The sequence below is a fragment of the Paenibacillus sp. FSL R5-0378 genome (assembly GCF_038009285.1).
GTDB classification, from domain to species: Bacteria; Bacillota; Bacilli; order Paenibacillales; family Paenibacillaceae; genus Paenibacillus_AQ; species Paenibacillus_AQ favisporus.
Genome location: NZ_JBBPAY010000001.1, coordinates 1,575,172 through 1,689,508, shown reverse-complemented (window position 1 = coordinate 1,689,508; position 114,337 = coordinate 1,575,172). Strand labels below are relative to the sequence as shown.

The window sequence follows — 114,337 nt, the reverse complement described above, 5'->3', positions numbered from 1 at the left end:
ATTAGCGACACGTAATAGTATGGTCAAACACTAATAAATTCATCCAATATTGGGTAGTAACTATAGTGAGGCATTCTGCCGGAAAGGAAATCAGCTTCCGGGTTTGTTACAATAGAATAAAGAACAACAAGAAGGAGACATGGTAAATGGATACTGCCACACATTTTGTGATTGGACTCAGCCTGGCCGGTCTCGCCTACGTCGATCCGGCGGTTGCCGCGAGTCCCACGCTTGCCGCCGCGGTGCTGCTGGGCACTGTCATCGGTTCGCAGGCTCCGGATTTCGACGGCCTGCTGCGGTTCAAAAGCAATGCCCTCTATGTTAAAAATCACCGGGGAATTACTCATTCCCTGCCGTTTCTCGTCATCTGGACCGCTCTGATCAGCGGAATCCTGTCCCTTCTGTTCAGCGGTGTCCCATCCGGGCATATTGTGCTCTGGACCGGCATCGCCGTCTGTCTGCACGTGTTCAGCGATCTGTTCAACACGTACGGAACCCAGGCCTTCAGGCCCGTGACGGAAAAGTGGATTTCGTGGAACATCATTCATATTTTTGACCCGTTTATTTTCACGCTGCACGCCCTGGCCGTTCTGCTCTGGAGTACAGGAGCGGTACATCCTGCTCCTCTGTTCACTGTCGTATATATCCTGACGGTGTTTTATTATATTTGGCGGACCGGCGCCCATTCGATGCGCACCCGGGAAGTGATGCGGCTGGATGAGAGCCGTAAGTCGGGAGAACGTTACTTCGTCATTCCGACCATTTCCTATAATAAGTGGCATGTCGTCAAGTCCCATCCGGACGGCAGCTATCAGATCGGCGTACTGAACGGGCATACCCTCGAATGGAGAAAGCATGCCGTCACCGAGTCCCATCCGGCGGTCGAGCATTCGCGGAATCATCCCGATGTGGAAGCCTTCCTGTACTTCTCTTCCTTCGCGGTGGCCGAAGTCGAGCCGCTGCCCTGGGGCTATGTGGTCCGCTGGGCAGATGTGCGCTACCGGCACCGGAGACAGTATCCGTTCGTCGCTGTGCTCGTCATGGATAAAAATTATCAGCCGATCAATACTTACGTTGGCTGGCTGAGCTCCAAGAAGATGAACAAGCGGCTCTCCATCAATTCAGGCTGAGTGCCGCGGGGATTGCATAATAAAAAGGGGTCTGCGGAAAATTTCCGCAGACCCCTTTTTTTCCGTAACGCCTTTTATCCTTCCGTCGTAATGTTTTTCAGCCGCCCCGCGTTCGGTAAACAGCCTGCCTCTTGACGGATGCTGCCGGATAAGAGAGAATCACGGTAGTTGCAAGACAAAGACCGAAGCACCTGTCGGCGCTCCGGACCCGAAATACTTTCCTGTATGGAACTATCTGCCTTGGCCGGAAAGTTGTTGCTCAGCCAATTGAACCAGACGTTTCGTAATGTATCCCCCGAGAGAACCGGTTTCACGGGAAGTGTAGTTGCCCATGTATCCGTCTTGCGGCATTTGAACGCCGAGCTCCTGAGCCGCTTCCATTTTCAATTGCTGCAGTGCAGCGTTTGCTTGAGGTACCACCAGATTGTTGGAACGAGATCTAGCCATTATAAGAGTCTCCCTTCAATTCTGCGTCTTATTGAAATGCAAGCTTGCAAGCTTAGTATGGCTCGCAGCGACACAGTTATACAAGAAAGTTTCTATATATGAAATGGAGGTTTTTGCCAATGAGTAAAGGCTTGTCTTTATGGTTTGCTGCCTCGTCCATCCTGCTTCTGATGGCATGCGCCGTCTCCATCAGCTATAACGGCTGGGTAGCCGTGCTGCTCGGCATTCTCGCAATTCTCAATATCGGGTGGGGCTTTGTGGTCAAAGCCCGCAAGAACCGGCTGCAGCATCCCGATCACCGGTAAAGCGGCTAGTCATCGCTGCCGCCGGGGAAGTTATTTCTTGGCCGGGAGAAATCCCATTCTTTCTTTGACTTCGGCCACGGTGCGGGAAGCCTTCTCCATGGCTTTGTCTGCGCCCTGCGCCAAAATATCATGAATTTGACCGGACTTGCGGATTTCGTCATATTTTTGCTGAAGCGGCTCGAGCGTCGCTACGATGACTTCTCCCAGGTCCTTTTTAAATCCGCCGTACATTTGACCTTCGTATTTATCTTGAATTTCCTGCAGCGACATGCCGGAGCATTGCGAGTAAATACTCATCAAATTGCTGATTTCCGGTTTTTCATCCGGTGCATAGCGGATTTCTTTTCCCGAATCGGTGGTGGCCCGGCTTATCTTTTTGCGGATGACATCCGGCGGATCCAAGAGGGCGATATAGCTTCCCGGGTTCGGATTGCTTTTGCTCATTTTTTTCGAAGCGTCGTCCAGCGACATAATCCGCGCGCCCACTTCGGGGATGTACGGTTCCGGAATGGTAAAATAGTCGCCGAAGCGGTGATTAAAGCGTCCCGCCAGGTCGCGGGCAAGTTCCAAGTGCTGCTTCTGGTCTTCGCCTACGGGAACCAGATCTGCATTGTACACCAGAATGTCTGCCGCCATCAGCGCGGGATAGACAAACAATCCGGCGCCTACGGAGTCTTTGCCGGCCGATTTGTCTTTAAACTGGGTCATACGTTCAAGCTCGCCCATCGAGGTGAGCGTCGTCAGCAGCCATCCCAGCTCGGCATGCGGCGGAACATGCGATTGCATATACACGTTCGCCTTATTTGGATCAATACCCGCTGCGATGAACAAGGCGGCTACCGCCTCGGACTGCTCCCGGAGCGCCTCGGGTTCCTGGGGTACCGTAATCGCATGGAGATCGACGACCATAAAATTGCACTGATAGTCGTTCTGCAGTTTTACAAAATTTTTCATGGCTCCGATATAGTTGCCGAGCGTCAGTTTGCCGCTGGGTTGAATGCCGGAAAGTACGGTTTTCATCAACAATCCCTCCAACTTTAAAAATGGTAAAAACAAAAAAGGCCCCACGCCCGCAAGGGACGTGAGACCGTGGTGCCACCCTTATTTGCTGCAAGCCGCCCATGTGGAAACGACAACTGTCAGCCTTTCTGCTTCCGTAACGTGGAATCGCCGGCCGGTCTACGCAGGAAGTCATGGTTGCTTCCGTTCAACGCGGCACTCAAGGGTCCATTCGGCAAAATCGGCTCCACCGGTTCGCATCAACCACCGGCTTTCTGAAGGTTACGCCGTCTTTGCTTACTTGTCCCTGTCATCGTGTTTACATAATCATTGAAAGCCTTTTGCAATGCCTATGATAAAGCTCAGATCGTCGAATTGTCAAACCCCTTTTTTTACGAAACGCCATCAAATCTGTTATGATATGGGTTAGATATTTGAAGGCTAAATGAATTTAGAGGAAAAAGGAGCAACGATATGAAACAAGTGACCAAAGGGCAATGGAACGGATACGATACCTATATCCTGCATAGCCGTGAGCTTGAAGTCACACTGCTGCCATCGCTTGGAAACAATGTCATTTCCATTTTGGACCATACCCTAAATCGGCAGGTCGTTCGGAGACCTGATGACAACGATCTGGAATTCTACCTGCAAAAACCTTACCATTTTGGCATGCCGATGCTGATTCCCCCGGGACGGATCCGCGGCGGCCATTTTGAATACGAAGGCAGATCGTATCAGTTCGACCGGAACACTGCCGGAGACAACCATATTCACGGTCTCCACCGGACACAGTCCTGGAGAGTCAGCGATATCGAAGAAGACGAAGAAGGCTGTGCAGTGACCTCGGAGTTCCTGACCTCAGACGATCCACACTGGATGGAGCAGTTTCCCGCACCGCTGAAGCTCGAAATGACGCTTCGCCTTCAAGGGTCCAAACTGACTCAACACTTAAAGGTTACCCACCTGGGGGACCATCCGATACCTTTCGGCATCGGTTTTCATACATGGTTTTTGCTTGACGGGCAGCCGGGAGAGTGGACGCTTACCCTGCCTGTAAGCGCGGAATATGCGCTGGATAAGGATTTAATTACGACCGGCGAGCTCCTCCCGCTCGGACCGCTCGATCAGCTCAATCAAGGACTCAATCTGGCCGGGACCAACTTCGACACGCCGCTCCGGATCGGGGAAGGACAGCCTGCGGAAGCCCTGCTGATGCGCAGTGACGGGTACGGACTGAAGTATTCGGCGGATCCGAATTACTATAAGCATTGGGTTCTCTATACGAAAGGCGAAGCGGACGAATTTTTGTGCATCGAGCCATATACCTGGCTGCCGGATGCGCCCAATCTTGCCGCGGGACCGGACCTGACGGGACTGATCCGGATCGAGCCGAAGGCATCGGTCGAGATGGATCTGACGCTGGACATGATCTATCCTTCTGAAGACCATTAAGCCGATTCCTTAGAATCAGGCATAGGAAAACGCGGATTTTCAAATTTACAAAATAACAGGGCTGCATGCTGCTTGAAGCATGCGGCCCTTTTTGCGTTATCCTCTATTTACCAATTTATATCTCCCTTCTTGCTGCATGTTTTCAAATCTTTCGCACCATAATAACACCATAAAGTTCAAAGGAGGTGACAAACATGGGTATGGGTCAAGGTCAAAACCAAGGACGCGGAAGCCGCTCGAACAACCTGGTGGTTCCACAAGCTAACGCTGCTCTTCAACAACTGAAACTTGAAGCTGCACAAGAGCTTGGCGTTCAAATGCCACAAGACGGATACATGGGCAACTACACTTCCCGTGAGACTGGTTCTTTGGGAGGTTACATCACAAAACGTCTGGTACAACTGGCAGAGCAGCAATTATCGGGTCGTTCCGGCCAATAATCTGCATTTGTATACGTTGATATCATGATGCCGGGCCCGGCGCGAGCCGTCCCCGCCTACAAAAGGCAGCCTCTGGATTATTCCAAGGGCTGCCTTTTTCCAATTACAGATTTATAAAATTTTCAGCGGTGCTAACCATTCAATAATCGCAATAAAAACTTCCGCTAAGCCTGGTCTGTCTTCTGTGCTAATCAAACTATTCGGATATTCATGGATTAAGTCATACTACAAAAGCAAGAAGGGATGATAAAAATAAGTCCACGCCGAACTACGACAATTCTGTTACTGTTTCAGGATATGTATGTCTCGGATACCGGATCATCAGGTTAGCCATGTTATAGTTGGATTCCAAGATGGCATCCACCGCAATGAGCCCCTGCCGGATCGTAAATTCGTAGCTGATTTCACCGTGAGTCCAGTGGCGCTTGTATTTTAAACTTTCTAAAGCCATGAGACGAAAAGACGAGTACTGTACTGGAGTCAGTCCGGAATCCTGGGAATGAATTTCCCCGTTCCGTCCTTCCAGCGGATGATGCCGGATACCAAATTTACCAATGACATTATTTCGTATTTGCACAAACACCGTGCCGGATGATAGTCCTGACAGCTCTTCTTCCAGTTCCTTAAACACTAAATCCAATTGCCTTGCCAAAGATAACTGCTCGGTTTTGATCATCTTTTTCCCCCTCTCCAAAATTCGCCAAAACTCATAGGGCTTATGACTCATTATAAGACAGCATGTAGTATCATACAACAACATCAAACATAATTGGGTAATAATTCCTATTATTTTCGTTAAAGCAATTTTATTTTCGGCAACAAATCGCTATATTTCTGGTTATTTTGACAAAATGTGATTTCCCCAAGGATATTCCAAGAAGAGCGCGAAAAACCACGAACCAACTCCATTGAACACTACCCCAAATCCATTTCGATAATCCCATCACCCTAAAACCAGTCGGCTTAAAGCGACTATCCCGGGCTAACGCGAAACCTGAAAAGAAAAAAAGCCCGGGGGCATTTGAGATCCCCCAGGCTGGCGCTACTCCCTATCATCGACAGACACCCTTAGTGCTTCGGGTCCGGTCGGTACCCGGCTTCCACCCTTAGGTTCCAGACTGATCACAATTTGGTCCGGGTCCATGGTCCCGTATCCGTAATAATAACCTTTACCCTCGGCCATACCCGTCATCAGCATTCCCATACTGACCGACCGCTGCTCATGCTGCAGCCATACCTGGTAGGCCCTTTCCTTCGGTGGCTGAAGACCTTCAATCACGATCAGCATCTCACCCGAATCCCGGTCGATCCACACGCCGCCCGATCCGTGAAGCGGCGGAAGCGGCGGAATCCGGTACTGATCGTAATTGGCCGACTGCATCACAGCGATTTTGGATGTAAAAGCTTGATCGATAGAATCGGCGGACGGCATCTCCCGATGCTTGAAGGAGAACAGCCCGGCAACGATGCAGCCCGCAACAACCGCTGCCGCTGCGGCAGGTACAAGGTAACGCCGCCGGCGGACAAATCCTTTTTCCAGGGAACGGAGCCGGGCCAGAAGCCGCATTTTACGGCCAAGACGGGCGGACGGGCCAGGAGCTGCGGAAGAGGCAGCGAGCGGGCCAGCTACGTCGTTGGAGGCCTGCCAATCCGCCTCTGATGCGGCTTTCTCTCCGGTACCCACAGCCCGTAACGGCGACTCGGGCAGCGGCGTGCTCAACGCTGCAGCGGTTGGCTGGCCTTCCAAAGCCGAGGCTGGCTCGCTCATTACCGAGCCGGCCAGCTCAACGGATTGCATCACCGTCTCCCACTCGGCAAGGCGCTCCCTGCAGTGGGAACAAGCGGCGGCATGCTCCTCGACGCGGAGACGCTCCAGCTCATCCAGCTGTTTCATCGCGTAATCGACCAGCTTTTCCTCGGGCAGCTCCGCACAGCCTTCAGGATTATTGCTCCCATTTTCCCGAATGGACAACCGCATGCGGTTCACCTCCCTCGCCGGCCTGGGTAACCTGGCCCTGCTCCAATCTGCTGCGCAAATTCCGGATGCCGTAGCGGATCAGCGACTTCACAGTTCCGACCGGCTTCTGCATCTTCTCAGCCAGCTCGCGGTGCGTCAGCTCCATCATATAGCTCCCGTAGAGCGCCATTCGCTGCATGGGCGGGATGCTGCGCAGCGCCGCCCTCACCTGCTCCTGATCCAGATGCCGGAACGCTTCGAGCTCCGCCGATTCCAGCGTCCGCTGCCAGCGCATAACGGCCGACTCTTCCTGCGTCCGCTGCAGGGCGGCCATCCGCTGCTTTTGCCGGAGGCGGTCCATCGCCCTGCTTCGGACACGAACCGCCAGCCACGCTTCTACACTGCCCCTTTCGGGATCGTAGTGCCCCGCTTTTTCCATCACTTCGATAAAAATTTCCTGACAGACATCTTCCGCTTCCACCCGGTCCTTCATCCAGTATTCCGCAAGCCGGTAAACCATCGGAGCAAACGCATCATAGAACCGGTCGAAAGCCGGAGCCGAGCCCTCTGCAATTTCCTTCAACCACGCTTCAGGACGGTCCTGCATGATGGAGTATCCCCCCTTATTCTCTTCATTCCCTTGATCCGGCCTTGCCCCCTGCACCCAAGGTCTCGAAGAGAGCGCTGGCCGCCATTTTTACAGCAACATTCTAGCAAAAGAATTTCGCGTTCGGACTCCCCTCTTCCGTGATTTTATCCCTTTTTAAGCAAATTTTTATCTTCTTTTAATCTTCCGGTAAATCCGGTGGTGGCTCTTCATTCGTATTCCAGATGATCACCAACACACTTGAGGAGGGTTCTGTTTCATGACACGTTTCTTGAGGATCATCACACATGCCTGCCTGGCGCTGATGCTCTGCATCGGCTTCCTGATCGCCAGCACGGGAAGTCCGGTCCATGCAGCCGGAGGTCTGACGCTGTACACTACCTACACTTCCATTTCCGTGCCTCCCGGAGAGTCGCTGAATTACAGCGTGGAGCTGAAAAACAACTCCGGCAGCGTCATTACAGCCCCGATATCCGTTACCGATCTGCCCGAAGGCTGGACGGCTAAAATTTCAGGCGGCGGCTGGGACCTGAACGAAATTTCGGTCATGCCGGATTCATCGCAAACGATCTCCCTGGACGTGACGGTTCCGATGCAAATCGACAAGGGAACCTATCGCTTTACGCTGTCGGCGGGCAGCCTCGCGTCTCTGCCCCTTTCGGTCAACATCACGGAAAAGGGCACGTATCAAACCGAACTGACGACCGATCAGGCCAACCTGGAGGGACACTCCGACGCGACCTTTACCTATTCGGTGAATCTGTCCAACCGCACCGCGGAAAAGCAGACGTATGCGTTAACCGCCCAGGCGGAGAAGGGATGGGACGTAACATTTACGGCCGACAGCAAACAGGTCTCTTCTGTTGAAGTGGACCCTGGGGCTGACAAATCCATTACCGTTGATGTAAAGCCGGCTGAAAACGTGACGCAAGGTACTTTTAAAATACCGATCCGCGCTTCCAACCAGACAACGAATTCCGAGCTGGAGCTCGAAGCCGTCATTACCGGCAAGTACAGCATGGAACTGACGACGCCAAGCGGATTGTTAAGCACCGACATTAAGGCAGGCGGAGATAAAACCGTGGAGCTGCTTGTCAAAAATACCGGTACCGCCGACCTGACCAACATCAACTTCACCTCCACGGCGCCAACCAACTGGGAAGTCAGCTTTAATCCCAAAACGGTCGATAAGCTCGCCGCCGGCAAGTCCACCACGGTGGAAGCCAAATTGACCGCAAGCGACAAAGCCATCGCCGGGGACTATGTAACCGATATTACCGCCCAGGCTGCGGAATCTTCATCCAACGCCTCTTTCCGGGTCGCTGTCAAAGGCTCCGTCCTGTGGGGCTGGATCGGCGTACTGATCATCCTGGTCATTTTGGGCGGCATCTATGTACTCATTCGTAAATACGGGAGGAGATAACGTTGGCGGAGACAGTCATCGACATTCAGCAGTTGACCAAAAGCTACGGCACCCATAAAGCCGTGGACCATCTGTCCCTTCAAATCCGCCGCGGGGAAATCTTCGGCCTGCTCGGCCCAAACGGCGCAGGCAAATCGACCACCATTCTGATGCTTCTCGGCCTGAGCGAACCGGACGGCGGAAGCATCAATGTGCTGGGGCTGGATCCGACGCGGCGGCCGATTGAAGTCAAACGCCGCGTCGGTTACCTGCCGGACGACGTCGGTTTTTACGAAGACTGGACCGGCCTCGAGAACTTAAAGCTGACCGCCCGCCTTAACGGCATTTCCGACAAAGAGGCGGAGGATCGTTCGCTTGATCTGCTGAAGGAGGTAGGGCTGCAGGATGCCGCCCACAAGAAGGCCGGGAATTACTCCCGCGGTATGCGGCAGCGGCTCGGACTCGCGGACGTCCTGATCAAGCGGCCGGAAATCATCATCCTCGACGAGCCGACGCTCGGCATCGACCCTAAAGGGATCGATGAGCTCCTCGGCCTGATCCACGGCCTTAGCCGGGACCAGGGCTTGACGGTGCTCCTCTCCTCGCACCAGCTTCACCAGGTACAGCAAATCTGCGACCGCGTCGGTCTGTTCGTCAGCGGCAGGCTGCTGGCCGAAGGAAACCTGGAGACGCTGTCCCGCGTCCTGCTGACCGACACGCCGCTTTTGATCACCGCCGAGGTGGACCGGGCGGATGATGCGCTGCTGGCTGCCCTTCAGAGCGTGGAAGGGGTCAGCTCCGTCCGGATCGCGAGCGGGGATCAGGACTCGATGAGGCCGGCGGAGGACCGGACGCGCCTGGAGATCGGCGTCAGCGCCGACTGCAGTCCGGAGATCGCCCGGACGGTCGTCGCGTCGGGAGCGGCCCTTTACGGGCTGCAGCGCAAGGAATACGGCCTGGATGAAATCTACCGGCGATATTTTGCGGGAGGTGAGGAACTTGGAAGCAAGCGTTCTAAAAGAGCAGCTAAATAAAGCCTGGGACACGGTCAGCTCCCCATTTAAGGACGGCATCGGCCGGCTGCGGGGCACTGCTCCCTCCGACCGGGAGCGGTTCAGCCGGGCAAATGCGAACCCGGCGGCATTCCGCGTCCTGGTGCGTAAGGAGATTTCCGATCATGTCCGGAGCTGGCGCTTCCTGCTGCTCCTGGCGATCATCTTCCTGACCTGCGTCGCCTCGCTGTATACGGCGCTGAACAGCCTGCAGGACGCTATCAAATCCACGGACGGCTACAGCGATTTCGTCATCCTGAAGCTGTTCACCACCTCCGACGGCACCCTGCCGTCGTTTATCGGATTCATCGGCTTCCTGGGCCCGCTGCTTGGCATCGGCCTCGGCTTCGACGCCGTCAACAGCGAGCGGAACAAAGGCACCCTGAGCCGCATCATGGCGCAGCCGATTCACCGTGACGATTTGCTGAACGCCAAATTTATCGCATCGCTCACCATCATCGGCTTCATGTTTCTCTCCCTCGGGCTGCTCGTGATGGCCCTCGGTTTTCTGATCGTCGGACTGCCGCCGTCATTCGAGGAGCTGCTGAGAATCCTCAGCTTCCTGGTCGTCACGATCGTCTATATCGGATTCTGGCTGAACTTATCCATCCTGTTCTCGGTTAAGTTCCGCCAGCCTGCCACATCGGCGCTGTCGGGTATCGCCGTCTGGCTGTTCTTCAGCTTCTTTTACGATATGATCCTGAATTTGATCTCCTCGGGCCTTGCGCCTAACAGCGACACGGCTTCGGTGGACGACATGGTCCACCATGTCAGTTTTATGCTCGGGCTGAGCCGGATTTCACCGTATACGCTGTTCAATGAGGCGACCTCGACGCTGCTGATGCCGACGGTGCGTACACTGGGTCCGCTCACGACGGAGCAGGCCTACGGCGCGATTGACAGCCCGCTCCCCTTCGGGCAGAGCCTGCTGCTGATCTGGCCGCAGGTCACCGGGCTGATCGCCCTGACGCTGGTCTGCTTTGCGATCTCGTACGTCATGTTCCTGCGTCAGGAAATCCGCGGGCGTTCCTAACCTATGCCCCGCTTGATGTACTTCACTGAGGGCGGACATCTGACAAAGCGATTCCATGTTGCTTTTCCAGCCGCATAAGAGTGCATTTAGCAGTCGTCTTCTTGCAATGCGATATACAAGTCCGCGTCTCCCAATCTCCCAAACTAATGTATCATCAAAAAAGCAGTCCCTTTGGGGCGTAATGAACCCCAGGGGACTGCTTTTTGTGTGGCGTACTCTATTACATTTGTTCGAACCGTCCGGCTGGATTACACCAGATGGTCGGTCATGGCCAAGAACTGCTTGACATCCTCTGCCGTCAGATCCGCCGCGCTCTGCCAGAAATCGCGGCCCGTCAAATCGGCGTTCAGGTGCTTCTTCGCCAGTTCCTCCACCGTCATGACGCCTGTATCGCGCAGCAGGGCGTCGTATTTATCGGCAAAGCCCGCGCCTTCCTGCAGCGCGCGTGCATAGATGCCGGTGCTGAACATGTAGCCGAAAGTATACGGGAAGTTGTAGAACGGCACACCCGTAATATAAAAATGCAGCTTCGACGCCCAGAAATGCGGATGGTAAGACGACAGGGCATCGCAGTACGCTTCCTTCTGCGCTTCTTCCATCAAGGTGTTCAGCTCCTGTACGCTGAGCAGACCGTTCTTCCGTTTCTCATAGAAACGGGTCTCGAACAGGAAGCGGGCATGGATGTTCATGTAGAATGCGACGCTCCGCTGGATTTTGTCTTCAAGCAGAGCCAGCTGCTCCTGCTCATCGGCAGCCGATTTTACCATCGCGTCCGATACGATCATCTCCGCGAAGGTAGATGCCGTCTCGGCAACGTTCATTGCATACCGCTGGTTCAAAATCGGCAGCTCGTTCATCAGGTGTTGGTGATAGCCGTGTCCTAGCTCATGCGCCAGCGTCGAGACGTTCGAAGCGGTTCCGCTGAACGTCATAAAGATCCGCGTCTCCTTGCTGAGTTTCAGCGAGGTGCAGAACCCGCCAGGACGCTTGCCAGGACGGTCTTCCGCCTCGATCCAGGACTTGTCGAAGGCCATCTCGGCAAAATCAGCCATGCGCGGGCTGAACTTGCGGAACTGCTCCACGATCGTTTCCGCCGCTTCCTGGTAAGAAATGGTGCCCGAAGACTTGCTGATCGGCGCTTCCACGTCCACCCAGCTCAGACGGTCCTGGCCGAGCAGCTTGGCCTTGCGCTCCATATACTGCAGCAGCATCTGTTTGTTGTCCTGTATGACATTCCACATAGCGTCCAGCGTCTCACGCGACATGCGGTTGATTTCAAGCGGCTCCTTCAGCACTTCGTCCCAGCCGCGGCGTCCGTACAGCTTCAGGCGGAATCCGCCGAGGTGATTCAGCGTATCCCCGCAGAAGTCAGCTTTGTCCGACCATGCCTGTTCCCACTTTACGAACATCGACTCGCGGGTCTCCTTGTCCGGACTGTCCAGCTTATTGGCCGCCTGCCCGGCCGACAACGACACGGTCTCGCCGTTTTCTTCAAACGGAATTTGGATATGGCTGACGATCGTATCATACATGCTGCTCCAGCCATGATATCCATCAATGGCCAGATCGAGCGCGAGGCTCTCCATGTCCGGACTCATCATTTCGCGGGCTTGGTCGCGGCTTTCGCTAAGGACGAAGGCCAGCTGCCGCACCTGATCCCGGCCGATCCACTGCGCGAACGTCTCGTCATCGGTCGAGCGGAGAATGTGGTCAAAGTCGGTCATGATTCCACTAATGAGCGCCCGAAGGGTCGCCAGGCGGCCGCCCAGCTGAACGGCTTTCTTATCCTGCTGGTTCTGTGCCTGCAGGCAGCTGACGAACGCGCTGGCTTCGGAGAAGCGGGCAATCGTGCCCTGCAGCGCTTCAATAAATCCGTCAAACGACTCGGTCTCTTTTGGGCTCGCCGGCGCCTTGGCTGCCTTGATTTCGCCCTGAAGGCTCTTCAGGTCCTGCTCCAGGGAGTGAAGGAAGGTATCGAACTCGGCGGAAGCGGAGCCGCCCGGAAATACGGATTCAAGATTCCAAGTTAATTTCAGGTCTTTGTTCATGTTCGAATCACCTTTCTCATCATAAATTTTATTTTATTTGATTGGCCTCATGGTAAGGTGTATAACTATAAAGACGAAACCCTTATGTTTCTGCCCGGCAAAACGGGCTTATTCATACAGAGGAGGGATACTCACCATGAGACCATTGCAAATTTCACCGGAGACCGCCGTGAAACTATCCGAGAAGCTGGGGGTTCCCCTGGAACACCTGATGCACATGCCGCAGCATATCCTGCTGCAGAAGCTGGCGGAGCTCGCCAAGGAAGAGGCCGGCAAGCAGGACGGCGATGAAGGAACCAAATCATGATTCCGTTCTCGAGAACCTGGCCTTACGACAAAGTGATGGGCGATATCTATGTACATGAATGTCCGTTCTGTGGAACGAACAATGTGAGGCTGCCCCTTAAGCCGGCTGAGCTTCGCAGCATTCATGAAGGAAAGAAAAAGCTGCTCGTCTTTCCCTGCTGCAACAACAGACTCCATATCATTGACACGGACAACGATTATTTGCTGTTCGACCAGGATATTCGCTGATCGAACCGGCTGATCTGCTCCGGAAAGAAAACACGCAAAGGCATGCCGTGATGAACACGGTCTCCTTGGCGTGTTTTTACGTTCAGGCGGGATTCATCTCGCCCGGCAGCTCCATTCGCTTGTCCAGCATCTCTTGCCGCAGCACGCCCCACTGCTCGCGTGAAGCGTGAATCATGGCTGAATCCACGATATGTTTATCATTGATGACTCTGGAGAACCACTTGACCGCCTGATGGTAATCGCCTGTCCGGCGATACAGTTCCCCAATCAAATAAAGCAAGCGCGCGTTGTTCGCTCCTACGCCTTCCAGCTCATACACCCGGATATAAGAATCCAGGCAGTATTTCAGAAAGCGCTGCTCCTGCTCCTCGTCGCCCTTATACCGGTAGAGCCAGGCAATATGGTGCAGAAGGCTGGCGATAATCCGATCCTTCTCTCCGATCGTCTGTGCGCACAACAAGGCGAGCTTGTAGGTCTCAAGCGCAATATCCCAATCCCGGTGTCCGCTGTAGTCCCGCTCGATCCAGCGCTTGCCGATTTTCTCGGCAAACTGCATCTTCTGCATATCGCTCAGACGTTCCGTTGAATGCTCCGTAGACGCAAAACCGCACTTCGGGCATACCCTGACCACATAATAGTCGGGATTCTCGTTGTTATAATAAGCACAAAAATCCGCATCCGTACGCACGGCCTTCTTAAAGCTCGGACGCACCCGTGACGTGGAAAATTGATGCTCGCAATTACAGCATACTACATTAATGGAGTAAAGAGGTTCCAATGCCACATCCATACATTCCTTTCATGCCCAGTGTCCTCATCGCTGCTTGTCTCTTTCCGGGCCTTCCGCCGCTGCTTACTCGAATAAATCATCAACATGCAAAGTACATATGATTTCCATTATATCAAAAACCAAAAACAAAATAACCCCACAAAGTGGGATCTGAGCTTTAAATTAGGGTCTCAAATCCTCTGCATGAGCCTCGCGGAAGGACAAGTCCCTATGCACAAAAAAAGGCGCTAAACGTAAGTTTAGCACCTTAGGACATGTTCAGTAACTGCTCCAATCCTCTTCGCCGGGATGGACCAGTGATTCGCGAATGACATACACGAAGGCGCAGACAAGGAGACCGGCGACAATACTCATGTTCTCATCACTCCATCCATATATTTTAAACTTGAAATGAAGTTAGTTGTTGTACTGTATATTTTACCATATCTCCACCAAAAATACAGCATTTATTGTAAACGCTTTCCCAACTTTTTTGTACTGTTTGTCCGATGACATTCATAATATCTAGGAACATAGGTGTGATTCTCATGTCCCATATTCAGAAGGGAGGCTGCGAATTTGTCCGTAAAAAGGCTGGGTTTACCGCTCATGATTGCGTCTATGGCCGGATTGTTAGTGCTGATGCTGTGTTACCCCGGCCCTTATTTGGAATCCGCCCTGCGGGGCTTGGCCATTTGGTGGGACGTCCTGTTTCCGTCGTTATTTCCCTTCTTCATCATTTCCGAAATGATGCTGGGCTTCGGCATCGTTCACTTGTTCGGCACGCTGCTCGATCCGCTGATGAAGCCGCTGTTCCGCATTCCCGGAAGCGGAGGATTCGTAGCCGCGATGGGGTATGTGTCAGGCTATCCCATCGGGGCCAAGCTGACGGCCAAGCTGTGGGAACAGAAAATGCTCAACCGGGAGGAAGGCGAGCGGCTGGTGGCCTTTACAACGTCGTCAGACCCGATTTTTCTGATCGGCGCCGTATCGGTCGGTTTTTTTCATTATCCCAAAATCGCGACCATTCTGGCGCTTTCCCATTACGGCGGCGGTTTTCTGATCGGCCTCCTCATGCGTTTCCATGGCAAACGGGGCTCGGTGACCGAAATTCCGGCTTCCGGAGCCCCGGTTCGCGGCAGCCGGCTGCGGCGGGCGTTCAACGCTATGCATGAAGCCAGAATGAACGACGGCCGAAGCGTGGGCGAGCTGCTCCAGCAGGCGGTCGAATCTTCGCTGAAGCTTATTATTGTCGTGGGCGGACTGGTTGTATTCTTCTCGGTATTTTTAGAGATACTTACCGAAGCGGGGGTTATGGCGTTCTTCTATCGTCTGCTGGAAAATGGCCTGACGGCCCTCCAATTCCCTCCATCCCTCTCGGAAGCGCTCGTTGGAGGCTTATTTGAGGTTACCCTGGGCGCCCGTTCGGCGGGTGAAGCCGCCTCCTCCGTTCCGCTGCCCTTTAAGGCAGCTGCAGCAGCCTTTATCCTGTCCTGGGGAGGGCTCTCCGTGCACGCCCAGATCGCGAGCATTCTGCACGCCACCAATCTGCGCTATTTGCCGTTTATGATGGCGCGCTTGATTCATGGTTTTGTAGCTGCTTTCCTCGTTCTGTTTTTATGGGAACCGGTGATGGGACGTTATACCGATGCGCCTGCTTTCGCAAGCCAAAACTTCGGCTTTCTGGCCTCGGCCCAAGGCATCCGGGACTGCCTCGTCCTGTTGTGCATCCTGCTGGCCGGGATGACGGTGCTCTCCCTTCTGATCAGCTGGATTCAATCCTTGTGGCGCGGCGTTCGCCGGACCTCCTGATCACGGAACATGAAATGGACGTTGTGTTATCCTCCGATATTGTTTATGATTCTTATAAACCCATTACAAAGGAGCTTACACCCTTGAGATACTATGTTCTGGATCGCGGGGATCAGTTATCCGTGGATTTAAGCGAGCAGTTCCATAAGCTTGCGGCGCAACGGGGATTTCAGCTGGATGCCGAATCGCCGGAGATTGTCATTTCCATCGGCGGGGACGGCACCATGCTTCATGCCTTTCATACGTTTATTGACCATATTCCCGACATTGCCTTCGTAGGGGTTCACACCGGACATCTGGGATTCTATGCGGACTGGAAAGCGGACGAGCTGCCGCAGCTGATCGAACTGATGAGCTCTGCGGCCAATTCGGGCTCCATTCGTCCGCGAATCGTCAAATATCCGCTGCTTGAACTTGAAATTCATAGAAAATCGGGCAACGCTTCCTATATCGCCTTGAACGAGTTCACTCTGAAAGGCGTCGACGGAACGGTAGTGGCCCAGGTGGACATCAACGACCAAACCTTTGAAATGTTCCGCGGCGACGGGATCTGCGTCTCCACGCCATCCGGAAGCACGGCATATAATAAAAGTCTTGGAGGCGCCATGGTGCACCCGACTATCGAGGCGCTGCAGATCGCAGAGATCGCTTCGATCAACAACCGCGTCTTCCGGACGATGGGCTCGCCCCTTCTGCTGCCCAAGCACCATCACTGCGACATTTTCTCCCGCAAAGAGCAGCGGCTCTTACTCTACATCGATCATGTCAACCTGCAGGTGGACGACCTCATCTCGGTTCGCTGCCAGGTCGCCAAGGAGAAGGTCAGCTTTGCGAGATACCGCCCGTTCCCGTTCTGGAACCGGGTGCGGGAAGCTTTTCTGGGATAGATCAGCGTCAAGAACGGATGTTGGATAAAAAAACTTATACTTTCTGATCTCATAACAAAAAGCGGCTCCTATACGGAACCGCTTTTTGTTTTCTCTTTGGGCTGCGACTCCCGGCTCTTCTGCAGTACAAAGTACGCGCAGCCGAAGTTGCAGTATTCGTTAATGTAATCCATCATGCCGGAAATGGCTGTGTCTTTGGTTGCTTTGGGATGCTTATCCCGGTAAAACCCTTTAAGCCGGAGCTGACTGTAGCCCCAATCGCCGACAATATAGTCGTACCGGTCCAGCACTTCACTGTATCGTTCACGAAAGGCTTCAAGGTTCCAACCGTCTTTATGATCTTTAAGCACCTCATAATTTTTTCCGCCGATCAGAATCAATGAACTACCCCTGCCTTTCTGCCTGAGGTTATCGTATAATGGCGCCTATTTATGCTGTGCAGCGGATTGTACCTGCTCATGGGCATGGTAGGAGCTGCGCACAAGCGGTCCGGATTCCACGTGGCTGAATCCCCGCTTCATGCCTTCTTCCTTCAGAGCGGCAAACTCATCCGGATGATAATATTTAACCACATTTAAATGCTGCGGAGAAGGCTGCAAATATTGTCCGATCGTCATAATGTTGCAATCCACGGCGCGAAGGTCGTCCATCGCCTGCAAAATTTCATCCCATTCTTCGCCGACTCCCAGCATGATGCTGGACTTCGTCGGAATGTTCGGCTGCATTTCCTTCGCTCTGCGCAGCAGCTCAAGGGAGCGGTCATACTTCGCTTTGGCGCGCACACGATTCGACATGCGTTCCACCGTTTCAATGTTATGGTTCAAAATATCCGGCTTCGCGTCCATTACGGTCTTCAGGGCGTCCCAATTGCCCATAAAGTCCGGAATCAGCACCTCCACGCTGCACAGCGGCAGACGCTTGCGGACAGCCTTGATCGACTCTGCGAAAATAGACGCACCTCCGTCGGACAGATCGTCCCGGGCCACACTGGTGATGACGCAGTGGCGCAGACCCATGTTCTCCGCCGCTTCAGCGACACGTTCCGGTTCCTGGAGATCCAGCTCCGTCGGTTTTCCTGTATTGACTGCACAAAAACGGCAGGCCCGCGTACAAATATCGCCGAGAATCATAAACGTGGCGGTACGATTGGCCCAGCATTCATATATGTTAGGGCAACGTGCTTCTTCACATACCGTGTGAAGGGTCTTAGAGCGCATCATGCTCTTGATTTCCTGGTAATTGTCACCGGTTGTCAGTTTGATGCGAATCCAATCCGGCTTTGGCTCCTTGATGGTATTCGTAGGCAATGTTCTGACCTTCTTTCGCTATCATGGTTAGCTGCTGCATGTTCTATATTATATCATGAAATCAGCCAAAATACTTCCATTTCCAAGCACGGATAAATTCGAGGTTCTTGATTCACTCTAAGGCTATGTCGGTCCAGTCCGAATATTGAGCGAGGACTGCATCAAACTGGCAGGAGGTAGAGAACCGATGAAATACATTGTTCCGCACACACGGTGGCTCAAACGTTCGCTGACAGGTGTACTCGCATCGGCGCTGCTGCTGGGTTGCTTTCACCTTACCGGCAAGGTGGACGCGGAGCCGGCGGCTCCGGATCCTAACCAAGCCGCCAAGTCGCTGGACCAGCTGAGCCGGACAGAAATCCTGGAGTCCAGAAAGGCACTTTATGCGAAGATCAGCAAGGCCACCAACATCCCTTGGTACAGAATTGCCGCGATCGACCAGTACGAACGGACCTTGACCAAAGCCCATCCAAAGGATCGCAAGCACCCGGAGCGCCTCACCGGCATCCTCATTACGGAACCGGCCTGGTCGGGAGTGTTCAATCCGGAATTGAACGATCATAACCCGCGGTCCATTTCCATCTTCAACGGGTACGGCCGCGACGGCTCCGGCGACGGGCGGGCAGATCCCGACAACGACCTTGATGTGCTGTACAGCATGGCGAATTATTTGCAGCGGTACGGCAAATCACAGGAAGATTTCAACATCGCGATGTGGGAATATTACCATAACAGCCGCTCGGTTCAACGGATCGAACAATTCTCCAAGCTGTATGAAAAATTCGACACGCTGGATTTATCCGGGCATGCCTTCCCTCTCCCCATCGGCAGCAGCTATTCGTACCGGAGCACCTGGGGAAGCGGGCGGAGCTGGGGAGGTTACAGGATCCATGAAGGCACGGACATCTTTGCGAACTACGGCGTTCCCGTACGAAGCACCTGCTATGGCGTAGTTGAGCTCAAGGGGTGGAACCCGTTCGGCGGTTGGCGCATCGGCATCCGGGATTTGGACAACCATTACCATTACTACGCTCATCTGCAGGGGTTTGAAAAGTCCATCAAGCAGGGGGATATCGTCACACCAGGACAAACGATCGGCTGGGTCGGCAGCTCCGGCTACGGGAAACCCGGCACGCAAGGTAAATTCCCTCCGCATCTGCACTACGGCATCTACCGTGACAGCGGCCTGGTCGAATGGTCGTTCGACCCTTATCCATCCCTCCGCCACTGGGAAATGGAAGAGCGCAAAGCGCTGAAACAGAAAAAGGGATCCTCCTGAACCGCGTGTTCGGGAGGTCCCTTTTTTCATATTGCTATACCAGGCCGTTTAGTGCTTCCCTGCCTCCCCCGTGACCCCGCTCGTCGAATCCGTTGTTCCGAGGTTTTCCCCTCCCGGATGGATGCTGGGCGGGGTAACGGCGGCTGGGCTTCCGCCTTGCTGGCTTTGCACTCCGGCTCCGGGCAGCGCGATGCTTGGCGCCGCGGCCCCGTTCTCCCCGACCGGCGTGCCCTTGCTGTCGTAATAATACATCGGCACGTTGCCGACGACCATCAGGTAAGAGACCGGGATTTCCGTATCGACGATTTCCGGCTCCATGTCGAACGGCACGACGACTCCCACTTCGACCGTTACATGAATGTAAATCTCCACGAGCACCATATTGATCCCCGCATCTTTTTCTCTCGTTTTCAGATCTACCTTGACCGCACCTTGAGGCTCGACCCGAATCGGAATATTGGGGCCGAAGGATGCAATGATCGGGCTGCCGAGCGCCTGGCCCAGCGGAATGCTCTCGGCCAGCTTATGTTTGTCCTCCAGTGTGGACTGAACCACCTTAAAGGTGCTTGAGGTAATTTTCATATGCTCTGCGTAATTCAGCATAAAGCCGGACACTTTGCCGGACGTATCCATTTTCCAATCGATCAGGTCATCCGCGTTCTCGCCCTCCGCCACCTGCGCAGCCACCGCTTCGTTAATGGCGTCGGTCGCAATCTGCTTCATGCGGATTTTGGCCAGGTACATGATGGGCGGCTTCAGATGATTTTCGACATAGGCGAAGCCCTGGAGCATAAGTATGAGAAAAACCAATGCACCGATCAGCCATACCCTCCGCCGGCTCCGGGGCCTGCTCGCCCCTCTGCTGCGCCATCTGGCCCTTCTTTTCATGCCGGAACCCCTCCTTCGAAGCCGTAGGTTACCTTATCAGCATATGCCCGGGCTTGGCAAAAAAGAAGAGCAAGCCCCACTCCTGCCAAGGAGCAGCCACTTACGTATTTTGTTATACTGGTATCAACATTAGAGGAAGATCGTAATCCCCTTTCAACATGTTATTTTTAAAAAAATGAGCATCCCGTATCCTTTTCCCCCTGTTCAAACGTTATTTCTATAGAGGCCTCTACAGGAGTGTGATTAACATGTTAATCCGTCAATTCCATGACACCGGATATCATCGCGAGGATATTTCGGAGCTGTACCCAAGCTTGAAAAAATTCTGCCTGAGCGTCACCCGCAACCGCTGGGATGCCGAAGATCTGGCACATGACACCATCGATAAAACGCTGCGCTTCTGCCTGAAAGACCCGTCTTCTCCGCGGCAGCCCAGCCTGCCGCTTATGATGACCATTGCCCGCAACCATTGGATCGATCTCGTCCGTAAAAGGTCGCGTGAGTCGGCCGAACCGATGGTTGAGCTGCAATCAACCGATCACCCGATCGATACGCTTCTGTCCGGGCTCGACACCTTGATGGAGAAGCTGACGCCAAAGCAGCTGCTGGTGTTCGTGCTGAAGGACGTGTTTGAGAGCCGGGTGTCGGATATCGCCAGCATGCTGGAACTGAATGAAACGACAGTCAAATCACTGCTGCACAGGGCGCGCCGCAACCTCAGCGGAGACACCGGCGAAGCCATTTCACCGGACCCGCACTGGAAGGACGTCGAGCAGGAGGAGTTTCGCCATATCCTGCTGACCGCCATCCGGCAGGAGAAGCCTGAGCTGCTCCAGCGCCTAATGGAAGCTCTGCAGCCGGCAACGGACCGGGCCCCCGTGGTCGGTTTCGGCCGGACACGGATGTCCTCCGGAAGGGGTATGTCCCTGCGCTGTGCGGCGTAGATCCTTGTGCCTTCCCATATAAAGGAGGCCATGAACATGAACACAATTCCTTACGTTGTGGAACAAAGCCGGCTTGGCGAGCGTTCCTATGATATTTATTCACGTCTTTTGAAGGACCGGATTATTTTTCTCGGTTCCGAAGTGAACGACGTGGTGGCCAACAGCATCATCGCACAGCTGCTGTTCCTGGCCGCCGACGATCCGGAGAAGGATATTTCCCTGTATATCAACAGCCCAGGGGGCTCTACCTCGGCAGGCTATGCCATTTTGGACACCATGGACTACATCAAGCCGAAGGTCACCACGATCTGCATGGGCCTTGCCGCATCCATGGGTGCGGTGCTCTTCCTTGCCGGGGAAAAGGGCATGCGTTATGCCCTTCCCAACAGCGAGTTCATGCTGCATCAGCCGCTCGGCGGAGCCCAAGGCCCCGCTGCCGATATCGATATCACGGCGCGCCGGATATTGAAGCTGCGAAGCAAGATCAACGATTTTATCGCGGAGAGAACCGGACAGCCGCTCGAACGCATTGAGAAGGATACCAATCGCGACTTCTTCCTCACCGCCCAGGAAGCGCTGGAATACGGCATCGTGGACCGGATCATTACGCAGCCGGTAAAATAACCGAACGCTGTAAGCCCGGAAATCTGCGGCTAGCCGACCTACCACCATGAACACAGAAGATTCATGCCCGCACGATTCGTATTCAGCGCTATGCCAGATTAAAAAGCCGACGGACTTGTCCGCCGGCTTTTTTCTGTCCTGTACCCGGCTCTCAAACCTGTACCATGACGGGTTTTCAGAGCTTGTAGAACCTGCCGAATCCTATGGGCCTGCATTATATTGGCTTTTCATTCAAATATCCAGGTCGGTCAGTCACAAATTTTCATTTCGTCTGCCATACTTGTATGGTAGTATGGAAGTGTCAGGAGGTATCCATGAAATGGATGAAACTATGCTCCAATCCGGTTCAGCCGGAAATCTCGTGTACCAACAGCTCAAGCAGCAAATTGTCAGTCTGGAGCTTCCCCCGGGTACGGCCCTGTCCGAGAAAGAAACGTCCCTGACCTTCCACGTCAGCCGGACGCCGGTTCGGGAGAGCTTCGTACGCCTGGCCCAGGAAGGCCTGCTGCTGGTGCTGCCTCAAAGGGGAACCCGTGTCTCGCTGATCGATCCGGACATGGTGGAGGAAGCCCGGTTCATGCGCGAGCAGCTGGAGAAGGCCGTCATCCGTCTCGCCTGCGAGTCCTTTCCCGCAGACAAGCTGCAGGAGATGGAGAACAATCTCGTGATGCAGCAGGAGAGCATGAAGCAGCTTGACGGCAAGCGAATGTTTGAGCTCGACGAGGCTTTTCACCGCATCCTGTTTGAGGGCGTCCGGAAAATGGGCACATGGAACGTCATTCAGCAGATGAACGCGCATCTGAACCGCACCCGCGTGTTATGGCTGTCGCTGGATCCGCACTGGGGGAACCTGTTTGAGCAGCACCGGGAAATGATCCAAGCCATCCGCAGCCGGAATGCGGACCTCGCCGAACGGATCATGAAGGAGCATCTAACCCTCAGCATTTCGAACCTCCCGGTCCTGAAACAGCGCTACCCGGAATATTTCAAGTAAGTCATGCTGGCCTGTGTAGCAAGGCCGCCGGAGCATGCCATACCGGTACCGGCAATAGTGCCGATGAAATGGCAGCAGCTTCTTTCTGCAAAACAACATAATGACAAGGCGGTGTATGGGATTGCGTATGGTATTCCGTTGGTTCGGCGAAGGCAATGATACGGTTTCGCTGGATCATATCAAACAAATTCCCGGTGTCGAAGGGATCGTGTGGGCGCTTCATGACGTCCCGGCCGGAGACGAATGGCCGATGGAGAAGATCATCGCTGTTCGGGATCAAGCTGCAGCACAACACCTTCATATTGACGTGGTGGAAAGCGTTAACGTCCATGAGGATATTAAGCTGGGCCTGCCGACACGGGACAAGTATATCGACAATTACATCAAAACGATCGAAAAGCTGGCGCAGGTCGGCGTGAAAGTGATTTGTTACAACTTTATGCCGGTGTTCGACTGGGCCCGGACGGAACTCTACAAGCGGCTGGAGGACGGCTCCACGGCACTCTTTTTTGAAAAATCCAAAATCCACGGCATTGACCCGTTCGACCTTGTGCAGACGATCAACCAGAACAGCTCCCTGACGATGCCCGGCTGGGAACCCGAACGTCTTGCGCATCTGACCTCCCTGTTTGAGGCCTATCGGAATGTGACTTCAGAGGACCTATGGGACCATCTCGCCTATTTCCTGGAGGCGGTCATTCCAACCGCGGATCGCTGCGGCATTACGATGGCCATCCACCCGGACGATCCGCCATGGTCGATTTTCGGGCTGCCGCGTATTATTACCGGCCAGGACAGCCTGCGGCGTCTGCTCTCCCTTGTGGACAGCCCGTCCAATGGCATTACGCTGTGCAGCGGCTCCCTGGGGGCCAATCCGGACAACGACATCATCGCCATGATCCATGAGTTTGCAGACCGGATTCCTTTTGCCCATATCCGCAATGTGCGCGTGTATGAGAACGGCGACTTTATTGAGACTTCGCACCGGACGCAGGACGGCACCGTCGATATCGCGGGCATCGTCAAGGCATATCATGACACCGGCTTTACCGGTTATGCCCGCCCGGACCACGGCAGACATTTATGGGGCGAGCAGTGCCGGCCGGGATACGGCCTGTATGACCGCGCCATGGGTATTATGTATCTGTGGGGGCTGTGGGACGCCTACCAGAAGCTTCAACCTACCGCAGAAAAGAGGGATACGCATGAAAGCATTGCCTAACCACCCTGCCCTGCACGGAAAAACAGCCGTTGTTACCGGCGGGTCCGGGGTTCTCTGCAGCGCGATGGCGCTGGAGCTCGGACGCCAAGGGGTGAAGGTCGCGATTTTGAACCGGACGGGGGAAAAGGGCGAAGCCGTTGCCCGGCAAATCCGCGAGGCGGGCGGTCAGGCGCTTGCCGTGGCCTGCGACGTGATGGAGCTCGGCAGCGTGCAGGCGGCGGAGCGCCAGGTCCGCGAGACCCTCGGCCCGTGCGACATCCTGATAAACGGAGCGGGTGGAAATCATCCCAGTGCTAACACGACGGAAGAGATCTATAAGTCGGAGCACCTTGGACAGCCAGGGATCACGACGTTTTTTGATCTCAGCATCCAGGGATTCCAGAACGTGCTCGGCCTCAATATGATCGGCACCCTCATTCCGACCCAGGTCTTTGCCGGGCAGATGATCGGCCGTCCCGGTGCGGTTGTGCTGAACATATCTTCCATGAGCGCACCGAGTCCTATGACCAAAGTGCCCGCGTACAGCGCAGCCAAAGCCGCGATTAACAACTTCACTCAGTGGCTGGCGGTTCACCTTGCCGAATCGGGCATCCGGGTCAACGCCATTGCCCCCGGCTTTTTCCTGACGGAACAGAACCGGAAACTGCTGACGAACGAGGACGGGTCCCTGACCGAACGTTCCCATAAAATCATCAGCCACACGCCGATGCGCCGGTTCGGCGTTCCGGAAGACCTGCTGGGCACCCTGCTCTGGCTGGTGGACGACACCACCTCGGGCTTTGTCACCGGCACGGTGGTGCCCGTTGACGGCGGATTTATGGCCTATTCGGGCGTGTAATGAAACGCAAAAAAGGCAGCTCCGCATCGCATACCGATCGGAATTGCCTTTTATTTTTATTTTCACGAGCAGGCGGGTTCAAGCAAAATGCCGCTGCCGCATCGCCTCGAACAGCATCAGCGTCGAAGCCATCGCCACGTTGAGCGACTCGGCCTGCCCCCGCATCGGAATGATGAGCGCGTCATCCACCAGCTGCTGCGCCTGCTCCGACACCCCTTTGGCTTCGTTGCCGACGAGCAGCCAGCAGGAGCCCCGCCGGAAATCGTAGCTGTAGCACGTGTCCTGCGCCTGCAGGCTGGTGCTGATCACCCGCGCGCCGCTCCGCTTCGCCTCCGGCAGGATCTCCATCAAATCACCCTCCACCACGGGTAAATGGAACAGCGACCCCATGGTCGAGCGGATCGTCTTCGGATTGTACAGGTCGGCCGACCCGCGCCCCAGAATGACCCCGTCCGCCCCCGCCGCATCGGCACTGCGGATGATTGTCCCGACATTGCCGGGGTCCTGCACGCCGTCCAGGACGATGACCAGGCTGCCCTCCCGGCTCATCAGGGCGTCAAGACCTGCCGCGGATTTGGGCTTCCGGGCAACGGCAAAGACCGGCTGCGGCGTTTTGGTATCCGTACACTTCGCGATTACCGCAGGCGATACGCCGATCCACTCCGCAGATTCCCCGCCGGCCAGGTGGGCAAGCTCGGACGGAATCCCCTGCTCCAGGTCAAACGCGACGCATTCCAGGTCTGCCCCGGCCGTCAGCGCCTCCTGCACGAGATGAATGCCCTCGATGATAAATTTATGCTGCTTGTCCCGGTGCTTCTTCTCGAGCAGCTGTGCCCATTCCTTGACCCGGGGATTTTGCGGTGAAATGATGTCCATCCTTAACCGTCCTTCTCATGATTCATCTGTCAAACTGCTCCTCTGCCCCAGCACGAGGTCCTCCCGCGCTGAGGATCGGATCATTTCGGATAAGCCAGCTCCAGCTTGGTCAAATCGCTTTTCTCGCCGACGATAACGAGTACGTCGTCTTCGCTCAGCGGGGCATCGGCATACGGCGAAATATCCATCTTTGTACCGTGCTTGATCGCCATGACGTTGCAGCCGAAGCGGGCGCGAATGTCGAGCTCCCTCAAGTTTTTGCCGACCATGTCCTGCGAAGCCTTTAATTCCAAAATGCTGTAGTCTTCGGAAATCTCGATGTAATCCAAAATATTCGGCGAAGTGAGATGGTGGGCGACGCGCATGCCCATATCCCGCTCCGGAAAAATCACTTTATCGGCGCCGATCTTTTGTAAAACCTTGCCGTGCAGTTCATTTTGCGCCTTGACGATAATCGTTCCGACCCCAAGATCCTTCAGGATGAGCGTCGTCAAAATACTGGATTGGATGTCTTCGCCGATGGCGACAACCACCACGTCAAAATTGCGGATGCCCAGGGCACGAAGCGCCTCTTCATCCGTTGAATCCGCTGATACGGCATGCGTAACCATATTCGATACCGCCTGGGTGCGCTGTTCATCCGAATCGATGGCAAGCACGTCAAACCCCATCTCGCTCAGTGTGTTTGCAACACTGGAGCCAAAGCGCCCCATACCGATGACGGCGTACTGCTTTTTTGCCATATGTTAACCTCCACGACTATAAGAAGTCTATCCTGATTATTATATCACAGCAGGTGAAAAACTTGAATTTTGCCACCTGCCTCGGGGCACATTACTAAAGAATATCATTACAATTCAGACTGAGCCCTGGGAAGCGGGACGTCGTTCGCACCGATATACGGAGCGGGCGGCTCTGACGTGAAGGGTTCATACTTTTTAGCCTGGAGGGAAAACGATCATGTCAATTCTTCTCGACCTGCGCCAAGCCATTGTCCATAAGGTCCATGATTCCAATGAAGCCGAGCTTCGTGAAATGATTGAAGGATCCGTCGACGGTCCGGAGCAGGCGCTCCCTGGCCTCGGAGCGATCTTTGAGATGATGTGGAAAAATATCGACACGAAGCAGCAGAACGAGCTCGTCCATGTGGCTCATGAGCACCTCAAGACGATTAAGCCGGGTCCATTGACTTAACAAAGACGCCGGTGCTTTTACCGCAACGACAAATACCCCTCCGCTGGGAAACAGCTGAGGGGTATTTCCTATATTACAGAAGCTTCATCAGACTTAAGGAGCCGTCTCCAAAAACTTCGCGGTCGGATTTTTTTCCATCGCGGTCCGCATCGCATATTCGTTTTCGAACAGCACGACATAGTTGCCCTTCTTATCCTTCACCAGCGTCGAGTTGATGCGGAATTTGCTCGGATCGATCTGGTCGTCCACGATCCAGCGGGCGAACTGGTACGGCATCCGCTGCAGCTGCACATCCACGCCGTACTCGCCTTTCATCCGGTATTCGAATACTTCGAACTGCAGCTGGCCGACAACGCCGAGAATCGTATCGTCGAAGCTGACCGTATGGAACACCTGAATGGTCCCTTCCTCCGTCAGCTGGTCGATGCCCTTCTGGTACTGCTTGTGCTTCAGGGCGTTCTTGACCGTTACCTTGGAGAAAATCTCCGGCGAGAACGTCGGCAGCTCGTCAAAGACGATTTCGCTGCCTTGGCTCAGCGAGTCGCCGATCCGGAAAATGCCCGGGTCAAACAGCCCGACGATATCGCCAGGATACGCCTCATCGACGATGTCGCGGTCCTGTGCCAGGAACTGCTGCGGCTGCGACAGCTTGATGTCCTTGCCGACCCGCACATGCTTGACGGTCATGCCGCGCTGGAACTTGCCGGACACGATCCGCATGAAGGCGATGCGGTCCCGGTGCGCCGGGTTCATGTTCGCCTGGATTTTGAAAATGTATCCCGAGAACTTCTCGTTCGTCGGCTCGATCAACCCAGCGGTGCTGCGGCGCGGCTCCGGCGGCGGGGCCAGCTGCAGGAAGTTCTCCAGGAACGTCTGCACCCCGAAGTTGTTGATCGCACTGCCGAAGAACAGCGGCGTCAGTTCGCCCTTTTGTACCTTTTCCAGGTCAAATTGGTCCCCCGCTACGTCCAGCAGCTCCAGGTCCTGGCACAGCTGATCGTGCAGGTAATCCCCCGCCATCTCACGGATAACCGGGTCGTTATAGTCCTCCACCTTCTGTACCTGAATGGTCGAGTGGTCGTTCCCCTGGAACAGCTCGACCTGATTCTTCATGCGGTCGTAGACACCGCACAGCTCGCGTCCGGTACCGATCGGCCAGTTCATCGGCACAGAGCGGATGCCAAGCACCTGCTCCAGCTCCTCCATCAGGTCGAACGGACTCCGGCCTTCCCGGTCGAGCTTGTTAATAAACGTAAAAATCGGAATGCCCCGCTTCGCGCAAACCTGGAATAGCTTGATCGTCTGCGCCTCGACCCCTTTGGCCACGTCGATCAGCATGACGGCGCTGTCGGCAGCGGTCAGCGTACGGTACGTATCTTCACTGAAGTCCTGGTGACCCGGGGTGTCCAGAATGTTGACCCGATGTCCGTTATAGTCGAACTGCATCACCGACGAAGTAACCGAAATCCCCCGCTGCTTCTCGATTTCCATCCAGTCACTGGTCGCGTGCTTGCTCGCTTTGCGCGCTTTGACCGTACCAGCCAGCCGGATCGCGCCGCCGAACAAGAGCAGCTTCTCCGTTAATGTTGTTTTACCTGCGTCCGGGTGGGAGATAATCGCGAACGTCCGGCGCTTCTCCACTTCCTGCTGCAGCGTATCATCTATCGCTTTGCTCATTTCACTATTCCCTTCATCACTAAAGTCATGTCTATTATTGTATCACATTCTCTACGCAAATCACCCCCATGCAGAGGCTGCATGAGGATGATTTCATTTCAGGCTATGTCTTTAGTGAAACATAAGGCAAGCACCGGCACAACGGTTTTATTTGCCAATCTGCCACACGACGTTGTCCTCTTCCTGGCCGTTCACCGGCCACCAGTGGAAGCCGTCCGCTTTCAGCAGTTCGTCCGTTTCCTTCGGTCCCCAGGACCCGGCAGGATAATAAGAGATATCACCCTGATTTTGCGCCCAGGCTTCGGCGATTTTATCGACGAAGGACCAGGCCGACGCCACTTCATCCCAGCGGGTGAAATACGTCGATTCGCCGCGGGCTGCATCATGCAGCAGACGCTCATACGCTTCAGGCGAGTTGATGCCGACCATGCAGCTCTGGCAGAAGTCCATCGCGAGCGGCTCGATTTCATTTTCGGAGCCCGGCTTCTTCGCGTTGATCTTTACGTAGATGCCTTCCATCGGGTTCACCCGGATAACCAGCAGGTTCGGTTCGAGCTTGTATTTTTTACCCAAATACACGTTGTTCGGCATGCTCTTGAATTCCACGACGATTTCCGTCGTTTTGACCGGGAGGCGTTTGCCTGTCCGGATATAGAATGGTACGCCCGCCCAGCGGAAATTATCCACGAACAGCCGTGCCGCAAAATACGTTTCCGTATTGGAATTCGGGTCGACCTTGTCCTCCTCACGATAGGCTGGCAGGTCCTTACCACGGGCAGAGCCCTTGATGTACTGGCCGCGGATGACATTCTTCTTCACTTCTTCCGCTGTCTCGTAAGGCCGGAGCGAACGGAGCACCTTCACCTTCTCGTCACGGATGTCCTCCGGCAGCAGGCGGCTCGGCGGCTCCATCGCGATCATCGTCAGCATCTGCAGCATATGGTTTTGTCCCATATCCCGGAGTGCGCCGGCATGGTCGTAGTACCCTCCGCGCTCTTCAACACCGACGGTTTCGCTCAGCGTAATCTGCACGTTGGCAATATGCTTGTTGTTCCACAGCGGCTCGAAAAACGCGTTGGCGAATCGGATGACTTCGATATTCTGCACCATTTCCTTGCCCAGGTAGTGGTCGATCCGGTAAATCTCTTCTTCCTTAAAGACCTGGCGAATCTGTTCGTTCAGCTCTTCAGCCGATTTCAGATCGTAGCCGAACGGCTTCTCGATGACGAGGCGGTTCCAGCCTTCGGCATCCAGCATGCCGCCCTTTTGCAGGTTAAACGATACGCTGCCGAACAGCTCCGGCGCCAGGGCCAGGTAGAACAGGCGGTTGCCCGGAATGCCGAACTGCTTCTCCAGCTTCACCGTCTGTTCGTTTAATTCACGGAATCCGTCGACGTTGTTGATATCGAGGGACTTATATTCAAAATGCTGCGCAAACGTCTTCCAATTGTCGTTGTCCTCCGCCTTGTAACGGCAAAATTCCTGAATCGACTGGAAGATGTCCTCACGGAACTCCTCCTGGGTACGCGGACGCCGCGCGACGCCGATGACCGCAAAATCCTCGGCTAATTTACCTTCACGGTACAAACTATAAATGGCAGGAAACAGTTTGCGTTTGGCCAAATCCCCGGTTGCCCCGAAAATAAAAAATACAGCACCAGGTGTTTTGAGTGCTTCAAGATTTTGATTTTCAGTCATGGCTCCTCATTCTTTCTATGTCGTATTTTGGTCTCTTCAAAATCCCGATTTTACACCATAATTTGGTGGCATAAAATGATTGATGTCATTTTAGCACATTCATCAGCATGATGCTATCCGTTTAACTTCGTGGTAAATCAAAAATTTCTTTCCGCGTGCCAGGCAGGTCTAATACTCAATCGTAATGACCGGAAGCCCGATCGTCACCCGGCTGCTGCCGGTCGATTGATCCTCATGAACCGCCACCTGCATGTTCAGAACCTTCCCTCCGCTTTGAATGCCGGACCGCAATGAAGGCACCTCGTAAGCGTTGCTGACCGTAGTCGCATCCTCGTAGGATTCCGCTTTTGTCGCCGCCATATTTCTGAAAATGCCATCCTCTACCGCTTTCATGGTCGAACCGGCAGTATGCTCCCCTTTAACCGTTCCCTGCAAAGAAGCATTCCATTCAGCATCGATGCCGTTTTCGTGCAATGCCTGTCCGTATTCCGACTGGAGTTCAGTCAAGGCGCTCAGCTGCTCATCACCAGCCGCCTCCAGTTGAATAATAATATAACTGCGATCCTCTGAAATCTCCTGCCAGTTAAACCGCACGTTAACGCCATTTTTCGTATCCACGACCCGGTACGTCAAATGACCGCCTTCCGTCAGCTGCTGTACTCCCGGCAGATTCAGCGATTGGGACAGCCCCTCAGCCGCCTCGTACGCATCTTGATTTCCGTTGGCTTCCCAGTCTCCCTGCCACTTCACAACCAGACGCTGCGGCACGTCTACCACTTCATTTCCCAGCTTCAAGAGGGTGCGCAATTCTTCCGGATCCTGATGGGACGGCGCCGACGTCTGATTCGCGCTGTACCACAAATACCCCATCCATACCAAAGCCGCTATGCATACCGCCAAACCTAAACCTGCCCATCTCCGGACTGCCATCATCCCTCATACATCCCTTCACCAGGAAATCTATCAATCTACTAAAAGGATGTCCGTTTCCGGGGCGATTATACCTAAAGCCGAACGATAGGCGAAATTGGGTGAATGACCATAGCCGCGTCCATAGGCCATGAATACACTGGTTAATAAAAATGATAAGGGAGGTTCGCACACTTCCATGATCCCTATTTACCCATTAACAGAGGAAAATATTCGGCAGCACTGCGGCAAAATGGTCGCTGCCTGTATGTATGACGGCAGAGTATATACCGGAAAGCTGACCGAGTGCAAAGACGGCCATATTATTCTGAACGGGCCGGAAGGCACCCAGCTGCACGGCGCCAAAGTAAAGGGCGGCCATAAAAAACGCGCAAAGGGGCCTGTAGCCAAAGCTCCGCAAAAAGCCAACGTCCGCGCCTTCTATCCTTATTATCCGTATGGCTATGGATTCGGCTTTGGAGCTGGCCTGGCGCTGAGTCTGGCCACCCTCGGGCTGCTGTTTTTGATTTAGCGGTCTTCAAAACTTACACATTATGATCTAAAAAAGCCCCTGGAAGCTATCCGCTCCTCAGGGGCTTTTCATCTGCTATGGACTGATTTGCTTTGGATTCAACCTAACTATTCCGCCAGACCGTTTTTGTAAGCGTAGATCGCCGCCTGCGTGCGGTCGTCTACGCCCAGTTTCGCCAGGATGTTCGTCACATGGAACTTGACCGTTTTGATTCCAATGATGAGGTCATCGGCGATTTCCTGGTTGGACTTGCCCTGCGCCAATAGGCGGAGCACATCCATTTCGCGGTCGGTCAGCTCCTTGTGCGCCGGGGCCTCCACCTCCGGATGGCGGAACCGGTTCATCATCTTGGAGGCGACCTGCGATTCCAAGACCGATTGGCCGCGCGCCGCGGCGCGGATGGCGTCGGCGATTTCGCTTGCGCGCGACGTCTTCAGCAGGTAGCTGAATGCGCCAGCCTCGATAACCGGGTACATTTTCTCGTCGTCCAAATAGCTTGTCAGCACGATCACCTTGCAGTCCGGGTACAGCTTCAGCAGCTGCCGCGTCGCCTCAATCCCGTCCATGCCCTCCATCACCAGGTCCATCAGGACGACGTCGGGTTTGTATTCCCGGGCAAGGCGGATGCCTTCCTCCCCGCTGCCTGCCTCGCCGACGACTTCGATGCCGTCCTCAGTCCCCAGCACGGCCGCCAGACCGATCCGCACCATCTCGTGGTCATCGACGAGCAGCACTTTAATCATGGGTGTTTCCATTTCCAAGATCCTCACTCCCTGCTTTGTCTTCAGATACAATCGGCACGGTAATTTCGATACGTGTTCCCTTGCCGGGCGCCGTAATAATTTGGATCGATCCGCCGATTTCGTTGACGCGTTCCTGCATATTGGAAAGGCCGTAAGAAGCCTGTTTTGTCTCGTTTAGTTCAAAGCCCTGGCCGTCGTCACGCAGCATGACCCAGACCATGTCTTTCTTTTGGTGAATCCGGATTTCCATCTTATCCGCTTTGGCATGCCGGAGCGTGTTAGACATCGCCTCTTGGATGATGCGGAACAGATGGTTTTCGATTCCTTTTACCAGGTGGATGCCTTTGTCCATCTCAAACACGATTTCCATCGGAACCTTCACTTTGAGCTCTTTGATCAGCTCGCCGAGGCCTTGCTCCAGCGGCTTGCCTTCCAGATAGACCGGCCGGAGATGCAGCAGCAGCGCTCTCATTTCTGATTGGGCCACGGCGGCCATTTCTTCGATGAGCGCCACCTGGCGCTGGGCCTTGTCAAAATCCTTCTCAAGCGTCCTCCCCACGGCCGTCGCCGTCATCGATATCGCAAACAGCTGCTGGGATACCGCATCATGCAGCTCCCGCGCCAGCCGCTGGCGCTCCTCTACGATCGCGGATATCCGCGCCTGCTCGGCCAGCTGGGCATTATTCGTGGATAAGCGCTGAAGGGAGTTGACCTGCTCCTCCCACTTTTTGCTGATGCGTCCAAGCTGCTCGCCAAGGCGCCCGACCTCGTCGCTGCCAAGCTCCGGTACGGAGCGGGCGACGTTCCCTTTTTCCCAGGAGAGCAGCGTTTCCCGCAGCCGTTCCAGCTTCAATTTTACCCGATAGCTCTGATAGAACCCGAAGATAGCTCCCAGACCGATCGGAACCAGGATCAGCGTAGCACCGGCCTGCAGCGTTTTTTGCCAAGAATCAAACGGGGCCAAATAACCATATGTATAAAGTACGTAAAAAATGATCAGGAGCATAACAAAAGAAAGAAGGGCCCCCTCGCCCATGCTCCGGGAGACCATATTAGCCGGTTTTCTGGTTTTCATCAGGGAACCCTCCTCCTATGACAGATCAATATCAACATCTCCTACCAGGTAGGAAATATGGAATTTAACTTTGTATTCGCTGGTCTCATAATTAGGGGATTTCCAGTTCAAACGGTTCATCAAGCCGTTATCCCGGTGCCCTCTGAAATCGATCGCCCCGAACAGGACGAACACTTCAAGCTCCACCCCGTAATACTCCGGAATTTTAATGTCCGTATCCCCCATGATGCCTTGAAACATCATCACCGTACGGTGTTCCTCGGGGATCGCAAGCGACAAATCCAGATCGGCTTCGTTGATGACATGCCAGACGCTTTGGCTTCTCATAGCCCAAGGGACCTGGTCCCAATTGTAATGACCCGAAAAACCCTGCTTCTGCAGGTACCCATCCCGGTTTTGTACCTTCCTTGCCTTTACAAAAAACCATCCCAGGGAGATCAGCGCAATCCCCAGCACGATCAGCAAATGATCAATCAGCAGCAGGATGGCTCCGACCGCAACGAGACGGTAGCCCCTCTTCACTTTTCCGCCGCGAATCGTATAAATTCCCATAAGAATGAATAAGAGGGCGACGATGGTAAAAAAGCCGACCCACCTGCCGAAGAGCATGAGGAGGCCGATCCCGATGAGAATCAGCGCAATGAAGCGATTTCTTTTTTCCATGCCGCACCTCCTTATGATGTCTTGGTTTATCGGAAAAGTAAGACCGGAAAAGCCATAGGGTTGTGACGGGCACACTCCTTATGGCTTCACCGGGATCCAGGAAGATGTGAATGAGGTCTCGCGCCCTTATTCCATTCTTCCTAGCATATCATATTGTCCGCAGAATTGAATACTTATTCTTTATTCGATTTGGAAGGAGCGGCAGCCGGCGGGTTCAGCTTGCTTTTCAGCGCGCTGAGCTGTTCTTCCACCTTCAGCTGCTTCTCCGCATCGACCGGGCTGGTGAAAGCGGATGTTGTTTCCGGACGGTAAGGGGCACGCATCACATCGGCTTCAGCTTCCATTTGCATGATCTTTTCTTCCATGCGGTGGAATCCAAGGGACGCGCTGCCGCTTTCGATCGTATGCAGGCTGCTGATTTGAGACATTTGCTTTTTGGCTTTCGCCATTTGCGCACGGGCTACGAGCTCATTGCGCTTGTTGCGCATTTTGTAGAACTCGTCTTTCATGTCATGGAGTTGCTGTACCAGTTCTTTAGCTTGTGCCTCGGATTGAGCGTGCAGTTCTTGGTACTCGGACAGTTTTTGGTCAAAATAAATCTTTTCCTCGAGCAGCTTGCGCGCTACTTCTTCCTGGCCGTTACGAAGTGCCAGTTCAGCTTGTGCCTCACGTTGGCCGGCCATCTTCACGGCTTCTTCCACGCGCTGCTTCATGCGGCGTTCATTGGCCATTTGCTTCGCTACTGTAACTTCCGCGTCATGGATTTCTGCCTCCATATCGCGCAGATACTGGTTCAGCATAATTACCGGATCTTCAACTTTATCCAATACCTCGTTCACCGATGCTTTCGTCATATCCTTAATTCTTTTAAATACTCCCATGTTTTACACTTCTCCCTTCTCGTACTTAGATAATTTTTTTTTCAATTCCTCAAGCTCTTTCTTCATGGCTTTCTTCTCGATATCTTCCATCATGGCGTCCAGGTCGGATGCGGACGAGCTGTATCCGCCCGGTCTGCCTCCGCCGTAAGGCGAACCGTTGTATTTGGCTCTAGGGTCAAAAGATTGGGCACCATAAGCGTCGTTGCCTTGCTGACCGTTGCCGTAGTAGCTGCCGGACCCCATACTATTGCCGTAGTATCCGCCCCCAGCTGCCCCCGGTCCCGGTCCATATGGATTAAAAGGTGTCGTAGGTTCTTTAGGGATGACCAAAGCCGCGATAAAGTAGATGAACAGCGTGGTCCCGCCGGTAAATGGGATACTGATCAAAAACAGGATCCGCAGCAGCGTGGAATCGATGCCAAAGGTATCGGACAGACCGCCGCACAAACCGGTGACCATTTTATCGCGGGTCGATCGGTATAGCTTGCTCATGACGTTACTCCTTTCCGCTGTTGTTCAGCTTTTCCTTCAGGCGGGCCAGCTCCCTTTCCAGCACGCTGGATACCGTTCCGCTGGCTTGCTCGAACAGTTCCTGACCGCCGCGGCGCAGATCGCGCAGACTGCGTGCTTCAAATTCCCAATCGGAAATGCGGTCTTCCAGACGGTTGAACATCTTGGGAACATCCTGTCCGCCAAAACCTTCCATGCGCTGATTCATCCGCTGCTGAAGTCTGAGGGTTTCCATCCGTGCCGCGTAGTATTGACGTTTGCTGTACACGGTTTGGTACTCCAATTTCAGGTCGTTCAGTTGATTTTCCAGCTCGGTGAGCGACTGGCGGGTTGTATCCAGCAGTCCTCCGTATTGCTCGAGCTTTTCTTCATAGATGATTTTTTCCTGCAGTGCGAGCTTGGCTAGATGATCCTCGCCGGCCTTCAGAGCCAGCAGCGCCTGCTCCTCACGCTTTTCCTTCATGTTGGATGCCTGATCCACTTGCTGCTTCAGCTGTCTCACGTGAGCGGAGTACTGCTGAACGAGCTTCTCGGCTTCCATAATATCGTCACGCGTTGATGCCAAAAACTGATCGATCAACCGTACCGGGTCCTGACTTTGTTCCAAACGTTCATTTAATGTCGCTACGGTGATATCCCGTACCCTGCGAAATACGCTCATCTGTTTTTGCTCCCTCCTTATAAGCTGTGATCGCCTATTCGTTTGATTGTATTTATTGAAGGTAATTCTTTGTTACCGTTACATCCACTTCGACGACTTCTTACCTTTCAGCAGCATAATCCCGAACACTACCAGGGCAATTCCCAGCAGCGGTCCGATGATCCAGGACAGCTTCGCCAGAAGTCCCATGACACCGAATGCGAGGATAATCGTACCGATGACCACCTTACCTCTGCGAATTCCATAATAGCCGAGCACGATCATCAGGATCGGGAAGATCAATCCGATCAGCCTGCCGAATAATGGAGCGAATACTCCCAGGAGCATCAGTGCCCCGATTGCGATCAATACGATCGCCCAACCAGAAGTTTTATTTGTTCTCATGCATTGTCACCGCCTTTCGTTTGTATCAACCTTATGACTCTATTTTAGGTTCAATCCGGGTTTTCCAAAACGGACCCAAGACGGTTTTTAATCCTAGACCTAAGTCGGGGGAAGGCTCGGACCTTAGACGAAGCAAGCTTTTTCTGCATGTAACGCGGCAGCCACATCCTCCACTGGCAGCTCCAATTGCCCGTTTATAGGGCATGATCAACACGCTCTGGAACTTCAATGAGCAGTTTACTTATACAATGCTTGGGATAGGGAGTCGTTGGAGGCTCTGAGCAAGGGATTTAGCACTTAGCTAAAGAAACATAGAGCCTGTTTAACCCGGTTAAAGCTGGCTGGAATGGTTTATCAGCTTTAAACAAGGATGGGGAAAACGTTCAAAGGGAGTAATGGTAGAACGAACGGATTGATCAGAGGATCTTTAAATACCATACAGTCATACAAATAAACGCAATACGAATTATAATGGCCGTCTTTCAGCGGGATGTCATCAGGTGGCTGATTGGAAGGAGAAGTGCAAGTGTACAGCAGGATGAGGGATTAACGAACGACGAACGATGGCTCGGTGTACAATGTTAGTCTATACAAGAAAAAGCCTTGGATATTTTCCAAGGCTTTTCTCTATGATGCCGGTGAAGGGACTCGAACCCCCACGGTTTCCCTCACGATTTTGAGTCGCGCGCGTCTGCCAATTCCGCCACACCGGCATATTCAGTTAAAAAAAATGGCGCGCCCTAAGAGATTCGAACTCCTGACCTTTTGATTCGTAGTCAAACGCTCTATCCAGCTGAGCTAAGGGCGCATATGAAGTTAATGGAGGCGCCACCCAGATTCGAACTGGGGATAAAGCTTTTGCAGAGCTGTGCCTTACCACTTGGCTATGGCGCCGAAATCAAATGGAGCGGACGACGGGAATCGAACCCGCGACCCTCGCCTTGGCAAGGCGATGCTCTACCGCTGAGCCACGTCCGCTTAAACTGGCTGGGGATATAGGATTCGAACCTATGCATGACGGAGTCAAAGTCCGTTGCCTTACCGCTTGGCTAATCCCCAACAAGATTGTCATTATAAGTTATGGGGCGATCGATGGGACTTGAACCCACGAATGCCGGAGCCACAATCCGGTGCGTTAACCCCTTCGCCACGACCGCCATAATAAAAGATATGAAGCTGTATTTCGAATGGCAGGGGCAGCAGGAATTGAACCCACACTAACGGTTTTGGAGACCGCTGTTCTACCTTTAAACTATGCCCCTATAATAAAACTGGTGGAGGCTGATGGATTCGAACCACCGAACTCGTACGAGAACAGATTTACAGTCTGCTGCGTTTGGCCACTTCGCTAAGCCTCCATATGGTGCCGGCGAGAGGACTTGAACCCCCAACCTACTGATTACAAGTCAGTTGCTCTACCAATTGAGCTACACCGGCTTTTATGCTTATTATTAAATTCATGGTGGCTCGGGACGGAATCGAACCGCCGACACGAGGATTTTCAGTCCTCTGCTCTACCGACTGAGCTACCGAGCCTAATTTTGTTTCTATCAAGAGTATTATTGCAACAAACTAAACTCTCAAGAAAATAAATGGCGGAACCGACGGGATTCGAACCCGCGATCTCCTGCGTGACAGGCAGGCATGTTAGGCCTCTACACCACGGTTCCACGGCCAATTATGTATCTCCATAAATAAGGAGATAAATTGCGGGGGCAGGATTTGAACCTGCGACCTTCGGGTTATGAGCCCGACGAGCTACCGGACTGCTCCACCCCGCGTCATTAAAAAATATTTATTTTCTTTAAAGTATACATGGTGGAGGCTGAGGGGATCGAACCCCCGACCCTCTGCTTGTAAGGCAGATGCTCTCCCAGCTGAGCTAAGCCTCCATAAGAAACACTTTTAATATCTTAGCAGATAAACCACTAAAAAGGCAAGCATTTTTTCTTTTGGATTCTCATCCCTGAAGCTAATAATTAAAGTGGTGACCCGTATGGGATTCGAACCCATGTTACCTCCGTGAAAGGGAGGTGTCTTAACCCCTTGACCAACGGGCCAAACTATAATGGCGGAGAGAGAGGGATTCGAACCCTCGAGACGCTTTTGGCGCCTACACGATTTCCAATCGTGCTCCTTCGGCCAACTCGGACACCTCTCCATAATGGCTCCCCGAACAGGACTCGAACCTGTGACAACTCGATTAACAGTCGAGTGCTCTACCAACTGAGCTATCAGGGAACAATATTTAATTCAAGTGTTTGATCACCTGAAAACTAGATACGAAACGAATCTACATTTTATATTTTTTGGATAAGCCCTCGACCGATTAGTATTGGTCAGCTCCATGCATTGCTGCACTTCCACCTCCAACCTATCTACCTCGTCGTCTACAAGGGGTCTTACATACTGGGAAATCTCATCTTGAGGGGGGCTTCACGCTTAGATGCTTTCAGCGCTTATCCCGTCCGTACGTAGCTACCCAGCCATGCTCCTGGCGGAACAACTGGTGCACCAGCGGTACGTCCATCCCGGTCCTCTCGTACTAAGGACAGCTCCTCTCAAATTTCCTACGCCCACGACAGATAGGGACCGAACTGTCTCACGACGTTCTGAACCCAGCTCGCGTACCGCTTTAATGGGCGAACAGCCCAACCCTTGGGACCTACTTCAGCCCCAGGATGCGATGAGCCGACATCGAGGTGCCAAACCTCCCCGTCGATGTGGACTCTTGGGGGAGATAAGCCTGTTATCCCCAGGGTAGCTTTTATCCGTTGAGCGATGGCCCTTCCATGCGGTACCACCGGATCACTAAGCCCGACTTTCGTCCCTGCTCGACTTGTAGGTCTCGCAGTCAAGCTCCCTTCTGCCTTTGCACTCTTCGAATGATTTCCAACCATTCTGAGGGAACCTTGGGGCGCCTCCGTTACTCTTTAGGAGGCGACCGCCCCAGTCAAACTGCCCACCTGACACTGTCCCCATACCGGATCACGGTACCAGGTTAGAACCTAGATACGATCAGGGTGGTATCCCAACGGCGCCTCCACCCAAGCTGGCGCTCAGGTTTCAAAGGCTCCCACCTATCCTGTACAGATCGTACCCAAATCCAATATCAAGCTGCAGTAAAGCTCCATGGGGTCTTTCCGTCTTGTCGCGGGTAACCTGCATCTTCACAGGTATTAAAATTTCACCGGATCTCTCGTTGAGACAGCGCCCAAGTCGTTACGCCATTCGTGCGGGTCAGAATTTACCTGACAAGGAATTTCGCTACCTTAGGACCGTTATAGTTACGGCCGCCGTTTACTGGGGCTTCGGTTCACAGCTTCGGGGTAAACCCCTAACCGCTCCCCTTAACCTTCCAGCACCGGGCAGGCGTCAGCCCGTATACTTCGCCTTGCGGCTTCGCACAGACCTGTGTTTTTGCTAAACAGTCGCTTGGGCCTTTTCACTGCGGCCCCCTCGTGCTATTCACACTACCGGGGCACCCCTTCTCCCGAAGTTACGGGGTCATTTTGCCGAGTTCCTTAACGAGAGTTCTTCCGCGCGCCTTAGAATTCTCTTCTCGCCTACCTGTGTCGGTTTGCGGTACGGGCACCTTCACCTGGTTAGAGGCTTTTCTTGGCAGTGTGAGATCATGACCTTCGGTACTGTAATTTTCCCTCCCCGTCACAGCCCAGCCTTAAAGTGTGCGGATTTGCCTACACACCAGCCTCACTGCTTGGACGAGCATCCATCAGCTCGCGTCACTACCCTCCTGCGTCACCCCATCACTCATAACGGTTTACGGTGGTACAGGAATTTCAACCTGTTGTCCTTCGATTACGCCTGTCGGCCTCACCTTAGGTCCCGACTTACCCTGAGCGGACGAGCCTTCCTCAGGAAACCTTGGGCTTTCGGCGGATCAGATTCTCACTGATCTTTTCGTTACTCATACCGGCATTCTCACTTGTATACGCTCCAGCACTCCTTACGGTATACCTTCAACGCTGTATACAACGCTCCCCTACCCCTGATGCATACGCATCAAGCCATAGCTTCGGTGGTGTGTTTAGCCCCGTTACATTTTCGGCGCAGAGTCACTCGACCAGTGAGCTATTACGCACTCTTTCAATGGTGGCTGCTTCTAAGCCAACATCCTGGTTGTCTGTGCAACTCCACATCCTTTCCCACTTAACACACACTTGGGGACCTTAGCTGATGGTCTGGGCTGTTTCCCTTTTGACAATGGATCTTAGCACTCACTGTCTGACTCCCGGTTACAAGTCAATGGCATTCGGAGTTTGACTGAGCTTGGTAACCCTTGCGGGCCCCGCACCCAATCAGTGCTCTACCTCCACGACTCTATTCACCGAGGCTAGCCCTAAAGCTATTTCGGGGAGAACCAGCTATCTCCGAGTTCGATTGGAATTTCTCCGCTACCCCCACCTCATCCCCGAATTTTTCAACATTCGTGGGTTCGGGCCTCCAGTGCGTGTTACCGCACCTTCACCCTGGACAGGGGTAGATCACACGGTTTCGGGTCTACGTCCACGTACTTAATCGCCCTATTCAGACTCGCTTTCGCTGCGGCTCCGGCTTCTCACCTTAACCTTGCACGGGAACGTAACTCGCCGGTTCATTCTACAAAAGGCACGCCATCACCCATAAACAGGGCTCTGACTTCTTGTAAGCACACGGTTTCAGGTTCTATTTCACTCCCCTTCCGGGGTGCTTTTCACCTTTCCCTCACGGTACTGTTTCACTATCGGTCGCTAGGGAGTATTTAGCCTTAGCAGATGGTCCTGCCAGATTCATACGGGGTTTCACGTGCCCCGCACTACTCGGGATCCGTCTCGGAGGGAACTGACTTTCGGCTACAGGGCTTTTACCTTCTATGCCGGGCCTTTCCAGACCTCTTCGCCTAACCAATTCCTTTGTAACTCCATGTGAGACGTCCCACAACCCCGGCCAGCAAGCTGACCGGTTTAGGCTGTTCCGCGTTCGCTCGCCGCTACTGACGGAATCACTCTTGTTTTCTCTTCCTCAGGGTACTTAGATGTTTCAGTTCCCCTGGTATGCCTCAATCTGTCCTATGTATTCAGACAGAAGTGACTGACTATTACATCAGCCGGGTTTCCCCATTCGGACATCCCCGGATCAAAGCTTGCTTACAGCTCCCCGAGGCAGTATCGTTGTTCGCCACGTCCTTCATCGGCTCCTAGCGCCTAGGCATCCTCCGTGTGCTCTTAGTAGCTTAACCATGCTACTTTTAAGACTTAACTTGTTGTGACACAAGTTCAGCTAAAAGGATATTTCTAAAACGCAGATTCGTTTCGTTATCTAGTTTTCAAGGATCAAATCATCCAGTCTCGCGACCGGACTTATATCATACCAAATCCCGAATCGCTTGGCTACAAGCAAGTTCTGGAAATCGTATGCGAGAGTTTGAACTCTCAAAACTGACCAACGAGTGAGTAACTAGCCGACCGGCTAGATTTAGTATTTGAATGCTTCCATCGCAGGAAGCGATTCTCCATAGAAAGGAGGTGATCCAGCCGCACCTTCCGATACGGCTACCTTGTTACGACTTCACCCCAATCATCTACCCCACCTTCGGCGGCTGGCTCCTTGCGGTTACCTCACCGACTTCGGGTGTTGTAAACTCTCGTGGTGTGACGGGCGGTGTGTACAAGACCCGGGAACGTATTCACCGCGGCATGCTGATCCGCGATTACTAGCAATTCCGACTTCATGCAGGCGAGTTGCAGCCTGCAATCCGAACTGAGACCAGCTTTGATAGGATTGGCTCCACCTCGCGGCTTCGCTTCCCGTTGTACTGGCCATTGTAGTACGTGTGTAGCCCAGGTCATAAGGGGCATGATGATTTGACGTCATCCCCGCCTTCCTCCGGTTTGTCACCGGCAGTCATTCTAGAGTGCCCACCCGAAGTGCTGGCAACTAAAATCAAGGGTTGCGCTCGTTGCGGGACTTAACCCAACATCTCACGACACGAGCTGACGACAACCATGCACCACCTGTCTCCTCTGTCCCGAAGGAAAGGTCTATCTCTAGACCGGTCAGAGGGATGTCAAGACCTGGTAAGGTTCTTCGCGTTGCTTCGAATTAAACCACATACTCCACTGCTTGTGCGGGTCCCCGTCAATTCCTTTGAGTTTCAGTCTTGCGACCGTACTCCCCAGGCGGAATGCTTAATGTGTTAACTTCGGCACCAAGGGTATCGAAACCCCTAACACCTAGCATTCATCGTTTACGGCGTGGACTACCAGGGTATCTAATCCTGTTTGCTCCCCACGCTTTCGCGCCTCAGCGTCAGTTACAGCCCAGAGAGTCGCCTTCGCCACTGGTGTTCCTCCACATATCTACGCATTTCACCGCTACACGTGGAATTCCACTCTCCTCTTCTGCACTCAAGTCACCCAGTTTCCAGTGCGAACCAAGGTTGAGCCTTGGCCTTAAACACCAGACTTAAATGACCGCCTGCGCGCGCTTTACGCCCAATAATTCCGGACAACGCTTGCCCCCTACGTATTACCGCGGCTGCTGGCACGTAGTTAGCCGGGGCTTTCTTCTCAGGTACCGTCACTCCGATAGCAGTTACTCTATCGGACGTTCTTCCCTGGCAACAGAGCTTTACGATCCGAAAACCTTCATCACTCACGCGGCGTTGCTCCGTCAGGCTTTCGCCCATTGCGGAAGATTCCCTACTGCTGCCTCCCGTAGGAGTCTGGGCCGTGTCTCAGTCCCAGTGTGGCCGTTCACCCTCTCAGGTCGGCTACGCATCGTCGCCTTGGTGAGCCGTTACCTCACCAACTAGCTAATGCGCCGCAGGCCCATCCGCAAGTGACAGATTGCTCCGTCTTTCATCATCCCCTCAGGAGAGGAAATGAGATATCCGGTATTAGCTCACGTTTCCGTGGGTTATCCCGGTCTTGCAGGCAGGTTGCCTACGTGTTACTCACCCGTCCGCCGCTAACCATCAGGAGAGCAAGCTCTCCATCAAGTCCGCTCGACTTGCATGTATTAGGCACGCCGCCAGCGTTCGTCCTGAGCCAGGATCAAACTCTCCAAGAAAGTTTGTGACTCATTTTGAATCTGACGAGATTGATTTAATCTCAATCGCTCCGGTCATAAGACCGTCGCGTTTATACTCACTCGTTGTTCAGTTTTCAAAGATCAAACTTCGTTTCGTTGTCATCGCTGTGTTTCAGCGGCGACTTTTATAATATATCATATTGCCCATCTTTTCGTCAAGTATTTTTTTAATTTCTTTTAAAATCTTGTCGAATTATCAGGTTTCAAGGAAACCGTCATTGAATGGGGCGAGATATAATTTAACACATAAACAATAATGGAGTCAACCACTTTTTGAAATCCGCATGTCTCTTCAAATTTCCCCAATCTTCCCCGAACTATACCCTTAGAGAAGTATTAAACGGATATACACGGTGAATCTGCATTTCCCAAACACTACACAGCTACACGCGATTGTTCACAGTACCTCTTTACCTTTGGAAAACAAAAAAAGAGGGACCCTCCCCTCTCTTCCGAACCTACATATATACAATTGCAAATACAGTCATTCGGCGGAATAGCGAATCCCCTGATTCCCGTAAGTCGCCCCTTCGCTCCAGACCGCCGTTTCACGTACCAGCGACCGGTTGACCAGCGTCCGCAGTACCAGCGGCAGCTTGTTGCTGATCATATCGAGCTCGGGATGATGAGCCAGCTCTTCCACACTCCAGGGCTTCGGCCGGCTTCTCAAAATGTTCAGCAGCAGCACCGTGCACTCGGCCATCTTGGACATGACTGAAAACTCACAGGCAAGCATGACCAGCTCGACGCGCTGAGCGAGCGTTTCCGTACTCTGGGTTAGTTCTTCATACAGTTTATGAATGGCCGTGTTAAGTCCCCGCACCTGCTCCCATACGGCTTTCTCCGGGAGAACCTTCTGCTCGATCAGCTCGATCTTGGCCCAATGCTTCAACGAATTCAGCACACTGTGGTAAGCATCCGTGTAAAAGCCTTCCTGCATATAACGTTTGGCTTCCACGTACATCCATAGAAAATGTGAAAATTCATACAGCATCTTCCGGTCCCTCAGCGGCTGCCTGAATTCAATGAAATCTTGGCGAAGCTGGGCCAGCCGGGCATACGGATCGTGAACGATCTCTCCCTCCATGAAACATTTCACCAGGTCCCCCTTCTCGCCGGCCACCAGCCAACGCCGAAGCGAGCCCAAACTGACATGCAGCACTTGGCAGCGCAGTTCCCCTGCCATCGTATGTTCTACGGTTAACGGTTTATCTTCTTGGTCGCGAACGATTAGTATAATAAGATCAAAGTCATGCAGCAGCGATCCATCAAATTTATGACCCTCTTGGCGAAAAATAATAGTTCCCATGGCATCGACATAAACCGACTCTCCATAAAAAAAGGACAAATTGGACAAATTCACGTCTCCCTCCATGCATTCCTTGGCGAAAGTGAGCCAATTCAGTTATAATATACTTCTACATGTCCATGTCAGTTCCTTCTTTTTGTAAATACAACAAATTTGATGATAGGAGCTAAAGATTCATGATTTTCAATCAAGCGAAAATTAACGCTTTTCGTCTTTGGGGCCTGCTGCTGACGATGCTGGGTATGGGTCTGATGGTTCTGGGGACGGCCGGTATCGTATTTTGGGGACATGCCGGTAAGGTGTTCGCAGCCATCGGTCTTGTGATTGGCCTGATTTCCATGATGGGCAGCCTCGGAATATATTTCTGGGCCGGCATGCTGTCGACCAGCGCGCTGCAGCTCGAATGTCCGGAATGTCACAAATTGACCAAAATGCTCGGAAAAACCGACCGCTGCATGTTCTGCCGCACGATCCTGACGCTGGATCCCAACCAGGCGAATATTACTCCCGAAGAGCTGCAAGCCGCTCAGCAAGGCCAGGGAGCCCAAGCAACGCCGCATCATCATTAAATACAAAAAAACCGGTACGACCTGATCACAGGCTGTACCGGTTTTTTATTACATAAAGTATAAGTGCTGATTCAATAAGGTAATTACTGCTGTATTCCTTTTAACACTTTCCAGGCATCCTCCGTCCCGAAGCTTCGCGTCCATGCCGCAACGCCGCCCAATTTGAGCGACTTGGCCAAGTCCACTCTCGCCTGCAGGGATACCGCGTCTTCAATCCATATTTTTTTCAGGACTCCGTCTTCCTTATACTCCACATAATGCTGCTTCACGTCTTCCAGATACTTCGGCTTCAGTTTCTTTTCGGCCAAAATATCTTTGACGGTCTTCATGCCGACCGCTTTGGAGGACACTTCGACTTTCCCGTTCTTGCTCGCTTCCGACCAGATCCGCGTATACAGCGGCACGGCCAGTATCAACTTCTGCGGCGGCACGTCGTCCTCATCCAGGATCTTTCGCGCAGCCGCTTCCGCCCAAGGGAGGGAAGAAACCGAGCCGGCTTCCGGACTTGATGCCCAATGCTCATCGTAAGCCATCAGCATAATAAAATCCGCGGCTTCGCTCAGTGCACTGCGGTCCAGAAATTTAGACCACAGCTCGCTGCTTGATTTCGGCGTGACGTCAACCGATAAGATCAGTCCTCGATCCTGTGCCAGCGGCTTCAATTCACGCACAAACTGCGTAATATTGGGTCCGTCCTTCGTTTTTACATTTTCAAAATCGATGTTGATCCCGTCCAGATGATACATCTGCGCCAGCTCCAGCAGCTGGCTGATCGTATTCAGCCGCGTTTCGTAGGTGGCCATCGCGCTCGTAGTTATGTCCGCATCGAAGCTGTTATTGATCAGCCCCCATACCTCCATCTTGCGGGCGTGGGCTTTATTCACATAGGCCATATCCGCATTGCTGCGCACGTTGCCTTTGCCGTCGATAATGCTGAACCAGGTCGGGCTGACGACGTTGACACCGTCCAGTCCGTCCAACACGGCCGGATCGGGTTTGTTCTGGTAGACTGCTTCCCACGCCAGGTTGACGGGTTTGCCTTTCCAGCTGCGCTCCGCCCGGGTTGGCGGGATAGGCGGAATTTCGATCGTCTTTGTGTCCCCAAGTGAGACTTCATCCTTGCGGACATACCCGCTGTAGCCGTTATCCATCTGGGCGAAATACCAGGATCCCTTCGAATCCCAAATCCGCAGAGGGGTACCACCCTTCATGTCAGCCAGAATCGGCGAATGGATGGAATCCCCCTTTCGGAGCTTCACCTTATCGTCAGGCTGGCCTTTGGCCGTCCCCATCTGTATGGTATCCCCGGCTTTCATCAAAATGACGGCACCCGTAGCGGCATCCTCATGGATGTTAACCCCGTACAGTTCCTTAAGCGGCTGAATCGGCATGTACGGCACGCCGTCCTTTTCCTCCGGAGCAAACCGGAGCTCAACCGGCTTGTTGTTCAGCTGCGCTTTTTTCTGTCCTGTCTGCAGCCGCATGACCCGCACCGGCGTCGTCAAAATGATGGACTGGGTCCCTGATTCATATCGAATCGTCGGATCCACCACCTTCTGCAGTACCGGCAGCGGAAGCATCAGCTGTTCTCCGGCTCCTTCGGCTGGTTCTGCCTGAAGCTTCCCTTCCACGAAAATAGGCTTGTCCATGCCGCGCCAATCCGGTTTTTCATGCAAAGGATTCGGTAGAATTTCGGTCACTGTCAGATAGGCCCCGGCAATGATCAGGCACAAGCCCAGGAATATCGTAAAGCGCCTCCCCGCTGAGGGGCGACGTCTGCGTCTTCTTCTGTTCACTCGCTAATCCTCCGTCATTTTATTCAAATTATGCCTTCCGGTAGGTTCCGGATGATCGGAAAGTGCTGCCTGAAAAACAAAAACGTGAAGAATCCTTTGCAGGAGTCCGCACGTTTCAAAAATCATTGTTCTTTGCAAGAACTGCATATCCCATAAAGCTCCATCCTCAAGTCCTTGACCTTGAATCCAGTGCTCTGTTCCGCTGTATGCTCCACATCCTTCAGGGAAGGATACATGAAATCTTCAATTTTGCCGCATTTCTCGCAGATCACGTGGAAGTGATCCGACACGTTGGCATCAAAGCGGCTCGAATTATCTCCATAGGTCAGCTCATGGACCATTCCCGCTTCCATAAACATCTTCAAATTGTTATATACGGTCGCGACGCTCATGCTCGGAAACTTGGGCTCGAGTGCGCGGTATATCTCATCCGCCGTCGGATGGTTCATGGACTCCATCAAATAGGCCAAAATCGCATGACGTTGGGGCGTAATCCGAACACCTGTTGCCTTCAGTTGTTCTAGTGCATGTTGGACTCGCGTAGACATGATTCCCACCGCCTTTAATGTTTTAACATAGTCGTTAATAACTTTATTGTACGTTTATCTTTTGAGCTTTGTCAACGGACCCCGCCCCACAGAAGCCGTTAAAGCTTCCATGTTCATCCTTTTCTAATATTTATTCACATTTAGTTCGCTGTTGCCTTCGACATGGATCGTATAATCACCGGTGCCGATTTCGCCGGTAATGCTCTTCTTGTCCACGACAAACTCGGGGAACATATTATGAATATCGCCATAGCTGATCGTTCCATCAATAGCGTAGTTGCCTTCCCCTGGCAGATCAAGGATAAGCTCCCCGACAGCGCTGTAGATGTCCCAGTTTCCGCCGACGGAGCTCGATCTTGCCGTAATATCGCCGTTGAGCGACTCTGCCGTCAAATCCGATTTGATGTCATCCACATAAATGTTGCCGTTCTTGGTGCTTACATTGATTTTTCCCTGGGCCCGAATGACCGACAGATTCCCGACCTGGGATGTCAGCGCAACAGAATCGGAAACATCGATCGCCTCCATATTCCCCCGGTTGGTCGTGAGATCAACCGAGCCGGTAACGTTCGCGGCCTGAACACCCCCGTTCAGCGTTTTTCCTTTAACCTGCCCAAGAATATGGTTCAGCTTAAGTTCGCCATTTGCACTTTCCAGCGTAATTTGCTCAATGGCCTCAACATTATTCAAGGTAATACCGCCGTTCATCGTCCGGATTGAAAAATTAAAGCGGCGGTCTTCCGGCAGCGTAATGGTCAGGTTCATCCGCGGCTGCCTTTTGCCGGATTGCCCGTAAGCCTTGCCTTTGGTTTGAATCGTAACGGTGGTTCCGTCGCTGACGTCGACCGTGGATTCCTGCCCGATCACATCCGCTTCCGGCCCCGTAATCTGATCCACCCACATCTCGGTGTCTACCCGAATGTCGTCCACAGGTCCCCGCTGCAGCAAAATATCGCCATTAATATTGTCAACATTCACTGCTTGGGTCTCGAAGGCGACAGGAATCGAAATCGGGTCCTTATCAAACCGCTTACCCTTAGCCTCACTGTAGTCCACACCAGCCGCCGTCAAATTCAGACTGACCTTATTCCACAAGTGAAGGTAGTGGTCTTGTTCGGTGACGACAAAGACGGAAGCCGACAGCAGTACGGCCACCAGCACTCCGCGGATATCCAGCCGGAAACGCCCCCAGCCGGGTGTTCGCGATTTCCGCATAAACCAGTACAGCACAATATATTCAGCACCCCACAGGACGGCCAGCAGCGGCCACCATTTTAGCAGGAGCAGCATGTATTCGGTCCCTTGAACCGCATCCGTCAACAGCAGTGCACCGGTCACAACCAGCAGCAGCACGGCAGTAAAACGCCCCACCCGCAATTTGGGTTTTCGGTTCACGTTGTCGATCACCTCTTTCCACGCTGCAGCACGGCCATAAAATCAGGCTATGGTGCAGCGGTTCATCTTCCACGTCTTTGGTTTAAAAACAGGAGCGTCTCCCGAAGCCCGAAAAACAAACCAAGGACGATCAAAACGACCGCAGCCGCGGTTTGTCCGTACTGTTCAATAAACATGCCAAGCCATTTGGGCTTCTGATAAAAGGCGATCATCAGCAGCCCGCCAGCAACCAGATATACGCCGAAAGCGATGCTGCGTTCCAAGGCAAAGGGATGCGCCCGTTCCGTCTCCTCTTCATCCGGCAGCTCAAGCCCAGCCCTTCTCCGGTGATAAATCACATAATCCGCGGCTTGAAGCACATCATAAACGCTATAAAAATAAGCGACAGGAAATAAAAGCGCGAGCAAAATAAGCAATGGCACGTTGATCTGGATGCCGATGGAAGAAAAATAGAGCAGCGCCGACGCATCCAGCATCAGCGCGAATATAAGAGAAATCCCTTTACGGTACAATCCCAGATAAATATGGCCGAGTCCCGGACAAATCGCTGCAAGAAGCCCTGCGGTAAATTTGCGCTTGCGGGAATACAGCCGGCGCTTGCGGACTCCCCGCTCCGCCTTGGAATAAATGCGTAACCGCCGTTTACCTTTCTGCGGTTCGTCCGCTGACTTTGTTGAGTGACGTCCGGCAGAATGCATGCTTGCAGCTCCTTTCTTTAAATGGTTTGGCCGAGTCCTTTTTCCTGATAGTACCCTATTCTGTCCCCTAATTAACAGGTCAATATCTGGATTATCCGGCCTGTCAAAGCAAAAACCCCCGGTCACCCGGGAGCTTTCGGCGTTTTTGTCAGTCTAGGGACACCAGTGTAATTCCTTCCAGCTTCCGGATTTGCGAAGCCAGCTGCAGCGGATCAAAGGAATGCTTGATCAGGACGTGCATCGAGATCTCAAGCGTGGTGGAGGGAGGCTCCAGCTCAAAGGGCGCGGCTGCACTCCGTTCATTGATAATCAATTTTTTCACGGCGATACCTTCCGCCTGCACCAATTCCGAGATCGATTCAAGCAGCCCCGGAACCGAAACGGCGTGGAACGTGAACAGGTGGAGCTTGCTCCCTTTGATATAACGCTGCTCCAGCTTATTAAATACCACGAGCGTCAGTAATATAAGCAGCGTTGCAGCGACGGACGCGAAATAAAATCCGGCGCCGACAGACAAGCCGACCGCAGCGACGACCCATACCGAAGCCGCCGTCGTTAAACCGGTAATGGATTTACCGGTAAACAGAATCGTTCCGGCTCCCAGGAATCCGATCCCCGTAATGACGGCCGATGCCAAACGGGCAGGGTCGATCCGGATGTTCACCTCGTGAACGAATTCGGAGAAGCCGTAAATAGACAGCATAATTATTAACGCCGATCCCATGCACACTAAAATATGAGTTCGGAGTCCAGCCGCATGGTTGGACCGCTCCCGCTCCAGACCGACCAATCCGCCGAGCAGCATAGACAGCAGCAAACGCAGCAAAATATGCACATTATCGATATACCATGGATCCTGCAAGGGTCAACCTCTCCCATTCTGCTGAGGTATTTAGTGTGACGATTCGGACGCTCTGTGAAAGGTCGTCAGTTCCACGCCCGGGGCTACCTCGTACCGGTCAAAAGGAACAAAGCCGTATTTGGTGTACAGCGCCACAGCCGGCGTGTTTTTGGTTCCCGTGGACACGATGAACAAGGGAACATCCGGATGAAGATCCAGCACGTGCTGAATCAGGCTGCCCGCAATCCCCTTGCGGAAATGATCGGGATGAACCATCATCCGGCTGATCGTAATCGTATCCGGCGCTTCCTGCTCCGTTGCTACCGCTCCGATAAGTTCTCCGTCCTCATTTAAACATCCGTAAAAATCCTCTTTACACTTGCGTATCGTTTCATGAGTGTCCATCAGCGGGGGAATATCGCGGAACCCGATCCGCTCCGCCTCCAGCCGGTAAGCCATATGCTGCAGACGCCAGATCTGATCGACCATGTCCTCGTCATCCAGAAACAGTCTGTTTATCATATTCGGAACCACCTCGAGCGCATGCGCGAAAATGAAAATGAATGCTAAATCAAAGGGGCTTGTCACACGGACAAGCCCCAAGGGAAGCTCAAGCTTTTATTGGCTCAATATTTCGGCCAGCAGCTTGTTGACAAGCGCAGGGTTAGCTTTGCCCTTGCTCTCCTTCATGACCTGGCCGACCAGGAAGCCGATCGCTTTCTGCTTGCCCGCCTTGAAGTCCTCGACGGATTGCGGATTTGCCGCGACAACCTGCTCGACGATCGTTTTGATCGCGCCTTCGTCGCTGATCTGCACAAGTCCTTTTTCCTCGACGATCTGCTGTGGCAGCTTGCCGGATTCGAGCATTTCCTTGAATACCGTTTTGGCGATTTTGCTGCTGATCGTGCCCTTCTCGATCAATCCGATCATTTCACCGAGACCACGGCCGGTAATTTTGAGGGCCGGCAGCTCCAGGCCGGTACTGTTCAAGTATCCGAGGAGGTCGCCCATAATCCAGTTGGAAACCGCTTTGGCATCCTTTGTATAGTTCAGGCTGTCCTCGAAAAAGTCCGCCAGCGGCTTCGAAGATGTAATGACGCCCGCATCATAGCTCGGGAGGCCGTATTCGGAAGTATAGCGCGCCTGCCGGGCATCCGGAAGCTCGGGAATTGTCGCGCGGATGCGCTCCTTCCAGGCTTCATCGATATGAAGTCTGACGAGGTCGGGATCCGGGAAATAGCGGTAGTCATGCGCTTCTTCCTTGCTGCGCATCGACAGCGTCTTGCCGGCGGCCTCGTCCCAGCGGCGTGTCTCCTGCACAACTTTGCCGCCGTCGTCCAAAATTTCCGCCTGGCGGTACTCCTCGTACTCCAGGCCCCGCTGAACGCCGCGGAAGGAGTTCATGTTCTTCAGCTCGGCGCGGGTGCCGAATTCCTTTTGCCCCACCGGACGGATACTGATATTCGCGTCGCAGCGCATGGAGCCTTCCTCCATCTTCACGTCGGAAACCTCGCAGTACTGCATAATCGCGCGGAGCTTCTCCAGGTAGGCTCTCGCCTCTTCCGGCGACGAAATGTCAGGTTCGGACACGATTTCGACAAGCGGCGTTCCAACGCGGTTAAAGTCGACCAGTGACGCAAATCCTCCGTCGACGTGCGTCAGCTTGCCCGCATCTTCTTCCAGGTGCAGGCGGGTAATGCCGATCCGTTTGGTCCGGCCGTCGACTTCGATGTCGATCCAGCCGTTCTCGCCGATCGGCTGGTCGTACTGGGAAATTTGATAAGCCTTGGGCGAATCGGGATAGAAGTAGTTTTTACGGTCGAATTTGCTCACATCGGCGATCGTACAGTTCAGCGCCATGGCTGCTTTCATCGCGTAGTCGACAGCCTGACGGTTCAGAACTGGCAGTACGCCGGGATGTCCGAGGCAAATCGGGCACGTATGCGTGTTGGGCGGCGCGCCGAATTCGGTGGAGCAGCCGCAGAAAATTTTCGACTTGGTATGCAGTTCGACATGGACTTCAAGTCCAATGACTGTTTCGTATTTGGTTGATGACATATTGTTCTTGCTCCCTCCTGGTCCCGCCTGAGATTACAGCTTCGGCTGCAGCTTATGATGTTCGGTGTTCTGCTCGTACGCGTGGGCGACGCGCAGTACCGTCGATTCGTCAAAGGCTTTGCCGATGATCTGCAGGCCGACCGGCAGCCCGTCCGCCAGTCCGCAAGGAACGCTGATCGCGGGGACGCCGGCGAGGCTGACCGGAATGGTCAAAATATCGTTCAAATACATCGTCAGCGGATCATCCACCTGGGACCCCAGCTTGAACGCGGTCGTCGGTGCGGTTGGCCCGATAATAATGTCGTAGTTCTCAAAGACGTTGTCGAAGTCCTGCTTAATAAGCGTACGGGCTTTTTGAGCCTTCAAGTAATAGGCATCATAGTAACCCGAGCTCAGCGCGTAGGTGCCGAGCATAATCCGGCGCTTGACTTCCGGACCGAAGCCTTTGCTTCTCGATTCGTGGTACAAATCGATCAGGCTGCCCGCATGGTCGGCACGGGTGCCGTAGCGGACGCCGTCGAAACGCGCGAGGTTGGAAGACGCCTCCGACGAGGCGAGAAGATAATACGTTGCAACCGCGTATTCGGTATGCGGCAGGGACACTTCTTCCCACACGGCTCCAAGATCTTCCAGAACCTTCAAGGCGGCCAGAATTTTCTCTCTCACGGCCGGGTCGACCCCTTCGCCCATATACTCCTTCGGCACCGCGATGCGCAGGCCGCGGACATCGCCGGTCAATGCGCTCAGATAGTCCGGAATATCGACATTTGCTGATGTCGAATCCATATGGTCGTGGCCGGCAATGGCCTGGAGGACGTAAGCGGAGTCCTCCACGTTCTTGGTCAGCGGGCCGATCTGGTCCAGCGAGGACGCGAAAGCCACGAGCCCGAAGCGGGAAACAAGGCCGTAAGTCGGCTTCAATCCGACTACGCCGCAGTAGGACGCAGGCTGGCGGATCGATCCTCCGGTGTCCGATCCGAGCGCAAAATAAGCTTCGCCAGCGGCCACCGCCGCGGCCGAGCCGCCGCTGGAGCCGCCAGGCACGCGGTCCAGGTTCCACGGATTGCGGACCGGCCGGAAGCTGGAATTTTCGTTCGAGCCGCCCATGGCGAACTCGTCCATATTCAGCTTGCCCAGCGTAACCGCATCCGCCTCACGCAGCTTGCGCGTCACGGTTGCGTCATAGACCGGGTTAAAATTCGCCAGGAACTGGCTCGCACAAGTCGTGCGCAGGCCTTCCGTCACGATATTGTCCTTAATTCCGGCAGGCAGGCCGAAGAGCAGGCCGCGCGGCTGACCGGACGCCAGTTTGTCGTCGAGACGGCGGGCTGTGTTCCGTGCCTCCTCCTCATTCAACGTCAAAAAAGCCCCGATGCGTTCGTCCCGCTCGGCGATGACCTGAAATGACTGGTCAACAAGCTCCTGCACGGACAGCTCCTTGGCATGCAGCTTGTTATGTAATTCTTGCAATGTATGGTTAAACAGGCTCAAATGAATACTCCTCCCTTCAATGATTAGCCGCTAATCCAAGACAGCCGGCACTTTAAATTGTCCGTCTTCCTCTTCAGGCGCGTTGGCCATAACTTTCTCGATCGGCAGACTGTCTTTCGCTTCATCCTCGCGCATCACATTGCTGAGATGCAGCACATGCGTCGTCGGCTCCACACCGTCGGTATCGAGTTCATTCAATTTCTCGGCATATTGTAAAATGGCGTTCAGCTGCTCGGTCAGCATTTGCTCTTCTTCGGGTGTGAAATTGAGCCGGGCCAACTTGGCCACATGCTGAACGTCTTGATTGGTAATACTCATCAGCGGTTCCTCCTTGTTCCTTCTTATCTAAGCATCCCTGCGGCATTCCATCCGGATCCGATTCAGCGAAGCAGCTTGTCCTGAAGCAGCCCGGAATTCGCGGCTCCATAGCCGCAAAAACGCATGGATATGCCCTTGCAGACTGCTGGTGTTTAAAGGATTAAAGCCTCAGGATAACGTTTCTAATTATATTGTAGAACCGGGGAAGATTCAATGCACCCGGTCAAATTGAAACGCACCGATATGTTGCCGGCCGGCGCCTTATATCATTCCTTGGCTGAAGCCCCTGCCGATATACCTTTCAATTCAATGTCTATCGACATACATTCTAATTTGAAAGACCGCATGAAACAGAAGTTTCCTTGCGGGATAAGGATGTCGCATTTCTGAAGTTAGAAGCTGAAATGGATGATGGGGACAGCTTTCGGCTTAGCTATATATCTTAAAACGCAAAAAAGAGCCGGCTAATAAGCCGACTCCTCTAAATCCAGGCGCGGAGATTTACCTGTTTGATAAATTCCGCCTGGGAGAGCACTTCAGGCGCAGTCTCTTCTTCCTTCTCATCCTGCTCAAGCTCGCCGTTCATAATCTGATGAAACAGCTTCTCGTTATATGTCGCAAGGGCGTAATCGATCAGCGCTTCCCGCGTGGTCATCTCAACTTCATGCTGTATGAGCAACTCTTCTGGCTCAACATCACTCGATGGCACGAAAAAGTTACGATTAATCTTCGGTACCCGAATTACGTAATCAAAAGCATTATCCGGGTTCCGGTCATAGGCAATCAGATAACCGTATTCCCCAATAGGAAGGTTCTGCTCAAAGGCGTCCGCGACGATTACAATTTTCTCCCCTAATTGCAGCATCGTCTACCTCCTAGATGTATGTCTTTCATTTGTCTGTATAGTCTACTAGAAAAACATAGACATGTAAAGCTGAAGAAAAAATATATATGGAGAAAAATAAAGTGAGATTAAATCTCCCAAAAATAAAAGAACGCAAACCGGGATCGGGCCACAGCTTGCGTGCTTCGCGAAAGTAACAAGGTTCATCAAATTAATCACATTGTATCAATCTTGTAACCGCTTGTCCAGACAAATTTGCTCAGAAATTGTCGGAAATGCTGACTCCCTATCGAAATCTATCCTTAACGGACATAGGGATTGTTCGCCCGCTCATAACCAATCGAGGTTTTAGGGCCATGGCCGGGATACACCTTCACGTCGTCCGGGAACGAGAACAGCGTATTTTGGATGGAGTCAAGCAGGTCCCTTTCTCTTCCCCCGTACAAATCGGTTCGTCCAACGCCAAGCTTGAACAGGACGTCGCCGGAAAAAAGGTCGTTTCCGCAGAGGAAGCTGACGCTTCCAGGCGAATGTCCAGGCGTATGGTAGACGGTAAACGTGCGGCCGATCAGCTGCAGCTGCTGACCTTCATCCAGGCTGTATTCCGCGGGATCGGTCGCCAGCGGCGGAGTTACCTGCGGCCAGTTCTGCGAACCGTTCATCTTCGGGTTCACCAGCCATTCGCTTTCCAGGTCATGAAGGTATACCGGCGCCTTGGTCAGCTTGCGTACTTCGTCGACGCCGCCCATATGGTCGAAATGGGCATGGGTCAGCAGAATGGCTTCGATCTCGAGACCCTCAATGTGCCGGATCAGCGGAGCGGGATTCATGCCGGGATCAATGATGATCGCGCGGCCGGGATCGTCGCCGGTCAGGACATAACAATTGGTTTCCAGCGGCCCGAGGCTAAAGGATCGGATGTTCAGCATGGCCTCAGATCAAAATCCGGAAATCAGTTCACGCAGCTCTTTGATGATCGAGGCGTGAAAGCCCGTTCCTTCCCCGTAAGCTTCGACGATCTGTTTGCGGGTAACCGCCAGGTTGTCCTGATAGTCGGCAGCTTCCCGGTCCGGATTGTTCTGTTTGAATTCGACCATGAACTTTTGAACGTGAGCCGGACGCGGCCCCCAGGTGCCCAAGACGTATCCGCCCGTATCCGCAAAAATGACCACAGGCACACTCCGGCCGCCCATCGTCAAATACTGGTCCATCAAATCAAAATTCTCTTCCAGAATAAACACCTCGACCGGAATTTCCGCCACTTCCAGCGCCCGGAATACGACCGGAACGTTGCGAACAACGTCACCACACCAATCGGCAGCCAGGATCAGCACGCGGAGGTCGTCGCGGAATTTCAGGCTTTCAAAAAACTCCCTGTCGCCTTCATCGCTCCACGCAAACTGCTCGTAACCGTTCTTGAATGCCTCCTGGTTTTTCTGCATGCCGCTCACGAACTGTTCGGGGGAAATCCCGCGATTCAAATAATCCGCCACATTTTTAGCCATTAGTGAACGCCTCTCTTCCTTCTGTTATTGATCCATTTAATCAGAAAATACACGATCAGCAGCGCCAGCGCAATGAGCAGAATCGGCGTTATGTATGGAGCCGCCTTCTCATCGATATTTTTCCACTGGTCTCCGAGCAAGTAACCAAGATATACAAACAATGCGGACCAAGGAATGACAGCCAGGGTGGTCAGCAGCGTAAACCGCCCAAGATTCATCCGGGAGATCCCTGCAGGGATGGAAATGGCATGCCTTGCCACCGGGATGAACCGGGCCGTGAAAATGACGCCTGTCCCGTACTTGTTGAACCATTCCTCCGCGTAATCGATATGTTTTTTATGAATGAAAATGTATTTCCCGTACTTCTCCAGCACCGGGCGTCCTCCGTAGCGGCCGATCCAATAGATGAACAGTTGCGCGATCACGCCGCCGACCGTTCCAAAAACAACCGCGCCGATATAGTTGATATGGCCCGACGACACCAGAAACCCTCCGTACGCCAGCACGATCTCGCTGGGAATAACCTCGATCATCAGACCCAGCATAATTCCGAAATAGCCCAGACTTTGAATCCAGTCAAATAACTGATTAATGATATCCGATATAAAATGCACGCCGGCCCCCACTTCCCCAATGTACTCTTCTACTTCAAAGCTATTCTAGCACAGGGATGGACATGACTTCTACTTGGTGCCCAATCTGCTCCCGCCGGTGTCTTCACGGGAAAAAGCAGCATATGGTGTGGGTAAAGGAGTGAGTCAGATGCCCCAGATCCCGCAAAACAAAAAGGCCGCCCTGCCAACGGCTCGCGGCATCCGCAGGAAATGCAGCAACGAGCTCTACCGGGCGATCAAGCGAATGAAGGTGCATATTCCGGCAGATCTGGTCAAACAGGGGGAAGCGATGTACTACCGCAAAGTAGTGGGCAACCTCATATGGATTCATGAAAACCGGAGCAACCGCAAAGTGCAGTGCGACTGGTGGGACAAAGAAGTCTGTCCGGAGCTCGCCGAACTGTGGCAGCTGGATCCGGGCAGGCTCAGCAGCGCGTTCCGTGACGCTTACGGCGGGTAACGCTTAGGCCACCTACCTAACAGCCATCGGGGCAACGCGCCCCATTGGGGCAGCCGGGCTTCATTATGGCTGTCCCCTATTTCAGCGCCGCAAGGAATAACACCTACGCACACTTAGGAGAAGGCAAAGCAGTGACCACAAACTAGGACGCGGCCGAACCGTTTGCATCCGGCTCCCCGGATACTGTTCATTCCACCGTCCATCGAACCCTCACACCGGACAAAGCCGCAAGCTGCCTGCCCCATTCCCTGGCCTCGAACGTTAGGGCAAACTCCCGGTCATTCCGTATGACCCGGAGCCGGGTGTCCTCCGCAGCGCGGGCGTAATCGTGGTACAGCCCGAAGCCATAGCGGGCGATGCGCCGGGCCTCCGTTTCATGCCCGGCGGTATACTCGGCCCGCGCGAGCTGCAACAGGCACTCCAAGCTGCGCGTCCGCTCCCCTGCATTGTATTTATCCCGGCGGAGCGCAGCGCCGGTCCAATAAATAGCCTCTTCCGCATCGCCCCGCCGGCCGGCATTGTCGGCCATAGCCCACAGCAGCCCGGGATGATGCGGCGCATAGGCGAGGCTGCGGCGGAGGATGACCTCGGCTGCAGGCGGCGGGACAAGCCCGGCCAAATCCAGGGCGGCCGAATAGTCCGCCGGATTCCACCGCAGCGATGAGGCAAGGCGTGCCGCTGCCGCTTGGTTGTCGCGGCTTCTCATCGCCTGCATATGCTCGGCGTGGCCCATATAGCCGCGGTACGCCAGGCAGGAGCTCCCTAAAGCGATGACAATCCAGAGGGACAGCAGCGCGGGGACGTGCCTGCGGATGCGCTCCGGCGGTGAAGCTGGAACGCCGCCGGTCTTCTTTCCCACGGGGGAAGGCTCCGCCGCAGCCTGGGCAGCAAGCAGGAAAAACAGCAGCCATACCATCCCGTAGCTCCAATCGATATCGACTGCGCCGTGCAGGAGGAACGCGATGTAGGAAGGCAGCAGGCGGCGGCACCTCCTGAAGATCAGCAGTCCGGCGGCGGCCAGCATGGAGGTCAGCAGGGCGAGTCCGACGATCCCTGTGTTCAGCAGCACATCCACGTACCCGCTGTGCATTTGGCTCCCGACATAGGGAGACGATTGAACTGCGCGGTAGGACAAGCGCCACGTATCGCCCCCTTGGCCCAGCCAGGGAGCCTCCTTCACCAGCGCCCAGGCGTCTTGGACCATCGCCTGGCGGGCAGACATCGTGCCGAACTTGTGCACGATGCGCTCCCGCACGGTGCCGAAGACCACGGCGGCACCAGCGGCCAGCAGCGCGCCGCCTGCCGCCGTGCCCAGGCGGCGGCGCCACGCGCCTGCGGCTTCGCCGCGCAGGCGCAGGAGCCATCGGCCGGCAAGCATGCTGCCGGCCCACAGCCCGGCCAGCGCGAGCAGGCCGGGCCACGGCTCCGCCGCCAGCTTGGCCGCGGCCAGCTGGCGGTACAGCAGCGCCGCGCCGGCCAGGGGCGCGGCGGCGAGCACGAGCGGCGCGGCCATGAGCCGCCGCTCCATCAGCAGGCCGGCGGCGCATGCCGCGCCGGCCGCCAGCCAGGCGCCGCGCGACTCGCTGAGGAGGAGCGCGGCGGCGTACGGCAGCAGCGGCAGGCTGCCGAGGAGCACGCGGCCGGGCGGTACTCCCGGATGCCGCTGCAGCAGCGGGCCGAGCGCGAACAGCCGCTCGAGCAGAAACAACGCCATCACGGCGCCGAACGTGTTGGGATACTGCAGCATGCCTGCCAGCCGCGCGCCGGTGGCGCTCACTTCGGGATCCGCCGTATAGGCGATGGCATAAGGCAGCGGGAACCATCCGTACACCGAAAGCAGCGCCGTCATAGCAAGAAGACCTCCGGTCATATGCCATACCGCCGCAAGCACAAGCCTTCCCCTTTTGTCCGAACCTTGCACCCAGGCCAACACCACGAACGACCCATACAGCGCCCAGCGCAGCGCCTGATTCCCGTCCCCGAGCACGGATACGGAACCGATCGCCCCATGAACGGCATAGAGAAGCATCATCAAAAACGGGCTGCACAGCACCCAGCCCACAAGCGGCGGCGCTTCGGCCACTCGGTTCAGCCGTTGCCATGCGGCTGTCTGGCCCCGGCTAAACCGGTACAGCCCCCATCCGCCCGCCCCGGCGCAAAACAGGCCAAAGACGAGCCAAACCGGGTATAGATCCGCCGAAAAATACAAGCCGGAACGCCAGACCGCAGCCGCCATCACGGCAAACAGCGCAGCCCCCATCATCCACCGTGCACACTCTTTCATGCTCTACATTTCACGCTCCCGTTCACTCGTTCTGTTAGCCAGTATTTCCCCAAGCTAACTTGCCGAAACGGGCAGCCCAAAAGCCGAGCCTTCGTCCTGTGCACTGCGATTATGGAAGCTGCGCTTCATATCGTCTGCCTATTTGAACTGCATTTTTGTTTACGATTGGCGGGTGCCATTCTCTTCCTGCTCCTGCCGGAGTGAGCCTTCGGGCAGCAAATCGGCGCATGCCTTCTCCAGATAAGGAGAAGCGCTGAGCAAATCGCGGAACGCGGTATACTCCTGCCACAATTGATCCCGGTTGCCGCTACTGCCTTTGACCGCGCGGATCAAAATGTTCTTGGGCGTATGCTCCAGATCGATGAATTCCAGAAGCTGCGTCTTATATCCCATCAAGTCCAGCAGTTTGGCCCGGATGGCATCGGTCGCGAGCGCCGAGAAGCGTTCTTTCAGGATGCCGTGGGACAGGAGCGGTGACAGAGCGTCGTTCTTCACCTGGGAGAACAGCTCATGCTGGCAGCACGGAACCGACAAGATCACCTGGGCGTTCCAGCGGACCGCCTTCTCGAGCGCGGCATCGGTCGCCGCGTCGCAGGCATGCAGCGTGACAACCATATCGACCTGCTCCAGTTCGTCATAATCCGCAATGTCACCGACCAGAAACCGCAAATTTTGATATTCGAGCTTTTTCGCCAGCGTACTGCAGTGTTCGATGACATCCGCCTTCAGATCCAATCCGACAACATTCAACACCCTTCGCTCCTGGACCGCCAAATAGTGATAGAGGGCGAAGGTCAGGTACGATTTGCCGCAGCCAAAATCCACGATGGTGATCGGGCGGCTGTCAGGAAGAGAGGGAAGGATGTCCTCGACCATTTCCAAGAAGCGGTTGATCTGTTTGAACTTATCGTATTTGCGGGCAAGCACCTTGCCCTGCTCGTTCATGATGCCGAGCTCGACCAGAAAGGGTACGGGTTCCCCTTCTTCCAGCACGTACTGCTTCTTGCGGTTATGCGCCAGATCCGCCGTCGTTTTGGTCGGGGACTTGGTCAGGATCGATACTTTATATTTTTTGCTGATCAGAATCTGGTAATCCGCCTCGGGCGTGCAGATCAGCGCCTGCCGGAAGGTCTGCTCGAACAGCTCTATGATCGTCTGCTCGGCCTCAGCGGCCGTCAGATTCTGATGCACCACTTTGTTGGGATGAACATAAGCCAGCTGGTAATGCACTTTTTTCTTTAATTCCACGGGTTTGATCTGGACTTTGGTGAAAGAAATTCCCTCACGTTTGCGAAGCTGGCTTAACGTCGCAGTAATCAAAGTCGACTCCCCGATGATGTCGTGAATCAATTTGCGTAATGCTTCCAAGAGAGTACATCTCGCTTTCAACTTAAGATAAGGCTCGCTTCAGGCATTGATTCTGCGCCGCAGCGTCTCCATGCCTTCCAGCACTTCGCTGCGCGGGAGCCCTCCTTGATTCAGGGCTTCGTCGTCCCGTTCAAGCAGCCTTTCATAGAAGGAAACACCTTCTTCTTCCGTGATTTCCCGCTGATCGAGCAGCCGGAAGAGCACGTTCTCTGCTTCGTCGAACCGGCCTTCCTTCTCCTCGTAGGACAGCAGAATCTTCTCGGTCTTGACCGGAAGACGGTATCCCTTCACTTCGTCCTTCAGCTCCGCCACGCGGTCCTGCAGCTGCAGCATGGAGCGCTGGGCCCCGTTCAGATCGGCGTATAGATAGAGGTGGAGCGATTTCATGAAACGTCTGAGCGCCTCATCCGCCTCTCCCATGTCTTTGTACACGCCGCCTTCCTCCTGCAGGAGCCGGGCTACGGTCTGCAGCTTGTCAGCCTCCACGCCGCCGCCCAGGCGAAACATATCAATAATATCTTCTACGGATAAGGAATTTAACAGACGGGTATTGAGACGGAAGTTCTTGCTGAGCAGATCGTCGATTTCCCATAGGGCTTCGGCATATTTCTTCTGCTGTTTCAATCCGAACACTTTACCAACCATTTCGACCATATCTTCAACCATCTGTACGAGGTAATCTTTGCGGAACATGGATCGTCCTCCGTCCTTCCTTCAGATCAGCTTGTCAGCTTCCCTTTGATTGTAAGGCATTCGGGAGGCCAAAGCCAGTTCTTGCAGGACTCATCAGAAAAAGGGGAAGAGCCAGACCGGAGCCGGCATAGAGTAGACCCGGGGAAAAGAAAAAGCCGGAAGCCTGGGTCCGGCTTCCGGTTGAGTCATACGGATTATGCGTTCTTCGTCTGCTGCATAAATTGAAGGATGACCCGCGCCAGTTCCTTCGGGGCTTCCATCATACTCATGTGGCCCGCCCCTTGGATCACGGCTTGGGTCACGTTCGGCTTATCCACCGTGAACACCTTCTCCGGCGGCGCGACGCTGTCATATTCTCCAGCAACCAGCAGCAGCGGCAGCACCGTCGCTGACATAACGTCCCGCCGGTCCGGGCGCTCCCGCATGGCGAGGGCGGCCCCAGCCGCTCCCTGCGGCGGTGTCAAATAACCGATTTCCTTGGCCCGTTGGATGAGCTCAGGATGAGTCTGGTCTGCATCGGGTGCAAACAGCCCGGGGATCAACCCGTCGATAAATGCAGTAACGCCTTCCGATTGGATCGTGCTGACTGCCTTCAGGCGCTTCTCCTTGCCTTCCTCGGTATCCGGATAGCCCGTCGAATGGATGAGGCCGAATCCGTTCAGCCGCGATGCGTAACGCTGTGCGAAGGATAGCGTCACATACCCGCCCATCGAGTGGCCGAGCAGCGTCACCTTCGGCAGGTCGAGCTCGTCCAGCAACTTCAGGACGTCATCCGCCATCTGCTCCAGCGAGTAGGCGCCGAGCGGGGCGTCCGAGTGCCCATGGCCGCGCAGATCGACCGCGATGCACCGGTGGCTGCCCGACAGCAGCGGAACCAAAAGATCCCAGTATTCGGAGCTTCCGCAGAAGCCGTGGAGCAGCACAATCGGCTCACCTTGGCCATGATCGGTGTAACAAAGGGTATGACCGTCACAAATCAATTTTTCCATGATGACATCCTTCTTTCTATATCAGCTTGAATTTCGCCGGTATGATCGTAATAGATTTGCAAAAATGAAGCATATATTAATTATGTATATTATTAAGCCAAAGGCCATAACTTGAAACGGGCCTCTGCCTCCGCCCCGCTGAGTCCGAATCCTTCCGCCGCGGCAGACGCGATCTGGCTGGCCATCGACATGACCTGGTACAGCGAGGTCATCTGCAGCGTCGAATACGGCCGCGGCCCGTTGACATTGACGACGGCTGCCACGCTGTAATGCCCGACGGCCGGCAGCATACGGCCCACCGATCTGGCGGGGAGCAGCGGCTCGTCCGACAGCAAGTAGCTTCCGACCGAACCCGGATGTCCCAGACAGGCGTCCACCGCGACAACGGTATGGTCCGCCGGTATCTCTGCGATGGCCGATTCCAAATTGTGCGCGTCGCAAGGAGAGGACAGCGTGCCGATGACATTCGGGACGCCGTATAGGACCAGTTCGCTTCCCGTCAGCGGGCCGAGGGCATCCCCGGTGGACCGGTCGGTGCCGATACACACAAAAGTGATTTTATCCAGCGGATGGCGTTCATGGATCTGCCTGAAAAACGCGGTCAGCCCCTGCGCGTTCATCTGCTTGCTGCGCTTGGTGCCGCGGATATGGTGGGGATCTTGAAATGACATGTCCGGCCTCCTCCCTGCTTCGTTCATTCTTCATTCGATAGAATGATTTTACTGCAAAATGATCCGGTTGGAAAACGGGAGCTTCTGGATGGGACAAAAAAACAGAGTAACGGACGTAAAGACATGCTACAATAGAACACAAGCTTAGGCACAGGAAAGGATGGGCGCTTGACATGGATTTATCCCAAAAGACACCTGAAAATATAGAGTATATGATTGAAGGCATTAAAACGAAGCTGAGAATGGCCAGCGGCGCAGCCATGAATGCATCGGCGTTCTCCGTCGACCGGTATGAGGACATCCAGGACGTCTACGACCTGGTGATGTCCAAGGACAATCTGAGTATTTCTGAGGTGGAAGCGCTGGTCTCCGAGCTGGGACGTCTGCGTAAAGCGTAAGGCTCCCCTTTACATTTCGAAAGCCCCCTGATGTCCGGAACCGCTGTAATCAGTCGATTCCCGGAACATCCGGGGGCTTTTCCGTCAAGGGACAGCAATTAAGGTATATCCACCAGTACAAATTCAGACTCTCCTTCGCTGCTTGTTCCTTTAATATGAAGATCGCATGATTTTTTTACCCTGGCCGAGTCTCCGGGCTCCAGATGGAATGTCCCGTCGTCGCAGCCGATTTCCAGGTGACCCGAAATCAGGAACAGAAACGTCCTGCGGTCCTCTTTTTGCGGGAACACCAATTCCTGCCCGGTCTCCAGGATCGGAAAACAGATGGACACGTCGGCATGGATCTGAAGCGCATCCGGAGATTTCGGCAGTCCTTCCGCCGATCCGCTGACAAGCGGAACCAGCTTGTTAAGCCTGTCCTGCCTCGGAAAATGGTGAGCTTTCCATGCGGGCCTGTGGCCTGGTGTGGACGGCAGGAACCACATTTGCAGAAAGCGGACCGGCTCCTCTTCCGACGGATTGGTCTCAGAGTGCATAACACCGGACCCTGCGCTCATGGCTTGAACGGTCCCCGCCGGCAGCTGAACCTGATTTCCCATGTCGTCACTATGTTCAAGCGTGCCGGAGATGACGTAGCTGACGATTTCCAAATCATGATGAGGATGTTTCTTAAAGCCTTGTTTCGGACTTAGCTGATTGTCGTTATGGGCCAATAAGCAGCCAAAATGCGCATTGCTCGGATCATCATAATCGGCAAACGAAAAGCTGAATTCGCTGTGGATCCATCCCCGCTCCGACGTATGGCGCTCCGCTGAAGTCACTACTTTAATCATTTCCATCCACCTCCATGAACTGCATATGTTATTGGAATATGTAATTCTTACCCCCAACTTCGAAGGGCTAATCAGCCCACCCTCGTTCTAGCCGTTAAAGACGGCATGGGCATGAAAAAGCCCCTCACTGCGCGCAGCGGGGGCCAAGGATTTCCTCCAAGAGCATTCATTTACTTCTATATATCAATCCAGACAGGCACCTCTGCCTCTAGCGGGACCGCTCCAGCGTAAATACGGTTTCGGCGTGACCCACCTTCCGGCCGGCATCATTGTAGATGTCTTTGGTAAATTCGGATCGCAAGCCCTCCAAAAGACGGCGGTTATCATACCCGATCTGCTCGAGAATGGATTCGACCACCCAGCCCCATTCTTCTTCCGATCCGTCCAGTATTTTCAGGGCGATGCCGAGCCGCTCCTTTTTCAGACCGAAACAATACACGCCTTTGAAGCCGCCTTTGGCGACAATGTTCGGGTCCTGCAAAATAAACGTGTCCACCCGGCGGGTTCCGCCGACCATGGCCGGATAATGGTTCATGGCTGCTGTGATCGTTCTCACGGCCGTCCGCGTCGGTTCGTCCGGAATGAGGTCCGGGCAGGCCAGCTTCACATAAGCGTTAGCCATGGCGGACAAAGGCAGCGCAAAAACCGGAAAGCCGCAGCCGTCCGTTCCCAGTCCAATCCGTTCCGTTTCCATGCCGCTCATCATCGCAATGACATCCAGAATTTCCCGCTGCGCAGGATGATCCGGTTCGGCATAGGTCTCCTCCGGGTTATGCCGCATCCGGCTGTAGCCCAGCACACCCAAATGCTTTCCGGAACAATTGTGGTACAGACGCCGCTTGCGTCCTTGTTCGCGAATGGTGTGCTCCTTGCTGTCTTCACTTAGAGGATATGTCGGCGCACACACCATCTGCTCCTCGTCCACCCCGATTTTCCGCTGAATGTTCTCCAGCACTTCGATATGCCGGGGTTCTGCCAAATGGGAAGCGGCCATAATGGCGATTTCCTCTTCAGTCAGCCCGTAATAATCCGCGATCCCCGCCCGAATCCCGGGAATGGCCTGCAGCGGCTTGGCCGCCGAACGCGTAAAGGTGACAAAATGGGGATCTCCCGCCGACCCGTACACCTCGCCTTGATCATTTACGATACATATATGTCCATAATGGGTACTTTCCACGATTCCGGCCCGATACTCTTTCACCAATAAAGCGTCCATACAGCCTCTCTCCTTTTCTGGTTGCCTACCTATGATACAACTTATTCACAGCATAATAAAGTTGATTGCCTACAGACTCATTTCCGGTTTAAAAAAAGATGGACACTCCACGATATTTGTAAAGCCACTTAAATGGCCGATTCATTAATAATATCCCATGTATTCGAAAGCATTCCCCATATTTCGCTGATTATCTTCCTTTTTCACATCTGTTGTTTCACACCATTTCTCACCGTTTATATACGAAGTAAGATCGACGCGTTGACACCATGTCACAGCAGGTTATGCCGCATTTAGAGAATTTTATCAAACCTTATAAAAAGGAGGCGATCGTCATGTGGGGTATTATCATCAGTATCGTCATGGCCATCATTATCGGGATTATCGGTGATGCCATCGCAGGACACAACATGCCGGGAGGCGTGATCGGCGCCATGATCGCTGGCTTTGTAGGCGCATGGGTTGGAGCTTGGCTGTTCGGCGACTGGGGTCCTGTCATCGGTAACTTCGCCGTAATTCCGGCGATTCTCGGGACGGCGATCTTCGTCTTTATCCTTGGCCTGATCAGCCGCTTGTTCTCGCGTACCACCTAAATTGATATACACCAATAATAAATTAAGGAGTGATTGGTATGAATAAAGCAGAGACGGAATATCCGGTTCAAAGCGGAAGCAACTTCTTCAAGGGCGTATTTATCGGAGGTTTGCTGGGGGCGGCGGCGGCGCTGCTGTTTGCGCCGAAGGCCGGACGCGAGCTGCGCGGGGATCTCTCCGACAAGCTGAGCGTCGTTACCGACAAGACGAAGGAAGTGGCCTCTGTCGTGACGGAAAAGGCAACGGATCTGGCTAAGACGGTATCGTCCAAGACGACCGATCTCGCCAAATCCGTCAATGAAAGCAAAAATACGATTATGGAAAGCGTCAAGCAGGCTTCGGCCGACGTGGCGGATGACATGAAGAGCGCATCCGGCGACGTTGCAGGCGATGTCAAAAGCGCTTCGAAGGATGTCATGGACAAATCAGCCGATGCATCCAGCGATATCCGCCGGGAGCTTAATAAGACTTCTTACTAAGCTGCCGATTCACCCGATAGCCAGCTGACCAGCTGGCTATTTTCGTGCATAGGTCCGTGATCATTAAAGCCGGAATACCGGCTGAAGAAGGAAGGGATTCTGATGAGCAAAGCCAATCCTTATGACGTGGATGAACATCCTTTTGAGCTAAGGCACGAAGTGAAGAGGCTGAACAACCGCCTTGACCAGATTGCCGATTCCCTGGAGCGGTCCGAGCTTCAAGATATGATCGAGAACTATACAAACACCAAGAAGCGGCTGATCACCAACTTTACGGCCGGCTTGTCCCGCGGGCTTGGCCTGTCTCTTGGAACCTTTGTGGTGCTTGGCCTGCTCGGATACGTCTTAAGCTTGTTTGTCGATATGCCGGTGATCGGCCAATACATTGCCAACCTGCAGGATTACATCACCCAATACAAATCGCAGTAACGGATCGTTTGATGATCGTTTAAGAGATAAGAAGAACGTCAGTCGACGATTCATTTAAAAAGAAACGGATGGTTCCGGGGAATCCCGGGTCATCCGTTTTGGCGTTATGAAGGTGCCGGTTCTCCGTCCATCGCGAGGGTGACCGGTTCGATCTCCAGAAAGGCGCTCGTCTCAGCCGACTCCCTCTCCTTCAGGCAGATCAGGGCGCTCCGCAGACCGGCTTCGAGATCCGGGCCCGCCGCAGCCTTCGTTCTCAATAACGCGCCGGGCAGCACGATTTCGGAAAAGACGCGCCAAAGGCTCCTTCAGGCTGCCAGGGAACTCGGGTACAACGGGGCGGATGTCACGCCGAAGCTGTGCTTTATTATGTACGGACGCGTCCCCGACGCCCCCAGGTACATGTACGACCTCGCGACGATTGAGCAGGCGGCAAGCCGCCGCTGACCACCTTTTACGTCGCCCCTGCGAGCCGCGAGCTGGCGGTTAACCGGATGATCGAAATGATCCGCAGGAAGGATCTGGAGCCCCAAGTGACCTATTTGACCGAGATGGAGTGCTTTCCTGGAGAGACGGTTGCCGCGAACACGGCGAACACGAAGCTTTAAGCAATGACAAGCGTAAGGTCGGGACTGGTGTTCCTCCCATCGAAGTAGACAGCTATAGGAATAAACCAGGCAGCCTTAGTACGGTACTCCACCGGACTAAGGCTGTTTCATTTTAGGCGTTTCCTGTTTTCGTTCTATTCGATTACCATCGTATAGCATTCTCTCGATAAATCATTCTTGACTTAGCCCAACAGAAAAAAAGCCGGCGGCTGCCGGCTTACGTTACGTGAAAGGCTCCCTTGAACGATGCCGCATGCAGAAAATGCCCCGTCACTCTGCCCGCTCTTCCCCATAAAGCTCCTGCAGGTGAGCAATGTGATTGACTCCCCAATCATTCATCGCCTGCAGCAATGGCGTCATGCGTTGACCGTATTCAGTTATGGAATATTCGACCCTTGGCGGGATCTCCTTATAGACCTCACGATGCACGATATCGTGATACTCCAGTTCCCTTAACTGTTGGGTCAGCATTTTCTTCGTGATGTCCGGGATCGATTTCTGAAGCTCGCTGAACCGCATCGTTCCATGGTTCAACAGACGGAGCAAAATCACGGGCTTCCATTTCCCGATCAGAATATCCAGCGCCGTTTCAAACTTACAATAAGTATTCACGCACATCCTCCTATCCCTTGATTGGCTTAAGGTATATTTTTCGATACTACGTTTATTTAAAGTGCCTACTTCCATCATCCCACCCTTACTCCCTATTATATATCCATGGTTAAAGACGAAACAGAGCCAGGATAAGGAGCAGTGAAGACATGAACGTTGTACTTTGGATTGTGCAAGGAATCTTGGGAGCCGGATTCCTATATTCCGGTTGGATGAAGGCGTTTCAGCATGAACAAGCGCGAACGGCCTGGCCGTGGGTTGGAGACGTACCTAAACCGCTCGTTTGGGGGATCGGATTGTTGGAATTGGCCGGGGTTCTCGGGGTGATTTTGCCTTTGGCCACGGGGATCGCACCAATATTAACACCGATCGCTGCACTCGGCCTGGCCGTGACGGTACTGCTCGGCGCCGCTTTCCATGTGAGTCGGAAGGAATATAAAGAGATTGGCATCAATATCGTGTTTCTGGTGCTGGCAATCGTAGTCGTTATCGGCCGCTGGTAACGGCGTTACATGAACAATCCCCTCCAAGCATACGGCTGTGCGCTAACTCAGCACTTGTTTGCTTGCAGGGGATCTATCCGTCGTGCGGGATTCACCGATTAACTCGAGTCCTGTTTTTGATATTCGGCGGGATGCTAGATCTTCGATTTTTTGGATTTGACCTTGAGCAAATCGCCAGTCCATCCCTTCCGGTGCATCCAAAGGTACATGATGGCGGTGCAGAGGAACGTGATCAGCATGATCCCGACGAACCCCCATGGCACCTTGATGCCCGGCAGGTTCTCGAAGTTCATCCCCCAGATCGCGCCTGCTACGGTGGCCGGAGTAAAAATCGCCGTCAGGATCGTCAGCGTCTTCATGATTTCGTTGCCGCGGAACGCCGAAATGGCATCATCGATGGATATCAGTGTATCAATCTCATCTTCGTAATGGCGGAACGCCCGGTCCATCCGCTCGATCCGGTGCAGCAGCTGCATGAACGGCCGGCTGTTCTCCAGCTTGTCCAAATACCCCTCTCTGGCAGCCGCGATCAGCTCCTGAAACGGCGTGAACAGATTGCTCCAATACAGCAAAGCAAACCGCGAGTTCAGGATTTTGTCCATCAAATACCGCTGGTTATCCATCTCCATCGCATGCTCCAGCTTGCGGAGGTTCGCTTCGAAATGATCCAGCCCGAGATGAAAATAGTGCAGAATCGTCCGGGCCAGCACGAACATACCGTCTACCGCACTGTGGCATTGGTGCAGCATGGCCGTACGTTCTTCGGTAGCCATGATTTCGCGGGTATTCTGATCCAGGTTGATCGTAATCAGCTTGTCGCGCTGGACGTAAAAGTGAACCCGGTCCACGTGCGCGCTGTCCTCCACTTCCGCTTTGACCGAGTAGGGCAGCGTGCCGAACATGACGGCATCCACGCCGTTGGGAAACCGGACGGACATATAGTTCTGTGCGATGTTCGGGATGACTTCCAGCCATTCCTCGATCAGGGGACATGCCTCCTGCAGCTGCCTGAAGTCTTCCGATGACCAGTCCTCCACCACCAGATCATGCCATGTCCAGTGGCCCGCAAAAGATAATATATTGCTTGAAACCTCAGCCGCCATATGACCCCGCCTCCTCTATCTCACCATCCATATCTTTGTTCACCAAAAAGGACACGCCGTATATTCTCAAGGGAGAACTGGCGTGTCCTTACGAACTTCCGGTTGACTCGTTACCTAACATAAGCTTGTCCGTCATTGGTATGAATTAGACATGATTTCTTTCAGCTTTTCTGTTGCGCGCTTCTGAATCCGCGATACGCTCATCTGGGAAACCCCCAGCTTCTGTGCGATTGAGCGCTGGGATTCACCATCCTGGAAGGCAAGCAGCAGCACTTTCTGCTCCTGTTCCTTCAGCTGGCTCATCGCCTGCTGGAGGTCCATCCGTTTTTCCACCGAATCATAGTCGTTGACGTCCGAACTGATCAGTTCACCGAGCGTTGCACCTGTTTCTTCCTGGGACAGCGGAGAGTCCAGTGAAACATAGTGGTAGCATTCGCGTCCGGCCAGGACCTCTACCGTTTCTTCCACCGACAGATCCAGGAATTCGGCGATTTCGCGGACGTCCGGCGAGCGCTCCAGCTTGACGGTTAACTCATCAATAGCCTGCTGGACGAGTGCGCCCTTCTCTTTGATCCTTCTTGGAACCTGGATATACCAGGACTTATCCCGCAAAAAGTTTTTCATATGCCCGATCATGCTCTTCATGGCATACGGTTCAAACGGAATGCCCAAGCTGATGTCATACTGCTGGAGCAGCCGGATCAGAGCCATCTGGCCGACCTGGTACAAGTCCTCATAGAGGTCCGGGCGGTTACGGGCGATTTTACCCGCGGCCATCTTGACCATCGGTTCATATTTTTGGATAAGCACGGTGGCGATATCGTTGTCTTTCGTCTGCTGGTATTCCCAGATCAGACCGACCGCCTCGCTCATGGACTCGGGGGGAGTCACCTTATCATTCATACTTTCTCCTCACTTCTCATGAGCCGTTTGGTCATAACCACCTGGGTGCCGCGTCCGGCCTCATTATCTACCATCACATCGTCCATGAGCGCCTCCATCAAGTAGAAGCCGAGTCCCCCGATTTCCACATCATGAAGGTCTTTGTCATGCAATGTTACGGTGTTTTCGGTACGGTTCATCCGGTCAAAGCTCTCCCCGTCGTCCTTGACCTTGATGGACAATTGGTCATTGCCGATTTCGAACGTTACTTCCACCATGCCGCCTTCCTGACCATAAGCATACAAAACGGAGTTGTTACAAGCTTCCGATACGGCTACCTTCATATCTTCAATGTCCTCATAAGAAAAACCCATCTTCGATGCGATTCCATACAAGTTCAATCTTACGATATCTACAAAATCAGCATTGGCCGGTAATGTTATCACGACTTTTTGAACTTCAGCATTCATACTGTCTTCGATCCTTTCCTATTGGGAATTCCTACTGGCGGCAAAAAACTTCGCAATACCCGTCATGTCAAACAGCCTTTGGATTTGGGAAGGAACCTCTTCCACGACAAAACGGGCATCCATCCCATGTCTGGCCTTCAATATGGACAATAGAATGCCGATCCCTGTGCTATCGATATATTTCAGATCCTTCAAGTTAATCACTAGATCGATCTCGGAATCCCCAACAAGCGGTTCCATGACAAGCCTGAAGTCGGGCGCCACCGATAAATCCAGTTCCCCGCTCAGGTAGACCGTGCAGGAACCTTCATGGCGTTCTGTCGTTGCATTGAATTTTTCGTTCTTATTCGTATTCATAGACATTCTCTCCCGAATTTTTTGTTTTTCTTGTATAAGAACAGTTAACCCTAAATTCCCCTGTTTGAATCAGCTTGTACGCAAGCTTATGCCTGGCAATAATTGGACCCCGTCACATGGAGTTGGCATCGGAGGTCTGCAAGCCTTTGCTTTGTGCAGGCACGGGATGCTTCATCAGAATCTCCTTCACCGATTTCATATTGACCGGCTTGCTGATATAATCGTCCATCCCGGCTTCTCTGCACCGGCTTCGGATGCCTTCCATCACATTAGCGGTCATGGCGATGATAACCGGCCGGTATCCCTGAGGCTGCATCTCGCGGATGAGGGCCGTGGCCTCCAGACCGTCCATGACCGGCATTTGCAAGTCCATGAAGATCAGCCGGTACACCGGATTGGCGCGGATTTTATCCACCGCCTGCCGCCCGTCCTCGGCCACTTCTGCTCTCAATCCCAGCTTGCCCAGCATGCTCACCATCAGCTTCTGGTTGACCGGATGGTCGTCTACCACGAGGATCAGCGGTTCTTCGTCTCTTGCAGACGGCAGGGAAACAAGCAGGTCGTCGCCCATGCCCATCATGCCGTCATCCGATTCAGGCTCGCTCGTCCGGATCGTAAAGATAAACGTGGCGCCCTTCTCCTCGGTCGATTCCACCTTAATGCTGCCGCCCATCATTTCAACGAGCGATTTGCAGATGGCCAGTCCCAGCCCCGTGCCCCCGTATTTCCGGGTCATCGAAGAATCCAGCTGGGAGAACGGCTGGAACAAGCGGTTTTGCTTATCCGGCGTAATGCCGATACCGGTATCCTTTACCGCAAATTCGATCATGAGGCTGCCGTCTTCGGCTCTTTCCCGTAGTGACACCATCAGATAGACTCCGCCCTGATGCGTAAACTTCACCGCATTGGAGATCAGATTGATCAGCACCTGACGCAGGCGGGCCATATCCCCGTAAATGATAGGCGGGATGGCTTCATCGATAAAGTACACCAGCTCCAGGTCCTTTTTCCCTGCTTCCATAGAAAAGAGGCTGAATACTTCCTTGATGCAGTTTTGCAGCTCAAACGGATGCTCCTCCATCTCCATTTTCCCGGATTCCATCTTGGTAAAATCGAGGATGTCGTTGATCACCGTGACCAGTGCGTCGGCGCTTTTGCGGATAATCTCCGTATATTCCAGCTGCTCTTCCTTAAGCTCGGTTTCCATCAGCAGATCCACCATACCGATCACGCCGTTCATCGGCGTGCGGATTTCATGGCTCATCATCGCCAAAAATTCGGTTTTGGCCTTGGCCGCGATTTCAGCCGCCTCTTTGGCTTTAATGAGCTCCTGATTGGCTTTTTCCAGCTCCTGCGTTTTTTGCTGCAACAGCATGGACTGGGTTTTATGCTTTTTGTTGGTCAAGTACATTTCCACAAAGCCTTCAATTTTGGACTTCAGGATTTGCGGGATAAACGGCTTCACCATATAATCAATCGCACCGGCTGAATAACCTGCGAATAAATGCTCGGCTTCTTTACTGTTCGCTGAAATGAAGATGATCGGAATGTCCTTCGTTTTATCCCTTGCCTTGATCAATTTGGCTGTTTCAATCCCGTCCATACCTGGCATTTGAACATCCAGTATGATCACAGCAAACTCATCCTTCAGCAGGCACCGGAGCGCTTCCTCACCGGAGGTCGCCTTCACAAGATTATATTGCTCACTCTCCAGCACTGCTTCAAGGGCGAGTAAGTTCTCCGGACGGTCATCAACCAGCAGAATATGAATCGGTTCTTGAGACCCCATGGAATCCTCCCACTTCTCTAGTTAATCTTCCTGTAGATTTTCTCCACACGATCCAGCGGTTCGTAAGAATCACTGTATTCCGTAAACTGTATCGACTCTTTTGCTCCAAGAACCAGAATTCCGAAACGGCTTAAGCTTTCATAAAACAGGCCGTGGACATGATCCCGGAGCGTGTCGTTAAAGTAGATCATCACATTACGGCAAAATATAACGTTAAACTCGTTGAAGGAGCGGTCCGTTGCCAGATTATGCTCCGCAAAGATCATATTTTTGCTTAGAAAGGGCTGGAAAATCACCGAGTTATACTTGGCGGTATAATACTCGGAAAAGGAACGGGTTCCGCCCGCCTCAATGTAATTTTTCGTATACAGCTTCATTTTCTCAATCCCGAAGATCCCCTGCTTCGCCTGCTCCAGGGAACGGTCGTTCATATCCGTGGCGTAAATCCTCGCCTTGTCCAGAAGTCCCTCTTCATGCAGCAGAATCGCCATGGAGTAGACCTCTTCTCCGGTAGAGCATCCTGCATGCCAGATGCGGATATACGGATAGGTTCTCAGCAGGGGGACGATCTTTTTTCGAAAAGTCAGAAAGAGGTTCGGATCGCGAAACATCTCTGTGACGGGAATCGACAGATTATGAACCAGCCGCTCAAAAACGGGCCGGTGATGCAGCACCTTCTCCTGCAGCTGGGAAATATTGCTTAAACTTTCCGCGCGTATAAAATGCCATATCCGGCGCCGGAGCGACGGAATCGCATAATTGCGGAAATCGTAACCATATAAACGGTGAATGCCTTCCAGAAGAAGCTCAAGCTCGATATCTTCCCGTTCCGTCTCATCCTTTACGGGGATGTCCTGATCTGTATGCCCCAAATCCATTCTCTTTCCTCCTGCTTACGTTTGCTTCAATGATGAAAATGTAATGCTATTACCTATTACCCCGTTATTGCCCTTACGAATACAACCAAACCCTCATCAGGGATAATAACTGTTCCGTTTGGATCGGCTTCTTCACGTAATCGGAAGCACCGGCCTCGATACATTTGGAGCGGTCTTCTTTCATCGCCTTGGCGGTCAAGGCAATAATCGGAAGCTTATGGAACTGAGGTATCTGGCGAATCTGCCGCATCGCCTCATAGCCGTCCATCTCCGGCATCATCATATCCATCAGCACCAAATCGAACGGCTGGCCTCCGGTCAGGATATCGATCGCCTCGCGTCCGTTCTCGGCGAAGGTCACCTCCATGCCATAATTCTCCAGAACGCTCGATAGCGCAAAGACGTTCCGGATATCGTCGTCGACGAGGAGGATTTTCTTCCCTTCGAACAGCGCTTCCCTGTTATGAAGCTTCTGCAAAATTTGACGCTTGTCCTCAGGCAGATTGGCTTCCACCCGGTGCAGGAACAAGGTAGTTTCGTCCAGAAGGCGCTCAGGCGATTTCACGTCCTTGATAATAATGGACTCGGTGTATTGGCGCAGGCGCATTTCTTCCTTGCTGTCGAGATCTTTGCCGGTGTACACAATGATCGGAAGGTAGCCCAGGTTCTCGTCCTGCTGGATCTGATCCAGCAGCTCGAAGCCGGTCATATCGCTCAGCATCAAATCGAGCACCATGCTGTCGTAGCGTTTCTTCCGCAGCTCGCTGAGCGCCTCCTTGCCGGTGGACACAGCAGTGATGGCCACGTCATCGTGATCGATAAGCTCAATAATCGAACGGCGCTGGATGTCATCGTCCTCAACGATGAGGAGATGCTTCAGCGACTGCTCGGTATACGACTCAATATGTGAGAAGGCATGCTCCAGGGACGCTTTGGTCGAAGGCTTCTTCAAGTAGGCGATAGCCCCCATTTTCAGCCCTTGCTTCACTTCATCCGATACCGAAATGATGTGAACCGGGATATGGCGGGTTGCCGAATCCCCCTTCAGCTCGCCCAGGATTGCCCAGCCGTCCATGACCGGAAGCTGGATGTCCAGGATGATCGCATCCGGCAGGTAAGTCTTCGCCATATCGAGGCCGATATCGCCCTGCATCGCCACGAGGGCCTTAAAGCCTCTCCCCCGCGCCATATCCATCAGAATACGGGCAAATTTGATGTCATCCTCAATGATGAGCAGTACCTTATCTTTATCGGCAATCCGCTCGCGGTCGTCTTCCAGAGGCTCCGCCGCGTTGATGGCGGATTCCTCTTCATCCACCATGTTCTGCGCCGGCTTGGGCAGCATCAGCTCGCTGGAAACGGCAGCCTCGTCCTGAGCGGAAGAAGACGCCTCCGGCTTCTCCTCCGTGACCGGCAGATACAGCGTAAAGCAGCTGCCATGCCCTTCGACCGATTCGACTTCAATTCCCCCGCCAAGCAGGCGGGACAGCTCACGGCTGATGGAAAGACCAAGTCCGGTACCGCCATACTTGCGGCTGGTCGTACCGTCCACCTGCTGGAACGCCTCAAAGATCAGGTCGGTCTTATCTTTCGGTATGCCGATGCCCGTATCCTTGACGGCCGCCGCGATGTATTCCTTGTTCCGGTCCAGATAAGCCGGCAGGGCTTCCGGATCCGCCCGGCGGACCGTGAACACGACCGAACCCTGGCTGGTGAATTTAAAGGCATTGGACAACAGGTTGCGCAGGATCTGCTTGACCCGGTGTCCGTCGGTAACGACGGAATCCGGCACATCGTTGTCCACGTGAACGTGGAGCGCAACCTGCTTCGAATTGGCCAGCGGCTTGAAATTCTGGTTGACGAAGCTCTGCCATTCTTCGATCGGCACGGTTTCGGAGTTGATCTCCATTTTGCCGGCATCGACTTTGGACAAATCCAGAATTTCGTCGATCATCTTGAGCAGGTCGGCGCCCGACATGTAGATCGTGTGAGCGTATTCCTTCTGCTTATCGCTCAGGTTTCCTTCCTTATTCTCGGACAGGAGCTGCGACAGGATCAACAGACTGTTGAGCGGCGTGCGGAGCTCGTGGGACATATTCGCCAGGAACTCCGACTTGTATTTGCTGGTCACCGCCAGCTGCATCGCCTGCTGCTCCAGTCTGGCCTTCGCATCTTCAACCTCGATGTTCTTCTCTTCAAGCTGCTGCATCTGCTCTTCCAGCGCGCGCGTCTTGCCGATCAGCTCGGTATTGTAATGCTCGAGCTCCTCCTGCTGGCGTTGCAGCAAATCCTCGGAGCGCTTGAGCGCTTCGGTTTGCTCTTCCAGATTTTCGTTGGAGCGGCGCAGCTCCTCCTGCTGGGTCTGCAGCTCTTCGGATTGGCACTGCAGCTCCTCGGTCAGCGCCTGCGATTCACGCAGAAGCTCCTCGACGCGAACGCGGCGGTTAATGTTATTAATAATGACGCCCAGACTCACGGTGAGTTGGGACAAGAGCTGTCTGGCCAGCTCGCTGAACGGTTCGAACGACGCCATTTCAACGACGCCGAGCAGCTCGTCTTCAAACACGACCGGATAGATCAGCAGATGAGCCGGCTTTGCCGAACCAAAAGCCGAGTCCACTGACAGGTAGTCTTCCGGCAGCTCGGTGATAATCGGCTTGCGGTCCAAAGCGCTCTGCCCGACCAGCCCTTCTCCGATTTCAACTCTGCCTCTCGGCGAGCGTTCTCCCTGGCCGGCGTATGTTCCGCTAAGAGACAGCATATTCGGATTTTTATCATCGTCCTGAATATAAATAGCTCCGTAAGCGGCGCCCAGCACTGGCGTAAACTCGCTGATGAACATTTGAGACACCTGCTGGCTGGAATTGATACCGCGTAGAAGCTCGGTAACCCGGCTCGCATTGGAATTAAGCCAGTTCTGGTCCTTCTGGGCCTGGAGGTAGTTCTGCTCCAGCTCCTGCTTCTCTTCCAGGTCTTCGGCGATCTCCTTGAACACATGGGCCACCTGGCCGATTTCATCTCTTGAGGTCACCTTAATCCGCCGGATGGCCTGGATCCGGCCTTTGGCAAAGCTGTTGATCATCATGTTCACGACGCCGAGTCCCCTCGTGATGGTGGAGATGACCCACAGAATAACGGCAAGTCCAAGCAGCAGACCGGCAATCATAATGGCGGTCGTGATTTGAACGGACCGGTTGTAGGCCGTTTTGGCATTACTGATCTGCTGATCGACCAGCAGGTCCTGGTATTCGGCCAGTGCGTTGATGCTGTCTATCGCTTCCTGCTGGATCGGGGTTCCGCTCTCATTTCGATAGGTGTTGGCCTCCTCTATCATCCCTTTGGATAACAAAGCGGACTGCTTGTTGATATATTCCTTGTAATCCGACCACGCCTTCTGAACGCGGTTCAGCATTTGTTTTTCCTCAGGAGAGGTGGTGGTTGCGTTCAGCTTCTGCAAATTTTGTTCGCCCATGGCGATCATATCGTTGATCTGGGAATTGCTGTTATCTGTCGCCACACTGTGATTCAGCATCATGCTCATAACGAACCTGGACATATCGTTCACTTCGCTCCGGACCCCGCTGGAATACCGCACTTTCAAATACCGGTCCTCATAGATACGATCCATTTGCTTGTTCATATAATTCATGCGGTCGTAGCCGACCACCGTCAAAGCAATCAAAATGAGCATGAGCGAACCGAAGCCGATCACCAGCTTAGTCTTCAGTTTCATTCTTCATTCGCTCCCTCTTTTAACGAAATCCAGACGAGACATTTATCGTCTTCCCGCTCCTGGGTTCCGTGGTCTTCAAAAAATGCCTGGTACATCTTCTCTTCATTCCATTCATGCGAATGCTTCAGGTGGCTGACCAAAAAGTCGACTTGTTCGTCATGATCGCCCTGGACCAGCTCCAGCAAGCCATCGGTGTACAGCGCAATATGGCCTTCCCCTTCGTAAGACAAGGTCTGCGGATCGATGTCCATCTTGTCGAATAAGCCGACCGGACAGCATGCCTGGTCTAGCAGCAGTATGTCTCCGTTCTGTTGGAAAAATAAAGCCGGGGGATGCCCGGCGTTGACGTAGTCAATCCGTTTCATCGAGGTATCAACAACTAAATAAATCGCCGTAAAATAATATTGGACAAGCTGATTTTCGATGTGAAGCTGGTTGAACCGGCGGTTCAGCTCCTGGATCACTTTCTCCGGCTCCACATAGGTCGTTACCGTATCCTTCAGGACCGACGCGATGAACATCGTAAACAGGGACGACGAGATGCCATGGCCCATCATATCCAAAAGAATGACACCGTAACGGCCGTTGCCGAGGGAATACCAGGCATACAGATCACCGGCAAGCTCAGCGGAAGGCTGATAAATGGCGTGGACCTCAAACAGCTCGTCCTCAATAGCGGGACTCAGCACCGCATTCTGAACAAGCGCAGCCAATCTCAGCTCCTCCTGAATCCGCTGATCGCGCTCCTTATGCCAGTCCTTCTCATGTTTGAGACGGAGTGCCAGGCGGATCCGGGCCATCAGCTCCACTTTGTTGATCGGTTTGGTCACATAGTCGACCGCTCCGGCATCCAGCGCCTCGGCTAACTTTTTGGAATCTCCCACCGCCGTGACCATGATGATCGGTATATCCTTGAGATGCTCGTTTTTCTGGATCACCTGACAGGCCTCGATCCCATCCATTTCAGGCATCATCATATCGAGCAAAATCAAGTCAAAATCGGACGCCTTCGGCTGACCCTCTTTGGCATAGCCTTCCGCTCCCAAGATTTCAAACATTTCTCTTGCCGATGAGGCTTTATCGATATCCCGGTAGTTTTCTTTCTTTAAAATCTCCCGGATGATTATGACGTTAGTCGGATTGTCATCAACAATTAATATTCTCATAACCCTCTCCTTACGATCCTATGAAATTGTTGAAATCTCTATTTATATACTATATACCATACCGTGTGAATATTTCAGCATCTAAGGTCTATCAGTCGTTGGAACTTGGGGCATGATATCCCACTTGTTCCAAAAACATAGATAAGGAATGGGAAGCGTTATCCCATTCCTTATCTATGTTTTTGACATGCTCTGTATGCGGGAAATACCGGCCTCATGCCTTTTTGGCAACTACCAGCACCTTGCCCAGATCCAGTTCCTTTTCATAAAATTGAGCCTCAGCCTCTGTGAAGCCCAGCGACGTAATTTTGGCCCGGAGCTCATCTCCGCGTGAACGGAACAGATTAGCAAGAGCATCAAACATGCCTTCTTCTTTAATGCCAACCTCACTTGCCCCTGCCGTGTCCGCAATCCGGTCGGTCCGGTCGCCGTCATGGGCCAGTACGAAAATATCATCGTACACATAACCCGCGCTGCGCAGCTGATTGACTTCTTCCACCGCTTGGACGCCGTTTTCCACAACTTTCGCAAATGATTTGGTATTGGTTGATGAATTCATCGTTCTCACTCTCCTATTCTTTGTTGATCCCGTACATGTTCTAATTAACCTCTGCGGGTATAGTTGAAACGCCGATTCCAGGAAACGGCGGGTTATTCACTCGCTTGGTCAAAAAAGTCAACTCCCGCGAGCCTTCCCGTTTCCGGATCCGTGTAAACCTTGACGGCATGGTGTCCGCGAAGGTAGACGTCACCATCCTCCGCACGGAACTGCGGCTGCCCTAAGGCATCGGCAACCCGGTATTTGCTCAAAGGGATCCAGGAACCGTTGATTTGCATCTTCCCTGCAGCCGCTCCCACATGAACGTAGTCCACGATGCCGTCGCAGAGCACGACGGCCGCATCCTGGTAGACGTAAGCCGAGCAGCCCGTGAACGGATCGGGCGTCACTTTCAGCGGCTTGCCTTTGTGGGCGAGGACCTCCTGCTTGGTATCGTTCAGGGAAACCCCGTTCATCGTATCAAACGCGGTAAAGCGATCAGGGGTTTGCTGAACGGTCTGCCGGACAGCCTGGACATTCGCCGTATGGCCCGGGTCAGGCTGGGCAGCGGACACGAAGGACAAGGGTGACAGCATTCCAAGCAGCAGCGTAATCATTTTCAACATGATTCTCATCCTTTCTGTTGTCAATGGATCCAGCCTGAGCCATAGGTCCTACCGGCGCAGTCTCTGCCAGACCGTCGCGGCGGTGTCGATCCACTTCACCACGTTAGCCGCAGGCTTGGCCTTTGCTCCCGTTTCATATACAGCCGAATAGGACTCAAACGTGCGCTCCTCCGGCGTCGACGCGGAGGCAAGCATGTGCCGCGGACGGGATTCTACCTGGTGCTTGGGCTGCTTAAACTTGTGAATCAAGGTTGTGGAAGCCTGTTTCGCAGCCAGGGTTAACTCGCTGAGCACTTCACCCAAATTTTTCACCGAATTCATGACCGGATCAATCTGTTTCATCTTATGCTCGACATCCGCCGTAATATCGTTGGCGTGCCGGACGATTTGCTTGATCTCATAGCTGAGTTCGTCGATCGTCTGCTGAACCTCCTGCAGAGTTTGCGTCGTCTTCTCAAGCGAACTCTTTGCGGCCAGCAGCGTTTTAATGAGATAAACGACCAGAACCGCAAAAGCGACCGCGATTAACGCGACACTGAGCGACATAATCATGTGCATAACCTCTCTTTCTTGTCTCTTCAAGATGCCTTCCATGCTTCCTGTAAGGCTCACTTAAGCGTTAGTTACCCTATCGCCCAAATGACGAAACAGCGCCGTTTTTTACCAAAGTCAGGGCTTGTTTCATTCCCCTTGGGCCCGGTTAAGTATGACTACGAGGGTGAACGGGACCCGCTGGTTTATCGGCGTATGTCCAGTCATTTATCGCCCAAACTCTACAGGAAAGAAAGGTGAGCAAGATGTTGAAATGGTCGATTATCTTCTTAATTATTGCGATCGTCGCCGGAATCTTCGGATTCTTCGGAATCGTATCTGCGGCGGCTACGATTGCCAAGGTGCTGTTCTTCATTTTCCTGGTCCTCTTTATCATCTCCCTGTTTACCGGCCGCAGCCGAACGCCTTAACGGTATAAGGGCAGCTGATACGAGAAGACGAACAAGCCAAAAGAGATAAGAAAAAGGTTAGAATGAGCAAAAAAACCAAGCGGTCCTTCGGATAGAAGGCGCTTGGTTTTTTTAATGCCCGCAATCTTTTGTTTCATTAAAAGAGCGACGGCAGATCCAGCCAGTTCAGCTTGAACGTCAGCTTAACTCCGTCATCTAAGAACTGAACATCGTCCACTCTAAGGATTTCCGGCAAGTGCTCCTTGAGCGGCACGGAAAGGGTGCCTAGCCCCCAGGTCTCCGCCGGGACGCGGATCGACTTGATCCTCGTGGATTCATGCTTCAGCACAATGACGCTGCCGTCGGCATCCATCGTGAAGGTCAGCTCAGCACCAAAAGGAATAAACTCCCACTTGCCGTTAATATCCGCCGTAACCTCCTGCCCATGGAACTGGAACTCGGCTCCGGTAACGGTAACCTGCGGGGGCATATCACCCATGTGCTTGATGAGCTCTTTCTTGGCCAGCTCGTTCAACTCTTCGTTATTCAGCGTAATTTCCGGTTTCTTCGTCTTCAGCATCTGCATCGCTTTATCCTGGATATTCAGATCCGTATAATTCAAATTCAGCTTGCGGTCCGGAGCGATGTACCAGATCAGCACGCCTGCGGCGATAATGACCAAGATGATGATCGTTATGATGAACCGAAACAAAAACTTCCCTAGGCGCATGTCCGCCCCCTTTCTGCCGAAAAGCAAGTTCACTCCACCATTCGGCGCATTTCTAAAGTTTTATTTTTGGCCTACTTCAAAAGCAGGCAGCCGGGATATTTGGTACCATCCACCCTGACGCTTCTACCATATTTATGGTAAACTAAAACAATCTTTTTTTCTACGATACTAGATAACTTGGTTCATTTGTCTTTAAGAGGGTTATTTGGATAGTGTAGAAGCATACTATTCCAAGGAGGAACACAGTCTATGAAAAAAATCATCACTATTGCAGCAGCACTCGGATTAATGGCTTCCATGGGAACCGCAGCGTTCGCGGACAGCGCATCCACAACGTCTACAACGAACAGCACTCCGTCCACCACGAATTCGGCCACAGGCTCGTCGGAGACCGTTGCCGAACCTACCAAGCTGGTGCCTGAGCCGATCATCTCGGCAGGAGAAGAAGTAACGAATCCTACGGTGCCTCTCATCCTGACGGTAAATACACCGTTCTACTTTGAGCCCGGCGGTAAAGTCGCAAGCGTCCTTGCTCCGCAAGTCGTTGACACTACGGGCAACCGCGTTGGATCGCTCCTCGGCGAGTGGGTGGAAGTGTACACGTGGCTCGGAACGGCCTGGATTCTCGTAAAATAAGACATCCAAAAAGCAACATGCCAGTACTAGAATGAACTAAGGGTTTTACTAACGGGTGTCGGCGTCATTTAGTTCCTTCTACATAGAATATCATCAAACCTCCCGCACAGCGAAACCTTTGCGGGGGACAACAAAGGACCGGAGAATTCTCCGGTCCTTTGCATTTACGCGACCTTTATTTCAGAACGCTGCCTCCATACAGAAATCTCAGCTTCCAAGAGTTGCTGAAATCCGATACTGTAACGCCGCCGGCTTGATTGGAGTAGGTATGCAGCAGCTTGCCGTCGCCCAGATACACCGCCACATGGGTAATCCGCTGGCTGGACTTATCAACGCCTTGATAGGCGGAAGCGCTGGATCCGCGGTAACTCATAAAGAACACGAGATCTCCCCGCTTCAGCTGGTCCGTGCTGTATACAGCTCCGCTGTTTTCCTTCACCCAGGAGCCCTGCTGTCTGGAATCTGCCGGAAGCACAACGCCTGCAGCCTCTTTGAAGATTTGGCGGGTAAAATCCGAACAGTCGAACGTGGTCGTCGTATTCCGGTTGGAACCAAACTCGTAAGGGGTTCCCAAATACTTCATGCCGGTCTGGATCACCTTTTCGATCATGGCATTCGTATTTTCCGCGGAGACGGGTGGTGCCGCTTCAGAGGATCCGGTACTCGGCTGGGATGCCGAACCGGTGCCCTTAACGGCTATGTATTTTTCGCGGGTGCTGACGTAGCCAACCTTGCCCGACGAAGTTTTCACTTTATAATAATAAGCCGTGCTTTTCTCCAAAATCTGCACGGTCTCTCCTTTTTTCACATAACCGAGCACGTTGCTGGACAGGGAAGGCTTGTCCCGAAGATTTACCGAGGCCTGGATAACGCCGACCTGGCCCTGTGCCTGAACCTGGCTGGATGCCGACGCCGCTTGAGCCTCATGTCCGGTCGGGATGATGACGGCTGCAGAAATGGCAGCGGATAATAGCAGGCATCCGAGTAAGCTTTTCTTGATGTTAATCATTTCATTCCTCCTTGAGATGTCTGAGTCGCTTGTAGAAACCGGGGAACGCCGGCCCGCTTAGCGCTTGCTCTCATTATAGGCAGGAGGATCGAGAAACCGCATGGCCCTTTTTACACAAATAAACACTCCAAATGTTGGTAGTAAACAGGTCTATGGTCTTAAATACACCTGGTCCCTGGAAATCAGGGAACATTAAGGAAATGCCTGCAGCGGCCAAATGGTAGAACAAAGCCGGCCCTGTTCAGGCCAGCCTTGTTCATCCATGTTTTCATCAGACGAAGCTTTACACGATTATTCCTCTACTGAATTCTCCAGATCCTCGCCGTTATCCGTCCCGCCTTGATCCGGAAGGTCAGTGCCGATTGGAGCAGCGGCGCGGACGACCTGGACCGAGGCCATCGTCCGGCCTCCCTTATATTGGGCAGAGATCTGGGTCAAGCCCGGCTTATGACCGATCAGATTTCCTTCCCCGTCCACTTCGGCAACGTCCGGATGACTGCTGCTGAATTGAACCTGCTTGGTAATATCCGATCTCGTCTGTGTCGAATAGTCATACAAAAAAACCTTGATATCCAGCGTCGAACCTTCCGAAAGCGAGTATTGGGACGAATCCAGCTCGAGATAGCCGTTCAGGGGATCATACTCGCCCGTATCTTCCGGCAGTACAGTCACGTTCAATCTTGCTGTATAACCCTCGTAAGATGCTTCCACATAGGTGTCTCCCGGCTCCCTTCCCGTGATTCGGCCTAATGCATCGACTTCGGCAATCGCAGCGTCCCCCGAAACGTAGACTGCGGCGTTGGACAAGTCGCTTCGGGTTCCGTCGTCATAAACCGCTTGCAGCACAGTGGAGACGCTTGAACCTGTTTTCAGTTTCTTTTCCTTTTCCAAAAATGCGATGCCTGTTAGTGTTCGCTCAACAGGCGGCTGGTCCGCCGGCGGCGTAAGCTTCATCAGCTGAAATTTCCCGCTGTCTCCCCGCTGAACGGTTCCCGGGAATATATAACCTCCGTCCGGAGTTCCCGATGCGGTACCGACCCTGTAGATTGGAGGCCCCTTGAACAATTCCCTGCTGATCAACCCTCCGCTCCGATCGACGCTTAACACGCTGTATTGATGCTTCCACTCTGAGCTCCAGTCCAAGTATGTAACATGTTCCCCCAGCATCGCGTAGCCCTCTTCCGTCTGGACCAAACGATTGAAATTCTGCGAATTGGCACCATCCGGGTATGTCTTTTCCCATTGCACCTGTCCGGTCAGATCCGTCTTGGTAAGTACCGGCACGCCGTTGCCGTTGACGGATTTACGGCTCAAGATCATATAGCCTCCGTCCTCGGCCGGAATGACCGAGTAGGCTGTCCAACCGCTGCGTGGCTCGACCGATTGCTTTGACCATACCTCTTTGCCTTGATCATCGATCTTCATCACCAGCATCGCATCATGTTCTCTCGATTCATATTCCACCATACCTGCGTGGCCGACAGCGATGTAACCCCCGTCGCTCGCGGGTATCAGATCGGTTAAATAGTCGCTTCCCGAAAAACTGTACTGGTTGTACCACAGCGTATTCCCATTTTGATCGATCTTGGCGATATAAGCTCTGTCATAAGCAACCCAGTGGACGATCCCGCTTCCGGCAATCAAAAAGCTGCCGTCCTCCGTCTCGACGATGGCTTTCGGGTTTTGATCATACCCCTGGACATCCATCGCTTTCTGCCACACCACATTCCCCGATGCATCCAACCTGATCAGGAACAGCTGCCTAATCGGCTCGAACTCTTCAGACGTGTTCCCCGCGATAAGGTAACCCCCGTCCCTGGTCTCAATGGCCCGGTATGCCGTACTGCCCCCCCAGTCATAGTAAGACAGCTTATGCTCCCATTCCACCTGCCCCTCTCCATCCAGCTTTACCACATAGGCCTTTCGATACGAGTCATAGATGTCGCCCAAGGCTAGATAGCCACCGTCTGATGTAGGGATGACCCCCTCTCCGCTGGACTGGCTTCCGTAATCCTTGGACCATTCAATCGCCGACCGCGTCGGTTCGGCAGCCGCAAGGCTGAATCCGGGCCACATCCCAACCATCACCAGCAATCCAGCAGTGCAAGCAGTCCACAATCGCCACAACGTTCTGTCCACAGCCTTACTCCTTTCCATCGTAAGCATGATTTGACGCAGGAATTTGTAAAATCCCTCCATCTATGTCATTATTCATTGAATTTCTCCATCTGGATATCCCACAAACCTCATAATTACCTGCTACGTTGGAACCGTTTTCCAATTTTATTTTCGCGCTTCGTCAGACCCATAACTGAGACAATTTCTCCGAAAGGCAGCGTGCGGACGCAAAAATAGCCACAATGCTTATGCACTGTGGCTGTTCACCGAAGCTTATCAAGAACATGGGAGCTTTTCAAAGGAACCGGCCTTCACAAGCTTTTCTCCCGAGGCTCCACATGGACGTGGACGTTCATAATATTATGAATCCTCTTCATCCGCTCTTCGATCTTGTCGCTGATGGCATGCCCTTCGATCAGGCTGAGGGTGGGGTCAACCACGATGACGACATCGACCAGGACATGATTGCCGTGAACCCTGGCCTTCACATCGTTGATGCCTTCAACGCCGGGGGTTTTGGCAATGGTGCCCCGCAGATCGCGGAGTTCCTCCTGATCGAACCCGTCAGTCAAGCGGTAGGTGGAATCGCGGAAAATATCCCAGGCCGTCTTGCAAATCAGCAGGCCCACGGCAAACGCCGCCACCACATCCAGCCATGGCAGGCCGAACTGTGCCCCGACAATCCCGACCGCCGCCCCGATACTGACCAGCGCGTCGGACAGATTGTCTTTGGCGGCCGCCATCAAGGCCTGGCTCTTAATCTCCTTGGCCAGCTTTCTATTATATAAATAGACGAACAGCATGCATACAGCGCAGACAGCCGCCACGCCGGCCGACCATAAATCCGGCGAGGCTTCTTTGCCCATAAACAGGGATTTGGCCGCCTCCACCAGCACCTGAATACCGACCATGCCCATAATAAACGAAGCGATCAGCGATGCTACCGTCTCTGCACGGAAATGACCGTACGGGTGGTCTGAGTCCGGCGGTTTCTGCGATATCCGCAGGCCGATCAGCACGGCGGCCGACGCCACGATATCGGTCAGATTGTTAAACCCGTCTGCAAGCAGGGCGCTGGACGCAAAGAAGTAGCCGCCGACCAGCTTGCCCACGGAGAGGATCAAATACGCCGCAATGCTGATCCAGGCGCCGCGTTCCCCTTTTCGGATATCTTCATAGATATGATCCAAGTTCGTTGGCCCCTTTTCACCGTTTCATGCCCAAAGGCACTTTTTTATCCTAGCAAACGAAAGTCGTGTGGGTCTAGAGAAACATAGTTGCTTATGTTCAAGAGGTTTTGTCTCTCCCATCTCTTGTGGGGAGCCGCAAAAACAGCTAGAATAAGGACACAACCCCAAAGGGAGGAACCCTACCCATGACGGATAATCAGGACGCCAAAAAGGTCAATTTGGCCGACGCCATCCGCGCGAAGCTGGAGCAGAAGAAGCAGCAGAACAAGGGCGGCAAGCCCGGCGGCTTCCAAAGCAATGCCCCGCACGCGATGAAGAGCCAAAACACGAAAAAGCCCAACAATCAGCGCCGCCGCACTGGCGGGTCCTAAACAAGCCACAGGCTTTACGGACAACACAGAAAAGCTGCCACCCCCGCTTAAGGGAATGGCAGCTTTTTTTCATGGCTTGAAGCGTTAAACTTCCTGCGGATACATCTGCTCGCGCAGCGCCTTGATTTCATCGTTCTCCAGATACTCGTCGTATGTCATGACTTTGTCAATGATGCCGTTCGGCGTAATTTCGATGATCCGGTTGGCGATCGTCTGAATGAACTGATGGTCATGCGATGTGAACAGGATCGTCCCGTCGAAGTCGATCAGCCCGTTGTTCAGCGCGGTGATGGACTCGAGGTCCAAGTGGTTCGTCGGCTCGTCGAGGAGCAGCACGTTCGCGCCGTTCAGCATCATCTTGGCCAGCATACAGCGCACCTTCTCTCCCCCGGAGAGAACGCTCGCCTTCTTCAACGCTTCTTCGCCGGAGAACAGCATCCGGCCCAGGAAGCCGCGCAGGAACGTCTCGTCCTGATCCTTCGAGAATTGGCGAAGCCATTCCACCAGGTTCAGGTCCACCCCGTCAAAATATTCGGAGTTGTCTTTCGGGAAGTACGCCTGTGTCGTTGTAACGCCCCAGGAGAACTCGCCCGCGTCCGGCTCCGCCTTGCCCATCAGCACTTCGAACAGCATCGACTTCGGCAGTCCGTTCGGGCCGACAAAAGCGATCTTGTCGCCTTTGTTTACGACGAAGCTCAGCTCATCCAGCACCTTCTCGCCTTCAACGGTCTTCGTGAGGCGATCTACCGTCAGCAATTGCTTGCCTGCTTCACGCTCCGGCTTGAAATGAAGGAACGGATATTTCCGGTTGGAAGGCCGGATATCGTCCAGCGTAATTTTATCCAGCTGCTTCTTCCGGGAAGTCGCCTGCTTGGATTTGGAAGCATTCGCGGAGAACCGCTGAATAAATGCCTGCAGCTCCTTGATCTTCTCTTCCTTCTTCTTGTTGGACTCGCGCTGGAGCTCCAGCGCCAATTTACTGGATTCATACCAGAAGTCATAGTTACCCACGTACAGCTGGATTTTGCCGAAGTCGATATCCGCGATATGCGTACATACCTTGTTCAGGAAGTGACGGTCGTGGGATACGACGATGACAGTGCCTTCGTAGTCCATCAGGAAGTTCTCGAGCCACTGAATCGATTCGAGATCCAAGTGGTTGGTAGGCTCGTCGAGCAGCAGATTGTTCGGACGGCCGAACAAGGCTTGTGCCAGCAGGACGCGGACCTTCTCGTTGCCGGAGAGCTCCACCATCTTCTTGTCATGCAGCTCGCGCGGAATGCCGAGGCCGATCAGGAGTGCAGCCGCGTCAGGCTCGGCGTCCCATCCGTTCAGTTCGGCGAATTCGCCTTCAAGCTCACCCGCACGAAGTCCGTCTTCCTCGGAAAAGTCCGCTTTCGCATACAGCGCATCCTTTTCCTTCATAATGGTATACAGACGGCTGTGACCCATGATGACGGTTTCCAAAACCGGATACTCGTCGTATTCAAAATGGTTCTGCTTCAGCACCGCAAGGCGTTCGCCCGGTGTCATGTGAACCTCGCCCTGGTTCGGCTCGATTTCGCCGGAGAGGATCTTGAGGAACGTCGATTTGCCGGCTCCGTTGGCGCCGATCAAACCGTAGCAGTTGCCTGGCGTAAATTTTATATTTACATCTTCAAAAAGTGCGCGTTTTCCGTAACGGAGTGTCACGCCGCTTGTACTGATCATGAAGTATTACCATTCCTTTCGCTAGTAGGCTTCAGCACATTATAGCATAAATCAACGTGCGTTCGAAGCCCATTTCATAATAGAAGGAACAAAGTATAGCCCGCGGATTCGGCCGAGCCCGGGTATTCCTTCCCCTACCCGGACGTTTGTCCTATCATTGCCTATCTCTATCAATATAATCGTTTTTATCTATTTCTATTCCCGCTCGCGCTAAGAGATAATCAATAGGACCCCAACATAGAAGGATGGGGGCCATTGTCCAAACCGCTCGAATTCACCATGGTGTAAGGAAAGGGTCCATGCAAAAACACCGGAAAGAAGCCGCCCGGCGGCCTTTCCGGTGTTTCGTATGGATCTATCGACGTATCCGATTCCTGTTCGGTATCCGGAACTACCTCCGCTCCGGGTGGATCGTCAGCGTCTCCCCGTAATGCATCACTTTAATCCGCTCCTCACTCAGACCGAGTCGGACCCGCTCCGCCTCCATCCGGTCCAGCGCCTCCCGGGCCGTATCGTCGGCCAGGCGGAACGTGCCGTAATGCATCGGGATCATCATATCGGCCCCCACATCCAGAAAAGCCTGCAGCGCCTCTTCGGGATTGACGTGCTGCGACGTCATAAACCACTCGGGCTCATACGCCCCGATCGGCATCAGCGCTACATGCAGGTTGAAGCGCCGGCCAATCTCTTTGAAGCCGGCAAAATACCCGCTGTCCCCCGCAAAATAGACGTTGGGCGGCAGCATCCTGGTGCCGTCTTCCGCTCCGGCGTTACCGGCTTCCCCTGTCTCATGCGGCTCCAGCACAAAGCCGCCCCAGTGCGAGGTGTTGGTGTCAAACGGCGTGCGGCGCGTCCAGTGCTGCGTCGGGACGAAGCTGATCTTCACCTGGCCGATGACTACATGCTCCCACCACTTCAGCTCCCGGCAATTGTGGAACCCTTTGCGGACCATCTTCGCGCGGAGGCCGACCGGAACGATCAGCGTCGTGCCCGCCCGGTACAGCTTCCGGATGGAAGCCATGTGCATATGGTCATAGTGGGAGTGCGATATGAGAATGATGTCCACCGGCGGCACATCATCGATCAGGAGACCGGGCGCGCCGAGGCGCCGCTCAAAGCCCATTCTTTTGGCCCAGACCGGGTCCGTCATAATGTTGAGGCCCTCATACTGGATAAAAAAAGTCGAGTGGCCGATCCAGGTAATCGACGTATCCTGCCGGTTGCCGTGCAGATACTCCAGATCCGGCGGCATATTCGGGATTTGGAAGCTGTAGTCCTTTTTCTTCTGCCGCCGCTCCTGGCGCCACTGTCTGAACTGCTTCAACGTTTTATCCGTACTGACATTATCCATGTTATTGTAACGGATCTTCGGCAAGAGTCCCCCTCCTTCCCGGGTGTAATCGCTGTTTATTCCATTTTACCCGATCCGAAACCCTGTGTACCACTAGCGCTGACGCTCGAATGCATCCCTCTATCCCAAGCTCGCTTGCCGCTAAGTCTATGAATTATTCGTCATGAAGGTCGGAGTAATGAATGACGTACAGCGCCAAAAGCATCATCGTCACGACGACAATCAGCATCGGCGCGAAATAAATGGTGAATATCACGCGGCAGTACAGCTCCTTCTATGCAGCTTGGTAACCTCTTAGTCATTGTCGTCTTTCCATCCGTTTTCTATCCGCGGCAAAAGGTTTATGTTTGGGGGCAAAGTGAGGTAAACTGTAGTTTAGATAGATGGATTCATCTATATAGGAATGAGTTGTATCATTTTTTTCAATAGTAAAAGTTGTTGAAGAAGAAGGAGGTCTTTATCTGTGAAAATCAAATTTATCGAGCCAACGCCGAGTCCGAACTCTATGAAGCTGCACCTGGATGAGAGTCTGGAGCCCGGTATCCGCAAAACATATACGCTTGACAATGAACGCTCCGCCCCGGCATGGATCCGGGAGATGCTGCATATCCAAGGGGTCAAGAGCGTGTTCCATACCCTTGACTTTGTCGCCTTGGAACGCCAGGGCAGCGCGGACTGGTCCGCCATCCTTGGCGAAGTGCAGGAGCGGTTCGGCCAGGAGGGCCTGACAAGCCAGTTCACGGAAGAAGACGCGGAAGCGGGCAGCCACTACGGCGAGGCGGAAGTGTTCGTGCAGTTTTTCCGGGGCATCCCGATGCAGATCCGCGTGAAATCGGGCACTCAGGAGGTTCGCCGGGCGCTGTCCGACCGCTTCACGAAAGCCGTAATGGAAGTCACTGCGGCGACGATGATCAAGGAGCGCAAGCTGAAGGATTACGGCGTCCGCTACGGGGAGCTGGAGGATATCGCCGGTGAGGTCGAGCAGGAGCTTGAAGCGGCGTTTCCCGAGGATCGGCTGAAGCAGGTCATCGAGCAGGCGATCGCCCATGGCGCCAGCGAGAGCGAGTTTGAAGAGGAGCGGCGCGAGCTGAGCGACGCCGAGCTCGCCGAGGCGATGCAGAGCGCCGACTGGAAGGTTCGCTATGCCGCCCTGGACGGCATGCAGCCGACCGAAGAGCGGCTGCCGATCATCCGTCAGGCGCTGCATGACGAGAAGATGCAGACCCGCCGCCTGGCGGTCGTCTACCTCGGCGATCTGCGCACGCCGGAAGCGATGGAGCTGCTGTACGAGGCGCTGAAGGACAGCTCGCCGACCGTCCGCCGGACGGCGGGCGACACGCTGTCTGACATCGGCGACCCGGCGGCCACGCCGGCGATGCAGGCGACGCTGAAGGACAGCAGCAAGATCGTCCGCTGGCGCGCCGCCCGCTTCCTGTACGAAGTGGGGACGGAAGAAGCGCGCGATGCCCTGGAGGAAGCGGTAAACGATCCCGAGTTCGAAGTGAGCCTGCAGGCACGGATGGCCTTGGAACGCATCGAATCCGGCGAGCAGGCCGCAGGCACCGTGTGGCAGCAGATGGCCAAGCGGAGCCGCTCCTGAAGACTGCAGGGAACGGCTCTTCCGGAGTTCCAGCTTTAACCATTGCCTTTTCCCGGCGTAATACGTTACGATGTTACGTGTTCAATACATCAATACAAAGAAATATGTAAAAGATAACCTCATCCGTCCAAGGTGAGGTAGAGGTTGCGGAAGCGATGAGTAGCTGTTCCGAGGCGTAAGAGCCGCCGGTGACGACAGCGAAGGGCGCCTTCCGCCGAAGTGTGCGAACCCGCTCTACGGTTGGCATGCTGGGTCTGTTCTCCGAAAGGGACAGAACTGTCGCGGTGTTCCTTCCTCCTGCAGGAAGATGAAGACGCCGTGATGAGCTATCTTTCATGGAAGCACGGGTGCGGAAGCCATAGCGTCATTTATCGGGACCGCGGGTACTTCATACCTGGGGTCCCTTTTGGTTGTTCCCCTTCCACTCCATGAAGTCATATTCATATTTGAAGGGATGATTTCTTTTTATGCGTTTAAAAACACCGGCAACGGCACTCAAACAGAGCCTGAAATCCCGGCACATGACGATGATCGCCCTCGGCGGCTCTATCGGCACCGGGCTCTTTCTGGCAAGCGGCAGCGCCATCTCCTCCTCCGGACCGGGCGGAGCGATTCTGGCCTATGCCGCCGTCGGCCTGATGGTATATTTTCTGATGACAAGCCTGGGAGAAATGGCTACCTACATGCCGGATTCCGGCTCGTTCAGCACCTACGGCACCCGCTTCGTCAGCCCGGCCTTCGGATTTGCCGTCGGCTGGAACTTCTGGTACAACTGGGCGATCACGATCGCGGCCGAGCTGTCTGCGGCGACGGTCATTATCAAATATTGGTTTCCGGACTCTCCCTCCTTTTTGTGGAGTCTGCTGTTTCTCGCTATCATGTTTGCCCTCAATATTCTATCAGCCAAGGGCTACGGCGAATCCGAATACTGGTTTGCCATTATTAAAATCGCGGTCGTCATTATTTTCCTGATTGTCGGCATTCTGATGATCTTCGGGATCATGGGGGGCAAGCCGGTCGGCTTCGAGAACTTCAACCTGGGCGGCAGCTCCTTCCATGGCGGATTCTTTGCTTTCGTCGGCGTCTTTATGGCGGCGGGCTTTTCCTTCCAAGGAACCGAGCTGATCGGGGTGGCCGCAGGGGAGAGCGAAAATCCTCGCCAAAACGTGCCGCGCGCCATCAAGCAGGTATTTTGGCGGATCCTGATCTTCTACATTTTGGCGATCATCGTCATCGGCTTCCTGATTCCTTATACGAATCCGAACCTGCTGAAGACCGATCTGAACAATATCGGCGTCAGCCCGTTCACCCTCGTATTCCAAAAGGCGGGTCTGGCCTTTGCGGCATCCGTCATGAACGCGGTCATTCTGAGCTCCGTGCTGTCGGCGGGCAACTCCGGCATGTACGCCTCCACCCGCGTGCTGTATGCCATGGCCAAGGACGGCCTGGCACCTAAATTTTTGAGCCGGCTGAACAGCCGCGGCGTTCCCGTATACGCGCTCCTGATCACCACGGCGATCGGTATGCTGGCGTTTCTGGCCTCCCTGTTCGGCGACGGGGTCGTGTACAACTGGCTGCTGAACGCCTCCGGCATGTGCGGCTTTATTAACTGGCTCGGCATCGCCGTCTGCCATTACCGTTTCCGGCGGGCTTTCCTCGCCCAGGGACATTCCCTGGACGAGCTGCCCTACCGGGCGCGCTGGTTCCCGTTCGGACCGATCTTTGCCTTTATCCTGTGCATTATCGCGATCCTGGGACAGAACACCGGAGCGTTTACCGGCAGCAAAATCGACTGGTACGGCATTCTCGTGACGTATGTCAGCATTCCGCTGTTCCTGGCCGTATGGTTCGGCTACAAGTGGAAAAAGAAAACCAAGCTGACCCCGCTGGAGCAGTGCGACCTGACCACCCACGACCCGCGGTAACGTTCAAAAGGAGACTCACAGATGAACATGTGAGTCTCCTTTTTTGTGTGCTGATGGCTTTCCCAAAATACCAGATGGCCAAAAAGCCCTCTCCTGCCAAGCTCCTGGGCTTCGCAGTGAGGGGGCTTTCTGCTGCTCCGACGACCTTTTGCCCGCCAATACACGCTTTGCCTATTTCCAAGTGACGTAAATTCTCAAATCCTCCGTCTCATCCAGCGGGCTTTGCGTGTATGAGATCGAGCTCACCCCAAGCCGGTACAAATCCTGCAGGGCGCCGAGCAGCTGCTTCTTGTCCCCGTGGAACCGGAAAAGCAGCGAGTGCCCTCCCGCAGCGACCACCGGTTTGGCCTTGGCACTGAGCTGGGCGGATGTCGATACGATCTGCGCCGGATCATACAGCTGGTACTCAAGCTGTTCCTGCAGCTTCTGGTAAAACGCCAGATGGCTTCCTCCCTGCCGGATCAGGCCGGACAGCGTGTCGCGATACAAGGTCATGGCAGCGGGATAGGCTTTGGTCCATGCATGGTCCTTCCTCATCTGCGCGTCTGTGCGCAGGTAATAGCCCGTACCGACCTCACCAGCCTTGTCCGGAGCGGGATCATCCCAGGTCGTGTCCAAGTGGTACCATTTGCCGTCAAGAAGCACCAGATTCCAGGCATGCAGCTGACTCACGCCCGTATCTCTCGGGGCGGCGGTGCCTTCCACAATTTTATTCGGAATTCCGGCTTCCTTCAGCATTTTGTAAGTCAGCAGCGAATATCCCTGGCAGACCGTGCTGCCCGAGCTGAGTCCGTCATACGCGGTATATTTCTGAAGGGTCCTATCGTATTTCAAATGGAGTATCACCCAGTCATGGATCGCCTTGATCTTCTCATGATCGTTCATGCCTGGCCGGATCAGGCTGCCGAGTACCGCCTTCACCCGCTGGTCGACGTATGCCGTCTGCGCGGCCGTTTCCCGGTAGCGGAGCTGCACACTCACCGTGGCCGATTTCGAGCTGCCGCTGTAGGAGTAACCATAGCTTTCGATCGTGTAATTGATGTAGGGATCGCTCTCCAGCGCCTGTTCGAGGGCGCTCTTCAGCTGGCTCTTGAGGGCCGACGTCTTGCCCTGGTACACAAACTGAATCTTCTCCAGGCGCTGATTCATGGCGGCCAGCAGCTTCGCCTGAATCCCGTCCACGGTCGTGACCACATTCGCCGGAGAGGTCGCGGCCGCATATACCCTTTGCCAATCAATGCTCGGGGAAACGGCGGCGGCAACCACCGTTCCAAAGAGCAGCAACGAAACGAGCGAGAAGCGCTTTACAATCATATGGCCCCCTCCCTTCCTGACCATCATGCCGGTCCACACCTGTACCGCTTTTGTCATCCCATGGCCGAACGAGCCTACCCGTACATGAAAATGGCCCTTCCAAATGACTCTATTCCAGCTATGGGCAAGTTATGACACAACGTTCTATGCTGCTTTGCGAACGGCCATCTGAGGCGGTTTGTGACCGGCTAACGAACGATTCCATGCAGCACACCTGCTGCCTCCTGCTGGCTTAAAGCACCTCTTGCCGCTCCATTACTTATCCGTTTCTGTTCGGGCAGCCGCCTGAACAAACGCCGCGGCCCGTTCCTGGACGGCCTCGACATTTCCCGACTCCAGCTCCGCCTTCGGCAGCAGCGAGCTGCCGATCCCGACCGCGCACGCCCCTGCTTCGAAATAATCGGCAATATTGCCGATCGTCACCCCACCTGTAGCCATCAGAGGTATATGATCCAGCGGCGCACGGATCTCTTTCAAATAGCCAATTCCGAGGCTGCCCATCGGGAACAGTTTCACTGCGCTGGCACCGGCCTCGTAAGCGGCCACAATCTCAGTCGGCGTCATGGCACCAGGCCATACGTCGATGCCCTGCTCCAGAGCAAAGGAGATGACGGCTTGATCGACATTGGGCGAGATCAGAAACTGCGCTCCTGCCTGAACCGCCTCCTTGGCCATGGCCAGATTCAAAACGGTTCCGGCGCCTACATGGGCTCGTCCGTCGTATGCCGAGCGCCAGCCTTCGATCATGTGCAGCGCCCCGTCGGTATTCAGCGTGACTTCCATGAGCCGGACGCCTCCGGCTATCAGTCCCTCACCTGCCGTCCTGGCCTGATCCCGGGTAATCCCCCGGACGATGGCAACCATTCTTGCCGACAGCAGTTCTTGCAGTACCTGTGATGTATGCATGCGTTTCATTCCTTCCGAATCTATTTTTCTTAGTATATTCGGACTTTACAGGCGTTTTCCTTCCCGGACATGTCAATTCGGCAGGATCTCTCATGCTTCCGTTTTTTTCGTCCTTGGCACAGGATTTGACGAAAAATCGACGTATTTTTCCCCTGAATCTACGGAAATGCAGGCCGGGTTTCGTATATAATAGGAATGTTGTATAGAAATGATTGTTTGTGGACGTTGGTAAACCCGATGATTTTACCTTAGGAATGGAGAGATTGTCCGTGACTTACGTGGATATTTCCAATATATCGGTCGAGGTATTCGTGACCGTGCTGCTGTTTCTGCTGATTATCGCCCCGCTGTTCAGCCTGGCCATTCTGCGTTTTTTTCAGGGCCGTCCCAAGGCCGGATTCACGCTCATCGCGACGGGCATTATCATCTACTTCGTGCTGCAGCTGGTCGGGAAGCTGTTCTTTTGACAGCGTTTTAAATGTAAAAAAGTCTAGGGATACCCCAGAGCGGCCCGGATCGCGGCCTGCCTTTGGCGGTCATCCCTTATTTTTTGCGCCTACGAAAAAAAGGCCGCCCCGGCGGAAGCATCTCTGCTACCGGGACGACCTCTAATTTAGCGGTTATAGTATGGACAGATTATTGTTGATTCAAAAACTTCTCAAACTGGGTTGTGTTCATGCCCAGCACGCGGTTCTCACCAATGACGGTCAAAGGAACGGCGCGAACGCCCATGTCCCAGACCTGCTGTGCATACTCATCGTTTTGCTCGATGTTGCGTTCTTCGAACTCGACGCCCTTGTCGGCCAAGTATCCTTTCACCTGACGGCAATGCGGGCAGTTGGTGCTGGTATATACAATCACTTTTTCCATCGCTTTAGGTCACCTCATATCGTGAAAATGTCGTGTATGTCAACAGGCTCTTGCGCCGGCCTGATCGGTCCACTTCATGCATCCATTACAGAGCGACTGCGCTGTGCTCCAGACTTTCAATATACTTCTCGCAATCGATTGCTGCCATACATCCGCTTCCGGCTGCCGTAATGGCCTGTCTGTAGCGGGTGTCCTGAACGTCGCCGCAGGCGAAAACGCCAGGGATGTTCGTTTCCGTCGTTCCCGGCTGCACAACGATGTAGCCGTTCTCGTCGAGCGTAATTTGGCCGCCCAAAAATCCGGTATTCGGGTGATGACCGATGGCAACAAACACGCCGCTTGCTTCGATCAGTTCCTCTTCACCTGTCTCGTTGTTCAGTACTTTGAGGCCTTTCACGCCGCGCTCGTCAGCCACAACTTCGAGCGGAGTACGGTTAAGTGCCCATTCCACCTTCTCGTTGGCACGCACGCGATCCTGCATGATCTTGGAGCCGCGCAGCTCAGTACGGCGGTGTACCAGCGTCACTTTGGATGCAAAACGTGTCAGGAAGCCGGCTTCTTCGAGCGCGGAGTCGCCGCCGCCGACCACGATAATTTCTTTACCGCGGAAGAAGAATCCGTCGCAGGTCGCACAGGTACTTACGCCGCGTCCGACATTCTCCTGCTCCCCGGGAATGCCCAGGTATTTGGCGGTTGCGCCAGTGGACAGGATCAACGTCTCGGTTTCGATATGGCCGATGCCTTCCACGTCAAGCTTGAACGGACGCGCGCCCAGCTCCACGTTGTTCACCCAGCCCGTGCGGAATTCAGCGCCGAAACGCTCCGCCTGCTTGCGCATATTATCCATCAGTTCCGGTCCCATCACGCCTTCAGGGAATCCTGGAAAGTTCTCAACTTCTGTCGTCGTGGTAAGCTGGCCGCCCGGCTGCGGCCCTTCAATAATCAGCGGACTCATATTGGCCCGTGCCAAATAAATCGCTGCCGTCAATCCGGCAGGTCCTGTCCCGATAATTACGGATTTATACATAGGATCTCCCTCCAAGCTTCCCGTTCCCGGTGCATCGTCCCTTAGCGGGTTCGTCCGGGATCTATTTATCATTTAATTTAAAATAATTATTATCTGATAATCATTATCATACATTTTTCATAAGATGTCAATAGATCAAGTATACATGCCTTTCACCTGAATTGTGAACAATTTAATTTTTACAAATCGTTTAACAATTTCCTACCGAGCAAAAAAGGAACCTCCGACTCTCCTTCGGAGGTTCCTTCATTTATGAGCCGCTTCGGTCTCGACACCGCACTTACCGCAGCAGACGGAGCCCGTTCAAAATGACAAGGATCGTGCTTCCCTCGTGGCCGACCACGCCGAACGGAAGGGCGATGCCGGCGGCAAAGTTGCTGACCATCAGCAGCAAAATCACCGACACGGCAAACACCATGTTCTGCTTGACGATGCGCCGGGCGCGGCGGGCGAGCGTAATCGTCGAGGCGATCTCCTCAATGTTGTCGTTCATCAGAACGACATCCGCCACCTCGAGTGCGGTGCCGCTGCCGTTCATCCCCATACCCATGCCTACGGTGGCCGTAGCCAGTGCAGGCGCGTCATTCACGCCGTCCCCGACCATCACCACGTGGCCGTACTGCTCGCGCAGCCGTTTCACATGGTTGACCTTCTCTTCTGGCAGCAAATCGGCAAAGACGTAATCAACACCGATGCTGCTGCCGATGGCGTTCGCCGTCAGGCTGTGATCGCCGGTCAGCATCGCGACCTTGACGCCGATCGACTGCAGCTGCTTCACGGCCGCGGCTGCCTGTGGGCGGATCACATCAGCGAGAGCGACCAACCCGGCAATCCGCTCCCCGTCCAGAATCACGGACACGGTTTTGCCGGCCGAGTTCAGCTCCTGACGCAGCCGGAGCCATGCGGCATGTTCGCCAGACGGGTCGGCCTGGTCCAGCATATCCGCCTTACCGATGCGCCAGCGTCTGCCCTGAACCCAGCCTTCCATACCCCAGCCGGTCAGCGAGGTCACCGATTCCGCTGAAGGCAGCATCGCGCCCTCCTCCTCGGCTTTCACCACGATGGCTTTGGCCAGCGGATGCTCGGACAGCTGTTCCACGGATGCGCAAATACCCAGAAGCTCCAGGCGGTCGTATCCGTCCGCCGGAATGAAATCCGTTACCTGCGGCGTTCCGAGCGTCAGCGTTCCTGTTTTGTCAAAAGCGACCACGGACGTCAGCGCCATGTTCTCTACATGCGCACCGCCCTTGAACAGAATGCCCCGGCGTGCCCGGTTTGAGATAACAGACAGCATTGCCGGCATAATGGAAGACACCAATGCGCACGGCGAAGCTACCACCAGGAACACCATCGCTTTATAAAAGGAGGTTCCAAAGCTCCAGCCCAGCACAAACGGAGTCAGGAAAATGAGGACCAGCGTCGCCGCCACCACGATACGCGCATAAATGGCTTCAAACCGCTTCATGAAACGCTGCGAATCCGGAACCTCGGTCTCGGCTTCCTCCACGAGCTTTACGATTTTGGCGAAGACGGTGGATTCCGCGGAACGAGACACCTCCACGTACAGCACGCCTTCCCCGTTCAGCGTTCCGGCAAACACCTCGTCGCCCGCGGCTTTGTCGGCCGGGACCGATTCGCCGGTGATGGACGATTGGTTCACCGAGGAGTTCCCCTTCTGGATGATTCCATCCGCCGGGATCAGTTCTCCCGGTTTGACCAGGACCAGGTCGCCGATGGCCAGCTCCCCAATCGGAACGAGCTTCATCTGCCCGTCCTGAATCCGCAGCGCGGTTTCCGGCTTCAGCGCCATCAGCGATGAAATATCCTTTTTGCTTCGTTCGGTAGTGTAGCTTTCCAATGCTCCGCTCAGGGCGAAGATAAAGATGAGCATGGCGCCTTCGTTCCAGTAGCCGATGCTTGCGGCGCCCAGCGCGGCAGCTACCATAAGCAGGTTGACGTCCAGATCGCGCTCGTGGATCAGCGTTTCGACCCCTTCCTTCGCTTTCAGCCAGCCTCCTGCGGCATAGGACAGAATATACAGCACGATCGATACGACGGCCGGGGCGGACAGCCAGCTGGCTGCCCAGCCGCCCAGCATAAGCAGTCCGCTCGCCAGCGCCGCCTGCATTTCCGAATTGCGGATCAGCGAGCGTAGATCAAAGCGCCCTTTCTTTCCGGGACCTGGGCGGTTCAGATTGGCCTGACGCTGAATCGATTGAGCAGGAGCATTTCGTATGTTTTCCATGAGTGATCACCTTCCTAATGAGAATGAATAGCATTATTAGTCCCCTTAAAATGGCACATGCTGCTCCGGACTAGCCGGAGCAGCATGGTATGCGGATGGAAACGGAACGCCTCTGACGAACCTTTCTTCCTTCGCGATTGTTGTTTTTAAATGAGAATGATAATCATTTTTGCGTCAATACAGTAATTTTGTGTTAAGGAAACTTTTTGTTAATTACAGTATACGCGCCCTCCCATAAAAAGTAAACGGGGATGCTATTTTTTACGCAAAAAAATAGGCTTTAATGAATCCGAAGCAGGCCTTCCCACCCCAGTAATCATTAAGCCTATTGATTATTTATCCTATAAAGCGCGATGCTACGTTCTTCCCTGTGCGGATCTGCGCCTTAGTTCGTGCTGCCTTTCCAGGAGCTCCCACTGCGCTGCGGCGAGCCGCACGCCCGGCAGCTCGGAGGGAACCGTGCTGACCGCGTTCAGCCCCAAACGATAAACATAAGCGAGATCCGACGGTTTTACCGCCCCGGAGAGGCAGATCCGAATGGCCGGCTTCGTCCGGCGGATGCTGTACACCAGCTCCTCCAGCACGCTGTACGGAATGCCCGCACTGAGCACTTTTCCCCTCTCCTCTTCGCTGGCCAGGTATTCCATCAGCCAGGCCCCTTCATGCTTCCCGTTGATCACGATGAAATCCGCGAACCTGGCGATTTCCGCTGCCGCCGTTTCGCGAACGTCCCAATCCAGCATCGCTCCGACCCGGTATCTTAAGGATCTGCGCTGGTGACAAAGGGTTTCCTCGCCGACCCGATCGATAAACTCATGAATCCTATGAAAAACCTCCCCGTCCTCTGGATAAGGAACCAGCAGTTCCAGACTGCAGTCGATCCTTTGCATTTGGCAGGACTGGGCGGCCCGAAACAGGGCTTCCAGCTGAATATCCCGGAGCATATCAATGTCCAGCGCCGCGTCGCCTTTCAGCTTACGGTAGTCTTTCAGGCGTCCGGACACGAGAGCCACCGTCAGCGGCGCTCCCTGCAGGCTGTGCAGGAGATTCACCAGATGCCCCTTCCACCGGTTCATCAGCCGCTCCTGAATCTCCCGTTCGCGGCCGTCAACTCCCGGATCCCGATTGAGCCACTCCGCATAAATTTCCTTCAGATGGCCGGTTCTCAGCCACTCTTCTTCCCGAAGCAGCACTAGACCGGCCGCTCCGTCCAGGCGTTCGTTTTGCCGGTACAGGTAAGGAGCTTCTTCCGTATATACCCGCAAACTGCGCATGGAATCACTCCAATCCAGCAGCATTTCCGGGGTCGTGCCTTCCTCTGGCTTGGACCGGTATTCCTCCGCTTCCTGAAGGATTTCCCCAATCCGCTCGGAATCCGCGGACAGAAGCGCCTTCTCCCTCGTAATCGAGCCGATGGATGCAAGCTCTACCAGGGATGCGATCTCGGGAAGGGAGCCCGCCCTTGCATAGTCTCCGGCATCTTCCAAGTGGGGGGCATCCGATTCCTGGCGGCCGTTCTCCTCTTCCCTGCCGGAACGCCGGTCACGAGCGCTCCCGCCCATTTGTCCGCATGCCGGCTGGTGAACCGCTTCCACACCGCAAGGTGCGGGGCAGGAGCCGAATTGGCAGAAGCTGTTCTGACACCGTTCACCCTTCATTTTTGGCTGTCCACCCTCTCTTCAGAGATAAATGAGCTTCCACTTGCGTAAATTGCTGTACAGAATGAACTCAAGCAATTCATGTTGAAAGACTTGGATAAGCCGTTACAATGAGGGTTTTCATTCGAAACTTGAGTTCAATCTATATACCCTACAGAATATTAGCCGAAAGGGCGAAATATACGGAATTTGCGCGGTTTCCCAAGGAAAGCCTACGGGCGGAGAGCCCCCATTGGGCAAGCTTACGATTCACAACACAAAAAGCCGCCTCAAACGAGGCGGCTGATCAGGATAAGGACGGGATTTAACTTCTATAGCTTTATATAGCTTTGGATGGCTTAAGCTTGCTGGCTGGCCTCAATGGCCTGCTCCAAATCGTGCAAAATATCGTCAATCGCTTCCGTACCGATCGACAGCCGCAGCATTTCCGGGTTCACCCCGGCGGCCACCTGCTCCTCTTCCGACAGCTGCTGGTGCGTGGTGCTGGCCGGGTGGATGATCAGCGACTTCGAGTCGCCGACATTGGCCAAGTGGGAGAACAGCTTCACGTTCTCGATCACCTTGCGGCCTGCCTCCGTGCCGCCCTTGATGCCGAACGTCAGAATCGCTCCCTGTCCCTTCGGCAGGTACTTCTTCGCCAGTTCATGCGAAGGATGGCTTGCGAGCCCGGGGTAACTGACCCACTCTACCGCATCGTGGCTTTCCAGGAACTGCGCGACTTTCAGCGCATTCTCGCTGTGCCGCTCCATCCGCAGGTGCAGCGTTTCCAGGCCTTGAAGCAGCAGCCACGAGTTGAACGGGGAGATCGCCGATCCCATATCCCGGAGCAGCTGTACACGCGCCTTGATAATGTAGGCGATCGGGCCGACAGCTTCCGTATACACGACGCCGTGGTAGCTTGGATCCGGTTCGGTCAGTCCCGGGAACTTGCCGCTGGCCGCCCAGTCAAACTTGCCGCTGTCGACGATCACGCCGCCGATGGACGTGCCGTGGCCGCCGATGAACTTCGTTGCCGAGTGAACGACGACGTCAGCACCGTGCTCGATCGGACGCAGCAAATAAGGGCTCGGGAATGTATTGTCCACGATCAGTGGGATGCCGTTCTCATGGGCGATAGCGGCAACCGCCTCCACATCAAGCACATCCCCTTTCGGGTTGCCGATCGTTTCGGCGTACAGCGCTTTCGTCTTATCCGTAATGGCCGCGCGGAAATTTTCCGGGTTGCTGGCATCGACAAAGTGCACTTTAATGCCAAGCTTCGCCAGCGTATTGGCAAATAAATTATAGGTTCCACCGTACAGCGTTGAGGACGAGACGATCTCATCCCCGGCGCCGGCAATATTCAGGATGGAGAAGGTGATCGCCGCCTGTCCGGAGGAAACCGCCAACGCTCCGGCACCGCCTTCCAGGGCTGCAACGCGCTGCTCAAATACGTCGGTGGTCGGGTTCATAATGCGGGTATAAATGTTGCCGAACTCCTTCAGAGCAAACAGATTGGCGGCATGATCGCTGTCCTTGAATCCGTAAGACGTCGTTTGATAGAGCGGCACGGCACGCGAAAAAGTCGCAGGATCGATTTCCTGGCCTGCATGGACGGCGAGCGTTTCAATGGATAATGGGCGTTTCTCGGACATAGGTGGATCCTCCTTCATGTAACTGTGGAAAATGATTCCACACGCGAATTTTTTCATATTTTCTCATACTTTGTGAGGTTTGAAAAGAAGGAAATTATTATAAATCCGATAAAGTTTATTGGATTTATACATCCGAGAACGTGAGACCCAAACGCAGCGCATGGACAGACTGATCAAGAACATCCAAATTTCAGCAAAAGTCCGGAAGATCAAATCCCGATCAGATCGGATATAAACGAGCCCATCAGCAGGACGGCCATGACCGCAGCAGCCCATACCGCTTTGGCAGAAAAGGCGCCTCCGGCGATTTCCGGCGCGTTCCGTGCCCTTAATCGCACTGACCGATAATACATGACTGCACCCACGGCAATAAGAAGAACCTCCAAAGCGCCGCTGATGAAAGGCCATTTCCATAAGCCGAACCCCATCAAAGGCAATGAGCCCAGATTTCCCGGCAGAATCGGCATGTCACTCCGGTGCACCAGCAGATCGAGCAGCCAGTGGCTGAAGACCACGCCGCCGATAACCCATGCACTTCGCTTTCCCCATAGCCTCCACGCGCCAAGGCCGGCAAGCAGGGCGATGATCAGCGCACTGACCAGCGAATGCGTATAGTCTGCATGGATAACGGCTCCGCCGTATCCTCCACCATCCGTTTCCACGGTTGTCTCCATTCCCGTAAGCAGCAGCGGCACAAAAATGACGTCAAGCAATTGCGTGCCCAGCATGATCGCCCACAGCGGAGTTTTGGGACTTGCGGCTTTGGCCGCTGCGGCGAGTCCAAAATGACCTGCGAACATCTTACTTCCCCTCCTTATTCGTCGTCCGGCCGATTCGGGAATCAAGCCAGCCGCAAACCACCGTAAACAAAAGCATCAGAACGATAAAGCTCATCCATCAACCTCTCCTTTGTGGATCGTTATTTATCCGGCGCATGTTGTGCGCGGAAGCCCAGCAGCAAAACCTCGATCGCTTCACGAAACGTGGGAAGCAAACGCTCCATCAATTCCTCGGCCGATTCTTCAGACAGCTGATAGGTGCCCACAATGCCATGAAGCAGGTAAAAATAAATCCGGGTGGCCGACAGCAGCCGCTCGCTTCCCTCCGGTAAATCCAGACACTGCCGGACAGCCTGCATCAGCAGACGGAACATCCCGTTACGGACGCGGTTAATCTCAAGTTCGGGCTCCGCTTCGTCCACCCTTACAGAGCGTGCCTCGAAAAAGATGCGGTGCATATTGCGGTGAATCAGGCAAAAGCGGATAAAATCCAGGCTGATTTGCCTCAATGCTTCTTCCGGCTCCAGCTTTCCGGACACCTTTTCCTCAATCTGCAGCTGCAATTCCGTTAACGCCGGGATGGACAGTTCGTGGAGCAGCGCCTCCTTATCTTCAAAATAAATGTAGATCGCTGTATGGGAGCAGCCCGCTTCCTTGGCCACTTCCCTCATGGTGACGGCATCGTACCCTTTGGCCGCGAAAAGCCGGCCGGCCGCATTCAAAATGTCCTGCTTGGTTTGTTCGGATCGAACTTGTTTTTTTCTGGGCATCTGGGTGTTTGTTCCTTTCGGTCTTTTTTAACTAACCAACGGTTACTTAATCTGTATGTTATAAATATAACCAACGGTTACTTTTGTGTCAATCCTTTTTTTAGGAGATCAGAAAGTATAAGTTTCAGAGCTTCTGTTTCCTGATCCCGCAAGAAAAACTTCCTCTAGACAGCGGTCTCCGGGCGCCTTATTGTACTTGCAGGCAAAAAAAAGAGCAGCCGCGTCGCGGCTGCCATAAAAAAAGGAATCCTGAGAGTTATAAAGAGAGTAATCGATGTCGAATTAAGCGAATGAATGGTTGCACATTCGGATCACATAATCCTATCGATTGATAAGTAAGAGCTTATTGGATATAAGCTTACTTTTAATAAGTGCATGGAAAAGTATATATCTTCCACAAGCGGTTTGTCAAGCACATACCGTCCCCATGGAACCCATCCGGTGAAAGTTGACGGTATCTTAAAATCAAACTAACATGTCATTAGGACCAATTAAATGCATGAACGGACGTTTCGAGCCGAGCCGGCTTGTCCGTTGCCTCCAGGAGGGAGATTAATTTGCATTCTACATCTACAGAACTCGCGACCCGATATTTTGAATTGATGGACAGACTTCCAAGAATTATAGATTATGCCGGTCTGGTTCGCCAGGTGAAGCTAAGCACGACAGAATCGTTTATACTTCAATATTTGCAAAATAGCGGCAGCCAGCGCGGAACGGACATCGTCAAGGTCACCGGCCTGACCACCAGCGCCATTACGCAAATCTGCGACAAGCTGGAGCAGGAAGAGCTTATCGTGCGCAGCCGCAGCGAGCAGGACCGCCGGTTCGTTAACATCTCGATTACGGACAAAGGCTCTGCGCTGCTGAAGAAGCTGGCGGAAATGAGCGCCGTCCGCATCGTCGAGACACTGGGAAATTTGACGGACGATGAAACCGAGCATCTGCTGGACACCATCCGTCAGCTTGGCGAACTCATTCAGCTGCAGCGGAATGAGCGGCAGGCACAGTGATCCCCCTCAACATGTGGATCTGAAGCAACAAGTTTGAATCCGAAGAAAAAGGGCTCTAGAAGCGTTGTACTTTCGAGAACAAACCCAATAAAAGCACCCTGAATTGCGGCGAAACGCCGGCAAGTCAAGGTGCTTTGTCATTTATCCAGGCATGACCCGCCACGGGAGTGCACGCTCAAGGAAGCTTGCGGGAGGTCACCTTCGCCTGGGTGAACAGCAGCAGGTAATCATGTCCGCCGGCTTTTGAGTCGGTCCCGGACATGTTGAAGCCGCCGAAGGGCTGGCCGCCAACGAGCGCACCGGTACACTTGCGGTTGACATACAAGTTGCCGCAGTGCATGCGTTCCAGCGCAGCCGAGATCCGGTTCTCGTCCGTCGAAAAGAACGATCCGGTCAATCCGAACTCCGTATCGTTATAAATCTCGATCGCTTCCTCCCAATCCCGTGCAGATACGACCGCCAGCACCGGTCCGAAGATCTCCTCCTGCATGATCCGTCCCTTGACCGGGACATCGGTAAAGATGGCCGGCCGGATATAATACCCGGCTTCCCCGATCTGTTCCCCGCCGGTCACGAGACGCCCTTCTTCCCTGCCGATCCCAATGTACTCCAAAATTTTGTCCCGCGACTTCTCATCAATGACCGGTCCGACCGGCGCGTTATCCTCTGGAGATCCCACCTCCAGCAGGTTGGTCAGCTCCGTCACGCGGGCAAGCACCTGATCGTAGACCGACTCGACGATGATCGCCCTCGACCCGGCGGAGCATTTCTGCCCCTGGTAGCCAAAAGCCGAGACCACGATGGCCTTCGCCGCCGCTTCCAGGTCCGCCGTCTCGTCCACCACGATGCCGTCTTTACCGCCCATCTCGGCGACGACCCGCTTGATCCAGATCTGCCCCTCAGCCTGCTCCGCGGCCAGCTTGTTGATCCGGAGGCCGACCTCCTTCGAGCCCGTGAAGCTGATGAACCGGGTCTGTGGATGCGCCGTCAGGTAATCGCCGATGACGGCCCCGCTTCCCGGCACAAAGTTGATGACCCCGTCCGGGAATCCGGCTTCCTTCATCAGCTTGAAAAACTGGTAGGCGATTACGGACGTGTTCGATGCGGGCTTGAGCAGGACGGTGTTGCCGGTCACCACCGCGGCCGTCGTCATGCCGGCGCATATAGCCAGCGGGAAATTCCACGGCGGGATAATAATGCCGACGCCCAGCGGGATGTACTGGAGCCGGTTCTCTTCTCCCGGCACCCGCGGCAGCGGCTGGTGCAGTGACGTCTCGCTGAGCCGGACGGCTTCCCTGGCGTAATACTCCATAAAATCGATCGCTTCCGCCGTATCCGCATCGGCCTCAGCCCAGTTTTTACCGGCTTCGACGACCATCCAGGCGGAAAACTCGTGCTTGCGCTGGCGCAGCAGGGAAGCCGCCTTGAGCAGCAGCGCCGCCCGCTCGGTGGCCGTCGTTCTTTTCCAGGTGGCAAAAGACCTTTGCGCCTGCTGCATCGCCTGCTCCGCAAGGTCGGTACCGGCCTGGCTCATCCGGCCGACCACCTCCCGCACATGGCCGGGATTCCGCGAGACCAGCTCCTGCTCCGTGTATACCTCTTTTCCGCCGATCACGACAGGATAACGATGTCCCAGCTGCCCTTTCACGGCGGCCAAAGCTTTCAGAAATGCTTCGCGGTGCTCCGGCTGGTTAAAATCGGTGAAGGGCTCATTTTGAAATGCGGCGCTCCAGGCAAACGAGTTCATGGCTACCTCACTCCCTTTTTACTTAAAAGTATTTTTGAGCACAAACCAGACATTGGCCGGCCGTTCCGCCAGCCTGCGCATGAAATACCCGAACCAGTCCACGCCGAACGGGACGTATACCCGGAACCGGTAGCCCTCCTCGACAAGCTTCAGCTGCAGTTCCTCGCAGATGCCGTACAGCATCTGAAACTCGAACCGGGAGCGCGGAATCCCCTCCTCTTCGATGAACCGTTTAGCCTCGCTGAGGATCCGCTCGTCATGGCTGGCGATCGCCGTGTAGCTGCCGGACCGCAGGTGCAGCTTGATCAGACGAATCAAATTGTCGTCCACGTCTTCCTTCCGGGGATACGCGACGCTTGCGGGCTCCTTGTACGCCCCTTTCACCAGGCGCAGATTGACCCCTTGGGCGCCCAGTTCCTTCACATCCTCCTCCGACCGGTACAAATACGACTGGATGACGATACCCACATTGTCATACCCGCCTCGCAGCTTCTTCAGCATGTCGATCGCCGGCTGGCAGTGGGCGTGGTCCTCCATGTCGATGCGCACGAACAGTCGGTAGCTCTGCGCCCTGGCCAAAATTCTCCGCATCAGCTCAAAGCATAAGTCCGGGCTCAGATCCAGACCGAGCGACGTCAGCTTGAGCGACAGGTTGGCCTGCACCTTGGACCGATGGATCGCATCCAGCGTTTTGAGGCACATGTCGGCCGTCTCGCGCACTTCCTCCTCGCTGCTCGTGAACTCCCCCAGGTAATCGAGGGTGGCCATCCGCCCGCTGGCGTTCAGCTTGCGGACGGCGTCGATCGCATGCTCGATCGATTCGCCCGCAACGAAGCGCCTGGCCCCGAGCCGGAGTCCGTACCGTTTGGCCCATCGGTTCGCCGCCCGGTTTTTGGCCAGCGTCAAAAACAAAGACTTCATGGCTTTCTCCAAGGAGACGCCTCCTTTCGCCTACAAAATCCGGCTGCCGAACAAGGAGCCGAGCAGCTCCACCGCCAGCTTCGAGGTCTGGTTGTTCCGGTCAAGGCTGGGATTGACCTCCACCATATCTACGGATGTGATGAGGCCGGATTCGCTCATCAGCTCCATAGCCAAGTGGGCTTCGCGGTAGCTGAGCCCGCCGCGGACCGGCGTGCCCGTTCCGGGCGCCTCAAACGGATCGACGCTGTCGATGTCGAAGCTGACGTGCAGGCCGTCCGTGCCGGTCCCGGCGATCCGCAGCGCCTCCTGCACGACATGCTCGATGCCCAGCCGGTCGATCTCGTACATCGTGAAGCAGGTGATGCCCCGCGAGCGAATGAGCGTCTTCTCGTCCCGGTCCAGATCACGGGCGCCGATGATGACGCAGTTCTCCGGCTTCAGTTGAACGGCGCCGGGCAGGATCTGCGTCAGCTTCAGCTGCGTTAAGCCGAGGGCGGCTGCCAGGGGAATGCCGTGCATGTTCCCGGATGGACTGGTGATCTCGGTGTTCAGGTCCGAATGCGCATCCACCCAGATGACGCCCATGTTCGGGTAATGCCGGCTGAGCCCTGCCAGCGAGCCCATGGCGATGCTGTGGTCCCCCCCAAGCATGAGGGGAATGCTCCCGGCTGACGCCGCCGACGCCGCCTCCCGCGCCAGCTGTGAGCAGACTGCCATGACCTGGTCCACATGCTTCATACGCGTGGTGGGATAGGGCGTCAGGCTGGTGGGCAGCTGGATCCTCCGCCCGGCGTCCACATCGTAGCCGAGCTGCTCCAGCTTTTTGACCAGACCGAACTTCAGGATGCTGTCCGGCCCTTGCTCGCTTCCCGGCCGTCCCGCCCCGTAACCGAACGGTACGCTGATAATCGAAATGGTTGGTTGCCCCATACGTTTTCACGCCCTCCCTTGACCGGTAAATACCTCCCCAATTCGGCTGAGCGCAAATTCTAGTTCTTCTTCGGACAGGATGAGCGGCGGCGCAAACCGGATCGTGGTATCATGGGTTTCCTTGCATAACAGGCCGATGCGGGCCAGCGCCTCGCAGTAAGGTCTTGCCGCCACAGACAGCTGCAGCCCGATCAGCAGGCCGCGACCGCGGACCGAGACGATATCGGGATGGGAGATCGATGTAATCTTTTTCATAAACAGGCGCCCAAGCGTTTCGGCACGCTCCGCCAGCTTCTCCTCCTCGAGCACTTCCAGTGCAGCGGCCGCCACCGTGGAAGCCAGCGGATTGCCGCCAAAGGTCGAGCCGTGCGAACCCGGTTCAAACACGTCCATAATCTCCCGGTCTGCCGCGACGGCCGAAACGGGCAGCACGCCCCCGCCGAGGGCTTTGCCAAGGATGTACACGTCCGGAACGACGCCCTCCCAATCGCAGGCAAAGCGGCGTCCCGTCCGGCCGAGCCCCGTCTGAATTTCGTCGGCCATCAGCAGCACCTGATGACGGCGGCACAGCTCCCGCACCTGGGTTAAATAGCCTTCAGGCGGCATCACGATCCCGGCCTCACCCTGAATCGGCTCCACAAGAAAAGCCGCCGTGTTCGGCGTAATAGCCTGCTCCAGCGCGGAAGCATCGCCGTAAGGGATGATCCGGAAGCCGGGTGTGAACGGCCCGAAATCCCGTTTATACGCCTCTTCGGAGGAGAACGAGGTGACGCTCAGCGTACGCCCGTGAAAGTTTCCGGTACAGACAATGATCTCGGCTTGATTCTCCGGAATGCCCTTGATCCGGTAGCCCCATCGCCTAGCCATTTTCAGCGCGGTTTCCACCGCTTCGGCGCCCGTGTTCATCGCCAGAATCTTGTCCTTGCCGGTATATGCCGCCAGCTTGCTCACAAAGATGCCGAACGCCTCGCTCTGAAACGCCCGCGATGTAAGAGTCACCTTGCCGGCCTGTTCCTGCAGCGCCTGCATGATTTTGGGGTGCCTGTGGCCGTGATTGAGGGCGGAATATGCGCTGAGCATATCCATATACCGATGTCCGTTCAAATCCTCAACCCATACGCCCTCCGCCATATGAATGACGATCGGCAGCGGATAGTAATTGTTGGCGCTGTGCTCATCCATCATTTGCAGAATCTCGTCTGTCGTTGCCATGGCTGCACATCCTTCTCTTGGCATCATGTTCTCACCCTATGTGTATTGCTCTCCATTTCATTTCATGTTTGTAAAAATCCCGTAACGGGTGTATGCCAAATAACCCGATGGGGCGGGCTTTTCCAAAAGAAAAAGCACCCTCCGTCTTCACGTTCTACCGTGAATCGGGGGTGCTTGGCCGATGGCTTCAGTTCATTGCAAATTATTGCTTGGACTCCAGCGTTTGAAGGTATTCCGATACTTCACCAGGCGTTTTGGCGAATTTGCTGTGCAGATGGGCGATTTTCTTCCCGTCCTTGTACACGAGCAAACTTGGGATGCCGCGCACATCGTTCTGGGAAGATACGTCCTCCAACTGCTCTACATCCAGTGCATAAAATTTCTTATCCGGATGTTTGGCCATGATGTCCGGCATAAATTTATCGAGCGTTTTGCAGTCCGGGCACCAGGTTGCATCGTACTTGATGACCGTGATGCCGTCCCCTTGAATCAGTTCGTTATATTGGGCTTCCGTTTGAATACGTTCCATGATCCTATCCCCTTTGTCCATTAGTCGGTATACAGCGGTCCGGCAGGCTGCCGGACACCCGGCGATGTAAGTGTAACCAAAATCATTACAATTCAGCCGTTACCTGTATTGTATCCGTTTATGAACGATTTTGCAAAGGACTTACATGGAATGCATCTCATGCCCCGTTACCGGAACTTCTCCGGCAGGGACCGAATGGCTGAATATAGCTGCAGCGCAGAGGGTCACGACCGGCAGGATAATATACAGCATCCAAAAGGACAGCCGGATCGGCATCAGAGCGGGCACCTGTCCAGCCCCTTCCGTCCGCTCTTCTTCGTCCGCAGCCTCCCGGGCTTTGTATTTCTGGTTATGGATCAAATACATGACCATGGCGGTCATCGCAATAAACAGCGCATCCATAATAAACAGCATGACGTCCCACCTTGCCCGGGGAATCATCTCGCCGAGCATAGCGCCATGCAGTCCGCCCATGATCCCCCCGCCGATGCCCTCAATGACCGCCAGCAGATGGAGCGGCTTGCCGACCAAATAGCCAATCGCAAAGCAAAACAGCACCGACAGGCCGGTAGACAGTACGAGGTCGCCGGCAAACATCATGCCCAGGATGACCCCGATCGTCAAGTTGGAGATCAGCCCTGTCGTCATCGCCACCATGTTGCCGGTCATGTTTAAAAGATGCTGCCGGTGAATTTGGACATACCCGATACATACCGCCGTATACACCAAAACCATCACCACGCTAATATTTAACAGCATGAAGCAAAACCCGCCTTTCTGGATGCGGCTATTCAGGTTTGGCCGCCCCGCCCCTTCCGCCTTTTTCCGATGATTCAGCTATAAACAGCCTATTCGGAAGAGCACCGTAATATTCAGGCAGGAAAGCGCTGCTGCAGCAGGTCAAAGAACGGGCAAAGCCTCCGTCGTTGACGGAGGCTTTGGCTGATCATGGTGACTGAGGACTGATGCACAATTTAAGGATATATTTTTTCGCCTTTTTCCAGCATGTCGATAAACTGGTCGATTCGTTTAGCCCTCGTTTCGGGCTTCTTGGCGCTCTGGACCCGGAATAAGACGGCGTATTTGTTGCGGCTGTCCAGCGTCGCAAAAAAGGCTGCCGCATCCGGATGCTCCTCGAACTTCCGCTCCAGATCCTCGGGAATTTGCGACCGGCTCTGGGATGCATAGGCCTGCTCCCACTGGCCTTTTTGTTTGGCTTCCTCGATCGCCGCAAGACCGGCCGGCTTCATCCGGCCTTCTGTGACAAGGCGCTCCGCCTTCTCCTTGTTGATCTTGGACCAGATGCTCCTCGGTCCGCGCGGGCCGAACCGCTGAATCCAATACGTCTCGTCCCAGGCCTCCTTGCGGCTGTCGATCCAGCCGTAGCAGAGTGCAATCTCTAATGCTTCGTCATACGTGATGGATGGGATGCCGGATCCCTTCTTGGCCATCTGCAGCCGAATGCCGCGTGAATCGGCATGATGCGCTTCGAGCCACTCCTCCCATGCCTGCTGACTCTCAAAAAAGATCACGGGCAGTTCTTCCCGCCCTTCTCCTGTTTTACTGGACATAAGTAGGTCTGCTCCTCCTTTAATCAGGAATGTGCCGAACGCCTGCTTCCCTGTTTATTTCCACGCCCGCGGATGCGTATCCTGGACCATATCGAGGTCCG

111 protein-coding genes, 16 tRNA genes, 2 rRNA genes, 1 pseudogene and 1 riboswitch (1 of these 131 cut by a window edge) are annotated in these 114,337 nt (G+C 54.1%); of the genes and pseudogenes, 34 read left to right on the top strand and 96 right to left on the bottom strand.

The annotated features are described in order from the left end of the window. Positions 1-146: 146 nt before the first annotated feature. On the top strand, positions 147-1,130 hold the full coding sequence (locus MKY74_RS07705) for a metal-dependent hydrolase (RefSeq protein WP_076175120.1): 984 nt from the start codon (positions 147-149) through the stop codon (positions 1,128-1,130). A 231-nt stretch (positions 1,131-1,361) separates the two neighbouring features. Here MKY74_RS07705 and MKY74_RS07700 read toward each other — a convergent pair whose 3' ends face one another. Next, on the bottom strand, positions 1,362-1,577 hold the full coding sequence (locus MKY74_RS07700) for an alpha/beta-type small acid-soluble spore protein (protein ID WP_076175122.1): 216 nt from the start codon (positions 1,575-1,577) through the stop codon (positions 1,362-1,364). A 119-nt stretch (positions 1,578-1,696) separates the two neighbouring features. Between MKY74_RS07700 and MKY74_RS07695 the strand changes: the two genes are divergently transcribed. Next, positions 1,697-1,882, top strand: a complete 186-nt coding sequence (locus MKY74_RS07695; protein ID WP_076175124.1) for a hypothetical protein — start codon at positions 1,697-1,699, stop codon at positions 1,880-1,882. Positions 1,883-1,912: 30 nt separating this feature from the next. On the opposite strand, the gene trpS is transcribed toward MKY74_RS07695, so the two are convergent. Next, positions 1,913-2,902 (bottom strand): tryptophan--tRNA ligase, encoded by a 990-nt coding sequence (trpS, locus tag MKY74_RS07690; RefSeq protein ID WP_076175126.1) that lies wholly within the window; start codon positions 2,900-2,902, stop codon positions 1,913-1,915. A gap of 453 nt (positions 2,903-3,355) precedes the next feature. Here trpS and MKY74_RS07685 point away from each other — a divergent pair, with 453 nt between their 5' ends. Next, entirely contained in the window at positions 3,356-4,336 is a 981-nt protein-coding gene (locus tag MKY74_RS07685) for an aldose 1-epimerase (RefSeq protein WP_076175128.1), read from the top strand. A 200-nt stretch (positions 4,337-4,536) separates the two neighbouring features. After that, positions 4,537-4,776 (top strand): alpha/beta-type small acid-soluble spore protein, encoded by a 240-nt coding sequence (locus MKY74_RS07680; protein WP_076175232.1) that lies wholly within the window; start codon positions 4,537-4,539, stop codon positions 4,774-4,776. A gap of 268 nt (positions 4,777-5,044) precedes the next feature. Here the strand turns inward: MKY74_RS07680 and MKY74_RS07675 are convergent, their stop codons facing one another. From MKY74_RS07675 to MKY74_RS07665, 3 genes are all read right to left on the bottom strand, one after another. Continuing rightward, positions 5,045-5,452 carry an O-methyltransferase gene (locus MKY74_RS07675; protein ID WP_076175130.1) on the bottom strand — a complete coding sequence of 136 codons (408 nt, stop codon included), beginning with the start codon at positions 5,450-5,452 and terminating at the stop codon, positions 5,045-5,047. Between the two features lie 366 nt (positions 5,453-5,818). Continuing rightward, entirely contained in the window at positions 5,819-6,754 is a 936-nt protein-coding gene (locus MKY74_RS07670; protein WP_076175132.1) for an anti-sigma factor, read from the bottom strand. After that, the gene (locus MKY74_RS07665) at positions 6,720-7,340 is read right to left on the bottom strand and encodes an RNA polymerase sigma factor (protein WP_076175134.1); all 621 of its coding nucleotides are present in this window, start codon (positions 7,338-7,340) and stop codon (positions 6,720-6,722) included. Before MKY74_RS07665 ends, MKY74_RS07670 begins: the two co-directional genes overlap by 35 nt. Positions 7,341-7,599: 259 nt before the next feature. On the opposite strand from MKY74_RS07665, the gene MKY74_RS07660 reads away from it, so the two are divergent. The 3 genes and pseudogenes from MKY74_RS07660 to MKY74_RS07650 all read left to right on the top strand — a co-directional run bounded on the left by MKY74_RS07660 (position 7,600) and on the right by MKY74_RS07650 (position 10,827). Next, complete coding sequence (locus MKY74_RS07660) at positions 7,600-8,763, top strand: COG1470 family protein (protein WP_076175136.1); 1,164 nt, start codon at positions 7,600-7,602, stop codon at positions 8,761-8,763. Between the two features lie 59 nt (positions 8,764-8,822). Then, a pseudogene (locus MKY74_RS07655) lies at positions 8,823-9,776 on the top strand (ABC transporter ATP-binding protein); the annotation flags it as partial. Further along, positions 9,742-10,827: an ABC transporter permease gene (locus MKY74_RS07650; RefSeq protein WP_432206621.1), complete on the top strand. Its 1,086-nt coding sequence runs from the start codon at positions 9,742-9,744 to the stop codon at positions 10,825-10,827. The pseudogene MKY74_RS07655 and the gene MKY74_RS07650, both read left to right, overlap by 35 nt. Positions 10,828-11,075: 248 nt before the next feature. Here MKY74_RS07650 and MKY74_RS07645 read toward each other — a convergent pair whose 3' ends face one another. Then, a complete protein-coding gene (locus MKY74_RS07645; protein WP_076175140.1) occupies positions 11,076-12,875 on the bottom strand; it encodes a M3 family oligoendopeptidase in 1,800 nt (599 codons plus the stop codon). A gap of 136 nt (positions 12,876-13,011) precedes the next feature. Between MKY74_RS07645 and MKY74_RS07640 the strand changes: the two genes are divergently transcribed. Both MKY74_RS07640 and MKY74_RS07635 read left to right on the top strand, forming a co-directional pair. Further along, positions 13,012-13,182, top strand: coding sequence for a YycC family protein (locus tag MKY74_RS07640; protein ID WP_076175142.1), 171 nt, complete (start codon positions 13,012-13,014; stop codon positions 13,180-13,182). Beyond that, a complete protein-coding gene (locus MKY74_RS07635) occupies positions 13,179-13,409 on the top strand; it encodes a hypothetical protein (RefSeq protein ID WP_076175144.1) in 231 nt (76 codons plus the stop codon). The genes MKY74_RS07640 and MKY74_RS07635 overlap by 4 nt, the downstream gene beginning before the upstream one ends. Before the next feature lie 82 nt (positions 13,410-13,491). Here MKY74_RS07635 and MKY74_RS07630 read toward each other — a convergent pair whose 3' ends face one another. Then, complete coding sequence (locus MKY74_RS07630) at positions 13,492-14,193, bottom strand: DUF2225 domain-containing protein (protein ID WP_208629388.1); 702 nt, start codon at positions 14,191-14,193, stop codon at positions 13,492-13,494. Between the two features lie 564 nt (positions 14,194-14,757). Between MKY74_RS07630 and ylbJ the strand changes: the two genes are divergently transcribed. Then, entirely contained in the window at positions 14,758-15,990 is a 1,233-nt protein-coding gene (gene ylbJ / locus MKY74_RS07625; RefSeq protein WP_076175148.1) for a sporulation integral membrane protein YlbJ, read from the top strand. A gap of 83 nt (positions 15,991-16,073) precedes the next feature. Further along, positions 16,074-16,877: an NAD kinase gene (locus MKY74_RS07620; RefSeq protein WP_076175238.1), complete on the top strand. Its 804-nt coding sequence runs from the start codon at positions 16,074-16,076 to the stop codon at positions 16,875-16,877. Between the two features lie 68 nt (positions 16,878-16,945). On the opposite strand, the gene MKY74_RS07615 is transcribed toward MKY74_RS07620, so the two are convergent. Then, positions 16,946-17,257: a YutD family protein gene (locus MKY74_RS07615; protein ID WP_076175150.1), complete on the bottom strand. Its 312-nt coding sequence runs from the start codon at positions 17,255-17,257 to the stop codon at positions 16,946-16,948. Positions 17,258-17,302: 45 nt separating this feature from the next. Continuing rightward, entirely contained in the window at positions 17,303-18,184 is an 882-nt protein-coding gene (lipA, locus tag MKY74_RS07610) for a lipoyl synthase (RefSeq protein ID WP_234489770.1), read from the bottom strand. A gap of 187 nt (positions 18,185-18,371) precedes the next feature. Here lipA and MKY74_RS07605 point away from each other — a divergent pair, with 187 nt between their 5' ends. Then, on the top strand, positions 18,372-19,463 hold the full coding sequence (locus MKY74_RS07605) for a M23 family metallopeptidase (protein WP_076175152.1): 1,092 nt from the start codon (positions 18,372-18,374) through the stop codon (positions 19,461-19,463). 48 nt (positions 19,464-19,511) lie between these two features. Here MKY74_RS07605 and yunB read toward each other — a convergent pair whose 3' ends face one another. Beyond that, positions 19,512-20,351 (bottom strand): sporulation protein YunB, encoded by an 840-nt coding sequence (yunB, locus tag MKY74_RS07600; protein WP_076175154.1) that lies wholly within the window; start codon positions 20,349-20,351, stop codon positions 19,512-19,514. Between the two features lie 248 nt (positions 20,352-20,599). Here yunB and MKY74_RS07595 point away from each other — a divergent pair, with 248 nt between their 5' ends. The 5 genes from MKY74_RS07595 to MKY74_RS07575 all read left to right on the top strand — a co-directional run bounded on the left by MKY74_RS07595 (position 20,600) and on the right by MKY74_RS07575 (position 24,973). After that, positions 20,600-21,295, top strand: a complete 696-nt coding sequence (locus MKY74_RS07595; protein ID WP_076175156.1) for a sigma-70 family RNA polymerase sigma factor — start codon at positions 20,600-20,602, stop codon at positions 21,293-21,295. Positions 21,296-21,325: 30 nt separating this feature from the next. Beyond that, positions 21,326-21,919 (top strand): ATP-dependent Clp endopeptidase proteolytic subunit ClpP, encoded by a 594-nt coding sequence (gene clpP, locus MKY74_RS07590; protein WP_256993080.1) that lies wholly within the window; start codon positions 21,326-21,328, stop codon positions 21,917-21,919. Positions 21,920-22,238: 319 nt separating this feature from the next. Next, entirely contained in the window at positions 22,239-22,913 is a 675-nt protein-coding gene (locus MKY74_RS07585) for a GntR family transcriptional regulator (protein ID WP_076175161.1), read from the top strand. 121 nt (positions 22,914-23,034) lie between these two features. Further along, a complete protein-coding gene (gene uxuA, locus MKY74_RS07580; RefSeq protein WP_076175163.1) occupies positions 23,035-24,135 on the top strand; it encodes a mannonate dehydratase in 1,101 nt (366 codons plus the stop codon). Continuing rightward, positions 24,119-24,973, top strand: a complete 855-nt coding sequence (locus MKY74_RS07575; protein ID WP_076175165.1) for an SDR family oxidoreductase — start codon at positions 24,119-24,121, stop codon at positions 24,971-24,973. Before uxuA ends, MKY74_RS07575 begins: the two co-directional genes overlap by 17 nt. Before the next feature lie 78 nt (positions 24,974-25,051). On the opposite strand, the gene MKY74_RS07570 is transcribed toward MKY74_RS07575, so the two are convergent. Next, positions 25,052-25,849, bottom strand: a complete 798-nt coding sequence (locus tag MKY74_RS07570; protein WP_076175167.1) for a TrmH family RNA methyltransferase — start codon at positions 25,847-25,849, stop codon at positions 25,052-25,054. 80 nt (positions 25,850-25,929) lie between these two features. Beyond that, entirely contained in the window at positions 25,930-26,592 is a 663-nt protein-coding gene (locus tag MKY74_RS07565) for a potassium channel family protein (protein ID WP_076175169.1), read from the bottom strand. A 217-nt stretch (positions 26,593-26,809) separates the two neighbouring features. Here MKY74_RS07565 and MKY74_RS07560 point away from each other — a divergent pair, with 217 nt between their 5' ends. Then, the gene (locus MKY74_RS07560; protein WP_076175171.1) at positions 26,810-27,043 is read left to right on the top strand and encodes a small acid-soluble spore protein SspI; all 234 of its coding nucleotides are present in this window, start codon (positions 26,810-26,812) and stop codon (positions 27,041-27,043) included. Between the two features lie 93 nt (positions 27,044-27,136). On the opposite strand, the gene MKY74_RS07555 is transcribed toward MKY74_RS07560, so the two are convergent. The 3 genes from MKY74_RS07555 to MKY74_RS07545 all read right to left on the bottom strand — a co-directional run bounded on the left by MKY74_RS07555 (position 27,137) and on the right by MKY74_RS07545 (position 31,351). Further along, the gene (locus tag MKY74_RS07555; protein WP_076175173.1) at positions 27,137-28,720 is read right to left on the bottom strand and encodes a peptide chain release factor 3; all 1,584 of its coding nucleotides are present in this window, start codon (positions 28,718-28,720) and stop codon (positions 27,137-27,139) included. A gap of 147 nt (positions 28,721-28,867) precedes the next feature. Further along, entirely contained in the window at positions 28,868-30,418 is a 1,551-nt protein-coding gene (zwf, locus tag MKY74_RS07550) for a glucose-6-phosphate dehydrogenase (RefSeq protein WP_076175175.1), read from the bottom strand. 168 nt (positions 30,419-30,586) lie between these two features. Next, a complete protein-coding gene (locus MKY74_RS07545; protein WP_076175177.1) occupies positions 30,587-31,351 on the bottom strand; it encodes a YwmB family TATA-box binding protein in 765 nt (254 codons plus the stop codon). A gap of 175 nt (positions 31,352-31,526) precedes the next feature. Here MKY74_RS07545 and MKY74_RS07540 point away from each other — a divergent pair, with 175 nt between their 5' ends. Beyond that, entirely contained in the window at positions 31,527-31,859 is a 333-nt protein-coding gene (locus tag MKY74_RS07540) for a hypothetical protein (protein ID WP_076175179.1), read from the top strand. A gap of 107 nt (positions 31,860-31,966) precedes the next feature. Here the strand turns inward: MKY74_RS07540 and MKY74_RS07535 are convergent, their stop codons facing one another. The 26 genes from MKY74_RS07535 to MKY74_RS07410 all read right to left on the bottom strand — a co-directional run bounded on the left by MKY74_RS07535 (position 31,967) and on the right by MKY74_RS07410 (position 45,231). After that, positions 31,967-32,614, bottom strand: a complete 648-nt coding sequence (locus MKY74_RS07535; RefSeq protein ID WP_076175243.1) for a response regulator transcription factor — start codon at positions 32,612-32,614, stop codon at positions 31,967-31,969. Continuing rightward, positions 32,595-33,677 (bottom strand): sensor histidine kinase, encoded by a 1,083-nt coding sequence (locus MKY74_RS07530; protein WP_076175181.1) that lies wholly within the window; start codon positions 33,675-33,677, stop codon positions 32,595-32,597. The genes MKY74_RS07535 and MKY74_RS07530 overlap by 20 nt, the downstream gene beginning before the upstream one ends. Positions 33,678-33,692: 15 nt before the next feature. After that, positions 33,693-34,340 (bottom strand): cell wall-active antibiotics response protein LiaF, encoded by a 648-nt coding sequence (gene liaF / locus MKY74_RS07525; protein WP_076175183.1) that lies wholly within the window; start codon positions 34,338-34,340, stop codon positions 33,693-33,695. Between the two features lie 173 nt (positions 34,341-34,513). Continuing rightward, the gene (locus tag MKY74_RS07520; protein ID WP_076175185.1) at positions 34,514-35,221 is read right to left on the bottom strand and encodes a PspA/IM30 family protein; all 708 of its coding nucleotides are present in this window, start codon (positions 35,219-35,221) and stop codon (positions 34,514-34,516) included. A 3-nt stretch (positions 35,222-35,224) separates the two neighbouring features. Beyond that, positions 35,225-35,713, bottom strand: a complete 489-nt coding sequence (locus MKY74_RS07515) for a PspC domain-containing protein (protein ID WP_076175187.1) — start codon at positions 35,711-35,713, stop codon at positions 35,225-35,227. A 4-nt stretch (positions 35,714-35,717) separates the two neighbouring features. Further along, complete coding sequence (locus MKY74_RS07510; RefSeq protein ID WP_076175189.1) at positions 35,718-36,392, bottom strand: PspA/IM30 family protein; 675 nt, start codon at positions 36,390-36,392, stop codon at positions 35,718-35,720. A 78-nt stretch (positions 36,393-36,470) separates the two neighbouring features. After that, on the bottom strand, positions 36,471-36,776 hold the full coding sequence (locus MKY74_RS07505) for a LiaF transmembrane domain-containing protein (protein WP_076175192.1): 306 nt from the start codon (positions 36,774-36,776) through the stop codon (positions 36,471-36,473). A 633-nt stretch (positions 36,777-37,409) separates the two neighbouring features. Beyond that, positions 37,410-37,489, bottom strand: a tRNA-Leu gene (locus MKY74_RS07500). An 18-nt stretch (positions 37,490-37,507) separates the two neighbouring features. Continuing rightward, positions 37,508-37,584 (bottom strand) — tRNA-Arg (locus MKY74_RS07495). A 12-nt stretch (positions 37,585-37,596) separates the two neighbouring features. After that, positions 37,597-37,670, bottom strand: a tRNA-Cys gene (locus MKY74_RS07490). Positions 37,671-37,679: 9 nt separating this feature from the next. Then, positions 37,680-37,754 (bottom strand) — tRNA-Gly (locus MKY74_RS07485). Positions 37,755-37,760: 6 nt separating this feature from the next. After that, positions 37,761-37,835, bottom strand: a tRNA-Gln gene (locus MKY74_RS07480). Positions 37,836-37,857: 22 nt separating this feature from the next. Further along, positions 37,858-37,933 (bottom strand) — tRNA-His (locus tag MKY74_RS07475). A 31-nt stretch (positions 37,934-37,964) separates the two neighbouring features. Next, positions 37,965-38,038: transfer RNA gene (locus tag MKY74_RS07470), tRNA-Trp, on the bottom strand. A gap of 10 nt (positions 38,039-38,048) precedes the next feature. Next, positions 38,049-38,134: transfer RNA gene (locus MKY74_RS07465), tRNA-Tyr, on the bottom strand. A gap of 3 nt (positions 38,135-38,137) precedes the next feature. Then, positions 38,138-38,213, bottom strand: a tRNA-Thr gene (locus MKY74_RS07460). A 23-nt stretch (positions 38,214-38,236) separates the two neighbouring features. Further along, positions 38,237-38,312: transfer RNA gene (locus MKY74_RS07455), tRNA-Phe, on the bottom strand. A 57-nt stretch (positions 38,313-38,369) separates the two neighbouring features. Then, a tRNA-Asp gene (locus tag MKY74_RS07450) sits at positions 38,370-38,446 on the bottom strand. A gap of 37 nt (positions 38,447-38,483) precedes the next feature. After that, a tRNA-Met gene (locus MKY74_RS07445) sits at positions 38,484-38,557 on the bottom strand. A gap of 35 nt (positions 38,558-38,592) precedes the next feature. Continuing rightward, positions 38,593-38,668: transfer RNA gene (locus tag MKY74_RS07440), tRNA-Val, on the bottom strand. A 93-nt stretch (positions 38,669-38,761) separates the two neighbouring features. Beyond that, a tRNA-Glu gene (locus MKY74_RS07435) sits at positions 38,762-38,836 on the bottom strand. Positions 38,837-38,845: 9 nt separating this feature from the next. Beyond that, positions 38,846-38,937: transfer RNA gene (locus tag MKY74_RS07430), tRNA-Ser, on the bottom strand. Positions 38,938-38,941: 4 nt separating this feature from the next. Then, positions 38,942-39,017 (bottom strand) — tRNA-Asn (locus MKY74_RS07425). Positions 39,018-39,085: 68 nt separating this feature from the next. After that, positions 39,086-42,015 (bottom strand): 23S ribosomal RNA (locus tag MKY74_RS07420). A 279-nt stretch (positions 42,016-42,294) separates the two neighbouring features. Continuing rightward, a 16S ribosomal RNA gene (locus MKY74_RS07415) occupies positions 42,295-43,847 on the bottom strand. Together the 16S and 23S rRNA genes with 16 tRNA genes alongside form the textbook arrangement of a ribosomal RNA operon. 505 nt (positions 43,848-44,352) lie before the next feature. After that, entirely contained in the window at positions 44,353-45,231 is an 879-nt protein-coding gene (locus MKY74_RS07410; RefSeq protein ID WP_076176011.1) for a nucleotidyltransferase-like protein, read from the bottom strand. Positions 45,232-45,353: 122 nt separating this feature from the next. Between MKY74_RS07410 and MKY74_RS07405 the strand changes: the two genes are divergently transcribed. Beyond that, positions 45,354-45,746 (top strand): DUF2614 family zinc ribbon-containing protein, encoded by a 393-nt coding sequence (locus tag MKY74_RS07405; RefSeq protein WP_076176014.1) that lies wholly within the window; start codon positions 45,354-45,356, stop codon positions 45,744-45,746. 83 nt (positions 45,747-45,829) lie between these two features. On the opposite strand, the gene MKY74_RS07400 is transcribed toward MKY74_RS07405, so the two are convergent. The 13 genes from MKY74_RS07400 to MKY74_RS07340 form a co-directional block, all read right to left on the bottom strand. Then, positions 45,830-47,542: a glycosyl hydrolase family 18 protein gene (locus MKY74_RS07400; protein WP_076176016.1), complete on the bottom strand. Its 1,713-nt coding sequence runs from the start codon at positions 47,540-47,542 to the stop codon at positions 45,830-45,832. A gap of 122 nt (positions 47,543-47,664) precedes the next feature. After that, a complete protein-coding gene (gene perR / locus MKY74_RS07395) occupies positions 47,665-48,090 on the bottom strand; it encodes a peroxide-responsive transcriptional repressor PerR (RefSeq protein ID WP_076176019.1) in 426 nt (141 codons plus the stop codon). 123 nt (positions 48,091-48,213) lie between these two features. Next, complete coding sequence (locus tag MKY74_RS07390; protein WP_076176022.1) at positions 48,214-49,485, bottom strand: DUF4097 family beta strand repeat-containing protein; 1,272 nt, start codon at positions 49,483-49,485, stop codon at positions 48,214-48,216. A gap of 62 nt (positions 49,486-49,547) precedes the next feature. Then, positions 49,548-50,183 carry a hypothetical protein gene (locus MKY74_RS07385; protein ID WP_076176025.1) on the bottom strand — a complete coding sequence of 212 codons (636 nt, stop codon included), beginning with the start codon at positions 50,181-50,183 and terminating at the stop codon, positions 49,548-49,550. 148 nt (positions 50,184-50,331) lie between these two features. After that, positions 50,332-51,045, bottom strand: coding sequence for an MgtC/SapB family protein (locus tag MKY74_RS07380; RefSeq protein ID WP_076176028.1), 714 nt, complete (start codon positions 51,043-51,045; stop codon positions 50,332-50,334). Positions 51,046-51,075: 30 nt separating this feature from the next. Beyond that, complete coding sequence (locus tag MKY74_RS07375; RefSeq protein WP_076176030.1) at positions 51,076-51,546, bottom strand: GNAT family N-acetyltransferase; 471 nt, start codon at positions 51,544-51,546, stop codon at positions 51,076-51,078. A gap of 96 nt (positions 51,547-51,642) precedes the next feature. Beyond that, entirely contained in the window at positions 51,643-53,082 is a 1,440-nt protein-coding gene (gene gatB / locus MKY74_RS07370; protein ID WP_076176032.1) for an Asp-tRNA(Asn)/Glu-tRNA(Gln) amidotransferase subunit GatB, read from the bottom strand. Between the two features lie 33 nt (positions 53,083-53,115). Next, a complete protein-coding gene (gene gatA / locus MKY74_RS07365; protein WP_076176035.1) occupies positions 53,116-54,573 on the bottom strand; it encodes an Asp-tRNA(Asn)/Glu-tRNA(Gln) amidotransferase subunit GatA in 1,458 nt (485 codons plus the stop codon). Positions 54,574-54,603: 30 nt separating this feature from the next. Next, on the bottom strand, positions 54,604-54,891 hold the full coding sequence (gatC, locus tag MKY74_RS07360; protein ID WP_076176038.1) for an Asp-tRNA(Asn)/Glu-tRNA(Gln) amidotransferase subunit GatC: 288 nt from the start codon (positions 54,889-54,891) through the stop codon (positions 54,604-54,606). A gap of 481 nt (positions 54,892-55,372) precedes the next feature. Further along, positions 55,373-55,756, bottom strand: coding sequence for an ATPase (locus MKY74_RS07355; RefSeq protein WP_076176040.1), 384 nt, complete (start codon positions 55,754-55,756; stop codon positions 55,373-55,375). 281 nt (positions 55,757-56,037) lie between these two features. Next, positions 56,038-56,664 (bottom strand): MBL fold metallo-hydrolase, encoded by a 627-nt coding sequence (locus tag MKY74_RS07350; protein ID WP_076176043.1) that lies wholly within the window; start codon positions 56,662-56,664, stop codon positions 56,038-56,040. Between the two features lie 9 nt (positions 56,665-56,673). Beyond that, positions 56,674-57,240, bottom strand: a complete 567-nt coding sequence (locus MKY74_RS07345) for a thioredoxin family protein (protein ID WP_076176046.1) — start codon at positions 57,238-57,240, stop codon at positions 56,674-56,676. Continuing rightward, on the bottom strand, positions 57,240-57,854 hold the full coding sequence (locus MKY74_RS07340) for a DedA family protein (RefSeq protein ID WP_076176260.1): 615 nt from the start codon (positions 57,852-57,854) through the stop codon (positions 57,240-57,242). Before MKY74_RS07340 ends, MKY74_RS07345 begins: the two co-directional genes overlap by 1 nt. A 148-nt stretch (positions 57,855-58,002) precedes the next feature. Between MKY74_RS07340 and MKY74_RS07335 the strand changes: the two genes are divergently transcribed. After that, positions 58,003-58,314 (top strand): dehydrogenase, encoded by a 312-nt coding sequence (locus tag MKY74_RS07335; protein ID WP_076176049.1) that lies wholly within the window; start codon positions 58,003-58,005, stop codon positions 58,312-58,314. Positions 58,315-58,501: 187 nt separating this feature from the next. On the opposite strand, the gene MKY74_RS07330 is transcribed toward MKY74_RS07335, so the two are convergent. The 5 genes from MKY74_RS07330 to yyaC form a co-directional block, all read right to left on the bottom strand. Next, positions 58,502-60,598, bottom strand: a complete 2,097-nt coding sequence (locus MKY74_RS07330) for an O-antigen ligase family protein (RefSeq protein ID WP_084204216.1) — start codon at positions 60,596-60,598, stop codon at positions 58,502-58,504. A gap of 159 nt (positions 60,599-60,757) precedes the next feature. Further along, positions 60,758-61,966: a class I SAM-dependent methyltransferase gene (locus tag MKY74_RS07325; RefSeq protein ID WP_084204217.1), complete on the bottom strand. Its 1,209-nt coding sequence runs from the start codon at positions 61,964-61,966 to the stop codon at positions 60,758-60,760. 39 nt (positions 61,967-62,005) lie between these two features. Further along, positions 62,006-62,659: a DUF6483 family protein gene (locus MKY74_RS07320; RefSeq protein ID WP_076176057.1), complete on the bottom strand. Its 654-nt coding sequence runs from the start codon at positions 62,657-62,659 to the stop codon at positions 62,006-62,008. Between the two features lie 194 nt (positions 62,660-62,853). Beyond that, entirely contained in the window at positions 62,854-63,648 is a 795-nt protein-coding gene (locus MKY74_RS07315) for an alpha/beta fold hydrolase (protein ID WP_076176060.1), read from the bottom strand. A 92-nt stretch (positions 63,649-63,740) separates the two neighbouring features. Next, complete coding sequence (gene yyaC / locus MKY74_RS07310) at positions 63,741-64,319, bottom strand: spore protease YyaC (protein ID WP_076176062.1); 579 nt, start codon at positions 64,317-64,319, stop codon at positions 63,741-63,743. Between the two features lie 173 nt (positions 64,320-64,492). On the opposite strand from yyaC, the gene MKY74_RS07305 reads away from it, so the two are divergent. Further along, positions 64,493-64,717, top strand: coding sequence for a DUF1128 domain-containing protein (locus tag MKY74_RS07305; protein WP_076176065.1), 225 nt, complete (start codon positions 64,493-64,495; stop codon positions 64,715-64,717). Positions 64,718-64,815: 98 nt separating this feature from the next. Here the strand turns inward: MKY74_RS07305 and MKY74_RS07300 are convergent, their stop codons facing one another. Together MKY74_RS07300 and MKY74_RS07295 are read right to left on the bottom strand one after the other, a co-directional pair. After that, complete coding sequence (locus MKY74_RS07300; protein ID WP_076176068.1) at positions 64,816-65,550, bottom strand: pirin family protein; 735 nt, start codon at positions 65,548-65,550, stop codon at positions 64,816-64,818. Between the two features lie 208 nt (positions 65,551-65,758). After that, on the bottom strand, positions 65,759-66,766 hold the full coding sequence (locus tag MKY74_RS07295) for an asparaginase (RefSeq protein ID WP_076176070.1): 1,008 nt from the start codon (positions 66,764-66,766) through the stop codon (positions 65,759-65,761). Positions 66,767-67,101: 335 nt separating this feature from the next. On the opposite strand from MKY74_RS07295, the gene MKY74_RS07290 reads away from it, so the two are divergent. From MKY74_RS07290 to MKY74_RS07275, 4 genes are all read left to right on the top strand, one after another. After that, a complete protein-coding gene (locus tag MKY74_RS07290; protein WP_076176073.1) occupies positions 67,102-67,359 on the top strand; it encodes a GlsB/YeaQ/YmgE family stress response membrane protein in 258 nt (85 codons plus the stop codon). Positions 67,360-67,397: 38 nt separating this feature from the next. Continuing rightward, the gene (locus MKY74_RS07285) at positions 67,398-67,838 is read left to right on the top strand and encodes a YtxH domain-containing protein (RefSeq protein ID WP_076176075.1); all 441 of its coding nucleotides are present in this window, start codon (positions 67,398-67,400) and stop codon (positions 67,836-67,838) included. Between the two features lie 102 nt (positions 67,839-67,940). Continuing rightward, positions 67,941-68,267: a DUF5665 domain-containing protein gene (locus tag MKY74_RS07280; RefSeq protein WP_076176078.1), complete on the top strand. Its 327-nt coding sequence runs from the start codon at positions 67,941-67,943 to the stop codon at positions 68,265-68,267. Between the two features lie 138 nt (positions 68,268-68,405). Further along, a complete protein-coding gene (locus MKY74_RS07275) occupies positions 68,406-68,711 on the top strand; it encodes a LacI family DNA-binding transcriptional regulator (RefSeq protein WP_208629396.1) in 306 nt (101 codons plus the stop codon). Between the two features lie 431 nt (positions 68,712-69,142). On the opposite strand, the gene MKY74_RS07270 is transcribed toward MKY74_RS07275, so the two are convergent. Next, positions 69,143-69,484: a winged helix-turn-helix transcriptional regulator gene (locus MKY74_RS07270; protein ID WP_144025530.1), complete on the bottom strand. Its 342-nt coding sequence runs from the start codon at positions 69,482-69,484 to the stop codon at positions 69,143-69,145. A 149-nt stretch (positions 69,485-69,633) separates the two neighbouring features. On the opposite strand from MKY74_RS07270, the gene MKY74_RS07265 reads away from it, so the two are divergent. Further along, a complete protein-coding gene (locus MKY74_RS07265) occupies positions 69,634-69,987 on the top strand; it encodes a DoxX family protein (protein ID WP_076176084.1) in 354 nt (117 codons plus the stop codon). 134 nt (positions 69,988-70,121) lie between these two features. Here the strand turns inward: MKY74_RS07265 and MKY74_RS07260 are convergent, their stop codons facing one another. The 11 genes from MKY74_RS07260 to MKY74_RS07210 form a co-directional block, all read right to left on the bottom strand. Then, positions 70,122-71,090 carry a magnesium transporter CorA family protein gene (locus tag MKY74_RS07260; RefSeq protein WP_076176087.1) on the bottom strand — a complete coding sequence of 323 codons (969 nt, stop codon included), beginning with the start codon at positions 71,088-71,090 and terminating at the stop codon, positions 70,122-70,124. A gap of 132 nt (positions 71,091-71,222) precedes the next feature. Further along, entirely contained in the window at positions 71,223-71,993 is a 771-nt protein-coding gene (locus tag MKY74_RS07255; protein ID WP_076176089.1) for a sigma-70 family RNA polymerase sigma factor, read from the bottom strand. After that, the gene (rsbW, locus tag MKY74_RS07250; protein WP_076176092.1) at positions 71,990-72,442 is read right to left on the bottom strand and encodes an anti-sigma B factor RsbW; all 453 of its coding nucleotides are present in this window, start codon (positions 72,440-72,442) and stop codon (positions 71,990-71,992) included. Before rsbW ends, MKY74_RS07255 begins: the two co-directional genes overlap by 4 nt. Before the next feature lie 18 nt (positions 72,443-72,460). Continuing rightward, a complete protein-coding gene (locus tag MKY74_RS07245; protein WP_076176095.1) occupies positions 72,461-72,799 on the bottom strand; it encodes an STAS domain-containing protein in 339 nt (112 codons plus the stop codon). Between the two features lie 112 nt (positions 72,800-72,911). Continuing rightward, on the bottom strand, positions 72,912-74,588 hold the full coding sequence (locus tag MKY74_RS07240) for a response regulator (protein WP_076176098.1): 1,677 nt from the start codon (positions 74,586-74,588) through the stop codon (positions 72,912-72,914). A 17-nt stretch (positions 74,589-74,605) separates the two neighbouring features. Beyond that, positions 74,606-75,466 (bottom strand): CheR family methyltransferase, encoded by an 861-nt coding sequence (locus MKY74_RS07235; RefSeq protein ID WP_076176101.1) that lies wholly within the window; start codon positions 75,464-75,466, stop codon positions 74,606-74,608. A gap of 73 nt (positions 75,467-75,539) precedes the next feature. After that, the gene (locus MKY74_RS07230; RefSeq protein WP_076176103.1) at positions 75,540-79,199 is read right to left on the bottom strand and encodes a response regulator; all 3,660 of its coding nucleotides are present in this window, start codon (positions 79,197-79,199) and stop codon (positions 75,540-75,542) included. Then, complete coding sequence (locus tag MKY74_RS07225) at positions 79,196-80,365, bottom strand: PP2C family protein-serine/threonine phosphatase (RefSeq protein WP_076176106.1); 1,170 nt, start codon at positions 80,363-80,365, stop codon at positions 79,196-79,198. The genes MKY74_RS07230 and MKY74_RS07225 overlap by 4 nt, the downstream gene beginning before the upstream one ends. A gap of 214 nt (positions 80,366-80,579) precedes the next feature. Next, positions 80,580-80,924 carry a general stress protein gene (locus tag MKY74_RS07220; RefSeq protein ID WP_076176109.1) on the bottom strand — a complete coding sequence of 115 codons (345 nt, stop codon included), beginning with the start codon at positions 80,922-80,924 and terminating at the stop codon, positions 80,580-80,582. Positions 80,925-81,016: 92 nt separating this feature from the next. Then, positions 81,017-81,529, bottom strand: coding sequence for a hypothetical protein (locus MKY74_RS07215; RefSeq protein WP_084204219.1), 513 nt, complete (start codon positions 81,527-81,529; stop codon positions 81,017-81,019). Positions 81,530-81,577: 48 nt separating this feature from the next. Further along, positions 81,578-82,081, bottom strand: a complete 504-nt coding sequence (locus MKY74_RS07210) for a DUF948 domain-containing protein (RefSeq protein ID WP_076176265.1) — start codon at positions 82,079-82,081, stop codon at positions 81,578-81,580. Between the two features lie 245 nt (positions 82,082-82,326). On the opposite strand from MKY74_RS07210, the gene MKY74_RS07205 reads away from it, so the two are divergent. Further along, positions 82,327-82,491 (top strand): DUF1328 domain-containing protein, encoded by a 165-nt coding sequence (locus MKY74_RS07205; RefSeq protein WP_076176112.1) that lies wholly within the window; start codon positions 82,327-82,329, stop codon positions 82,489-82,491. A gap of 136 nt (positions 82,492-82,627) precedes the next feature. Here the strand turns inward: MKY74_RS07205 and MKY74_RS07200 are convergent, their stop codons facing one another. Next, complete coding sequence (locus MKY74_RS07200; protein WP_076176115.1) at positions 82,628-83,200, bottom strand: hypothetical protein; 573 nt, start codon at positions 83,198-83,200, stop codon at positions 82,628-82,630. Between the two features lie 249 nt (positions 83,201-83,449). Here MKY74_RS07200 and MKY74_RS07195 point away from each other — a divergent pair, with 249 nt between their 5' ends. Further along, complete coding sequence (locus MKY74_RS07195; RefSeq protein ID WP_076176118.1) at positions 83,450-83,836, top strand: hypothetical protein; 387 nt, start codon at positions 83,450-83,452, stop codon at positions 83,834-83,836. A gap of 175 nt (positions 83,837-84,011) precedes the next feature. On the opposite strand, the gene MKY74_RS07190 is transcribed toward MKY74_RS07195, so the two are convergent. The 3 genes from MKY74_RS07190 to MKY74_RS07180 form a co-directional block, all read right to left on the bottom strand. After that, complete coding sequence (locus tag MKY74_RS07190) at positions 84,012-84,845, bottom strand: C40 family peptidase (protein ID WP_076176121.1); 834 nt, start codon at positions 84,843-84,845, stop codon at positions 84,012-84,014. A gap of 291 nt (positions 84,846-85,136) precedes the next feature. After that, positions 85,137-86,984, bottom strand: a complete 1,848-nt coding sequence (locus MKY74_RS07185) for an Ig-like domain-containing protein (RefSeq protein WP_167372936.1) — start codon at positions 86,982-86,984, stop codon at positions 85,137-85,139. 290 nt (positions 86,985-87,274) lie between these two features. Then, on the bottom strand, positions 87,275-88,153 hold the full coding sequence (locus MKY74_RS07180) for a cation diffusion facilitator family transporter (RefSeq protein ID WP_076176126.1): 879 nt from the start codon (positions 88,151-88,153) through the stop codon (positions 87,275-87,277). 185 nt (positions 88,154-88,338) lie between these two features. On the opposite strand from MKY74_RS07180, the gene MKY74_RS07175 reads away from it, so the two are divergent. Continuing rightward, positions 88,339-88,524: a hypothetical protein gene (locus MKY74_RS07175; RefSeq protein ID WP_076176128.1), complete on the top strand. Its 186-nt coding sequence runs from the start codon at positions 88,339-88,341 to the stop codon at positions 88,522-88,524. A gap of 84 nt (positions 88,525-88,608) precedes the next feature. Here MKY74_RS07175 and MKY74_RS07170 read toward each other — a convergent pair whose 3' ends face one another. Next, positions 88,609-90,234 (bottom strand): ABC-F family ATP-binding cassette domain-containing protein, encoded by a 1,626-nt coding sequence (locus MKY74_RS07170; protein ID WP_076176130.1) that lies wholly within the window; start codon positions 90,232-90,234, stop codon positions 88,609-88,611. Positions 90,235-90,625: 391 nt separating this feature from the next. Next, positions 90,626-91,609, bottom strand: coding sequence for an MBL fold metallo-hydrolase (locus tag MKY74_RS07165; RefSeq protein WP_076176132.1), 984 nt, complete (start codon positions 91,607-91,609; stop codon positions 90,626-90,628). 439 nt (positions 91,610-92,048) lie between these two features. Between MKY74_RS07165 and MKY74_RS07160 the strand changes: the two genes are divergently transcribed. Together MKY74_RS07160 and MKY74_RS07155 are read left to right on the top strand one after the other, a co-directional pair. Beyond that, the gene (locus MKY74_RS07160; protein WP_076176134.1) at positions 92,049-93,185 is read left to right on the top strand and encodes a virulence factor; all 1,137 of its coding nucleotides are present in this window, start codon (positions 92,049-92,051) and stop codon (positions 93,183-93,185) included. Between the two features lie 130 nt (positions 93,186-93,315). Next, positions 93,316-93,522: riboswitch (Lysine riboswitch) on the top strand. Between the two features lie 130 nt (positions 93,523-93,652). Continuing rightward, positions 93,653-95,110 (top strand): amino acid permease, encoded by a 1,458-nt coding sequence (locus MKY74_RS07155; RefSeq protein ID WP_076176136.1) that lies wholly within the window; start codon positions 93,653-93,655, stop codon positions 95,108-95,110. 171 nt (positions 95,111-95,281) lie between these two features. Here the strand turns inward: MKY74_RS07155 and MKY74_RS07150 are convergent, their stop codons facing one another. Beyond that, entirely contained in the window at positions 95,282-96,424 is a 1,143-nt protein-coding gene (locus tag MKY74_RS07150) for a transglutaminase domain-containing protein (RefSeq protein ID WP_076176138.1), read from the bottom strand. A gap of 255 nt (positions 96,425-96,679) precedes the next feature. Continuing rightward, entirely contained in the window at positions 96,680-97,330 is a 651-nt protein-coding gene (locus tag MKY74_RS07145) for a bifunctional 4-hydroxy-2-oxoglutarate aldolase/2-dehydro-3-deoxy-phosphogluconate aldolase (protein ID WP_432206625.1), read from the bottom strand. A gap of 269 nt (positions 97,331-97,599) precedes the next feature. Between MKY74_RS07145 and MKY74_RS07140 the strand changes: the two genes are divergently transcribed. Next, the gene (locus MKY74_RS07140; RefSeq protein ID WP_076176143.1) at positions 97,600-97,797 is read left to right on the top strand and encodes a hypothetical protein; all 198 of its coding nucleotides are present in this window, start codon (positions 97,600-97,602) and stop codon (positions 97,795-97,797) included. 169 nt (positions 97,798-97,966) lie between these two features. On the opposite strand, the gene MKY74_RS07135 is transcribed toward MKY74_RS07140, so the two are convergent. The 7 genes from MKY74_RS07135 to MKY74_RS07105 all read right to left on the bottom strand — a co-directional run bounded on the left by MKY74_RS07135 (position 97,967) and on the right by MKY74_RS07105 (position 106,313). Next, complete coding sequence (locus MKY74_RS07135; protein WP_076176146.1) at positions 97,967-98,200, bottom strand: glutaredoxin family protein; 234 nt, start codon at positions 98,198-98,200, stop codon at positions 97,967-97,969. Between the two features lie 85 nt (positions 98,201-98,285). Next, the gene (gene trxB, locus MKY74_RS07130) at positions 98,286-99,227 is read right to left on the bottom strand and encodes a thioredoxin-disulfide reductase (protein ID WP_076176148.1); all 942 of its coding nucleotides are present in this window, start codon (positions 99,225-99,227) and stop codon (positions 98,286-98,288) included. Between the two features lie 280 nt (positions 99,228-99,507). Beyond that, entirely contained in the window at positions 99,508-101,472 is a 1,965-nt protein-coding gene (locus MKY74_RS07125; RefSeq protein WP_076176151.1) for a heavy metal translocating P-type ATPase, read from the bottom strand. A gap of 356 nt (positions 101,473-101,828) precedes the next feature. Continuing rightward, positions 101,829-103,130, bottom strand: coding sequence for a putative PEP-binding protein (locus MKY74_RS07120; RefSeq protein ID WP_144025532.1), 1,302 nt, complete (start codon positions 103,128-103,130; stop codon positions 101,829-101,831). Positions 103,131-103,468: 338 nt separating this feature from the next. After that, complete coding sequence (locus tag MKY74_RS07115) at positions 103,469-104,764, bottom strand: homocysteine synthase (protein ID WP_076176155.1); 1,296 nt, start codon at positions 104,762-104,764, stop codon at positions 103,469-103,471. Between the two features lie 209 nt (positions 104,765-104,973). Beyond that, the gene (locus MKY74_RS07110) at positions 104,974-105,564 is read right to left on the bottom strand and encodes a permease (protein ID WP_076176157.1); all 591 of its coding nucleotides are present in this window, start codon (positions 105,562-105,564) and stop codon (positions 104,974-104,976) included. A gap of 119 nt (positions 105,565-105,683) precedes the next feature. Continuing rightward, entirely contained in the window at positions 105,684-106,313 is a 630-nt protein-coding gene (locus tag MKY74_RS07105) for a TetR/AcrR family transcriptional regulator (RefSeq protein ID WP_076176159.1), read from the bottom strand. Between the two features lie 557 nt (positions 106,314-106,870). On the opposite strand from MKY74_RS07105, the gene MKY74_RS07100 reads away from it, so the two are divergent. Further along, complete coding sequence (locus tag MKY74_RS07100; protein WP_076176161.1) at positions 106,871-107,326, top strand: MarR family winged helix-turn-helix transcriptional regulator; 456 nt, start codon at positions 106,871-106,873, stop codon at positions 107,324-107,326. A gap of 175 nt (positions 107,327-107,501) precedes the next feature. On the opposite strand, the gene pruA is transcribed toward MKY74_RS07100, so the two are convergent. The 8 genes from pruA to MKY74_RS07060 form a co-directional block, all read right to left on the bottom strand. Continuing rightward, entirely contained in the window at positions 107,502-109,073 is a 1,572-nt protein-coding gene (gene pruA / locus MKY74_RS07095; RefSeq protein WP_076176163.1) for an L-glutamate gamma-semialdehyde dehydrogenase, read from the bottom strand. Positions 109,074-109,091: 18 nt separating this feature from the next. Next, entirely contained in the window at positions 109,092-110,006 is a 915-nt protein-coding gene (locus tag MKY74_RS07090) for a proline dehydrogenase family protein (RefSeq protein WP_076176165.1), read from the bottom strand. A gap of 18 nt (positions 110,007-110,024) precedes the next feature. Further along, positions 110,025-110,924, bottom strand: a complete 900-nt coding sequence (rocF, locus tag MKY74_RS07085; protein WP_076176167.1) for an arginase — start codon at positions 110,922-110,924, stop codon at positions 110,025-110,027. A gap of 6 nt (positions 110,925-110,930) precedes the next feature. After that, positions 110,931-112,136 (bottom strand): ornithine--oxo-acid transaminase, encoded by a 1,206-nt coding sequence (gene rocD, locus MKY74_RS07080; RefSeq protein WP_076176169.1) that lies wholly within the window; start codon positions 112,134-112,136, stop codon positions 110,931-110,933. Between the two features lie 202 nt (positions 112,137-112,338). Then, a complete protein-coding gene (locus MKY74_RS07075; RefSeq protein ID WP_076176171.1) occupies positions 112,339-112,665 on the bottom strand; it encodes a thioredoxin family protein in 327 nt (108 codons plus the stop codon). A gap of 141 nt (positions 112,666-112,806) precedes the next feature. After that, positions 112,807-113,424 carry a hypothetical protein gene (locus MKY74_RS07070; protein WP_076176173.1) on the bottom strand — a complete coding sequence of 206 codons (618 nt, stop codon included), beginning with the start codon at positions 113,422-113,424 and terminating at the stop codon, positions 112,807-112,809. A 215-nt stretch (positions 113,425-113,639) separates the two neighbouring features. Next, a complete protein-coding gene (locus MKY74_RS07065; RefSeq protein WP_076176175.1) occupies positions 113,640-114,236 on the bottom strand; it encodes a YdeI/OmpD-associated family protein in 597 nt (198 codons plus the stop codon). Positions 114,237-114,290: 54 nt separating this feature from the next. Then, a protein-coding gene (locus MKY74_RS07060; protein ID WP_076176177.1) for an aldo/keto reductase crosses the window boundary here: on the bottom strand, positions 114,291-114,337 show its 3' portion. 871 nt of this gene lie beyond the right edge of the window; only the last 47 of its 918 coding nucleotides appear in the window; the start codon falls outside the window, past its right edge; the stop codon is at positions 114,291-114,293.

Coding starts and splice junctions, on each gene's coding strand:
- MKY74_RS07705 (WP_076175120.1), top strand. CDS start 147: ATGGATACTGCCACACATTTTGTGATTGGACTCAGCCTGGCCGGTCTC.
- MKY74_RS07700 (WP_076175122.1), bottom strand. CDS start 1,577: ATGGCTAGATCTCGTTCCAACAATCTGGTGGTACCTCAAGCAAACGCT.
- MKY74_RS07695 (WP_076175124.1), top strand. CDS start 1,697: ATGAGTAAAGGCTTGTCTTTATGGTTTGCTGCCTCGTCCATCCTGCTT.
- trpS (WP_076175126.1), bottom strand. CDS start 2,902: ATGAAAACCGTACTTTCCGGCATTCAACCCAGCGGCAAACTGACGCTC.
- MKY74_RS07685 (WP_076175128.1), top strand. CDS start 3,356: ATGAAACAAGTGACCAAAGGGCAATGGAACGGATACGATACCTATATC.
- MKY74_RS07680 (WP_076175232.1), top strand. CDS start 4,537: ATGGGTCAAGGTCAAAACCAAGGACGCGGAAGCCGCTCGAACAACCTG.
- MKY74_RS07675 (WP_076175130.1), bottom strand. CDS start 5,452: ATGATCAAAACCGAGCAGTTATCTTTGGCAAGGCAATTGGATTTAGTG.
- MKY74_RS07670 (WP_076175132.1), bottom strand. CDS start 6,754: ATGCGGTTGTCCATTCGGGAAAATGGGAGCAATAATCCTGAAGGCTGT.
- MKY74_RS07665 (WP_076175134.1), bottom strand. CDS start 7,340: ATGCAGGACCGTCCTGAAGCGTGGTTGAAGGAAATTGCAGAGGGCTCG.
- MKY74_RS07660 (WP_076175136.1), top strand. CDS start 7,600: ATGACACGTTTCTTGAGGATCATCACACATGCCTGCCTGGCGCTGATG.
- MKY74_RS07645 (WP_076175140.1), bottom strand. CDS start 12,875: ATGAACAAAGACCTGAAATTAACTTGGAATCTTGAATCCGTATTTCCG.
- MKY74_RS07640 (WP_076175142.1), top strand. CDS start 13,012: ATGAGACCATTGCAAATTTCACCGGAGACCGCCGTGAAACTATCCGAG.
- MKY74_RS07635 (WP_076175144.1), top strand. CDS start 13,179: ATGATTCCGTTCTCGAGAACCTGGCCTTACGACAAAGTGATGGGCGAT.
- MKY74_RS07605 (WP_076175152.1), top strand. CDS start 18,372: ATGAAATACATTGTTCCGCACACACGGTGGCTCAAACGTTCGCTGACA.
- yunB (WP_076175154.1), bottom strand. CDS start 20,351: ATGAAAAGAAGGGCCAGATGGCGCAGCAGAGGGGCGAGCAGGCCCCGG.
- MKY74_RS07595 (WP_076175156.1), top strand. CDS start 20,600: ATGTTAATCCGTCAATTCCATGACACCGGATATCATCGCGAGGATATT.
- clpP (WP_256993080.1), top strand. CDS start 21,326: ATGAACATGAACACAATTCCTTACGTTGTGGAACAAAGCCGGCTTGGC.
- MKY74_RS07585 (WP_076175161.1), top strand. CDS start 22,239: ATGGATGAAACTATGCTCCAATCCGGTTCAGCCGGAAATCTCGTGTAC.
- MKY74_RS07575 (WP_076175165.1), top strand. CDS start 24,119: ATGAAAGCATTGCCTAACCACCCTGCCCTGCACGGAAAAACAGCCGTT.
- MKY74_RS07570 (WP_076175167.1), bottom strand. CDS start 25,849: ATGGACATCATTTCACCGCAAAATCCCCGGGTCAAGGAATGGGCACAG.
- MKY74_RS07565 (WP_076175169.1), bottom strand. CDS start 26,592: ATGGCAAAAAAGCAGTACGCCGTCATCGGTATGGGGCGCTTTGGCTCC.
- MKY74_RS07560 (WP_076175171.1), top strand. CDS start 26,810: ATGTCAATTCTTCTCGACCTGCGCCAAGCCATTGTCCATAAGGTCCAT.
- MKY74_RS07555 (WP_076175173.1), bottom strand. CDS start 28,720: ATGAGCAAAGCGATAGATGATACGCTGCAGCAGGAAGTGGAGAAGCGC.
- zwf (WP_076175175.1), bottom strand. CDS start 30,418: ATGACTGAAAATCAAAATCTTGAAGCACTCAAAACACCTGGTGCTGTA.
- MKY74_RS07545 (WP_076175177.1), bottom strand. CDS start 31,351: ATGATGGCAGTCCGGAGATGGGCAGGTTTAGGTTTGGCGGTATGCATA.
- MKY74_RS07540 (WP_076175179.1), top strand. CDS start 31,527: ATGATCCCTATTTACCCATTAACAGAGGAAAATATTCGGCAGCACTGC.
- MKY74_RS07535 (WP_076175243.1), bottom strand. CDS start 32,614: ATGGAAACACCCATGATTAAAGTGCTGCTCGTCGATGACCACGAGATG.
- MKY74_RS07530 (WP_076175181.1), bottom strand. CDS start 33,677: ATGAAAACCAGAAAACCGGCTAATATGGTCTCCCGGAGCATGGGCGAG.
- liaF (WP_076175183.1), bottom strand. CDS start 34,340: ATGGAAAAAAGAAATCGCTTCATTGCGCTGATTCTCATCGGGATCGGC.
- MKY74_RS07520 (WP_076175185.1), bottom strand. CDS start 35,221: ATGGGAGTATTTAAAAGAATTAAGGATATGACGAAAGCATCGGTGAAC.
- MKY74_RS07515 (WP_076175187.1), bottom strand. CDS start 35,713: ATGAGCAAGCTATACCGATCGACCCGCGATAAAATGGTCACCGGTTTG.
- MKY74_RS07510 (WP_076175189.1), bottom strand. CDS start 36,392: ATGAGCGTATTTCGCAGGGTACGGGATATCACCGTAGCGACATTAAAT.
- MKY74_RS07505 (WP_076175192.1), bottom strand. CDS start 36,776: ATGAGAACAAATAAAACTTCTGGTTGGGCGATCGTATTGATCGCAATC.
- MKY74_RS07405 (WP_076176014.1), top strand. CDS start 45,354: ATGATTTTCAATCAAGCGAAAATTAACGCTTTTCGTCTTTGGGGCCTG.
- perR (WP_076176019.1), bottom strand. CDS start 48,090: ATGTCTACGCGAGTCCAACATGCACTAGAACAACTGAAGGCAACAGGT.
- MKY74_RS07385 (WP_076176025.1), bottom strand. CDS start 50,183: ATGCATTCTGCCGGACGTCACTCAACAAAGTCAGCGGACGAACCGCAG.
- MKY74_RS07375 (WP_076176030.1), bottom strand. CDS start 51,546: ATGATAAACAGACTGTTTCTGGATGACGAGGACATGGTCGATCAGATC.
- gatB (WP_076176032.1), bottom strand. CDS start 53,082: ATGTCATCAACCAAATACGAAACAGTCATTGGACTTGAAGTCCATGTC.
- gatC (WP_076176038.1), bottom strand. CDS start 54,891: ATGAGTATTACCAATCAAGACGTTCAGCATGTGGCCAAGTTGGCCCGG.
- MKY74_RS07355 (WP_076176040.1), bottom strand. CDS start 55,756: ATGCTGCAATTAGGGGAGAAAATTGTAATCGTCGCGGACGCCTTTGAG.
- MKY74_RS07350 (WP_076176043.1), bottom strand. CDS start 56,664: ATGCTGAACATCCGATCCTTTAGCCTCGGGCCGCTGGAAACCAATTGT.
- MKY74_RS07345 (WP_076176046.1), bottom strand. CDS start 57,240: ATGGCTAAAAATGTGGCGGATTATTTGAATCGCGGGATTTCCCCCGAA.
- MKY74_RS07335 (WP_076176049.1), top strand. CDS start 58,003: ATGCCCCAGATCCCGCAAAACAAAAAGGCCGCCCTGCCAACGGCTCGC.
- MKY74_RS07330 (WP_084204216.1), bottom strand. CDS start 60,598: ATGAAAGAGTGTGCACGGTGGATGATGGGGGCTGCGCTGTTTGCCGTG.
- MKY74_RS07320 (WP_076176057.1), bottom strand. CDS start 62,659: ATGTTCCGCAAAGATTACCTCGTACAGATGGTTGAAGATATGGTCGAA.
- MKY74_RS07315 (WP_076176060.1), bottom strand. CDS start 63,648: ATGGAAAAATTGATTTGTGACGGTCATACCCTTTGTTACACCGATCAT.
- yyaC (WP_076176062.1), bottom strand. CDS start 64,319: ATGTCATTTCAAGATCCCCACCATATCCGCGGCACCAAGCGCAGCAAG.
- MKY74_RS07305 (WP_076176065.1), top strand. CDS start 64,493: ATGGATTTATCCCAAAAGACACCTGAAAATATAGAGTATATGATTGAA.
- MKY74_RS07300 (WP_076176068.1), bottom strand. CDS start 65,550: ATGATTAAAGTAGTGACTTCAGCGGAGCGCCATACGTCGGAGCGGGGA.
- MKY74_RS07295 (WP_076176070.1), bottom strand. CDS start 66,766: ATGGACGCTTTATTGGTGAAAGAGTATCGGGCCGGAATCGTGGAAAGT.
- MKY74_RS07290 (WP_076176073.1), top strand. CDS start 67,102: ATGTGGGGTATTATCATCAGTATCGTCATGGCCATCATTATCGGGATT.
- MKY74_RS07285 (WP_076176075.1), top strand. CDS start 67,398: ATGAATAAAGCAGAGACGGAATATCCGGTTCAAAGCGGAAGCAACTTC.
- MKY74_RS07280 (WP_076176078.1), top strand. CDS start 67,941: ATGAGCAAAGCCAATCCTTATGACGTGGATGAACATCCTTTTGAGCTA.
- MKY74_RS07265 (WP_076176084.1), top strand. CDS start 69,634: ATGAACGTTGTACTTTGGATTGTGCAAGGAATCTTGGGAGCCGGATTC.
- MKY74_RS07260 (WP_076176087.1), bottom strand. CDS start 71,090: ATGGCGGCTGAGGTTTCAAGCAATATATTATCTTTTGCGGGCCACTGG.
- MKY74_RS07255 (WP_076176089.1), bottom strand. CDS start 71,993: ATGAATGATAAGGTGACTCCCCCCGAGTCCATGAGCGAGGCGGTCGGT.
- rsbW (WP_076176092.1), bottom strand. CDS start 72,442: ATGAATGCTGAAGTTCAAAAAGTCGTGATAACATTACCGGCCAATGCT.
- MKY74_RS07245 (WP_076176095.1), bottom strand. CDS start 72,799: ATGAATACGAATAAGAACGAAAAATTCAATGCAACGACAGAACGCCAT.
- MKY74_RS07240 (WP_076176098.1), bottom strand. CDS start 74,588: ATGGGGTCTCAAGAACCGATTCATATTCTGCTGGTTGATGACCGTCCG.
- MKY74_RS07235 (WP_076176101.1), bottom strand. CDS start 75,466: ATGGATTTGGGGCATACAGATCAGGACATCCCCGTAAAGGATGAGACG.
- MKY74_RS07230 (WP_076176103.1), bottom strand. CDS start 79,199: ATGAAACTGAAGACTAAGCTGGTGATCGGCTTCGGTTCGCTCATGCTC.
- MKY74_RS07225 (WP_076176106.1), bottom strand. CDS start 80,365: ATGAGAATATTAATTGTTGATGACAATCCGACTAACGTCATAATCATC.
- MKY74_RS07220 (WP_076176109.1), bottom strand. CDS start 80,924: ATGAATTCATCAACCAATACCAAATCATTTGCGAAAGTTGTGGAAAAC.
- MKY74_RS07215 (WP_084204219.1), bottom strand. CDS start 81,529: ATGTTGAAAATGATTACGCTGCTGCTTGGAATGCTGTCACCCTTGTCC.
- MKY74_RS07210 (WP_076176265.1), bottom strand. CDS start 82,081: ATGATTATGTCGCTCAGTGTCGCGTTAATCGCGGTCGCTTTTGCGGTT.
- MKY74_RS07205 (WP_076176112.1), top strand. CDS start 82,327: ATGTTGAAATGGTCGATTATCTTCTTAATTATTGCGATCGTCGCCGGA.
- MKY74_RS07200 (WP_076176115.1), bottom strand. CDS start 83,200: ATGCGCCTAGGGAAGTTTTTGTTTCGGTTCATCATAACGATCATCATC.
- MKY74_RS07195 (WP_076176118.1), top strand. CDS start 83,450: ATGAAAAAAATCATCACTATTGCAGCAGCACTCGGATTAATGGCTTCC.
- MKY74_RS07190 (WP_076176121.1), bottom strand. CDS start 84,845: ATGATTAACATCAAGAAAAGCTTACTCGGATGCCTGCTATTATCCGCT.
- MKY74_RS07175 (WP_076176128.1), top strand. CDS start 88,339: ATGACGGATAATCAGGACGCCAAAAAGGTCAATTTGGCCGACGCCATC.
- MKY74_RS07170 (WP_076176130.1), bottom strand. CDS start 90,234: ATGATCAGTACAAGCGGCGTGACACTCCGTTACGGAAAACGCGCACTT.
- MKY74_RS07155 (WP_076176136.1), top strand. CDS start 93,653: ATGCGTTTAAAAACACCGGCAACGGCACTCAAACAGAGCCTGAAATCC.
- MKY74_RS07150 (WP_076176138.1), bottom strand. CDS start 96,424: ATGATTGTAAAGCGCTTCTCGCTCGTTTCGTTGCTGCTCTTTGGAACG.
- MKY74_RS07145 (WP_432206625.1), bottom strand. CDS start 97,330: ATGCATACATCACAGGTACTGCAAGAACTGCTGTCGGCAAGAATGGTT.
- MKY74_RS07135 (WP_076176146.1), bottom strand. CDS start 98,200: ATGGAAAAAGTGATTGTATATACCAGCACCAACTGCCCGCATTGCCGT.
- trxB (WP_076176148.1), bottom strand. CDS start 99,227: ATGTATAAATCCGTAATTATCGGGACAGGACCTGCCGGATTGACGGCA.
- MKY74_RS07125 (WP_076176151.1), bottom strand. CDS start 101,472: ATGGAAAACATACGAAATGCTCCTGCTCAATCGATTCAGCGTCAGGCC.
- MKY74_RS07120 (WP_144025532.1), bottom strand. CDS start 103,130: ATGAAGGGTGAACGGTGTCAGAACAGCTTCTGCCAATTCGGCTCCTGC.
- MKY74_RS07115 (WP_076176155.1), bottom strand. CDS start 104,764: ATGTCCGAGAAACGCCCATTATCCATTGAAACGCTCGCCGTCCATGCA.
- MKY74_RS07110 (WP_076176157.1), bottom strand. CDS start 105,564: ATGTTCGCAGGTCATTTTGGACTCGCCGCAGCGGCCAAAGCCGCAAGT.
- MKY74_RS07105 (WP_076176159.1), bottom strand. CDS start 106,313: ATGCCCAGAAAAAAACAAGTTCGATCCGAACAAACCAAGCAGGACATT.
- pruA (WP_076176163.1), bottom strand. CDS start 109,073: ATGAACTCGTTTGCCTGGAGCGCCGCATTTCAAAATGAGCCCTTCACC.
- rocF (WP_076176167.1), bottom strand. CDS start 110,924: ATGGGGCAACCAACCATTTCGATTATCAGCGTACCGTTCGGTTACGGG.
- rocD (WP_076176169.1), bottom strand. CDS start 112,136: ATGGCAACGACAGACGAGATTCTGCAAATGATGGATGAGCACAGCGCC.
- MKY74_RS07075 (WP_076176171.1), bottom strand. CDS start 112,665: ATGGAACGTATTCAAACGGAAGCCCAATATAACGAACTGATTCAAGGG.
- MKY74_RS07070 (WP_076176173.1), bottom strand. CDS start 113,424: ATGCTGTTAAATATTAGCGTGGTGATGGTTTTGGTGTATACGGCGGTA.
- MKY74_RS07065 (WP_076176175.1), bottom strand. CDS start 114,236: ATGTCCAGTAAAACAGGAGAAGGGCGGGAAGAACTGCCCGTGATCTTT.